General features: G+C 66.6%; 89 protein-coding genes (2 of these 89 running past the window's edge). 44 read left to right on the top strand and 45 right to left on the bottom strand.

The annotated features are described in order from the left end of the window. A protein-coding gene (locus AB431_RS22520) for an RND family transporter (RefSeq protein WP_047331800.1) crosses the window boundary here: on the top strand, positions 1-2,133 show its 3' portion. Its footprint begins 750 nt before the window's first position; the window shows 2,133 of its 2,883 coding nt (coding positions 751-2,883); the start codon falls outside the window, past its left edge; it ends in the stop codon at positions 2,131-2,133. After that, entirely contained in the window at positions 2,134-5,082 is a 2,949-nt protein-coding gene (locus tag AB431_RS22525) for an RND family transporter (protein ID WP_082135774.1), read from the top strand. 8 nt (positions 5,083-5,090) lie between these two features. Here the strand turns inward: AB431_RS22525 and AB431_RS22530 are convergent, their stop codons facing one another. The 8 genes from AB431_RS22530 to AB431_RS22565 all read right to left on the bottom strand — a co-directional run bounded on the left by AB431_RS22530 (position 5,091) and on the right by AB431_RS22565 (position 25,233). Continuing rightward, positions 5,091-6,530 (bottom strand): bifunctional dTDP-4-dehydrorhamnose 3,5-epimerase family protein/NAD(P)-dependent oxidoreductase, encoded by a 1,440-nt coding sequence (locus AB431_RS22530; RefSeq protein ID WP_047331801.1) that lies wholly within the window; start codon positions 6,528-6,530, stop codon positions 5,091-5,093. Positions 6,531-6,546: 16 nt separating this feature from the next. After that, positions 6,547-7,545 carry a dTDP-glucose 4,6-dehydratase gene (rfbB, locus tag AB431_RS22535; RefSeq protein WP_047331802.1) on the bottom strand — a complete coding sequence of 333 codons (999 nt, stop codon included), beginning with the start codon at positions 7,543-7,545 and terminating at the stop codon, positions 6,547-6,549. Next, positions 7,545-8,414, bottom strand: coding sequence for a glucose-1-phosphate thymidylyltransferase RfbA (rfbA, locus tag AB431_RS22540; protein WP_047331803.1), 870 nt, complete (start codon positions 8,412-8,414; stop codon positions 7,545-7,547). The genes rfbB and rfbA overlap by 1 nt, the downstream gene beginning before the upstream one ends. Beyond that, complete coding sequence (locus AB431_RS22545; RefSeq protein ID WP_047331804.1) at positions 8,411-14,881, bottom strand: type I polyketide synthase; 6,471 nt, start codon at positions 14,879-14,881, stop codon at positions 8,411-8,413. The genes rfbA and AB431_RS22545 overlap by 4 nt, the downstream gene beginning before the upstream one ends. Then, positions 14,878-21,942 (bottom strand): type I polyketide synthase, encoded by a 7,065-nt coding sequence (locus tag AB431_RS22550; RefSeq protein WP_144418346.1) that lies wholly within the window; start codon positions 21,940-21,942, stop codon positions 14,878-14,880. The genes AB431_RS22545 and AB431_RS22550 overlap by 4 nt, the downstream gene beginning before the upstream one ends. Before the next feature lie 8 nt (positions 21,943-21,950). Next, a complete protein-coding gene (locus AB431_RS22555) occupies positions 21,951-23,561 on the bottom strand; it encodes a PfaD family polyunsaturated fatty acid/polyketide biosynthesis protein (RefSeq protein ID WP_047331806.1) in 1,611 nt (536 codons plus the stop codon). A 340-nt stretch (positions 23,562-23,901) separates the two neighbouring features. Then, a complete protein-coding gene (locus AB431_RS22560) occupies positions 23,902-24,261 on the bottom strand; it encodes a hemophore-related protein (protein ID WP_047333708.1) in 360 nt (119 codons plus the stop codon). Between the two features lie 120 nt (positions 24,262-24,381). Continuing rightward, on the bottom strand, positions 24,382-25,233 hold the full coding sequence (locus AB431_RS22565; RefSeq protein WP_047333709.1) for an ion transporter: 852 nt from the start codon (positions 25,231-25,233) through the stop codon (positions 24,382-24,384). A 103-nt stretch (positions 25,234-25,336) separates the two neighbouring features. On the opposite strand from AB431_RS22565, the gene AB431_RS22570 reads away from it, so the two are divergent. From AB431_RS22570 to AB431_RS22590, 5 genes are all read left to right on the top strand, one after another. After that, positions 25,337-26,659 (top strand): FAD-dependent oxidoreductase, encoded by a 1,323-nt coding sequence (locus tag AB431_RS22570; RefSeq protein WP_047331807.1) that lies wholly within the window; start codon positions 25,337-25,339, stop codon positions 26,657-26,659. Positions 26,660-26,701: 42 nt separating this feature from the next. After that, positions 26,702-28,039 carry an APC family permease gene (locus AB431_RS22575; protein ID WP_047331808.1) on the top strand — a complete coding sequence of 446 codons (1,338 nt, stop codon included), beginning with the start codon at positions 26,702-26,704 and terminating at the stop codon, positions 28,037-28,039. 93 nt (positions 28,040-28,132) lie between these two features. Then, positions 28,133-28,360, top strand: coding sequence for a hypothetical protein (locus AB431_RS22580; RefSeq protein WP_047331809.1), 228 nt, complete (start codon positions 28,133-28,135; stop codon positions 28,358-28,360). A gap of 85 nt (positions 28,361-28,445) precedes the next feature. Beyond that, entirely contained in the window at positions 28,446-28,739 is a 294-nt protein-coding gene (locus AB431_RS30605) for a hypothetical protein (protein WP_047331810.1), read from the top strand. 210 nt (positions 28,740-28,949) lie between these two features. Then, positions 28,950-30,380 (top strand): MFS transporter, encoded by a 1,431-nt coding sequence (locus AB431_RS22590; protein ID WP_235435737.1) that lies wholly within the window; start codon positions 28,950-28,952, stop codon positions 30,378-30,380. Here AB431_RS22590 and AB431_RS22595 read toward each other — a convergent pair. Genes AB431_RS22595 through AB431_RS22605 form a run of 3 tightly spaced genes read right to left on the bottom strand, consistent with a single transcriptional unit; the run spans position 30,328 to position 33,131 of the window. Continuing rightward, entirely contained in the window at positions 30,328-31,002 is a 675-nt protein-coding gene (locus tag AB431_RS22595; protein ID WP_047331812.1) for a pyridoxamine 5'-phosphate oxidase family protein, read from the bottom strand. The two genes, AB431_RS22590 and AB431_RS22595, sit on opposite strands and share 53 nt — an antisense overlap. 4 nt (positions 31,003-31,006) lie before the next feature. Beyond that, positions 31,007-32,176 (bottom strand): lactate 2-monooxygenase, encoded by a 1,170-nt coding sequence (locus AB431_RS22600; protein WP_047331813.1) that lies wholly within the window; start codon positions 32,174-32,176, stop codon positions 31,007-31,009. Positions 32,177-32,228: 52 nt separating this feature from the next. Then, positions 32,229-33,131, bottom strand: coding sequence for an LLM class flavin-dependent oxidoreductase (locus tag AB431_RS22605; RefSeq protein WP_047331814.1), 903 nt, complete (start codon positions 33,129-33,131; stop codon positions 32,229-32,231). Positions 33,132-33,209: 78 nt separating this feature from the next. Here AB431_RS22605 and AB431_RS22610 point away from each other — a divergent pair, with 78 nt between their 5' ends. Further along, positions 33,210-33,629, top strand: a complete 420-nt coding sequence (locus AB431_RS22610; protein WP_047333710.1) for a VOC family protein — start codon at positions 33,210-33,212, stop codon at positions 33,627-33,629. A gap of 73 nt (positions 33,630-33,702) precedes the next feature. Here AB431_RS22610 and AB431_RS22615 read toward each other — a convergent pair whose 3' ends face one another. After that, complete coding sequence (locus AB431_RS22615; protein ID WP_047331815.1) at positions 33,703-34,827, bottom strand: TDT family transporter; 1,125 nt, start codon at positions 34,825-34,827, stop codon at positions 33,703-33,705. A gap of 92 nt (positions 34,828-34,919) precedes the next feature. Here AB431_RS22615 and AB431_RS22620 point away from each other — a divergent pair, with 92 nt between their 5' ends. Then, complete coding sequence (locus tag AB431_RS22620; RefSeq protein WP_047331816.1) at positions 34,920-35,312, top strand: VOC family protein; 393 nt, start codon at positions 34,920-34,922, stop codon at positions 35,310-35,312. Here AB431_RS22620 and AB431_RS22625 read toward each other — a convergent pair. The 8 genes from AB431_RS22625 to AB431_RS22660 form a co-directional block, all read right to left on the bottom strand. Beyond that, a complete protein-coding gene (locus tag AB431_RS22625; protein WP_047331817.1) occupies positions 35,309-35,782 on the bottom strand; it encodes an RrF2 family transcriptional regulator in 474 nt (157 codons plus the stop codon). The genes AB431_RS22620 and AB431_RS22625 overlap by 4 nt on opposite strands. A gap of 36 nt (positions 35,783-35,818) precedes the next feature. After that, positions 35,819-36,979 carry a hypothetical protein gene (locus AB431_RS22630; RefSeq protein ID WP_047331818.1) on the bottom strand — a complete coding sequence of 387 codons (1,161 nt, stop codon included), beginning with the start codon at positions 36,977-36,979 and terminating at the stop codon, positions 35,819-35,821. Positions 36,980-37,157: 178 nt separating this feature from the next. Beyond that, positions 37,158-38,198, bottom strand: coding sequence for a hypothetical protein (locus AB431_RS22635; protein ID WP_047331819.1), 1,041 nt, complete (start codon positions 38,196-38,198; stop codon positions 37,158-37,160). A gap of 386 nt (positions 38,199-38,584) precedes the next feature. Continuing rightward, the gene (locus AB431_RS22640) at positions 38,585-39,184 is read right to left on the bottom strand and encodes a cysteine hydrolase family protein (protein ID WP_047331820.1); all 600 of its coding nucleotides are present in this window, start codon (positions 39,182-39,184) and stop codon (positions 38,585-38,587) included. Positions 39,185-39,193: 9 nt separating this feature from the next. Further along, positions 39,194-39,922 carry a 3'(2'),5'-bisphosphate nucleotidase CysQ gene (locus AB431_RS22645; RefSeq protein ID WP_047331821.1) on the bottom strand — a complete coding sequence of 243 codons (729 nt, stop codon included), beginning with the start codon at positions 39,920-39,922 and terminating at the stop codon, positions 39,194-39,196. Beyond that, positions 39,919-41,769, bottom strand: a complete 1,851-nt coding sequence (cysN, locus tag AB431_RS22650) for a sulfate adenylyltransferase subunit CysN (protein ID WP_047333711.1) — start codon at positions 41,767-41,769, stop codon at positions 39,919-39,921. Before cysN ends, AB431_RS22645 begins: the two co-directional genes overlap by 4 nt. A gap of 64 nt (positions 41,770-41,833) precedes the next feature. Next, positions 41,834-42,763, bottom strand: a complete 930-nt coding sequence (gene cysD / locus AB431_RS22655) for a sulfate adenylyltransferase subunit CysD (RefSeq protein ID WP_047331822.1) — start codon at positions 42,761-42,763, stop codon at positions 41,834-41,836. A 116-nt stretch (positions 42,764-42,879) separates the two neighbouring features. Then, positions 42,880-43,371, bottom strand: a complete 492-nt coding sequence (locus tag AB431_RS22660; protein ID WP_047331823.1) for a carbonic anhydrase — start codon at positions 43,369-43,371, stop codon at positions 42,880-42,882. Between the two features lie 51 nt (positions 43,372-43,422). Between AB431_RS22660 and AB431_RS22665 the strand changes: the two genes are divergently transcribed. Next, positions 43,423-43,692 carry a hypothetical protein gene (locus tag AB431_RS22665; RefSeq protein WP_047331824.1) on the top strand — a complete coding sequence of 90 codons (270 nt, stop codon included), beginning with the start codon at positions 43,423-43,425 and terminating at the stop codon, positions 43,690-43,692. 112 nt (positions 43,693-43,804) lie between these two features. Here the strand turns inward: AB431_RS22665 and AB431_RS22670 are convergent, their stop codons facing one another. Continuing rightward, positions 43,805-44,011: a hypothetical protein gene (locus tag AB431_RS22670; protein ID WP_144418347.1), complete on the bottom strand. Its 207-nt coding sequence runs from the start codon at positions 44,009-44,011 to the stop codon at positions 43,805-43,807. A gap of 125 nt (positions 44,012-44,136) precedes the next feature. On the opposite strand from AB431_RS22670, the gene AB431_RS22675 reads away from it, so the two are divergent. From AB431_RS22675 to AB431_RS22690, 4 genes are all read left to right on the top strand, one after another. Continuing rightward, a complete protein-coding gene (locus AB431_RS22675) occupies positions 44,137-45,114 on the top strand; it encodes an ABC transporter permease (RefSeq protein WP_047333712.1) in 978 nt (325 codons plus the stop codon). A gap of 29 nt (positions 45,115-45,143) precedes the next feature. Further along, positions 45,144-46,040 (top strand): ABC transporter permease, encoded by an 897-nt coding sequence (locus AB431_RS22680; protein WP_144418510.1) that lies wholly within the window; start codon positions 45,144-45,146, stop codon positions 46,038-46,040. Continuing rightward, positions 46,037-47,887, top strand: a complete 1,851-nt coding sequence (locus AB431_RS22685) for an ABC transporter ATP-binding protein (protein ID WP_047331827.1) — start codon at positions 46,037-46,039, stop codon at positions 47,885-47,887. Before AB431_RS22680 ends, AB431_RS22685 begins: the two co-directional genes overlap by 4 nt. 63 nt (positions 47,888-47,950) lie before the next feature. Next, positions 47,951-49,612 (top strand): ABC transporter family substrate-binding protein, encoded by a 1,662-nt coding sequence (locus tag AB431_RS22690; protein ID WP_047333713.1) that lies wholly within the window; start codon positions 47,951-47,953, stop codon positions 49,610-49,612. Here AB431_RS22690 and AB431_RS22695 read toward each other — a convergent pair. After that, the gene (locus AB431_RS22695; RefSeq protein ID WP_047331828.1) at positions 49,602-50,873 is read right to left on the bottom strand and encodes an alpha/beta hydrolase; all 1,272 of its coding nucleotides are present in this window, start codon (positions 50,871-50,873) and stop codon (positions 49,602-49,604) included. The genes AB431_RS22690 and AB431_RS22695 overlap by 11 nt on opposite strands. A 129-nt stretch (positions 50,874-51,002) precedes the next feature. Here AB431_RS22695 and AB431_RS22700 point away from each other — a divergent pair, with 129 nt between their 5' ends. From AB431_RS22700 to AB431_RS22710, 3 genes are all read left to right on the top strand, one after another. Next, positions 51,003-52,214, top strand: a complete 1,212-nt coding sequence (locus tag AB431_RS22700) for an acyl-CoA dehydrogenase family protein (RefSeq protein WP_047331829.1) — start codon at positions 51,003-51,005, stop codon at positions 52,212-52,214. Between the two features lie 89 nt (positions 52,215-52,303). Beyond that, entirely contained in the window at positions 52,304-53,671 is a 1,368-nt protein-coding gene (locus AB431_RS22705; RefSeq protein WP_047331830.1) for an LLM class flavin-dependent oxidoreductase, read from the top strand. A gap of 207 nt (positions 53,672-53,878) precedes the next feature. Beyond that, positions 53,879-55,243: a wax ester/triacylglycerol synthase domain-containing protein gene (locus tag AB431_RS22710; RefSeq protein ID WP_047331831.1), complete on the top strand. Its 1,365-nt coding sequence runs from the start codon at positions 53,879-53,881 to the stop codon at positions 55,241-55,243. 11 nt (positions 55,244-55,254) lie between these two features. Here the strand turns inward: AB431_RS22710 and AB431_RS22715 are convergent, their stop codons facing one another. Both AB431_RS22715 and AB431_RS22720 read right to left on the bottom strand, forming a co-directional pair. Beyond that, complete coding sequence (locus AB431_RS22715) at positions 55,255-57,876, bottom strand: AAA family ATPase (RefSeq protein WP_047331832.1); 2,622 nt, start codon at positions 57,874-57,876, stop codon at positions 55,255-55,257. After that, positions 57,873-59,024, bottom strand: coding sequence for an exonuclease SbcCD subunit D (locus AB431_RS22720; RefSeq protein WP_047331833.1), 1,152 nt, complete (start codon positions 59,022-59,024; stop codon positions 57,873-57,875). Before AB431_RS22720 ends, AB431_RS22715 begins: the two co-directional genes overlap by 4 nt. Before the next feature lie 142 nt (positions 59,025-59,166). On the opposite strand from AB431_RS22720, the gene AB431_RS22725 reads away from it, so the two are divergent. Beyond that, positions 59,167-59,643, top strand: coding sequence for a histidine phosphatase family protein (locus tag AB431_RS22725; protein ID WP_082135942.1), 477 nt, complete (start codon positions 59,167-59,169; stop codon positions 59,641-59,643). Here AB431_RS22725 and AB431_RS22730 read toward each other — a convergent pair. Both AB431_RS22730 and AB431_RS22735 read right to left on the bottom strand, forming a co-directional pair. Then, a complete protein-coding gene (locus AB431_RS22730) occupies positions 59,640-60,134 on the bottom strand; it encodes a DUF3558 domain-containing protein (RefSeq protein WP_369803087.1) in 495 nt (164 codons plus the stop codon). The two genes, AB431_RS22725 and AB431_RS22730, sit on opposite strands and share 4 nt — an antisense overlap. Before the next feature lie 50 nt (positions 60,135-60,184). Next, on the bottom strand, positions 60,185-60,742 hold the full coding sequence (locus AB431_RS22735) for a DUF3558 domain-containing protein (protein ID WP_047331836.1): 558 nt from the start codon (positions 60,740-60,742) through the stop codon (positions 60,185-60,187). A 165-nt stretch (positions 60,743-60,907) separates the two neighbouring features. On the opposite strand from AB431_RS22735, the gene AB431_RS22740 reads away from it, so the two are divergent. After that, positions 60,908-62,653 (top strand): ABC transporter ATP-binding protein, encoded by a 1,746-nt coding sequence (locus tag AB431_RS22740; RefSeq protein ID WP_047331837.1) that lies wholly within the window; start codon positions 60,908-60,910, stop codon positions 62,651-62,653. A 26-nt stretch (positions 62,654-62,679) separates the two neighbouring features. Continuing rightward, on the top strand, positions 62,680-64,557 hold the full coding sequence (locus AB431_RS22745; protein WP_162489460.1) for an ABC transporter ATP-binding protein: 1,878 nt from the start codon (positions 62,680-62,682) through the stop codon (positions 64,555-64,557). On the opposite strand, the gene AB431_RS22750 is transcribed toward AB431_RS22745, so the two are convergent. The 3 genes from AB431_RS22750 to AB431_RS22760 form a co-directional block, all read right to left on the bottom strand. Further along, complete coding sequence (locus AB431_RS22750; protein ID WP_052960369.1) at positions 64,554-65,819, bottom strand: PE-PPE domain-containing protein; 1,266 nt, start codon at positions 65,817-65,819, stop codon at positions 64,554-64,556. The genes AB431_RS22745 and AB431_RS22750 overlap by 4 nt on opposite strands. Before the next feature lie 173 nt (positions 65,820-65,992). Continuing rightward, a complete protein-coding gene (locus AB431_RS22755; protein WP_047331839.1) occupies positions 65,993-66,562 on the bottom strand; it encodes a hypothetical protein in 570 nt (189 codons plus the stop codon). A gap of 76 nt (positions 66,563-66,638) precedes the next feature. Next, positions 66,639-67,760, bottom strand: coding sequence for an adenylate/guanylate cyclase domain-containing protein (locus tag AB431_RS22760; protein ID WP_047333715.1), 1,122 nt, complete (start codon positions 67,758-67,760; stop codon positions 66,639-66,641). 26 nt (positions 67,761-67,786) lie between these two features. Here AB431_RS22760 and AB431_RS22765 point away from each other — a divergent pair, with 26 nt between their 5' ends. Beyond that, entirely contained in the window at positions 67,787-68,290 is a 504-nt protein-coding gene (locus AB431_RS22765) for a DNA-deoxyinosine glycosylase (protein WP_047331840.1), read from the top strand. Between the two features lie 37 nt (positions 68,291-68,327). Then, positions 68,328-71,486, top strand: a complete 3,159-nt coding sequence (locus tag AB431_RS22770) for an adenylate/guanylate cyclase domain-containing protein (protein WP_047331841.1) — start codon at positions 68,328-68,330, stop codon at positions 71,484-71,486. On the opposite strand, the gene AB431_RS22775 is transcribed toward AB431_RS22770, so the two are convergent. Then, positions 71,483-72,874 carry an amidase gene (locus tag AB431_RS22775; RefSeq protein ID WP_047331842.1) on the bottom strand — a complete coding sequence of 464 codons (1,392 nt, stop codon included), beginning with the start codon at positions 72,872-72,874 and terminating at the stop codon, positions 71,483-71,485. The genes AB431_RS22770 and AB431_RS22775 overlap by 4 nt on opposite strands. Before the next feature lie 36 nt (positions 72,875-72,910). Here AB431_RS22775 and AB431_RS22780 point away from each other — a divergent pair, with 36 nt between their 5' ends. Both AB431_RS22780 and AB431_RS22785 read left to right on the top strand, forming a co-directional pair. Beyond that, positions 72,911-73,342: an HIT family protein gene (locus AB431_RS22780; protein WP_047331843.1), complete on the top strand. Its 432-nt coding sequence runs from the start codon at positions 72,911-72,913 to the stop codon at positions 73,340-73,342. A gap of 7 nt (positions 73,343-73,349) precedes the next feature. Continuing rightward, positions 73,350-73,805 (top strand): nitroreductase family deazaflavin-dependent oxidoreductase, encoded by a 456-nt coding sequence (locus AB431_RS22785; RefSeq protein ID WP_047331844.1) that lies wholly within the window; start codon positions 73,350-73,352, stop codon positions 73,803-73,805. On the opposite strand, the gene AB431_RS22790 is transcribed toward AB431_RS22785, so the two are convergent. After that, positions 73,802-74,833, bottom strand: a complete 1,032-nt coding sequence (locus AB431_RS22790; protein WP_047333716.1) for an LLM class flavin-dependent oxidoreductase — start codon at positions 74,831-74,833, stop codon at positions 73,802-73,804. The two genes, AB431_RS22785 and AB431_RS22790, sit on opposite strands and share 4 nt — an antisense overlap. A 223-nt stretch (positions 74,834-75,056) precedes the next feature. Then, a complete protein-coding gene (locus AB431_RS22795) occupies positions 75,057-75,884 on the bottom strand; it encodes a uracil-DNA glycosylase (RefSeq protein ID WP_047331845.1) in 828 nt (275 codons plus the stop codon). A 52-nt stretch (positions 75,885-75,936) separates the two neighbouring features. On the opposite strand from AB431_RS22795, the gene AB431_RS22800 reads away from it, so the two are divergent. The 3 genes from AB431_RS22800 to AB431_RS22810 are packed head-to-tail and all read left to right on the top strand — an operon-like array spanning position 75,937 to position 79,722. After that, positions 75,937-77,178 (top strand): MFS transporter, encoded by a 1,242-nt coding sequence (locus tag AB431_RS22800; protein WP_200902664.1) that lies wholly within the window; start codon positions 75,937-75,939, stop codon positions 77,176-77,178. Continuing rightward, positions 77,169-78,536, top strand: coding sequence for an FAD-binding oxidoreductase (locus AB431_RS22805; protein WP_047331847.1), 1,368 nt, complete (start codon positions 77,169-77,171; stop codon positions 78,534-78,536). The genes AB431_RS22800 and AB431_RS22805 overlap by 10 nt, the downstream gene beginning before the upstream one ends. Before the next feature lie 46 nt (positions 78,537-78,582). Further along, entirely contained in the window at positions 78,583-79,722 is a 1,140-nt protein-coding gene (locus AB431_RS22810; protein ID WP_047331848.1) for an epoxide hydrolase family protein, read from the top strand. 3 nt (positions 79,723-79,725) lie between these two features. Here the strand turns inward: AB431_RS22810 and AB431_RS22815 are convergent, their stop codons facing one another. Further along, a complete protein-coding gene (locus AB431_RS22815; RefSeq protein ID WP_047333717.1) occupies positions 79,726-81,486 on the bottom strand; it encodes an amidohydrolase family protein in 1,761 nt (586 codons plus the stop codon). 105 nt (positions 81,487-81,591) lie between these two features. On the opposite strand from AB431_RS22815, the gene AB431_RS22820 reads away from it, so the two are divergent. From AB431_RS22820 to AB431_RS22840, 5 genes are all read left to right on the top strand, one after another. Then, entirely contained in the window at positions 81,592-82,914 is a 1,323-nt protein-coding gene (locus AB431_RS22820; RefSeq protein ID WP_047331849.1) for an SRPBCC family protein, read from the top strand. Next, positions 82,898-83,527, top strand: coding sequence for a TetR/AcrR family transcriptional regulator (locus tag AB431_RS22825; protein ID WP_047331850.1), 630 nt, complete (start codon positions 82,898-82,900; stop codon positions 83,525-83,527). The genes AB431_RS22820 and AB431_RS22825 overlap by 17 nt, the downstream gene beginning before the upstream one ends. 182 nt (positions 83,528-83,709) lie before the next feature. Then, positions 83,710-83,994: a hypothetical protein gene (locus tag AB431_RS22830; protein ID WP_047333718.1), complete on the top strand. Its 285-nt coding sequence runs from the start codon at positions 83,710-83,712 to the stop codon at positions 83,992-83,994. A 143-nt stretch (positions 83,995-84,137) separates the two neighbouring features. Beyond that, positions 84,138-85,376: a cytochrome P450 gene (locus AB431_RS22835; protein WP_047331851.1), complete on the top strand. Its 1,239-nt coding sequence runs from the start codon at positions 84,138-84,140 to the stop codon at positions 85,374-85,376. Next, positions 85,376-85,993, top strand: coding sequence for a TetR/AcrR family transcriptional regulator (locus AB431_RS22840; protein ID WP_047331852.1), 618 nt, complete (start codon positions 85,376-85,378; stop codon positions 85,991-85,993). Before AB431_RS22835 ends, AB431_RS22840 begins: the two co-directional genes overlap by 1 nt. A 34-nt stretch (positions 85,994-86,027) precedes the next feature. On the opposite strand, the gene AB431_RS22845 is transcribed toward AB431_RS22840, so the two are convergent. Together AB431_RS22845 and AB431_RS22850 are read right to left on the bottom strand one after the other, a co-directional pair. After that, positions 86,028-87,167 carry an acyltransferase gene (locus AB431_RS22845; protein WP_047331853.1) on the bottom strand — a complete coding sequence of 380 codons (1,140 nt, stop codon included), beginning with the start codon at positions 87,165-87,167 and terminating at the stop codon, positions 86,028-86,030. Next, positions 87,164-88,858, bottom strand: a complete 1,695-nt coding sequence (locus tag AB431_RS22850) for a DEAD/DEAH box helicase (RefSeq protein WP_047331854.1) — start codon at positions 88,856-88,858, stop codon at positions 87,164-87,166. The genes AB431_RS22845 and AB431_RS22850 overlap by 4 nt, the downstream gene beginning before the upstream one ends. A gap of 71 nt (positions 88,859-88,929) precedes the next feature. Between AB431_RS22850 and AB431_RS22855 the strand changes: the two genes are divergently transcribed. Beyond that, positions 88,930-89,475, top strand: a complete 546-nt coding sequence (locus tag AB431_RS22855) for an LppP/LprE family lipoprotein (protein WP_235435738.1) — start codon at positions 88,930-88,932, stop codon at positions 89,473-89,475. On the opposite strand, the gene AB431_RS22860 is transcribed toward AB431_RS22855, so the two are convergent. Then, complete coding sequence (locus AB431_RS22860) at positions 89,476-89,874, bottom strand: cupredoxin domain-containing protein (protein WP_047331855.1); 399 nt, start codon at positions 89,872-89,874, stop codon at positions 89,476-89,478. Positions 89,875-90,005: 131 nt separating this feature from the next. Between AB431_RS22860 and AB431_RS22865 the strand changes: the two genes are divergently transcribed. Then, positions 90,006-93,431 (top strand): TM0106 family RecB-like putative nuclease, encoded by a 3,426-nt coding sequence (locus tag AB431_RS22865; protein WP_144418348.1) that lies wholly within the window; start codon positions 90,006-90,008, stop codon positions 93,429-93,431. Then, a complete protein-coding gene (locus tag AB431_RS22870) occupies positions 93,428-94,780 on the top strand; it encodes an FAD-binding oxidoreductase (protein WP_047331857.1) in 1,353 nt (450 codons plus the stop codon). The genes AB431_RS22865 and AB431_RS22870 overlap by 4 nt, the downstream gene beginning before the upstream one ends. Before the next feature lie 38 nt (positions 94,781-94,818). On the opposite strand, the gene AB431_RS22875 is transcribed toward AB431_RS22870, so the two are convergent. Next, entirely contained in the window at positions 94,819-95,625 is an 807-nt protein-coding gene (locus AB431_RS22875) for a thioesterase family protein (protein WP_047331858.1), read from the bottom strand. 2 nt (positions 95,626-95,627) lie between these two features. Continuing rightward, the gene (locus tag AB431_RS22880; RefSeq protein WP_047331859.1) at positions 95,628-96,476 is read right to left on the bottom strand and encodes an SMP-30/gluconolactonase/LRE family protein; all 849 of its coding nucleotides are present in this window, start codon (positions 96,474-96,476) and stop codon (positions 95,628-95,630) included. Positions 96,477-96,562: 86 nt separating this feature from the next. Here AB431_RS22880 and AB431_RS22885 point away from each other — a divergent pair, with 86 nt between their 5' ends. From AB431_RS22885 to AB431_RS22910, 6 genes are all read left to right on the top strand, one after another. Then, on the top strand, positions 96,563-97,534 hold the full coding sequence (locus AB431_RS22885) for a zinc-binding dehydrogenase (protein WP_047331860.1): 972 nt from the start codon (positions 96,563-96,565) through the stop codon (positions 97,532-97,534). Further along, positions 97,531-98,286 carry an HpcH/HpaI aldolase/citrate lyase family protein gene (locus tag AB431_RS22890; RefSeq protein ID WP_047331861.1) on the top strand — a complete coding sequence of 252 codons (756 nt, stop codon included), beginning with the start codon at positions 97,531-97,533 and terminating at the stop codon, positions 98,284-98,286. The genes AB431_RS22885 and AB431_RS22890 overlap by 4 nt, the downstream gene beginning before the upstream one ends. A 96-nt stretch (positions 98,287-98,382) precedes the next feature. Further along, complete coding sequence (locus AB431_RS22895) at positions 98,383-99,108, top strand: SDR family NAD(P)-dependent oxidoreductase (RefSeq protein ID WP_047331862.1); 726 nt, start codon at positions 98,383-98,385, stop codon at positions 99,106-99,108. Continuing rightward, complete coding sequence (locus AB431_RS22900) at positions 99,090-100,568, top strand: NAD(P)/FAD-dependent oxidoreductase (protein ID WP_047331863.1); 1,479 nt, start codon at positions 99,090-99,092, stop codon at positions 100,566-100,568. Before AB431_RS22895 ends, AB431_RS22900 begins: the two co-directional genes overlap by 19 nt. A gap of 2 nt (positions 100,569-100,570) precedes the next feature. Continuing rightward, positions 100,571-101,497 (top strand): alpha/beta hydrolase, encoded by a 927-nt coding sequence (locus tag AB431_RS22905; RefSeq protein WP_047331864.1) that lies wholly within the window; start codon positions 100,571-100,573, stop codon positions 101,495-101,497. Between the two features lie 38 nt (positions 101,498-101,535). Then, positions 101,536-102,099, top strand: coding sequence for a hypothetical protein (locus AB431_RS22910; RefSeq protein ID WP_052960370.1), 564 nt, complete (start codon positions 101,536-101,538; stop codon positions 102,097-102,099). Here the strand turns inward: AB431_RS22910 and AB431_RS22915 are convergent. From AB431_RS22915 to AB431_RS22930, 4 genes are all read right to left on the bottom strand, one after another. Continuing rightward, the gene (locus tag AB431_RS22915; RefSeq protein ID WP_162489421.1) at positions 102,096-102,926 is read right to left on the bottom strand and encodes an NAD(P)-dependent oxidoreductase; all 831 of its coding nucleotides are present in this window, start codon (positions 102,924-102,926) and stop codon (positions 102,096-102,098) included. The genes AB431_RS22910 and AB431_RS22915 overlap by 4 nt on opposite strands. A gap of 74 nt (positions 102,927-103,000) precedes the next feature. Continuing rightward, complete coding sequence (locus AB431_RS22920; protein ID WP_047331866.1) at positions 103,001-104,281, bottom strand: hypothetical protein; 1,281 nt, start codon at positions 104,279-104,281, stop codon at positions 103,001-103,003. 22 nt (positions 104,282-104,303) lie between these two features. Continuing rightward, on the bottom strand, positions 104,304-105,236 hold the full coding sequence (locus AB431_RS30150) for a DUF4232 domain-containing protein (protein ID WP_200902665.1): 933 nt from the start codon (positions 105,234-105,236) through the stop codon (positions 104,304-104,306). A gap of 57 nt (positions 105,237-105,293) precedes the next feature. Further along, positions 105,294-107,054 carry an MFS transporter gene (locus AB431_RS22930; RefSeq protein ID WP_235435958.1) on the bottom strand — a complete coding sequence of 587 codons (1,761 nt, stop codon included), beginning with the start codon at positions 107,052-107,054 and terminating at the stop codon, positions 105,294-105,296. Positions 107,055-107,395: 341 nt separating this feature from the next. On the opposite strand from AB431_RS22930, the gene AB431_RS22935 reads away from it, so the two are divergent. Further along, entirely contained in the window at positions 107,396-108,496 is a 1,101-nt protein-coding gene (locus AB431_RS22935) for a hypothetical protein (protein ID WP_047331867.1), read from the top strand. Here AB431_RS22935 and AB431_RS22940 read toward each other — a convergent pair. Beyond that, positions 108,493-109,743, bottom strand: coding sequence for a multidrug effflux MFS transporter (locus tag AB431_RS22940; protein WP_047331868.1), 1,251 nt, complete (start codon positions 109,741-109,743; stop codon positions 108,493-108,495). The two genes, AB431_RS22935 and AB431_RS22940, sit on opposite strands and share 4 nt — an antisense overlap. A gap of 148 nt (positions 109,744-109,891) precedes the next feature. On the opposite strand from AB431_RS22940, the gene AB431_RS22945 reads away from it, so the two are divergent. Together AB431_RS22945 and AB431_RS22950 are read left to right on the top strand one after the other, a co-directional pair. Further along, positions 109,892-110,647 carry a hypothetical protein gene (locus AB431_RS22945; RefSeq protein ID WP_047331869.1) on the top strand — a complete coding sequence of 252 codons (756 nt, stop codon included), beginning with the start codon at positions 109,892-109,894 and terminating at the stop codon, positions 110,645-110,647. Positions 110,648-110,825: 178 nt separating this feature from the next. Continuing rightward, the gene (locus AB431_RS22950; protein WP_047331870.1) at positions 110,826-114,584 is read left to right on the top strand and encodes a multifunctional oxoglutarate decarboxylase/oxoglutarate dehydrogenase thiamine pyrophosphate-binding subunit/dihydrolipoyllysine-residue succinyltransferase subunit; all 3,759 of its coding nucleotides are present in this window, start codon (positions 110,826-110,828) and stop codon (positions 114,582-114,584) included. Between the two features lie 73 nt (positions 114,585-114,657). Here the strand turns inward: AB431_RS22950 and AB431_RS22955 are convergent, their stop codons facing one another. Together AB431_RS22955 and AB431_RS22960 are read right to left on the bottom strand one after the other, a co-directional pair. Further along, positions 114,658-115,113, bottom strand: coding sequence for an SRPBCC family protein (locus tag AB431_RS22955; RefSeq protein ID WP_047331871.1), 456 nt, complete (start codon positions 115,111-115,113; stop codon positions 114,658-114,660). A 35-nt stretch (positions 115,114-115,148) separates the two neighbouring features. Then, a protein-coding gene (locus AB431_RS22960) for a DUF732 domain-containing protein (RefSeq protein WP_047331872.1) crosses the window boundary here: on the bottom strand, positions 115,149-115,343 show its 3' portion. Its footprint extends 183 nt past the window's final position; 195 of the gene's 378 nt are visible here — the last part of the coding sequence; its start codon lies off the right edge, out of view — the gene reads right to left on this strand; it ends in the stop codon at positions 115,149-115,151.

Consider the following 115,343-nt stretch of genomic DNA (forward strand, 5'->3'; position numbering starts at 1 on the left):
TTCGCGGTGAATCTGCTGGTGGCGTTGGTGATCGCGGCCGGAACCGACTATGGCATCTTCTTCATCGGGCGTTATCACGAGGCGCGTCTGGCCGGCGAGGACCGGGAGACGGCGTTCTACACGACGTACCGCGGGGTGGCCCATGTTGTCCTCGCCACCGGCCTGACGGTCGCCGGCGCGACGCTGTGCCTCAGTTTCACGCGACTGCCCGCCTTCCAGGCTCTCGGCGTTCCGTGCGCGGTGGGCATCCTCGTCGCGGTCGCGGTGGCGCTCACACTCGTCCCGGCGGTCATCGCGGCGGGGAGTCGTTTCGGGCTGTTCGACCCCAAGCGCAAAGCCGCGGCCCGCGGCTGGCGGCGTATCGGGACGGCCATCGTCCGCTGGCCAGCGCCGATCCTGATCGCGTCGCTGGCGGTGACGATGATCGGCCTGCTGACGCTGCCGGGCTTCAAGCCCGACTACAACGACCAGCACTTCCTGCCCAGGAATATTCCCGCCACCCAGGGAATCGAGGCTGCTTCACGGCATTTCGGGCCTGCGGCGATGATGTCGCCCGAAGTGTTGATGGTGGAGACCGATCACGACCTGCGGAACTCGGCCGATTTCCTGGTGCTGAACAAATTGGCCAAGGCCGTACTGGCGGTGCCGGGGATCGAGAAGGTTCAGGCTGTGACAAGGCCTGAGGGAACTCCCATCGCGCACACCACGATTCCCTACCTGATGAGCACGCAGCAGGCCGGTCAGCAGCAGTTCATGTTCTTCCAGAAGCAGCGCATGGCAGATCTGCTCACCCAAGCCGACCAACTGCAGCAGTCCATCGACATCATGACCCACATGTACGGCCTGATGCAGCAGATGCAGACCACGATGCACAGCATGGTCAACAGCACTCACGAGATGGCCGACATCACCGACGAATTGCGCAATCACATCGCTGATTTCGAGGATTTCTTCCGGCCGCTGCGCAACTACTTCTACTGGGAACCGCACTGCTTCGACATCCCGATCTGCTGGTCGATCCGAAGCATCTTCGACGTCCTCGACGGCGTCGACGGGCTGACGGAGAAACTGCACCAACTGGTCGGAAACCTCGACCAGATGGACGTGCTCATGCCGCAGCTCATCGCCCAGTTCCCGGAGATGATCTCGATCATGACGGGCATGCGCACGATGCTGCTCACCATGCACAGCACCATGTCGGGCGTCTTCGGCCAGATGGACGACAACGGCGCCAACTCGACGGCGATGGGCAAGGCGTTCGATGCCGCCCAGAACGACGACTCGTTTTATGTCCCGCCGGAGGTCTTCAAGAACGCGGACTTCCAGCGGGTTATGAAGATCTTCATCTCGCCGGACGGCAAGGCCGTCCGCATGTTGATCTCTCAGAAGGGTGACCCAACATCACCCGACGGCATTGCCCGGGTCGATGCGATCAAGAGCGCCGCCGAGGAGGCATTGAAGGGGACCCCGCTCGAGGGATCTCAGATCTCACTGTCCGGCACGGCCGCCCTGGTCAAGGATCTGGTCACCGGCACGAAATACGACTTGCTGATCGCGGTGGTGGCCGCCCTCTGCCTCATCTTCGTCGTCATGTTGATGGTGACGCGAAGTCTGATCGCCGCCATGGTCATCGTCGGCACCGTATTGCTCTCTCTGGGCGCATCTTTCGGCTTGGCGGTGTTCGTGTGGCAGTACTTGCTCGGCATCGAGTTGCACTGGTCGGTATTCGTAATGACCGTGATCATCCTGTTGGCGGTCGGATCTGATTACAACCTGTTGCTGGTCGCCAGGATGAAGGAAGAAATCGGCGCCGGTATCAATACCGGGATCATCCGGGCAATGGCGGGAACCGGCAAAGTGGTGACGACCGCCGGCCTGGTGTTCGCCTTCACAATGGCGTCGATGATGGTCAGCGACTTGATCAGCATCGGCCAGCTGGGTACGACGATCGCGCTGGGCCTGCTGTTCGACACGCTGATCGTCCGAGCGTTCATGACACCGTCGATCGCCGCACTGCTGGGCCGCTGGTTCTGGTGGCCCCAGCAGGTTCGGCCGAGGCCGGCCAGCTCGATGCTGCGGCCCACCGGGCCGCGCCCGCTGGTACGCGCCCTGTTGCAGAACCAAGAGCGGTAAGTGGCGGACACCCAACTCGCGGCCCATCCGGCCGAACCGACCTCCCCGATCCGTCGGCCGTTGGTGGCGCGGGCCATTCGCGTGCTCGCGCCAGTCATCATCCTGGCGTGGGTGGCGCTGACGATCCTGGTCACCTTCTTCGTGCCCTGGCTGGAGACCGTCAGCCGACACCACTCGGTGCCGATGGCGCCCCAGGACGCCCCCGCCGTGATCGCCATGCAACGGATGGGCACCAACTTCGAGGAGTCCGACTCCGACAGCTTCGCGATGCTGGTGATGGAAGGGCAGCAGCCGTTCGGGGACGAAGCCCACACGTACTACGACGGGCTGGTCCGTGCGCTGCGGAGCGACACGAAACACGTTGAGCACGTTCAGGATCTGTGGGGCGATCGACTCACCGCGGCGGGCGCGATTAGCAAGGACGGCAAGGCCGTCTACGTGCAGATGAATCTGGCCGGCAACACCGGTACCACGCTTGGCCAGGACTCGATCGCCGCGGTGCGCGGCATCGTCGACCGGTCCGCACCGCCGCCCGGCATCAAGGTGTACGTCACAGGTCCGGCGGCACTGGTGTCCGATATGCAACAGGCCGGCGATCACTCGATGCTGAAAATGACGCTGATCGGCGGCGTCATCATCTTCATAGTCTTGATGTTCGTCTACCGCTCGCTCATCACCGTCATCGCCTTATTGCTCACCGTCGGCCTCGAAGTCCTCGTCGCCCGCGGGATCGTCGCATTGCTCGCCGACACCAACATCATCGGCCTGTCGACGTTCGCCACCAGTCTGCTGGTCGGTTTGGCGATGGCGGCCGGAACGGACTACGGGATCTTCTTCTTCGGTCGTTACCAGGAGACCCGGCAGGCCGGTGATGACCCCGAAACCGCCTACTACACCACCTATCACAGCGTCGCGCCGGTGGTCCTGGGCAGCGGGTTGACGATCGCCGGGGCCATGCTGTGCCTGAGTTTCACCCGGATACCGATTTTCCAGAGCATGGGCATCCCGTGTGCGGTCGGCCTGCTCGTCGCCGTTGCCGTCGCCGTCACACTCGTTCCGGCCGTGCTGGCTCTCGGCGGACGCTTCACCCTGTTCGACCCCAAGCACCTGCTGAAGAACCGCCGCTGGCGGCGGATCGGTACGGCGGTCGTCCGCTGGCCGGTGCCCATTCTTCTTGCGACACTGACGATCTCGTTGGTCGGGCTGCTGGCGCTGCCCGGCTATCAGACCAGCTACAACGACCGGCTCTACATCCCGAAGGAGCTTCCGGCGAACCTCGGCAATGCGGCCGCAGACCGCCATTTCTCACAGGCTCGGATGATGCCCGACATCCTGATGCTCGAGTCGGACCACGATCTGCGTAATCCGGCGGATTTCCTGATCCTGCACAAACTCGCGAAGGCGATCTTCAAGGTGCCGGGAATCTCTCGCGTACAGGGCATCACGCGCCCCGAGGGCACTCCGATCGAGCACACGTCGATCCCGTTCCTACTGAACATGCAGAACGCAGGCATGCAGAGCAGCCTGAAGTTCATGCAGGCCCGGATGGACGACATGCTGGAACAGGTCAAGCTGATCGACCGGCAGATCGCGATCATGAAGCGCATGTACGAGTTGCAGAAGCAGCTCAATGACATCACCCACGACTCGTTCGTCACGACGAAGGAGATGTCGCAGGTCGTGACCCTGCTCATGGGGAGCGCGGCGGACTTCGACGACTTCTTCCGGCCGATTCGCAACTACCTGTACTGGGAACCGCACTGCTACGACATCCCGATCTGCTGGGCGATCCGGTCCGTCTTCGATGCGATCGACGGCATCACGGCACTCAACGACAAGATGAAGGAAATGCTGGTGCACATGGCGGATCTGGACAAGATCCTGCCGCAGCTCCTCGAGCAGATCCCGCAGATGATCGCGATCATGGAATCCATGCGCGGCATGATGCTGAAGATGCACAGCACCATGTCGGGGACGTTCAGCGTGCTCGACGACTCGAACTCCAATACCACCGCCATGGGACAGGCATTCGACGCCGCGCAGGACGACGATTCGTTCTATTTGCCGCCGGAAGTCTTCGAGAATGAAGACTTCAAGCACGCGATGAGTGCCTACATATCGCCCGACGGCAAGTCGGCGCGGTTCATCATCTCCCATAAGGACGACCCGGCCTCCCCCGCCGGAATCGCAAGCATTCCCAAGATCCGATCCGCAGCCGAGGAAGCCCTCAAGACCACGCCGTTGCAGGGCTCCAAGATCTATATCGCCGGCACGGCAGCAACATTCAAGGACTTCAGTGACGGGTCCAAGTACGACCTCTGGATCGCGGCGGTCGGCGCACTCTGTCTCATTTTCATCATCATGCTTCTCATCACCCGAAGCCTGATCGCCGCCCTGGTGATCGTGGGCACGGTGGCGCTGTCGCTGGGCGCATCCTTCGGCCTCTCGGTGCTGCTGTGGCAATACATCCTCGGCATCAAACTGCACTGGATGGTGCTGCCGATGTCGGTGATCGTGTTGCTGGCGGTCGGTTCCGACTACAACCTGCTGCTGGTGTCCCGGATCAAAGAGGAATTGGCCGCCGGTATCAACACCGGCATCATCCGGGCTATGGGCGGTACCGGCAAGGTCGTGACCAACGCCGGCCTGGTGTTCGCATTCACGATGGCCGCGATGGTGTCCAGCGATCTGCAGATCATCGGTCAGGTCGGCACCACCGTCGGCATGGGCCTGTTGTTCGACACCCTGGTGGTGCGCTCGTTCATGACACCGACGATCGCGGTGCTGCTCGGGCGATGGTTCTGGTGGCCGCAACGGGTTCGTCCCCGCCCGGCCAGCACCATGCTCCGGTCAACGGGCACGCGTGCGTCGGTGCGCGCCCACATGCTGCCGCGTGAAGACCGCGACGACGACCCGATCACCGCCGAAATCCCAAAGACGTCAGTCTGATTCGGTAATCACTGACCGGTCCCGGACGTGGCCCGGGTCTCCATCCGCACATAGTTCTCGAGCGACTCGCCGGCGTCGGCGGGCGTAAATCCGGTGGCCGCGATCTTCGCTAGGTCCAGGACCCCGTTGGCCGGCCGCGGCGACACCGGGCTGGTGGCGGAGCTGAAGTACTCCGCCGTGGAAACCCCGGTCACCCGCGACGGGTCATGACCCGCCAACTCGAAGACCCGCCGCGCCACCTCCGCCCATGAGGTGACCGGCCCAGATCCGGTCACGTTGTACGTCCCGTACGGCGCACGGCTCTCGAGCAGGTGCCGGATCGCCCGAGCCAGTTCCGAGGTGAACGTCAAACGCCCGATCTGGTCGTCGACCACCGACGGGTCGACACCGCGTTCGGCCAGAGAAAGCATGGTGCGCACGAAGTTTCGGCCTTCGCCGATAACCCAGGAGGTCCGCACGATGTAGTGACGAGGCACGGTAGAGATGATCTGATCGCCGGCCGCCTTGGTCTGCCCATACACCCCAAGAGGGCACAGAAGATCGTCCTCGCGGTAGGGCCGCGTCGAGGTGCCGTCGAAGACGTAGTCCGTCGACACGTGCACCACGGTCAGTCGGTGCGCGGCGGCGACGCGCGCGAGATTCGCGACGCCGATGACGTTTGCCGCCCAGGCAGCGACCCGCCCGTCGGGAGTCTCGGCGGCATCGACCGCCGTATACGCCGCGGCATTGATGATCGTGGAATACTCGCGCCAGGCACGCGTCGATGCGAAATCGTCAGAGCTGAGGTCGAATTCGGGGAGATCGACGTACTCGAGGTGCGAAACACCCTCGAAGGCCGCTTGCAATGCCCGGCCCAATTGCCCGCCGCAGCCGATCACCAGGATCTTGCGCGGCTGGATCGGCACAACCGAGGACAGCGGGCCCTGGGCCAGATCCTTGGCCGACAGCTCGGCCTGATCCAACGGAATCGGCCAGTCGATCGCGACGGTCGCATCCCCCGGATGCAGCGACGTGTAGACACCGTCCGGCGAGTAGTGGTCGTTGACCAGGTAGGTGTAGGCGGTGTTCGGCTCCAGCGTCTGGAAGCCGTTGCCGACCCCCTGCGGCACGAAGACGGCACGCGACGGATCGACCTCTGCGGTGACGACCGTCCCGAACGTCGGGCCGTCGCGCAGATCGACCCATGCGCAGAAAATCCGTCCGGTCGCCACCGAGATGTACTTGTCCCACGGCTCGGCGTGGATGCCGCGGGTCGTGCCCGCCGAGGAGTTGAACGACACGTTGTTCTGTACCGGCCCGAAGTCCGGCATCCCCGCGGCCACCATCTTCTCGCGCTGCCAGTTCTCCTTGAACCAGCCGCGATTGTCGCCGTGAACAGGCAAATCCCAGACGACCAGCCCCGGAATCGCCGTTTCTACCGCACGGAGTGACTTTCCGAGCTCCGTCATTGCTTGCGCTCTCCCGTCATTGCCCGAGCCGGGCGTAGAACGCTTCAGTGGCATCTTTGGCGGGGGCCCACCAGTTTTCGTTGTCGCGATACCACTCGATCGTCGCAGCCAGCCCGTGCTCGAAGTCAGGATATCGCGGCCGCCATCCGAGCTCGTCACGCAGCTTGGTCGCGTCGATGGCGTAGCGCAGGTCGTGACCGGTCCGATCCGGCACGTTCTCGTAAGCATCGGCGGGCTGACCCATGATCGTCAGGATGAGTTCGACGACGGTCTTGTTGTCCTTCTCGCCGTTGGCGCCGATCAGATACGTCTCGCCGATGCGGCCCTTCTCCAGGATCTCCAGCACCGCCGACGAATGGTCGTCGGCGTGAATCCAGTCACGGACATTGAGTCCCTCGCCGTAGAGCTTGGGGCGGGCGCCGCGCAGGACGTTGGTGATCTGGCGCGGTATGAACTTCTCGACGTGCTGGTACGGGCCGTAGTTGTTGGAGCAGTTCGAGATCGTTGCCTGCACGCCGTACGAGCGCATCCAAGCTCGGACCAACAGGTCACTGCCGGCCTTGGTCGACGAATACGGTGACGACGGGTTGTACGGGCTGGCTTCGGTGAACCGGCCCGGATCGTCCAATGCCAGGTCGCCGTACACCTCGTCGGTCGAGATGTGGTGGTAGCGCACGCTGTATTTGCGGACCGCTTCCAGCAGCGTGAACGTGCCGATGAGGTTGGTGTGCAAGAACGGTTCCGGGTCGTCGAGCGAATTGTCGTTGTGGGTTTCCGCGGCATAGTGCACGACCTTGTCGGCATTGGCCACGAGCTTGTCGACCAGCTCGGCGTTGGCGACATCACCGTGAACGAAGCTCACCCGGTCCTCGGGCAGCCCGGCCAACGACTCGCGATTGCCGGCATAGGTCAGCTTGTCCAGCACGGTGATGTGATGGTCGGTATGCCCAACCGCGTAGTGCACGAAGTTCGACCCGATGAACCCAGCGCCTCCAGTGACCAAAAGCTGCGCCACTACAGACCCCGTTCCAACAGATCCAACAAGTACGAGCCGTAGCCCGACTTCACCAGCTTCTCGGCGCGCTCGCGCAGCTCGTCATCGGTGAGAAAACCTTGCCGCCAGGCGATTTCCTCGGGAACACCGATCTTCAGGCCGGTCCGCCGCTCCATCGTCCGCACGAAATCGGCGGCGTCGGTCATCTGGTCGAACGTTCCGGTGTCCAGCCATGCCGTCCCGCGTGGCAGCACCTGCACCCGCAACCGCTCCTGTTCGAGGTACGCCCGGTTGACGTCGGTGATCTCGTACTCACCCCGATCACTCGGCGAGAGATCTCGGGCGATCTGCACGACGTCATTGTCGTAGAAGTACAGTCCCGGCACCGCGAAGTTGCTCCGGGGCTGCTTCGGTTTCTCCTCGAGCGACACCACCACACCGCTGGAGTCGAATTCCACAACACCGTAGGCCGACGGCTCGGCCACCCAGTACGCGAAGATCTGGCCCCCGTCGACATCGTCGAAGCTCTTGAGCTGGGTGCCCAATCCCGGCCCGTAGAGCAGATTGTCGCCCAAGATCATGGCGACCTTGTCGTTGCCGATGAAGTCGGCGCCGATGGTGAAGGCCTGGGCCAGCCCGTCCGGTGTTGGCTGCTGCGCGAAGGTGATCGAGACACCGAACCGAGATCCGTCGCCGAGCAATCGCTGGAAGCTCTCCGCGTCGTGCGGCGTCGTGATCACCAGGATGTCGCGGATTCCGGCCAGCATCAGCGTGGACAGCGGGTAGTACGCCATCGGTTTGTCGTATACGGGGATCAACTGCTTGGACACCCCGAGGGTGATCGGGTGCAGGCGGGTGCCCGAGCCTCCCGCCAGGATGATCCCTTTCATCGCGCCGTGGTGATGACTCGGACGCCCATCTCACGCGTCTCGTAGATGCACAGCTCGTCGACCCAGAACCGGCCGTTGAACACCGCAAGAACGCCCCGCTCGTCACTGCGCGTCGACACGATCTCGATTTCGGATCGGGTCCGCTTGTTGGTCGGCGTCACCTGACCGCGGAACTTCCAGCTGAACATCTGATCCAATGCGACCGGTTCGAACTCGAATTCGTCACCGGCTCCGGCCAATCCGGACAACCGGACTGCCGCGCGGGCCGCCTGCTGCATGGCCTCAAGACCCAGCGAACCCGGCTGCACCGGATCCTGGAAGAAATGAGCCTTGAAGAACCACGCCTCCGGGGTGACGTCGTACTCGGCAACCAGCCGGCCCAGACCGGCCTCGCCGCCGCCGGGCCAGAATTTCACCCGGTCGAGCACCTGAAGTCGGCCCTGGTCCAGCCATGGGGCGCCGTCGAGCTCGGCGGCCCGGTACGACAGTTCGACCGGGGCCGGTTCGGACAGTGCTTCCAGCGCACCGGGTTCGGTCCGAAGTCCAACCTGGTTCTTCAGCGCCTCGGGACTGAAGAACCCGAACGCCGTCTTTATCGTCATCACGACTTCGTTGTCTTGGGTGCAGACGACCTCGAAGAACACAATCGTCGAGCCGGCACCGTCGGCGAACCGCTCCAGCGTGGACGTCACCCGCAGTGTGCCGACCCGGGCCGGCCGATGCTGGATGACCTCGCCGCCGTCGAGGTTGCGGAACACCACGTCGTCGGGACGATTGGCGGCGAATCCGTTGTACGACGACAACCATCCGCACGGCTGCAGCAGGATTTCGATGAGGACCGGCATCGGAACCGCATCGACGTGCGCGTCGGCGAAATACCACTCACCCTCTGGCACATCGTATTCCGCGACGACGGTGCCACCCTTGGTCGGCACTCCCGGCGGACTGGACACGCTGAGCACACGAGACATGAAGTGGTACGGCTCGTCCGGCAGGCGCGGTGCCCGCCGCGTGCCGTCGAACGGCGCGTACAGGGCGCCGAAGGCATCCGACGGCATCCCACGACCGCAGGCCAGAAGCGCACCCTGGTCGCCGCGAACGTCGTTGGTACCGGCCAGGATCTGCACGGGCCCGGGTGCACCCGGCGGCATCGGCCAGTCCGGGACCAGACGCATCCCGAAGCGCCGGGCGTGGAACACCTTGAAACCGTCACTGCGGCAGAGCAGTGCGGCGAAGACAGTCGGCGTGGGCCCGTCGATGATCTCTTCGATGAAGACCTCGTAGTCGAGCATGTGGTCGGCGTCCGGCGTCACTTGCCCGCGGCAGACGAAGCGGGCCATATCGTCGGGCACCGGCTCGAACCGCCACCCGTCCTTCTCGATGGTGAAACCGTAGGCCGCCATCGCGAACGACAGCGCCTGGGTGGCCGCATCGGCCATCAGCGTGCCGGGCATGCAGGGGTCGTTCTTGAAATGCCCGTCGTAGAACCACATGTCCTTGGGCACCGCGGCGGTGGCACGAAGATATCCGCGGCCCCACGGCCCGCCGTTCGGATCGAATTCGGCGATCTCGTCGATCAGTCGCAGTTTGCCTTTCGGCAGCGACGGCGTCCGAGTGTGGGCGGCGGCCCGTTCGAAACCGGGCCCGAAGCACCGGTAGGCGTGGCCCTCGGTGAAGGCCTCGACGTCGTCGGCGGTGAAGGAGCGCTTCTGCGTGACGACGACCGGCTCGTCTCGGATCGCACCCTCGCGCGGCACGTCGTCGGCGGCGTCCCACAGCACACCGTCGGACTCGGCGAGCTCGGCGTCGGAGAAGAAACCCGCCTGCCCGTTGCGGACCGAGATCATCAGCCGGTCGCCGATGTAACAGTCGTAGTGAAAGAAGAACAACCGGGTATCACCGGTTTTCGCGTGACCGTCGATGTGGATCTCGTAGTGGAGCGTGTCACCGCCCTTGGGTAGTTCGCCCATGAACGTCAGGTCGCATCCGAGCAGGCGGTAGACGCGTTCGCTGCGGTTGGTGAAATCCGCACCCAGCCACGATGCGAGCAGCAGGTCCGCCTGACCGCTCTCGATCACCACACCCGGCGACATCCGGCCGTTGTGGATGTACCAGGCGTCGGGGTCGACGTCGGTCTCGGTGACGATCAGACCCGTCCCCATCGTGCCGGGCTCGCCCTCGATGCTCATCACCCGGTCGGCCAACAGCAGTGGCGGCTCCGGCATCCGCACCAGCCGCTCGTACTGGTCGTACTCGGCGAACTTCGGTCCCATGACCTCCGAGACCTTGCCGCCGGCAAGGATTTCCAGCTGCGCGCGCGTCCACAGCGGTTCTTTGACCGCCGCCGGGCGCTTGCTCGGGGCGGCGGCGCGCGGCGGGGTGCTAGGCGTGGGCGGGGGCGCCGCCGTCACCGGCGGCGGCGGCGAGGCCGGGGGTGCCGGCGGCGGAGGCGGAGGTGCGCTCGGCGTCGGCAGCACCGGCGCGGGTGCGGACACCACTACCGCCGGCGCGCTCGTCGCCACGGTCGGTACCGATCCCCGCCGTCCCGACACCAGGGCGAGAAGATCCCCGCGCGACTTCAGGAACGACGTGTGGGCCTGCGCCTGCCGGTCCAGGAAGGCGGCATGCGCATCGCTGACCGAAGCGACGAGGTTCAGCGCCGCCGCTGTCTGGTCGCTGACGGCCGTGGCCGCTGCCGATGCGGCCGGCCGGGCCACCACAGTGCTTGTCTCCGTGACGGATTGCACGACGGCATCCTGGGCTACGACCAGCGGTGTCAGCTGCGTCGGCGCGGGTGGCATGACTTGAACACTTCCGTAGTCGGGCATACGCGTACTTCCGTTCGTGGACGCCGCCGGCGTCGAAACAGTCTGGGGTGCTTCCGGAGCCGAGACCGGCGCTTCCGGCGCCGAGACGATATCGGGCCAGTGTGCGGCCAGTGTCAGCGTGCGAGTGTTCGCAGAGGGTGCCGGCTCACGCTGTTCGCGCAGCTGCCGGATCCGCGCCTCGAAGGCGTCGATGTCGACTGGCAGCCCATGCACCCACATCTTGGACACACTCTCGGCCAGGGCCCGCAGCCCGCGTCGCTCCTGAGGATCCAGCGCGACCGCCAGATGCGGTCGGTCGCCGAGGATCTTGTCGACCGCACCGGTCAGGATGCTGCGGGGGCCGTGCTCGACGAAGATCCGAACGCCGTCCTCCCACGCCTGAAGGATGGTCGCCGGGAAGTCGATCGGCTCCAGCGCTTGCCGGGTGATCGCCTCGGCCGCCGCTTCGCGGGTCGGCACATAGGCCCGGTTGACCGCGTTGGTGTAGAAGCGGATATCGGGAACCTCATGCGTTTCCCGGGTGTGGATGTTGCGCCAGGTGTCGGCGAACGGTGCCATCGCTTCGCAGTGGATGACCATGTCCAGCCCCAGCGGGATCGCGGTGGCGCCGGGAACCGCATCGATCACCCGCCGGCACGCCGCGGGATCCCCGCCGATGACGCAATCATCCGGTGCTTGCACGATTGTCATATAGGCGCGCGGCTCGACGGCCAGTGCCGCGTCGACCAGCGACCGGGGTGCGGTGATGCGCCAACACTCCCACGGAGCCGGTTGGTCGCCCAGCCCCCAATCGGCTGCCGCCACCCGGCATTCGCCGGTCAACTCGTCCCCGTACATGCCCGATGCCTCGATCTCATCGAGCATCGGTTCCAGGTCGCTCCAGACCCCGAAAGCCATCAGCGAGTTCGTCTCACCCGACGAAAGACCAATAGCGGCAGATGGTTTGAGACCCAACACGGTCCGCGAGAACTCGGCCTGCGACTGGCAGACCAGAGCGCAACCGGTCAATTGGGTACGCGGGGACAGGGTGGTGATTCCGGCACCATGGAGGGCGCGGGCCAGATCGCCGACGCCGGAGAAACGTTCGGTGAGTGCGTCACCGATCTCGGGCCACGCGAACAACAGATCGCGCCCAGCCCCCGGGTACGCAGCGGCGGCGCCGGTGAACGTGAAGGCCAGTTCACCGGCGATCGGGGCATCGGCGAACGCGATGCCCGGGATGGCAGGCACCTCGCCGCGTTCGAGCCGCTGCACCGCCTGCTGCCGAAGCGTGTCCAGCGTCGCGGAGCCGTCCCCCACCAATGAACATCGCACCGGCCCGGTTCCGCCCGGTTCACCGCGTTGCATCCGACCCAGAAGCTCGGATCGGGTGTCGGCGGCATAGCGTTCCGAAACCGGGACGACGCCAACGGCCAACGGCTTGGGCGCTGCCTCGGCCGCCGACACGGTGATGCCGTCGGCGTGTCCGCCCAGCGCTTCCACCCACACCGCCGCGGTGGTTCCGCCCGGCGCCGGCTGCGCACCGGCGGAGTCCACTCGGACCCGCGAGCGCACTGCCTCGGCACGCGCAGCGATCTCCACGGCGGCGCTGGCCGCATGGGTGCGACCGATTCGGCCGGCTGCGAAGTTCGGGTCCGTCTCGAGCGGTTCGTCGTCACTGTCGATGACGGCGATGATGTCGTCGCCTGCGGCCTGCGCATCGGCGCGCCGCTTGAGCACGAACGCCACCGCCGCGTCACCGTGCCCCACACTCGGGTCCGGATCCAGCGCATCTGCTGCTCGTGAATGTGCTGGCTCACAACACATGTCGACCGCACCGGCAACGACGGCATCGAGTTCGTGGTGACGCAGCGCCCGGATGCCGATCTGCAGCGCGGTGATCGCCGAGAGTTCTTCCGTCGACACGGTGAAACCGAATCCACGGAAGTCGCGCTGCGCGTGGATGCGGTTGGCGGGGATGTTCGGCATTGTTCCGATCACACCGTCGGCCGTCAGTTTGGGGGCGGCCTCCTTGTTGGCCTCCAGCCACCGGTCGTTATCGGTGTTCAGCACCCGCAACCGTTGCCGGGCGATGGTGGCGTCGCAGCCCATGCCGACGAACACCCCGGTGCGCTCCGGGTCGGTGGTGACGTTGCGCAACGCCTGCCCCGCGGCGGCGAGCATCACGGTCTGCTGGCTCAGGCTGCCTGCGAGTTCGTTGGGCGGGAAGCCGAGTCCGGCAAGGTCGAGCGCAACACTGTCAAGCGGACTGGGTTGCGCCTCCGGCCCGAACACCCGGCGCCGGAATTCTTCCGGGTCGCGGGCGTCGCCGGTCACCACACCCATGCCGCAGATGACGATGTCGTCGGTGGGCGGCTGCGGCCGGCCCGCCGAAGGGATTGGCCCCCGGTAGTTCTCGACGATCAGGTGGGCGTTGTTGCCGCCGAATCCGAAATTGCTGACCGCGGCACGTTTGACCGGCCCGTCCCAGGGCGTAGGGGTCGTCACCAACGTGAAGGGCGTGTCGCTGAGCTTGTCAATCGGCTTCTCGCACAACGTCGGCGGAAGAGTGGATGCCTGCATGGCGGACAGCACATTCACCAGGCTCGCCGCGCCGGACACCGTGATGGTGTGGCCCAGATTTCCCTTCAGCGCACCCAATTTCAGCGGAACTTCGCCGTAGGCGGCCGCAATGCTCTGCAGTTCGGTGGCATCCCCGAGCGGGGTGCCGGTGGCGTGACAGTCCACGTAGTCGATATCGCTCGGCGTCAGACCGGCCTGCTCGAGCGCCGATTTCATGGCACGGGTCTGACCGCCCACCGCCGGCGCGAGGAACCCGCTCTGGCGACCGTCGTTGGACAGGCCGACGCCCAGAATGACTCCCAGGATGTGGTCGCCCGCGCGCTCGGCGTCGACGAGGCGTTTCAATGCGACCAGCGCCGCGCCGTGTGCGGGGACCAGACCGTCGGCTTCGGCGTGGAATGGGCGCGACCGCCCCGACGGGCTCAGCGCTTGTAGCGACGTGAAACCCAAATGCAGGAAAAGGTCGTCGGAGCCGTTGACACCACCGGCGAGCATCACATCGGCGTCGCCGTCGTGCAGGGCGTCGCACGCCAGTTTGATGGCATAGAGCGACGATGCACAGGCCGCGTCGAGTGCATAGACCGGGCCGTTCATCTCCATCGCGCCTGCCACCAGGTGCACCGGCAGCCCCGAGGAGAAGCGGTTGCGCGGATCGTCGTTGCCCTCGCCGGTCCAGAAGGCCTCGACGAACGCGGTGCCCATGGTGCTGGGGTAGGACAAGTTGCCGACGATCAGGCCGGTACGCGGCGCCGCGAGCGGCCCGCCCAGTGCCTGCTGCGCGCACTGCGCGAGCCACGGAACGATCGGATCCAGCTGGTCGAAATTGGGTATCCGCGAGGCGAATTGGCTCAGGTCGAACGATGTCTCGACGTAACCCCCGGTCGCCGAAGACACCCGCAGGCCCTGTTTGTCGCTGGTCTGCAGCTTCGCAGGGTCCACCCCGCGCCACTGCTCGCGCGGCGTGGGGGTCAGCAGACAGCGTCCGGCCAGTGATGCGTCGAACAGCTCCTCGGGTGAAGCTGCGCCTGGCAGCACACAACTGCGTCCGACGATCGCGACGGGTTCGAACCCGCTCACGCCGACGTATCCGCGGCGCCGCCCGCAGCGTAGAACTCGACACCTTCCAGCGTTGCGATCAGCGCACCGTCGGAAGTCTCGTAGGCGATGTCGAAGTCGACCCGCTTGTCATTGACCGGATGGGCGGCCAGCCGGCACCGTCCGATACTGCCGTCACCGAATGCGCGGTGCAGAACGACACGCGCGATACGGATCGGCAGCACCAACGGCCGCCCCTGAGAAGCGGCCCAGACGATGCCCAGCTGCAGCCCGCCGTCGACGCCGGCAGCGTCGATTGCCCAGCCGTTCTGCGGCCAGCCGAGACCGTCCAGGCTCCTGAGGTCAGCACTTCCGCCGGCAGCACCGAACGTGTCGAGCTTCTCGATGACCGCGAATTGCGGGCCGTGGAACAGCGGGCCGGCGTACGCCTCGTCGACACTGCACGGCCACGACGACCCCGACACCTGCGGAACCGCCACCTCCGGATCCGCCACAGCAGCGGTGTCCACGGTGGCGCGGTAACGCGCCCGGCCCTCAGCGTCCCGGATCGACACCGTGTACTCCGACCCGGCGGGCTCGAATTCGATTGTCAACGTCTGCTTTTCACCCTCGGCGAGGGTGACACCCGATAGAACCTGGAAGTCGCGGACCACCGGGCAGGTGTCGGCAATCAGGCCGCGAGCCGCACGCAGGATCGCGTCCAGCGCAATCACCACCGGCACCACCACCTTGCCGCGGACCTGATGATCGGTAAGCACCGGCAGGTCATGGGTCGACACGTTCCACTCCAGGCGGGTTGCCCGCAGGCGAGGCTCGGCCGGAGCGGCGACCACGACGGCGGTGGCCGACGAACGGCACAGCGCGTGCTCGGCGAAGAACTGTGCGCCCTCGTCGATCGGAATGACACCCACGCCGCCGGCGAGGAATCGGCTCTTCAAGGTTGCGTCGACCATTCCGCCGTCCCACGGTCCCCAGCCGAATGCGCGGACGACACACTCGCCGTTGCGGCGTGCGGACTCGCGAGCCGCAATGGCCTCGAGGGCAGCATTGGCCGAGGCGTAGGCCGATTGTCCGGGATTGCCGGCCCGTGCTGCGATCGAGGAGAACAGCGAGATGAAGCGCAGCTCATCGGTGGCGGTCGCATCCAGAAGTGCTTCGGCACCAACCACTTTGGTGCTGAACACCTTGACGAATCCGTCATCGTCGAGGTCTTCCAGCCGTTTGTCGGCGAGCACACCGGCGCCGTGGACGACACCGACGATCGGTCCAAAATTCGCCCGGACGTCGTTGAGCACGCTGTCCAAAGCGGCACGGTCGGTGATGCTGGCCGCGAAGTAGCGCGCCGGCGTGCCCTGCCGCTCCGCCGTCGACAGGGTGGCCCGGACTTCCCGCTCGGCCAGCAGGCTTTCCGCCTGCGCGCGTGCTTGCGGCAGACTCAGTTGCTCACCGCGGGCCCGCGCCGACGCCGCCAGTGCGGTGGCGATCTCGGCGGCCGTGGTGCCGGACGGGTCGTCCGCACTCACTGCCCGCAGGGGTGTGCGACCGAGCAGTGCGAGCCGCAGGCCGTGATGCTTGGCCAGTGCCAGAGCCGATTCCGCCGTCACGCCACGGGCACCGCCGGTGACCAGGACAACGCCACCGGGGGTGACGCTGATCGTCTCGCCCTCCCCGACCGAGGATTCGATGTCGTCGACTGCCACCAGCCGGGTGCCGTCGGCGCGTAGGGCGACCTCGATACCGCTACCGCCCTCGAGCAGCTCGGCGGCCAGCCGTTCGGCGTCAAGGCTTTCCATGTCGACGGCACGAACCGAGGCGTTCAACCATTCCCAACCGGCGGTTTTCACCAAGCTCGCGACACCGACCGGTACATCGCCGGCGGCGAACCGTGCCCCGGTCGACTGAACGGTGACGAAGAGCCGGGTCGCGGCGGTGCTCCTTGCGACACTGCGCGCCGCGTGGAATGCACGCAGGTGCATCGCGACGCAGTCTTCGGGTGTGCGAGCCGCCCCCAGCGGGGCCAGGCTGATGACGGCGCCTGCCTCCGCAGGTACCTCGTCGACCACGTGCGCGTTGACGCCGCGAGCCGTCAGCGCGGCCTGGAGGGCATCGGCGAAGGCGGGATCCTCCCGGGTGATGAGCACGACTCCGTCGCGCAGGCCGGCCATCGCAAGGCCAGTGGGCGGTGCGGCGCGAAGCTCGGCTTCGGTGCAGGACAGCCCGACCGGAGCGGACGACGACGCACCAACCTGCGGTGCCGCCGTGGGCTGTTCGGTGCGGCCACCGGAGGCGAATCCGGAGACGGTGTCGACGACGTCTTGCAGGGTGCGCAGGTTCGCCAGCTCGGACGCCGGGATCTCCGGAGCACCCGGGAACTTCGCCTGCAACGCCGCGAGGATCTCGACCTGCTTGATCGAATCGATCCCCAGCTCGGCCTCCATCTCCATGCCCAACCCGAGCATGTCCACCGGATAACCCGTCTTCTCCGAAACAATCGACAGCACAACATCACCGGCATCGAGCGCAGGCGCGGCAGCAACCACCACGGTAGCGACCGGTGCAGGGGCGGCGAACCCAGACACGGTATCCACCACATCTTGCAGAGTGCGCAGGTTCGCCAGCTCCGAGGCCGGGATCTCCGGCGCACCCGGGAACTTCGCCTGCAACGCCGCGAGGATCTCGACCTGCTTGATCGAATCGATCCCCAGCTCGGCCTCCATCTCCATGCCCAACCCGAGCATGTCCACCGGATAACCCGTCTTCTCCGAAACAATCGACAGCACAACATCACCGGCATCGAGCGCAGGCGCGGCAGCAACCACCACGGTAGCGACCGGTGCAGGGGCGGCGAACCCAGACACGGTATCCACCACATCTTGCAGAGTGCGCAGGTTCGCCAGCTCCGAGGCCGGGATCTCCGGCGCACCCGGGAACTTCGCCTGCAACGCCGCGAGGATCTCGACCTGCTTGATCGAATCGATCCCCAGCTCGGCCTCCATCTCCATGCCCAACCCGAGCATGTCCACCGGATAACCCGTCTTCTCCGAAACAATCGACAGCACAACATCACCCGCAGCCGGACCCGCACCCGAAGCAACAGCAGCAACCGCTACCGGAGCAGGCGCTGACCCCGCAAACCCGGCCATGGTATCCACCACATCCTGCAACGTCCGCAACCCGGACAACTCCGACGCCGGGAGCTCCGGAGCACCCGGGAACTTCGCCTGCAACGCCGCCAAAATCTCGACCTGCTTGATCGAATCGATCCCCAGCTCGGCCTCCATCTCCATGCCCAACCCGAGCATGTCCACCGGATAACCCGTCTTCTCCGAAACAATCGACAGCACAACATCACCCGCAGCCGGACCCGCACCCGAAGCAACAGCAGCAACCGCTACCGGAGCAGGCGCTGACCCCGCAAACCCGGCCATGGTATCCACCACATCCTGCAACGTCCGCAACCCGGACAACTCCGACGCAGGAATCTCCGGCACACCCGGGAACTTCGCCTGCAACGCCGCCAAAATCTCGACCTGCTTGATCGAATCGATCCCCAGCTCGGCCTCCATCTCCATGCCCAACCCGAGCATGTCCACCGGATAACCCGTCTTCTCCGAAACAATCGACAGCACAACATCACCGGCAGCCGGACCCGCAGACACAGCCGGCGCAGCCACCGCAACCGGAGCAGCCACCGGCGGCGCCGCCACCGGGGCGACCGGGGCGGCCGGCGGTGTGATCACCGGCGCGGCCGCAACCGCAACCGGCGCGGCCGCAACCGCAACCGGCGCGGGTGCAACCGTGACGGGAGCAGGCGCTGGCGCCAAAACCTGTTGCGGCGCAACGCTCGCCGTCACCATCGGAGTCTGCGCAACGGCCACGGGATCGCCCACGATGTGGGCCATCATTTGGGTCGACATATCCAGGAAGGCCTGGTGGCTGCGCGTCACCACATCCATGTAGCGCTGGTGCTGCTCGGCGGTCTCCTTCTGGATACTGTCGATGACACTCCAGACGTCGCCGGACAGCGGCGCTTCGATGACCTCTGCCTGCACTTCCACCTGCTGCTGAACGGCCGGCGCCTGCTGCTGAATCACTGAGGCCTGGGCCTGCACCACCGGCGCAGGTGCCTGAACCGCAGCCGCGGGCGCGGCAGGTGCGTCCATCCGCTGGACCGCCGGGGCCGGCGCAGCCGCGGGGACACTGGCCGCTGCCGCGGCGACGGCAGGAGCCGCGACCGTGGCACTCACCCGAGTGCGCTTCGGCGTGATCGATACCTTCCCGTCGGCGGGCGGGTACGGCTTACCGAGGTTCGCGCCACCGACCTTGACCGCATGCTTGGGCGCCGGAACGTATTTCAGCGGTTCCTCATAGTGGTCGAACAGGGCACCGAGGTCCAGGGCCACACCGTCGGCAGCCAACGCCGCCAGTCCCCGATGCCAGCCACGCAGACCATCGGCCTTGGGGTCGTCGAGGGCCACCGCGAAGTGCGCCACGTCGCCCAGGATCTTTCCGACCAGCCCGGTCAGGACCCGGCTCGGACCAACCTCGATGAAGCGGGTGACCCCGTCGCGGGCCATCGCCTCGATCATTTCGCGGAACCGCACCACCTGCTGAACCTGGTCGCCGAGTTGCACGGCAACGTCCTCGCTGTAGACCTGCGCGGTGGCGTTCGCGTAGACCGGGAAGTTCGGCTGCCCGATCTTGAGTGTCTTGAGGTAAGCCGTCAGGGGTGCACTGCTGGCCGCGACGATCTCTGAGTGGAACGCCGAAGCCACCGGAAGGCGCACGGCCGTCCAGCCTTTCGCCTTCGCTGCGGTTTGCGCCCATGCGATATCGGTCTCGTACCCGGCCAGCACCACCTGAGTGGGTGCATTGTCATTGGCGATGACCAGCGATCCTGACGCCGGCTGGGTGGCCAGCAGCGCTCGCACATCGTCAGCGGTCGCGGTGACGGCGAGCATCGCGCCGTCCTTGCCCTGGCCCGCCTCGTTCATCAGCGTGCCGCGCATACGGGCCGTCTCGACCAGACTCTCGGTCGGTAGCACGCCGGCGGCCGCCAGCGCGGTGACCTCACCGAAGCTATGGCCTGCCGCCGCAGTCGCACTCACGCCGAGGAGGTCGAGCAGCGCTAGCTGAGCAAGGCTGGTGGCGGCGATGGCCGGTTGCGCGTTGGCCATCGCGGTGAGTTCCTTCTTCTGCGCATCCACCGCGGCGGCGTCGAACGCCGGCTCGGGAAACACCACTGCGGGGAGGTCGGCAAGATCACCCTCGAGCCCGTCCCAGATCGCGAGCGCTTCGGGGAAGGCGAGGGCGAGGTCGCCGCCCATCCCGACGTACTGACTGCCCTGCCCGGGGAACAGGTAGGCCGTCTTGCCTTCGCGTGCCGGCCCGAAGCCGACTGCGATGTTGGCGTCCTTGAGCTCTGACGCGGTGCCACCGGCAAGTGCGGTGCTCAACCGGTCGGCCAGGGCGGCAAGCGATTCAGCGTCCGTCGCCACCAGGCCCGCGCGCGCGTGCTGCGATGCGTCGAACTCTTCGGCGGCTTCGAACGCGATACGGGCCAGGCTTTCCCCGGAGCGTGCGGCCGCCGCGATGTCGGAAGCGCGTTTGCCCAGTTCGGTTTCCGACGGTGCGCTCAGCACCACCAGTTCACTGGGCAGCGTCCGCAGCCGCTTGGCGCGGTGCTCGCCCCGGTACTCCTCCAGCGTCACGTGGAAGTTGCTGCCGCCGAATCCGAAGGAGCTGACCGACGCGCGCCGGGGCTGATCACCCTTACGCACCCAGGGCCGGGTCTGCGAATTGACATAGAACGGCGACTCCTCCAACCCCAGTGCGGGATTGGGCCGATCCACCTTCAGCGTGCCCGGCAGGGTCGAATGCTGCAGCGCAAGAACGGCTTTGATGAGACCCGCGGCGCCTGCCGCGGCCTTGGTGTGACCGATCTGGGACTTCACCGATCCCAGTGCGATCCGCGCCGAGTCGTCGGTGAACACCGACTTCAATCCGGCGAATTCGGCGACGTCGCCGGCCTTGGTGGCCGTGCCGTGGGCTTCGACGAGCTCGACCGTCGAGGGGTCGTAGCCGGCACGCTCGTATGCTCGCCGCAGTGCCTTGGCTTGTCCTTCGGAACGCGGTGCATAGACGCTCGACGCGCGCCCGTCCGATGAGGAGCCCAGGCCGCGGATGACCGCGTGGATCTGGTCTCCGTCACGCTCGGCGTCAGCCAGGCGCTTGAGGGCCACCATGCCGACGCCCTCACCGATGATCGTGCCGTCCGCGCCGTCGGAGAACGGCCGACAGTCACCGGTCGCCGAGAATGCCGGCGTCTTGGAGAAGCACATGTACATCATCACGTCGTTGAGTGCGTCGACGCCGCCCGTCAGCACCACGTCCGACTCGTGCAGGTACAACCGGTGCAGCGCCGACTGCAGCGCGGAAAGCGAACTCGCGCAGGCGGCGTCGGTGACGAAGTTGGCGCCGCCCAGGTTGAGGCGGTTGGCGACACGACCGGCGATGACGTTGCCGAGCAGACCCGGGAACGTGCTTTCCTGCCACGGCACATAGTGATCGGCGATGTCCTGGCAGATCTCATCGGCTTCGCTTTCCGACAAGCCGTTCTCCAGCAGGGCTTTACGCCAGATCGGCCGCTGCATCCGAGAGCCCATCTGCACCACGAGCTCGGTCGTCGAGGCGACCCCGAGCACCACATCCACCCGGTCCAGATCGACCTCGGCGCCGCTGCCCTGCACCACGTCGAGCAGCTGCTTGGCCGCAACCAGAGCGAGGATCTGCCCGGTGTCCGTCGACGGCAGGGCGTTGGGCGGCAGGCCGAATTTCACCGGATCAAAGCTCACCGGGTCGATGAAACCGCCGCGCTTGCAGTAGGTGCGGTCCGGTGTCTTCGGATCGGCGTCGTAGTAGTCCTCGATCAGCCAGTGCGAGGGCGGGACATCGCCGATGGCGTCGCGTCCGGTGGTGATGGTGCGCCAGAAGCCGTCGAGCCCAGACTCACCCGGATAGATCGCCGACATGGCGACCACCGCGATAGGAGTTGCAGTGGGCTGGTGCGTGTTGTCAGTCAAGATAACCCTTATCCGAGAGGACGTGGACGAAAATCAAAGGAGGCAGCGGGCATCGCGACACCCGCAGCACGCAATTGCCCGGCACGGGTCACAGTCGCGGCTCCTTCGAGCAGGTTGAGCGCGATCTGGCGAACCGTGCGCGCCTCCACGGGTTCGAGGAAACTTCCCCGAACCCATTGGTTGAAGGCCCCCATCGCAGGCCCACACCAAATCTGGTAATCGCCGCGGCGAGCGGTATTGCCGTCGCGTGCCCATTGCGAACCCGTGAACAGGTACCACCGGAACACCAGCGCCATGCGATGTTTCGGATCGGCCGCCGCGCGTTCCACCTGACGCGGGTCGCTGTTGGCGAAGAACGCCTCGGTGTCCGCCCAGATATCGGCCACGCTGCGGCCGAGCACCGTCGTCTCGAGGTTCTTCAGCTCCTCCGGCGGAGCTTCCTCGAGCGAGGAGTAGCGCCGATAGAAGTCGGCCAGCCGGTGACCCCGCTGGGCGAACATCGTGCCGCGCTTGAGAACCTGCACGGTCACGCCCATCTCGAACATGTCCGCCGCCGGTGCCATCGCCACATCGGTCGACTCGGCCAACGCCAACAGGGTCCGGGCATCGGGTGACAACCCGCTTTCCACCGCCGACTGGTTCACCGAGCCGGTCAGTACATACGCGGCGCCGGCGGCGAATGCGGCCGCAACGGCGGCGGGGGTGCCGAGTCCGCCCGCCGCACCCACTCGAGGCAGAACCGAGTAGCCGTAGGCGGCCGCAATCTCGTCGCGCAGGCTGATCAACCGCGGGAGAAGAACGGTCAGCGCGCGGTTGTCGGTATGGCCCCCCGAATCCGCCTCAGCGGTGATGTCTTCGGCGATCGGGATGCCGCTGGCCAGGGCGGCCTCTTCCGGTGTCAGGCGGCCCTCGGCGACCAGCGCGCTCAGCATTGCGTCAGGAGCCGGCGAGAGGAATTGCCGGGCGACCTCGTCGCGGGACACCTTGGCGAAGATGTGGCCGGCCCGGACGATCTGTCCGTTTGCATCGCGATGCAAACCCTTCGCGGCGTACAAGACAACCGCCGGCGTGAGACGCATGAATGCCGACGCGGAAACGTAGCGGACACCGAGGCGGTGGAACAGATCGACCGTCGCCAGTTCCACCCCGTCGCTTTGAACGTTGTGAATCAGGTTGGCACCCCAGCCGCTGGAGTTCGGTCCGAGCGCGGCCTGGATTTCGCGAACCCCCGCCTCGACGGTGGCCAGATCCAGGCCGGCGCTTCCGTAGAACGCCATCACGCCGGCGCGCACACCTTCAACGGTCATCTGCGGCGTCGCGATACCGCGGGCCATCTCACCGATCACATAGGGGAACCGCACGCGATGCGTCGCGGTGAAACTGCGGTCGCCGAGCCACTCGGGATAGATCGGTGGCAGAACCGCAAGGATGTCCTGGCGCAGGAGCTCCGGCGTCAGCACGCCCGCACCGTCGAGGACCACAGTGCGCGGCCCGTAGGCCGAGCTTACGACGGCGACCGGGCGCCGGATTGCGGCGAGAGCCTCGTTGACATCCGACCCATCAAGCAACGCCGGAGAGGCGCCATTGGTCGGATGAGAGTTAGCCAACGTCGCCTGCATGAGGTGCGACTCTAGCTTTACGCGTGCGACAAATCTTGGTTTTAGAACACGTTCATCCGCCCGGCGGCCTACCCGGCGGTAACTCTGTGAAGACCCTACGCCGACGCTGGGGGGAACGGTTGCCGAAATGACATGTCGCTGGTGGTTTCTTCGTCACTTCCACGAATTCCGCAGCAGGCGGCGCAGCAAAAGCGGGCATAGCCGAATTCTGTGCACCCCAGCCGGCCCCAATCGGGTCGATTACGGTGCAGTGCAAATAGCATAACCGCGTTTACGGTGTGCGGTTGGGCCCGTCGGCGCAGCCGACCCAGCCGGCCCGAAAACCCGGCCAAACGCGGAGTCAGTAATTCATGCAGGTGTTCGCGACCTGCGTAATCTGCGGTCCGATCTGCGCGAAGATCATCGCGTTCAACTGTGGGTTGGCTGCTTGCTGCTGCGCCAGCGCCTGCTGGCGCTGGTCCATCGGCATGGCTAGGAACTGCTGGATATTCGCCTGCATATCGGGCCGTGCGCGAAGCTGTCTACCCAGGGCCGGAGCCTCCGCATTAAGGGCCGCCGTCACCTGCGGGTAAGTGCATGACGTGTTAGCCAGCGCGTCCATGATCGGGTCCGCTGAGGAGACCGCGGCCGACGACAACGCAATCGCCGCCGTCAAACTTCCGGCAACGACAACTCGTCGTAAGCACTGTGCTGAGTTCATGAACGCGGGCCCCTCTATTTGCCAAAACTGCCAGATCTTGAGAAGACGCCAGTTAATCACGGTGCCCTTGCGCAGGGCCGGAAACGCCTCAACTCACAGCTGCGGACGACCGCCGGGGTCTTACTTCCTGTCGTCGCGATGCGTCCGCTGCAGTTCCCGCTCGGCGTCCTCGAGCGCCTGACGCGCCATGCGCAACCGCTCGAGCAGGTCATCGCTCTCGTGCTTCCGGCGGTCGGCCGCGCGCGCCTCCTCCATCGAGTTCAGCACGATGCCGATGAACAGGTTGAACACCAGGAAGCTGAGGATGACCGTGTAGCTGATGAAGAACAGCACCGACCACGGCGACACCTTCAGTCCCATGTCCACGTTCTCGGGCAGGTTCTCCAGCGTCAGCATCACGTACATCGTCATCATCCCGCGGCCGACGTTCCCGAAGTGCTCGGGAGCGTAATTGCCGAAGAACACCCAGCCGAGCATCCCGTAGATGTAGATGAGCAGGGCGGTGGCCGCCGCAAGTGACGCCACCCCCGGGATGCTTCGCGCGATCGCGCCGATGACCACGTGCAGGTCGGGCAGGAACCGGATGATGCGCACGATCCGCGCCAGGCGAACCAGGCGCAGCAGCATCGCGGTCGTTCGCAGGCCGGGCACGAAGGACGCGACGATCACGATGAAGTCGAAGATGTTCCACGGGGTCCTGACGAACTCACGGGGGTTCCACCCGGCCGCGGTGAGCCGGATCAGCAGTTCGACGACGTAGATGGCGAGGATCACGTTGTAGCCCACGTCGAAGGCGTGATCGAGTCCGCCCGACACGGTGGGGAAGGTTTCCGCCCCCAGCATGGCGGCGTTGATCATGATCACGATCACGATCAGGGTTTCGAAGAAAGGATTACCGACCAGCCTTCGGCACACATCTACAACGGTCGGCACGGGCTTGGGCGTCAGCGGTCCGGTCCGCGTGGATTGCACGGTTAGTGCATAGCAAAGGTTCTCGATCGCCACGCGGCGAACCGCCGGGGTGAGATCTGCGATTCCCGGATCAGCCCTCGGGTCAGCGGCTAGCCTCACCGCCATGCGTTCGGTCGGGCGGCGCGAGTTCCTGCTGGGCTTCAGCGCGGTGGTGGCGGCACCGTTGTTGCCAGGATGCAGCGGCGCGGACGAAAGACATCGTGATCACGTGGTCGTCGTCGGCGCCGGCTTCTCCGGGCTCGCGGCGGCACGAAAGCTGACCGATGCCGGTCTGAAAGTGACGGTGCTGGAGGCGCGGGATCGAATCGGCGGCCGGACACAAACAGACACCTCGCTGGGGGTGCCCATCGATATCGGCGCCTCGTGGATCCACGGCACCGAGAACAATCCGCTGACCAAGCTTGCCCAAGACGTCGGGGCCAAGACGGTGCCGACCGATTTCGAGGACTTCGTCCTGGTCGAGAATCACGAGATCGTCGCCCAGAAGGCCGCGGCGGCGTCGGCCGAAGACTGGCGCAGGATCGCCCACAAACTCGACGACCTCAGCGGCGACGCCTCGACCAAAGAGTCGGTGGCCGACGGGCTGATCGGGATAGCGAACCTCGACGACCCGCTGGTCGCATGGAACGTGACCTCCCGGATCGCGGGCGAGTATGCGGCCGACCCGAACCAGATGTCCCTGCGCTGGCTCGGCAGCGAAGGACAGTTCAAGGGGCCCGACGTCATCCTGCCGGGCGGCTACGCCCAACTGTCGCAGAACCTCGCCAAGGGACTCGACATCCGGACAAGCACCGAGGTGAAGCGGATCGCACACAGCGGCGGACAGGTTCGCCTCGAGACCGCACAGGGCGAAGTCACCGCCGACCGGGTGATCGTGACGGTTCCGCTCGGAGTGCTCAAGGCCGAAAAAATCGTGTTCGACCCACCGTTGCCGGAGGCCAAACGCGACGCCATCGGGCGGCTTGGATTCGGCTTGTTGAACAAGGTCGTCGTCGCTTTCGACAAACCGTTCTGGCCGGAATCCACGCCGATGATCGGACTCGTCGGCAACAATCAACCCGTCACCGATCTGGTCAACGGACTCATCTTCGCGGGTAAGCCACTGCTGGTGGGATTGCGCGGCGGGCAGGCCGCATGGTCACGCGAGTCGATGTCCGATTCTGACGCGGTCAACGAACTGATCACCGCGATCGACGCACCGAAGCCGACGGGCTCCATCGTCACGAGATGGGGTACGGACCAATACGCCCGGGGCTCCTACAGTTTCATCGCCGTCGGGTCGAGCCCGGACGATATGAACGCCCTCGCGGAGCCGGTGGGCGAGCGCCTGATGTTCGCCGGCGAGGCCACCAATCCCGAGTGGTTCGGCACCGTGCACGGCGCATACCTGAGCGGCCTGCGGGAAGCCGACCGCGTTCTCGCCTGACTTGGCGGTATTTTTCGCCGTCAAACGGCTATCCCCCACGCCATGGTTACCGACGCACTGGCGCACGACACCGACACCAAGTTGAAGCGGAAGATCACCGGGCCGCTGCTCTACCTGTTCATCCTCGGCGACGTCCTCGGCGCGGGCGTCTACGCGCTGATGGGTGTGCTCTCCCAGAAGGTCGGCGGGGTGCTCTGGGCGCCGCTGCTGATCGCGATGCTGCTTGCGTTGTGCACGGCCGGCTCGTACGCCGAGCTGGTGACCAAGTATCCGCGGGCCGGCGGTGCTGCGGTCTTCGCCGAGCGCGCATTCAAGCGCCCGGCCATCTCGTTCCTCGTCGGCTTCAGCATGCTCGCGGCGGGCGTGACCAGCGCGGCCGGGCTCGCGCTGGCATTCGCCGGTGACTATCTCAAGACGTTCATCGACGTACCCGCGGTCCCGGCCGCACTGGTGTTCCTGCTCCTCGTGGCCTGCCTCAACGCCAGGGGCATCAGCGAGTCGGTCAAGAGCAACACGGTGATGACGGTCATCGAGCTCAGCGGACTGATCATCGTCGTGGTCGCGGTGGGCATCCTGATGAGCCGCGGCGGCGGCGACGTCTCGCGGGTCACCGCCTTCCCGCCCGGCGCATCGCCCGCGCTGGCGATCCTCGGTGCGGCGATCGTCGCGTACTACTCCTTCGTCGGATTCGAGACGTCGGCCAACGTGGCCGAGGAGATCCGCGACCCCAGCCGGGTCTATCCCCGGGCGCTATTCGGCGCGCTCGTCACGGCCGGCGTCGTCTACGCGTTGGTCGGACTCGCCAGCGCCATCGCTCTGCCGCCGGACGAGTTGTCGAAGTCGTCGGGCCCGCTGTTGTCCGTCGTCGGCGCCTCGGGCGTCGGCATCCCGAACAAGGTGTTCAGTCTCATCGCCCTTGTCGCCGTGGCCAACGGTGCATTGCTCACGATGATCATGGCGAGCCGGCTGACCTTCGGCATGGCCGAGCATCGCCTGCTTCCTCGCGCGCTCGGGGCGGTGTTGCCGAATCGGCGCACACCGTGGGCCGCGATCATCGACACCACGATCGTGGCGATGCTGCTGACCACGATCGGGGAGTTGTCGACGCTGGCCGAAACCGTGGTGCTGCTGCTGTTGTTCGTCTTCATCTCGACCAACGTCGCGGTGCTGGCGCTGCGCCGCGACACCGTGACCCATTCGCACTTCCGGGTGTGGACTGCGGTGCCGGTACTGGGTGTGGCGTCGTGCCTGCTGCTGCTCACCCAGCAGAGTGCCAAGGTGTGGTTGTTCGGGGCGATCCTGCTGGCGGTCGGTTTGATCCTGCATCTGATCGCCGCCCGCAGCAGTGCGGGAGACCGTGCCGATCGGGCCGCCGTTTAGCCCCTCACGCCACCTGCCCTGAGCGCGAAAATTCGATGTTCAGGGAGTGCGAGCCGGGGGTATAGGGATATTTCCCTCCCCTAGGAGACGCCGATGACCGCGACCGCCGAAATGCCGACGAGTTCGGAAGCTCAGTCGCTGCTGGCGATGGTCGAGCGATTGCGGTCGAAGCTGGTCAGGGAGCGCGCCGATCTGGCGAGGCAACTGCGGGACCTCACTCACCGCATCGAGGGCATCGACCGCCAACTCGACGACCTGACCGTCAGCGCCGAATGGCTGGCCGCCATCGCCCGCCGGCCGGCCGACGAGCTGCCGGCGTGAATTTCGGCATCACTGCCCCCCGTTCGCCTGACGTCATGCCGGTCGTTGGATACGGTGGGACACCCGTCGGCACAAGCGAGGCCCTATGCGAAATCGAATCAGTCGGCTGGTCGCCTACGCGGTAGTTGCGTCCTGCGTGCCCGTCGCCGGAATCGCGTGGGCATCAGCGAGTTCGGCCGACGACGGCTGCGGCGCCGGGATGTACTTCAACTGGGAGACCAATCAGTGCGAGTACTACGACGACGTGACGGTGTACATCAACCCATGCTGTTATGTCGGCCCGGCCGGGGTCGGTCCCCTGGGTCCTGGACCGGTCGGCCCCGGTCCGGTAGGCCCCGGACCCGTCGGCCCGGGTCCCATCGGGCCAGGCCGGCGCTAGCCGAGAAGTACGGAATCCGCTGTGGCTGAGCATGACTCCAGCCCTCACGACCGAGGCGACGAATGTCGAGACGACCAGCGCCCGCAACGCAAACCTGAAGACACCGCGTTCCCCGACTGGTTCCGGCAATTCTGGCGCACTCTGCTGGGTCCGCGGGGCGGCCGCTGAACCCCGGCGCGGGACAGCGTCGTCACTTACGATGCTCGCATCGTGAAGCAGCTACCCGCGTCGGCCGAGACTGATTCGCTGTCCCGCCGACAGATCGTCCTGCTGGTTGCTGCCCTTGTCTTCTCGCTGATGTCGTTTTCGCTGAATGCCACCATGCTGGCGCCGGCCGTGCGCGATATCAATCAAACGCTGGGCCCCGGTGCGTTCGTCGCCATGTCGACCCCGTTCTATCTGGCCGGGGCGATCGCCAACGTCGTGCTGATCCGATGGAGTGACTACATCGGCCGCAAGCGCGTCCTGATCGGCATCGTGATCGTGATGTGCGTCGGGACGGTGCTGTGCCTGAGCACTTCGCTGCCCATCGTGGTGGTCGGTCGGTTTTTGCAGGGCGCGTCCAACATCACTTACGGACTGGCGTTCCTGATCCTTCGAGCCCGGTTGTCCGGCGCGACATTCGGCGTGTGTTGCGGGGTGATGGCATCGATCAACGGCGGGGTGGCCGGCGGCGACGCGTTCTTGGCCGGAGTCATGACCGACGCGTTCGGCTACCGCTCGATCTTCGCCCTCATTCTGGTCGTCGGCCTCATCGCCGTCGTCTTTGTGTGGAAATGGGTTCCTGCCGACGAGGGCGCCCGCGGTGAAGGCCGGATGGACTGGGTCGGTGCCGTTTTCATCGCGTTGACCGTCGGCGGGATCACGATGTTCTTGTCCGACGGCGGGCACGCCGGGTGGACGTCGACGCCAGCGCTGGTCTACTTGGCCGTGACCATCGTGGCTGCGGTTGCGTTGGTCGTCGCGAACAATCGTGTCGAGCATCCCCTCATCGGACTCAAGCATCTGCGGTCGCGGGAGGCCTGGCCGTTGATCGTCGTCACCATCTTGGTGATGGCGTCGTTCATGGTGGTGCTCGGGTTCGTCGTGCCGAGCATGAGCGAAGACCCCGATTCTGGATTCGGGCTCGACGCGACGACGACGGCATTGCTGTTCCTCACGCCCGGTGCGGTCGTACAGGTCCTCACCTCGCCATTCGTCGGCCGCCTCGCCGTCAGGGTGGGTTTCGTCACCGTGATGCGCGCCGGAATCGTCGCCTCGATCGTGGTCATCGCTGCGACGGCGGTCTTCGCCGACCACAAGTACGCGGTGGTTGCGCTGATGGCGGTCTTCGGATTCACTTGTTACGCAGTCATACTCACCCCGCTGAGCTCATTGGGTGTCCTGCAGGCATCCGACGAGGCGCCCGGCGCGCTGCCCGGCATCGCCAACGCCAGCTATGGCATGGGCTTCACGCTCGGCTTCGCGTGGGCGGGTCCGATCGTCGGCTCCGGCACGGATTCGACGTTCCAGCATGCGTTTTGGATCGCCGCCGGGATCGGCGTCGTTGCGCTGGTATTCAGCCTGATACTGCGGCCGAAACCACTGGTCAGCGAAACTGCCTCCCCCGCCGGTTCGACAGCTCACCAGTCATCGCCCTGACCGACGGCGGAATCGGGGTGCCGGGCTCGCAATCCGGCGCTCGCCGCGGCTCGCCGTAGACCGTGGTCAGCGGGACCACGCCGGCCCATGCCCCGGCGGCGACGTCGTCTTCGCCATCCTCGGGCCAGCCGTCGCCGATCTTCAGTGACCAGTTGTCCTCGGTGATCGCCAGCCGCAGCACCATGGTTGCGGCCAGCTCCTTGCGCGAGCTGGCGCGCAGCTCAGCCACCCGGCCGGGGATGAAGGTGTCGGTCAGGGTCTCGAGATAGCGGATCTTGTCGGGTTCCTCGATCGGCTCGAAGGTTCCGAACAACGTGGCACTTCGAAACTGAAAGGATGACTCAAAACCACTGCGCGCCACCAACACTCCGTCCAGCGCGGTGACTGAAACCGCGGCGTCGGCGCCCCCGGCGAGCTGGCGCAGCCAAGGTGAGCCAGTCGAGCCGTGGATCACCAGTTCATCACCGATGCGGGCGAAGCCGATCGGAAAGATCACCGGATGGCGAGCGCGAATCAGCGCGACGGTGGCCAGCGGAGTGGCATCCAGAAGCTCGTCGAGCCGCGAGCGTTCGGTGTTCTGCTTCTCCGGCAGTCGGGTGACCCTGGTCGGCGGTTGCGGCATGGACTTACTGTCGCACGGGCCGCAACGCGTCGGGCGTCAGATCCGCCAGAGTCCGGTAGCCGTCGATTCCCATGATCAGATCCGCCTCGGCCAGCAGCGAACGCAGCACATGCACGATTCCGTCGGTGCCGGCCAGCGCCGCACCATAGGCGTAGGGCCGGCCGATGCCGACCGCCTTGGCGCCCATGGCCAGAGCCTTGACGATATCGGCGCCGGAACGGATTCCCGAGTCGAACAGCACCGGGACGTCACCTGCGGCGGCCACCACCCCGGGCAGGCAGTCCAGCGCCGGAAGGCCGCCGTTGGCTTGCCGGCCGCCGTGATTGGAGCAGTAGATGCCGTCGACGCCGGCGTCGATGGCGCGACGGGCATCATCGGGGTGGCAGATCCCCTTGAGAATCAACGGCAATGAGGTCATTGACCGCAGCCACGGTAGGTCGTCCCAGCTCACACAGTTTCCGAATGTGCTGACCCACGCCATCACCGCGTTGCGTGGGTCGGCGTCAATGTCGACGTCGGTCTTGGCACGAAACACCGGGTCGCTGATGTAGTTGGACAGACACTTGCCGCGCAGCTGCGGGAAGTTGGCGGTTGAGAGATCACGTGGGCGCCACCCAGGCACCCAGGTGTCCAGGGTGACCACGATGCCGGTGTAACCGGCGGCCTCGGCCCGGTGCACGAAGCTCTCCGCCATCTCACGATCGGTCGGAGTGTACAGCTGGAAAAGGCCTGGCGTATCGCCGAATTCGGCGGCGACGTCCTCCATGGGGTCCATCGTCAGCGTCGAGACGCACATCGGCACACCGGTATGGGCGGCCGCCCGCGCGGCTGCGATATCACCGTGCTGGTCCTGGGTGCACAAGCCGATCACTCCGATCGGCGCCATGAACACCGGCGCGGACCAGCGCCGTCCCCACAGCTCGACCGAGAGGTCGCGCTCAGTCGCACCCACGAGCATCCGCGGTATCAGACCCCACTGGTCGAACGCGGTGACGTTGGCCCGCTGGGTGCGTTCGTCGCCGGCGCCGCCCGCCACGTACGACCAGAGCGACGGTGAAAGTGTCTGCGCGGCACGGGCTTCCAGCCCCGCAAAGGACATGGGCAGGCTGGGCAATGTGCCCGTGAGCCCTTGGAAGTAGATCTCGAGCTGGTAGTTACCGTACGGCTGGGTCATGGCACGTCCTTCTGGCTCGACATCTTTGTATTGGCGAGTTCCACTCGTATTACTACGCCGAAATGTCGGTTTGGGCGGAAATCTCGCCGACAAGATCGGCCACGCGGCGCAGCTGGTCGATGTCGGAACTGGTCGGGATGAGATGCACCTCGTCAGCCCCGATTTCGGCGAACCTGCGCAGCACCGACACAAGCTCGTCCTCGGTGCCGGCCCACCCGCTGGTCGGCGCGATCACCTCGACGATCTCCCGCGGAAGCCAGTTCATGTAGTGGTGCAGATGCCGGATCACCTGTTCGCGGGGTGCATCCCCTTCGCCGAGGGCAAACCAAAAGGACGTCGCCAGATGGGGTTTGGACTTACCCGCGGCGGCCCATGCATCGCGAGCAACGTCGAACAGCGCGGTCTCCTTGTCGAGGTCGAGGTCCAGCGAAATGCCAGCCAGGCCGTCGGCCCATTGCGCGGCGCTGCGAATCGTCTTGGGCCCGGTGGTGCCGACCAGCAGCCGCGGTCCGCCGTCGCGGGCGGGGCGTGGTCCGACGGGCAAGACCGTTTCGGTGATCTTCTCCCCTGCCCAGACCCGCTTCATGATCGCCACCCGCTCGGCCATGTTACGCATGGTCTGTGTCTTCGGATCGGCGCCGACGGCGCGATAGTCCTCATGCCGGCCGCCCACCCCGAAACCGACGGTCAGCCGCCCGCCGCAGAGCAGGTCACCGGTCGCGAGTCCCTTCGCGAGCATCACTGAATCGTGCAGCTGGGGAACGACGACGGTGGCCACCAGCGGCACCCGTTCGGTCCAGCCGGACAACGCCCCCAGCAGCGTCAGGGAATCCGGGTTGCCGAACGCGATCCGCTCCCCCCAACAGAGCGAGGAGAACGGCCCCTCGTCGATCGTCTGCGCCCAGCGCTTGAGAATGTCCGCGTCGACGTCCGGCTCCATCACCGGCAAGGTCATGCCTATCTGCACGCTCGCGATTCTGGCACGGCACACGCGGGGCCTGCGTTGATCCGTCCTACTGACAGGATGGATCACATGTCGATCGCCACTTCTGCCATTGCCCACGTGCGGCTGACCGTCACAGACATCGCCACCTCACGTCGCTTCTACGACAGCGTCTTCGGCTGGCCGGTGTTCGCCGAGCTGCCGGAGGACGCCGATGACGCGACCCGTGAGCAGCTCTCATTCCTGTTCGGCGGGGTCATCTACAACATCGGCGACAACCTGATCGGGCTGCGTCCCACCGGTACGGGTGCCTTCGACGAGGATCGGGTCGGCCTCGACCATCTGGCTTTCGGCCTGCCCAGCCTCGAGGACCTGGAGCAGGCCGCCGCCCACCTCGACGCACTCGGTATCGCACACGAGCCGATCAAGGACATCGGCGTGGCCTACATCCTCGAGTTCCGCGATCCGGACAACATCGCCCTGGAGTTGACCGCCCGCAAATCGGCCTAGCCACCGAGATCGACGTTTTGTCGGTCTCTACTCGCACTATCCCGGCGAAATGTCGGTTTGGGCGGAGAAGGGCTTACCGGGCGGGGTCCTTGTAGGCCTTGATCGGCCCGGCAGCCGGTGGCGGGTTGAGCAGGTTGCCACGCAGACTGCCCCGGGTGGTGCGCACGGCAACCAGGAGCCACGTGCTCAAGAGCCCGACGTAGGCCAGTCCGGCCGCCACCTTGAAGGCCGGCAGGTCGGTGTGCACGGCCAGCTGCGTGGTGCCGGTGACGAACGTGCCCACCGGGAATGTCAGGCTCCACCAGGTCAACGCGAACGGCATGCCGCGTCGCAGGGTGCGGATCGTCAGCGAGGTGGCCAGCGCGATCCAGAGCACCGCGAAACCCCACACCGGGACCCCGAAGATCACCGCGAACGCGTTCAGGTCCTCGGCCAGCTCCTGCTGCACAGCGAGAGCGGCGACATGCCCGAGAAGCCCTGCGGCGGTGATGGATTGGCCGACGGGACCGAGCACGATCCACAGCGTGGGCACCCTCGCCGTGCCGGATGTTCCGTAGAGCACCAGCCGGCTCCAGATCATGGTGATGATGATGAACGCGGCCACCAGCGAGAGTCCGAACATCGCATAACAGCCGTAGAGCATGGTGGCGCGGCCGGTTCCCGGCACCATGTGCGGGATGAGCAGGGCACCCGTTGCCGCCGAGACCATCGGTGGGACCACCGGCATCAGCCAGCCGCCGAACGCGGCGTCGGGTTCGACGTTGTGCTGGGTGAACATGAGAAACGGAATGCTCACCGCGGTGAACAGTCCGCCGATGGTGCCTGCCGTCCACAGCACCCAGTCCAGGTCGATGGCGAGCCGATCGCCGATGAGGTCGCGGCCGACCAGCACCGCGCCGGCGCCGACGGTCAACAGCGCCATCGGCGCCGCGCCGTAGAAGTGCGCCATCTGCGGATTGCGGGCGTGGGTGCGGGCGACCGTCGGATGGCGCAGCCAGTGCAGGCCGACAATCGCGATCAGCACGGCGAGCAATACCGTGGCGATCACCCAGACCATCTCGGCGAAGCCCCGGAGCCCCGGGACGTGGACCGGCAGCGTCGCGCCCGCGGTAGCCACGATCCCGGTACCCATGACCGACGCGAACCAGTTGGGCCCGATGTTGCCCAATTTTTCGACCCGGGTCTGCGGTGTTGCCATAACTCACAGACGGTACGGCATGAAGAGGCCGTGATCGGGCCAGCGCAGGTTCATTGCAGGGCAGGGCCGAAAGTGCTTGACTGGCAAAGGTAATGGCAATCGCACTCAACCACACCATCGTCGCCGCACACGACAAGCAGATGTCTGCTCGGTTCCTGACCGAGCTCTTCGGGCTACCGGATCCGGTGCCGTTCGGCCATTTCCTTGTGGTCACCCTCGACCATGGACTCAGCCTCGACTTCGCCGACGTGCCGGCCGATGAGCCAATTCACCCGCAGCACTACGCGTTTCTGGTGTCCGAGGACGACTTCGACGCGATCTACGGAAAGATCTCCGACCGAGGGCTGCCGCATTGGGCCGACCCCCGCGCCGCCCGGCCGGGCGAAATCAACCACAACGACGGCGGCCGCGGCGTGTACTTCCGCGACCCGGCGGGCCACTACCTGGAGATCATCACCCGGCCGTACGGATCCGGAGCCGGCTAGCCGCTGTGCCCGCGCCGGTCCTCCTGTTTGAGGTATGCGCGGGCCAGATCGGCAACGTGGCCGGGCAGGTGTCCGCTCGCCACGTCGGCCAGGCTGGTCTCCTCCAACACCGACCGCATGCTGGCACGCAGCGCGCGCCACACATCGGTCAGTGCGGCCGTGGGCCCGCTGTAGGGCAGGTCGCCCAGCCCGATGTCACGCACGCTGGCCAATGGCCCATCGATACAGCGCAACACGTCGGCGATGCTGATGTCGGCGGCCGGCCGGCCCAATTCGTAGCCGCCGTCACGGCCGCGGTGACTGCGCACCAGCCGGTCGGTGCGCAGATCAGAAAGGATGTCGACCAGGAACTGCGCGGGGATGCCCTGAGCCTTGGCCAGGTCGTCTGTCTTGACCAGCGCGCCTGTGTCGACGGACGCGAGCTGGATCATGGCGCGGACGGCGTACTCCGCCTTCGCTGACATCCGCATCCCGCGAATTCTGCCACTGCCACCACGGCAGCCTTGTCACGAGGCGTCTGGCGCAGGTGCCGGTGCGGCGTCGTTGTGCTGAGGCGGCTGATGCGGAGTGAGTGCCTTACGCAGGGTGTCGGCGAACCGGTCGAGCGACGTGCGAACCTGGTTGACCGGATTCTCGGCCCGCCGCTGGACCGGGGACTGCGAAGCCTTCGTACGCGGCACCGCCTTGTTTCCGTCGCTCAGATCCGTGGCTCCGTTGGGCACTGCCTGCGTCGGGTCGACAGCGGCCGCCGCGATGTCGGTGTCGGCCGGATCGGTCGAGATCCCCGGCTTGGCCGACGGCCCCGGCTTAGCCGACGGGCCCGGTTTCGTGGACGCGCCCGGCTTGGCCGAGGCGGCCACTCCCCGCCGGTGACTCAGCGTGCGGCGCAACGACGCCAAGCTGTCGGCGGTCCCGGACAGGGTGACCGTCGGCGTCGCTTTCGGCCGAGACTGTGCGGGCCGGCGCAGAATGTCAGCCAGCTCGGTCAGCCGCTGACGAACCTCGGTGCGGATCGCCTTGACGATCCTCGACGGCGGACCCACGGGTACCGCGACTACCCGAAGCGCAGTGCTGATCGCGGCGTCGACGTCACCGTCGGTGAGCGCAGCCAGCGTGTCCGCGATCAATCTTGGCTTGGCGACGGCGATCCGAGCGGCGGCGACGGTGGCTTCGACGACCTGCACGCTGACATAGCCGACGTAGTCGGCCACCGACGTCACAGCGTGCTGCAGGGCGCGATCCTCGATCACCACCGGAGAAGCGTTGACCGGCGCGACAGTGGCCGGCTTGCCACTGAGAAGGTCGGCGACCGCCTTGGGCGGTACATACGGCTGTGGGGACGGAATGCGACTCGGCGCCGGTTTCCCGGGGGTCTCGCTCCACAGCGCTTCATCCACCGCTCGCCCACTGAGCATCGTGACATTGGTGACGACTCCGGCGACCACTCTCTTGAACGGGTCCGCCGCACTCGAGTTACCGGCATCCCGCGTCAGCGTGTCGAGCAGCGCCCGGTCGAGTGCTGCGGTTGATGTCGTGCTGTCGGCCGAGAGCTTCACCGGAGGAACGCGGACATCCGACTGGGGCGCCGAAACCGGGTTGACGACCACGACCGTAGCGCCGATCAGGGCTACTCCCGTCGTGAAGATCGCACCAATCCCGCGCCGCACCGTCTGCTCCCTCCAGGCGACCCCGGCCAATTTCCGGCTTAAGAATACCTGAGAGGAAACTTAGAGAGAAAGACCCAATTCAAATTCGAGTAATCGAGCTAATTTGACGAATGGGAAAGCAGAGATGCCCCTCCTTTTCACACAGTTGAAAAGGAGGGGCATCCCGTTGCGTGCGGAACTACTCCGACGAGCCGCCGGCCGAGGCCTTGGCCGGCCGCTTCGAGCCTGCGACACCGTGCTTACCTCCGGACTTACCGGAGTTGCCACTGTTCGCGTTGCCACTGTTCGAGTGATCAGTAGCGGAGGATCCCCCGCTACTCGACTTGGAGTTGCCGGCACCGCTGTCGTCGGCCGGCGACGACTGGTCCACGGCCGCCACCCGCAGGGCCGATGCCGAGGGGGATGCGGTCTTCGCCGCGGCAGGCGGCGGAGCCGGGTTGGTGGTCCCCAGCGCGGTCTGAACGTCCTTGACGACCGTCGAGATGACCGTGCGCACGCTCGGAACGAATGCCGAAATCGGAGCTGGCGCCGGCACGCCCGGTCCGATCGTGAGCGCGGTGAGGGTGCCTGGAAGGCCAGTAGGCCCGAATAGGCCGTCAACGACGACATTCCAGGTGTTCTCGATGGGATTCGCCGTGCTCAGCGCGGCAGCGGCGTCCTGGAAGATTTTCACGAACCTTCCCGCTACGACCAGGCCCTGATTCACCACGGCGGTGGAAATCTGCGGCGTCAACGCGGCCAATGCGGTGGCGACCGCGGCAGCGCGGGTGACCACGCCCGTCAAGACGTATTGCCCGGTGGCGAGCGCTTCCTGGCCGGCGGCCGAGATAGCGGCAACCACAGTGTTGATAGCGCCGGGAATGTCCAAGGACAGCGCCTGTCCGGCGGCATTCCAGAAACCCTCGCTGAGGACCAAGGCACTGGTCCCCAGCCCCTTGCCGGTTTGGAAGAGATAGTCGGATCCGTTGAGACCCAACTGACTCACGATCGGCAGATGGTCTTTGATGATCTGAGGTAGGAGACCATTTGCCGCCGGGGTGCTCCACGGCGCCGGGAGTGGCAGCAAAGGAGCGGCCACGTCGAAGGTGTACTTGTTTGCCGCACCCAGGCTGAGGAGGAGCTCAGACAGTGGGCTGTCGAACCCAGCCAGCGCGACCTGGTTGGCCGACGGCAGGTGGAGGTCAGGCAATGCGAGATTGGCCTGCGTTACCGGCGTCATTGCAATCGCGCTGGCGCCGACAACGGCGGCAGTTCCCGCAACAAGTTGTGAGCGTATGGAGATTTCCATTTCATCCCTCCCGGGCTGGGGTCAACACTGACAAAGCCGAAGATACCTGAGAGAAACCTGAGGGAAATCCAAAATTGACGTTTTCGCCGAAAATTTTTCCTAACGCACAGGTCAAAATTTTCTCGAGAGAAGCTCCGCGCAGAGTCAAATATCGGCTTGACGTGCATATATACGACTCTCTTGGGGCTGTCAGCAAAGTACTCAGCGTTCGCCGTGACAACAAATTTGCTACGACTCACCGCTGACAGACCCGACCGGGGGCTGTCTTTTCTCAGGTTTGGGGGCCCAGCTTCTCAGGTATCGGCCCGGGGGCGTCCTCAGTCTGGGATGGCTTGCCCTGCAGGCACGACGACAGCGAACAAATCACTCAGCGCGGCGAGGCTTGCCGCCTGCAGAGTTGCCGCAGGCACGTCGCCGCCGTCAACACCTGGCAACGATCGCGTCGCGGTCGCAGCCGCCACCACAGTGGGCGCGTAGCCGAGGTTGAACGCACCTCGCGCGGTGGAGTTCACACACATGTGCGTCATGAATCCGCCGATGATCAGGTTCTCGGCGCCGACCGATTTGAGCCGTTCCTCCAGATCGGTGTGCACGAACGAGTTCGGATAGTTCTTGACCACGACCGGCTCGCCGTCGCGTGGCGCGACCCGGGACACGATCGCACCGCTCTCGCCGCTGATGTCGTAGAGCGACCCCGGGCCGTCGTCGTGCTGGATATGGATCACCGGGATGCCGGCCGTACGGGCACGATCCAGCAACGCAGCTACCTCGTCGAGTGCGGCTTGCACACCGTCGAGCTCCATGACGCCTTGGGTGTACGTGTTCTGGCAGTCGACCAGTATCAGTGTCGAGGTGCTCAGGCTCGGTGGGTCCAGTGGAAGGCCTGCGAGGCCGCGCAGGGTGTTGAGTTCAGTCACGGCGCAACGCTACTGCGTCGCGGCCAGCACCGCCTCGACCAATTCAGGGCGGCACACCACGACATCGGGCAGCAGCGGGTCGGGCCGGTTGTACCGCAGCGGGGACCCGTCGATACGGGACGTATGCAGACCTGCGGCGCGGGCCACCGCTACCGGCGCGGCCGAATCCCACTCGTACTGCCCGCCTGCGTGCACGTAGACATCTGCGCGGCCCTGCACCACGGCCGCGACTTTGGCTCCGGCAGAACCCATTTCGACCAGCACCCCACCCAGCGCGTCGCGGACCTGCAGCGCGACCGCAGGAGGTCGGGTTCGCGACACCACGATCCGCGGAACCTGAGGCGCGGCTGGCGGCGCCAGCACAGCCGGGGTGGCCAAGGTGATGCCCTGCGCGGGCAACGCAACCGCGCCGGCGATCAGCTCGCCGTCCTCCCAGAGCGCGACGTGCACGGCCCAGTCGTCACGGTCGAGTTCGGAGAATTCTCGGGTACCGTCGAGCGGGTCCACGATCCACACCCGCGAGCTGCGCAGCCGGATCGGGTCGTCGGCGCCCTCTTCCGAAAGCACGGCGTCGTCGGGCCGCGCTGCAGCCAGCGCCTCCATCAGATACTCGTGGGATCGCTTGTCACCCGCGGCTTTTCGCTCAGCACCGGACGCATCGGCCAGCTCGGCCCGCACGTCGAGCAGCAACTTGCCTGCCTGGGTCGCCAGCTCGGCCGCCAGCTCGTGGTCGGTCACTCGGGACCCTCCAATAGGTCGATGACCTGCTGGGCCAGCTCGTCGCACTCGCGCTCGGGGGTCAGCCGCAGATCCGGGTTCTTCGGTCGTTGGTAGGGACTGTCGATCCCGGTGAAGTGGGTGATCTCACCCGCGCGAGCCTTCGCATACAGCCCCTTGGGATCACGGCGCTCGCAGTCCTCCAGCGGGGTATCGACAAAGATCTCGAAGAACTCCACTCCCTGGTCGGCGTGCACCTTGCGAGCCAGTTCCCGGTGTTCCTCGAGGGGACTGATGGCCGGCACCAAGACCGTCAGCCCGGCATCGGCCATCAAGGTGGCGATGTGGGCCAGCCGCCGCAAGTTCTCCGCGCGGTCCGCCATCGAGAAGCCGAGGTCGGCATTGAGTCCGTGCCGCAAGTTGTCTCCGTCGAGAATGTAAGCGGGGCAACCGTGTTCGAGCAGCTTCTGCTCAACCAGCACTGCGATCGATGACTTGCCGGAGCCGGACAGGCCGGTGAACCACAGCGTACGGCCCTTCGTCAGTCGGTCACCCGTGGTCACCAACGACTGGTGGCGCACGGTGTTCGGCGACGCGGTTCGCGCGGCCGCCGGCGCGGTGTCACGAACCATTCCCGCAGCGACGGTCACGTTGGTGTCGGGGTCGATGAGGATGAACGACCCGGTGGCGGCGTTGCGCGAGTATTCGTCGAGCAACAGCGGCACCTGGGTGCGCAGGGTGACCCGGCCGAGTTCGTTGAGCTTCAACGCCGTTGCACTCTTGTCCCGGTGCAGGGTGTTGACGTCCAGGCGATAGTCCAGGGCAGCGACCCGCGCCCGCGTCGTACGGGTGGTCTGCTTGATGATGTAGTCGCGCCCGGGCTCCAGCGCGGACTCGTCGGCCATCCAGCAGACGGTGGCGTCGAATTCCCGGGTGGCCACCGGCTGATTCTGCGGGCGGGCCAGCATGTCACCGCGCGAGATGTCGATGTCGTCGGCGAGACTGATCGATACCGCCATGGGCGGGAACGCTTCCTCGACCGGGCCGGTCGGGCCGTCGATTGCGGTGATACGACTGGTCTTTCCGCTGGGCAGTACGACGACCTCGTCACCTGGACGCATCACACCGCTGGCGATCGTGCCGGCATAGCTGCGATGGTCGGCGTGTTCGATCGTCTGTGGCCGGATCACGTATTGCACGGGGAACCGCACGTCTACGAGATTGCGGTCACCGGCGATGTAGACGTCTTCGAGGTGGCTCAGCAGCGGCGGGCCGTCATACCAGGGTGCCTTGTCCGACTTGGTGACCACGTTGTCGCCGTTGAGCGCCGACATCGGGATGGTGGTCACGTCATGGATGTCGAGGCGGGCTGCGAAGGCGTGGAACTCCTCGCGGATCCACTCGAAACGTTCACGGTCCCAGTCGATGAGGTCCATCTTGTTGACGGCCAAGACCACGTGCTGCACACCCAGCAGCGAGGCCAGGAACGCATGCCGGCGGGACTGCTCGAGCAGACCGTGCCGCGCGTCGACGAGCACGATTGCCAGCTGCGCGGTCGAGGTCCCGGTGACCATGTTGCGGGTGTACTGAAGGTGCCCCGGCGTGTCGGCGATGATGAATTTCCGCTTGGCCGTGGCGAAATAGCGGTAGGCGACGTCGATGGTGATGCCCTGCTCACGCTCGGAGCGCAGGCCGTCGGTCACCAGGGCAAGGTCGGTGTAATCGTTGCCCCGTTCGCGCGACGTCCGCTCAACCGCAGCGAGCTGGTCTTCCATCACGGCCTTGGAGTCGTAGAGCAACCGGCCGATCAGCGTGGACTTGCCGTCGTCGACCGAACCGGCGGTCGCGATCCGCAGAAGCGTTGCCATCAGCTTCTCACTCTCTTCTTCGCGCAAACCACTGCATTCCCCGTCGCTTCGCTCGCCCCGGCCATCAGAAATACCCTTCCCGCTTACGGTCTTCCATGCCGGCTTCGGAAATACGGTCATCAGCGCGGGTGGCGCCGCGCTCGGTCAGCCGCGACAACGCGGTCTCTTCGATCACCTCGTCGACGGTGGCGGCGGTGGACTCCACGCATCCTGTGCATGTCACGTCGCCGACGGTGCGGAACCGCACCGAGGTCTCGAACACCTTCTCGTCGGGCGCGGGCTGCAGGAACTCGTGGACGGCCAACAGCATTCCGTCACGCTGGAACACCTGCCTGGGGTGCGCGTAGTAGATGCCCGGGAGGGTGATCTCCTCGGCGCCGATGTAGGCCCAGATGTCGTACTCGGTCCAGTTGGACAGCGGGAACACCCGGATGTGCTCGCCCTTGCGGTGGCGTCCGTTGTAGAGGTTCCACAGCTCGGGGCGCTGCGCCTTCGGATCCCATTGGCCGAATTCGTCCCGGAAGCTGAAGACCCGCTCCTTGGCCCGGGCCTTCTCCTCGTCACGGCGAGCACCGCCGAAGGCGGCGTCGAACTTGTTCTCCCGGATCCCCCGCAACAACGTGACGGTCTGCAGCGGGTTGCGCGACGGCCCGTTGTCGACGACCCGGCCGGCGTCGATGTCGTCCTGAACGCTGGCGACCACCAGCCGCAGCCCATAGCGCTCGACGAGCGCGTCGCGGGTGGCGATCACTTCTTCGAAGTTGTGACCGGTGTCGACGTGCATCACCGGGAACGGCAGCCGCCCGGGAGCGAACGCCTTGATCGCCAGATGCAACATCACGATCGAGTCCTTGCCACCGGAGAACAACAGCACCGGCCGTTCGAACTCGGCCGCGACCTCGCGGATGATGTGAATCGCCTCGGCCTCGAGCGACCGGAGGTGACTCAGCTCGTACTGCCCCGGTGTGGGGGTCTCGACCGCTGGACTAGCCATGGTTTCCTCGTAAAGTTGGTAGGTTTGACCAGAATTACAAAGCTAACCCGGAATTTAGCCAGCACGTTGGCTCAAGTCAAGGGTTAGGCGCAGGCAGAACTACGGCGCAGGCAGAACTACAGAGTGACTTCGTTGAGCCGGCCGGTCGCCACATCGAAGACGAAGCCGCGCAGCGATTCGTGCTTGGTGACGAACGGGCTGTGCTCGATGCGTCGCAGCGACTGACGCACATCTTCGGCCAGATCAGGAAAGGCTTCGGCGGCCCATTCCGGCTTGATACCGACCTCGTCGTGGATGTCGCGCTTGAACGCGTCGTCGGTGAACGTCAGCATGCCGCAGTCGGTGTGGTGGATGAGGATGATCTCTTTGGTGCCGAGCAGTCGCTGGCTGATCGCGAGCGAGCGAATCTCGTCGTCGGTGATCACTCCCCCGGCGTTGCGGATGACATGTGCTTCACCCTCACCGAGGCCGAGGATGCGGTACACGTCCAACCGCGCGTCCATGCACGCCACGACGGCGACATGTCGGCTCGGTGGCAGTGGCAGCGGTCCCGCGAATGTCTTGGCGTACTCAGCATTGTTGGCCAAATATTCGTCGGTGACACTCATGGCCGACGATCCTATTTGCGGCTTCGACCGCCGCCACCACCATCGATCAGCGTGATTGCAACCCCCCGCGACTACGGCGCCTCGGGAGTCGTGGCCGTGACCGGCGGGGACGCCGACTCCTGCGTCCTGGTCGGCTCCACAGTGGTGGACTTCGACGTCTCCCCCGTCGTCATCGACGAGGTCACCGGCGACGTGAACGTACCGGGGTCGGACACGATCATTCCGGTACCTTGCTCGGTCACCGCGACGGCCAATGCCCCCATGGCCACGATTGCACTGCCGCCGACCACGGCGGACAGCGTTTTGATGTTCGACATCTAGACACTTCCAATCGGTCTCGGACCAGTTCCACAGACCGGCTCCCCTGCCAATCCGCTGGCAATTGGTTAACCAAGAGCTGTGTGCCCAAAACTCCGAGCCGCTGACCTGCTAGTTAGCCGCCGCTGGGTGTCGGAGGTTGCGGGCTGGCCGACGCCACCGATGAACTGGGCAGCATCGGTTTGGAGGTCTGCACCGTCGTCGGGTTGAGGCCCGTCGTGTTCTGGTCGGTACTGGGGCCCTTGTCTTGACAAGCCACCAGGGTCGTCATCGCAAGAGCGACGAGCGCGGCCGGCATCAGCCGGTGTGTGAGCTGCTTCACGTGCACGCCTGTGTTTTCCCGTGGCCCGCGACGCTAAACCCGCAGCCTGCGCCCGAGTCTTCCCATCGTTTCGACCCACTATCTCCTACCCTGTGCTGCATGCACCCTGCCCCGCGCAGCCGCCCATGACGCGATTCCTCGCGCGTCGGCTGCTCAACTACCTGGTGCTGCTGGCCCTCGCGTCGTTCCTCACCTTCACGCTGACGTCGTTGACGTTCGCGCCGTTGAACAGCCTGCAGCAACGCAATCCGCGTCCGCCGCAGGCTGTCATCGATGCCAAGGCCGCCGAGCTCGATCTCGACAAGCCCATCCCGCTGCGCTACGGCCACTGGGTGGCGGGCGCGGTGCGTGGCGATTTCGGTACCACGGTCACCGGTCAACCCGTCTCCGACGAACTGTGGCGCCGCATCGGAGTCAGTCTGCGGCTGCTCGTGATCGGCTCGGTTCTAGGGACGGTGATCGGGGTTGTGGTGGGCGCCTGGGGCGCTATTCGGCAATACCGGCTATCCGACCGGGTGATCACTCTGCTGTCGCTGTTGGTCATCAGTACGCCGACGTTCGTGATCGCGAACTTGGCGATCCTGGCCGCGCTCCGGGTGAATTCCATTGTGGGGGTGCACATTTTCGAGTACATCGGCGAGACGTCACCTGATGCTGTCGGCGGTGCCTGGAATCAGTTCATCGACCGGATGCAGCATTTGATTCTTCCATCAGTCACCCTCGCGCTCGGCGCGATCGCCGGTTACAGCCGCTATCAACGCAATGCGATGCTCGACGTTCTCGGCCAGGACTTCATCCGTACCGCCCGAGCGAAGGGGCTCACCCGGCGCAGAGCCTTGTTCAAGCACGGGTTGCGCACCGCGCTGATCCCGATGGCAACGCTGTTCGCTTATGGCGTGGCGGGTTTGGTGGCCGGCGCGGTGTTCGTGGAAAAGATCTTCGGTTGGCACGGAATGGGTGAGTGGGCGGTTCAGGGCATCGCCACCCAGGACACCAACATCGTCGCGGCGCTCACAGTGTTCTCCGGCGCGGTGGTCTTGTTGGCCGGGCTGCTTTCCGACGTCATCTACGCGATGCTGGATCCCCGGGTGAGGGTGACGTGACGGAGACGACGGACACCGCGCGCTCGGGACTGAAGCCCGAGGAGTTCGCCTCGCGGCGGACGCTGGTGCTGCGCCGCTTCGCCCGCAACCGGGCGGCGATGGCGTCACTGGTGATCCCGGCCGTGATGTTCATCGGCTGTTATGCCCTCCCGCCGCTATTGCCGTGGTCCTACACCGATCTCGACTTCTACGCGCTGCAAGACCCCCCGAGCACCGACCACTGGTTCGGCACCAACGCCTTGGGCCAGGACCTGTTCGCCCAGATTCTGCGCGGTATGCAGAAGTCGATGCTCATCGGCGTATGCGTGGCGGTGATCTCGACGGGGATCGCCGCGACCGTCGGCTCCATCGCCGGTTACTTCGGCGGTTGGCGCGATCGGACACTGATGTGGGTGGTGGACCTGCTGCTGGTGGTTCCGTCGTTCATCCTGATCGCGATCCTCACGCCGGTCACCAAGGGTTCGGGCAACGTCATATTGCTGATCGTGCTGCTCGCCGGGTTCAGCTGGATGGTCAGTTCCCGCATGGTGCGCGGCCTCACGATGAGCCTACGGGAGCGCGAATTCGTCCAGGCCGCACGGTATATGGGGGTCTCGAGCAGGCGCATCATCACCCGCCACATCATCCCGAACGTCGCCTCGATCCTGATCATCGACGCCGCGCTCAACGTGGCCGTGGCGATCCTTGCCGAAACCGGCCTGAGCTTCCTGGGTTTCGGCATTCAACCACCCGACATCTCGCTTGGCACGCTGATCGCCGACGGCACCAAATCAGCGACGACGTTCCCGTGGGTGTTCCTGTTCCCCGCCGGCGTGCTGGTGCTGATCCTGGTGTGCGCCAACCTCACCGGGGACGGGCTTCGTGATGCACTGGATCCCGGTAGTGCCACCCTGCGTCGCGGCCGCAAGAAGCACAAGAAGTCATGAGCGACACCCTGCTCGAGATCACCGATCTCGCCGTCAGTTTCCCGACCGACGGCGGTGACCTGACTGCGGTGCGCGGCCTGACCTATCAGGTCCGTCCCCGCGAGGTCGTGGCGATGGTCGGCGAATCCGGATCGGGCAAGTCCGCCGCCGCGATGGCGGTGATCGGCTTGCTGCCGGAGTACGCCTCGGTGTCCGGCTCGGTGCGACTGGCCGGTCAGGAGTTGCTCGGGTTGTCCGACGGTGAGATGTCGAAGATCCGGGGCCGGCGCATCGGAACGGTGTTCCAGGATCCGATGTCGGCACTCACCCCGGTGTACACCGTCGGTGACCAGATCGCCGAAGCCATCACGGTGCACAACCGCGATGTCGGCAAGCGGGCCGCGCGTATACGCGCCGTCGAACTGCTCGAGCTGGTCGGCATAGCGCAGCCCGAGCGGCGGGCGCGGGCCTTTCCCCACGAGTTGTCCGGCGGTGAGCGCCAGCGCGTGGTGATCGCGATCGCGATCGCAAACGATCCGGACCTGTTGATCTGCGACGAGCCGACGACGGCACTCGATGTGACCGTGCAGGCCCAGATCCTCGAGGTGCTCAAGACCGCGCGCGACGTCACCGGTGCGGGTGTGCTGATCATCACCCACGACCTCGGGGTGGTCGCGGAGTTCGCCGACCGGGCGTTGGTGATGTACGCAGGGCGGCCCGTCGAGGTCGCCTCGGTGGACAAGCTGTACCGCGATCGCCGAATGCCCTACACCGCAGGATTATTGGGTTCCGTCCCGCGACTGGATTCGCCGCAGGGCACCCGGCTGGTGCCGATTGCGGGAGCGCCGCCCTCGCTGGTGGACCTGCCGCCGGGATGTCCGTTCGCCCCGCGCTGCCCGCTGGCCATCGAGGAGTGCCGCACGGGAGAACCTGCGTTGCTCCCCGTCGACGCGCAGGCCCCGGAGCACCTGGCGGCATGCATCCGCACCGAGCACGTCACGGGCCGTACCGCCGCGGAGATCTTTCGCGTGACCACCCAGCCCGAGGCTGCACCGGACACCTCGCAGCGCGAGGTGGTCATCAAGGTGCAGGACCTGGTCAAGACATACCGGTTGACCAAGGGCGTGGTGTTCCGCCGCCACATCGGCGAGGTCCGTGCGGTCGACGGGCTCAGCTTCGATCTGCTCAGCGGGCAGACGCTCGGTATCGTCGGCGAATCCGGTTCGGGCAAGTCGACCACCCTGCATCAGATCCTCGACCTGTCCGCACCGCAGTCGGGTTCCATCGAGGTGCTGGGCAATGACGTCGCCGCGTTGACACGCGCCCGGCGCCGAGAGCTGCGCCGCGACCTCCAGGTGGTGTTCCAGGACCCGGTGGCCTCCCTGGACCCGCGGCTTCCGGTGTTCGAACTGTTGTCCGAGCCGTTGCACGCCAACGGCTTTGACAAGAATGGCATCGACACGCGGGTTGCCGAACTGCTGGAGATCGTCGGGCTGCGCCGCGCCGACGCCAGCCGCTACGCGCAAGAGTTCTCCGGCGGGCAGAAGCAGCGGATCGGCATCGCCAGGGCGCTGGCGCTGCAGCCGAAGATCCTCGCCCTCGATGAACCGGTGTCCGCGCTTGATGTGTCGATCCAGGCCGGCATCATCAACCTGCTGCTGGATCTGCAACGCGAGTTCAACCTGTCGTATCTGTTCGTCTCGCACGACCTGTCGGTGGTCAAGCACCTGGCCAACCGGGTCGTCGTGATGTACCGCGGGGCGATGGTGGAGTACGGCGACGCCGACGACATCTTCGCCAACCCACGGCACGAATACACGCAGAAGTTGCTGGCCGCTATCCCGCAACCGGATCCCTCACGCCGTTAGCATCAGTGCGTGACCCTTGAGCGAACAGACACAAAATCGCACGCCTCAGCCCCTCAGAACGCGATTCTGCGTCTGCTCGCGGTAGGAACCGCGGTGGTGCTGGTGCTCGCCGGCTGCTCAGGCGGTAAGCGCGATGTCCCGTCCGCGGGCGGCAACGCCGAGCTCGGCTCGACCAGTGACATCAACCCGCAGGACCGGGCCGCCTTGCGCAACGGCGGCAACCTGCGGCTGGCCCTGTCGTCGTTCCCGTCGAACTGGAACACCCTGAACATTGACGGTAACGAGGCCGACACCGGCTCGATGCTGCGGCCGACGATGCCACGCGCATTCATCATCGCCGCCGACGGTTCGATGAAGGTCAACAACGACTACTTCACCAATGTCGAGCTGACCGGAACCGATCCGCAGGTCGTCACCTACACCATCAACCCGAAGGCCGTCTGGTCCGACGGGACACCGATCACCTGGGAGGACATCGCCTCTCAGATCAACGCGACCAGCGGTAAGGACAAGAACTTCGCCATCGCCGCCCCCAATGGCAGTGACCGGGTCGCCTCGGTCACCCGGGGTGTGGACGACCGCCAGGCCGTCATCACGTTCGCCAAGCACTACTCCGAGTGGCGTGGCATGTTCTCGGGCAACACGATGCTGCTGCCCAAGAGCATGACCGCCAACCCCGAGGTGTTCAACAAGGGTCAGCTCAATGGCCCCGGACCGTCGGCAGGACCGTTCCTGGTCTCGGCGGTCGACCGCACCGCCCAGCGCATCGTGCTGACCCGCAACCCCAAGTGGTGGGGCACCCCGCCGCTGCTGGACTCCTTTACCTTCCTGGTGCTCGACGATGCGGCGAGAATTCCTGCGCTGCAGAACAATACGATCGACGCTGTCGGCCTGGGCTCCCTCGATGAGCTGACGATCGCCCGACGCACCGCGGGCGTTTCGATCCGCAGGGCGCCGGGATTGAGCTGGTATCACTTCACCTTCAACGGTGCGCCCGGGTCGATCCTGTCCGACAAGGCGCTGCGGCTGGCCGTCGCGAAGGGCATCGACCGGCAGGCCATCGCTGACGTGACCCAGCGCGGACTCGTCGACAAACCCGTCCCGTTGAACAACCACATCTACGTGGCGGGCCAGAAGGGCTATCAGGACAACAGCGAGGTCGTCGCCTACAACCAGGACAAGGCCAAACAGGAACTCGACGCCCTCGGCTGGAAGCTCAACGGGCAGTTCCGCGAGAAGGACGGCAGACAACTGGTGATCCGCGACGTCCTCTACGACGCACAGACCACCCGGCAGGTCGCGCTGATCGCACAGAACAATCTGGCCCAGATCGGGGTCAACCTGCAGATCGACGCCAAGCCCGGTAACGGCTTCTTCACCAACCACATCATTCCCGGCGACTTCGACATCGCCCAATTCTCCTGGGTGGGAGATGCTTTCGCGCTGTGCTGCTTGAACCAGATCTACACCACCGGGGCCGAGAGCAACTTCGGCAAGATCAGCAGCCCCGAGATCGACGCCAAGGTCGAAGAGGTATTCAATGAACTCGACGCGGACAAGGCGCGCGGCCTGGCCAACGAGCTGGACAAGCTGATCTTCGGTGAGGTGTTCAGCTTGCCGCTGTTCCAGTCCGCGGGCAACGTCGCCGTGCGCAGCAATCTGGCCAACTTCGGACCAGCCGGACTGGGTGACTTGAACTACACCGCAATAGGATTCACGAAGTAGCAGGCTTCGGCAGACTGCGGGTCACCACCCGCGGCACTGCCGCAGGTAAGGCCGCCTCGACCCGTGTCGCCGCGGCCAGCGCCGACACCATGAGCCGGACGGCGGGCCGGGTGGGCATGGCGTCCAGCGCCGCCTCCTGCAGCCGCAGCGTGTCGATCCGCCCGATGGACACCGCTTCCGCGATGCGCAGCGCCGCGCGTTCCTTGGTGTCGAGCACGCTGTGACCGGTCGACGGCAGCCGCAGCAGCACCGAGCCCGGAATGAGACCGGCCACCCGCTCGGCGACCGCGGGTGGTGTGGTCAGGTCCCGGCCGCCGGAGATCACCACGGTCGGCCAGGTGAACTTCGGCATCTCGGCCACCAGGTCGAACGGCTCGGCCTCGAACCGCGGTGGTTCACCGGGCGCGAAGTCGCGCATCGCGACAGCGGGGTCCAGTGGCAGGCCGTCGGGGTCGGCCGCGTAGTTGAGCTCGCGGTAGCCGATCCGCCCCACCAGATCGGTCTCGTTGCGGTACGGAGCTTTTCGGCCCACCATCAACTCGCCGAAGTGCCCCATCGCGGTCCAGACCAGGCTGCGGCCGCCCAGCAGCAGGTCGAGCTGTCGGTCCAGCAGGCGCGGTCCGCCCAGCCCGTACACGGTCGCGGCGAGCTGAGCCGCGGCCGGAGTCATCACCCCCTCGTCGGCCAGTCGACGGACCTTGTCGGCCAGCTTCTCGGTGTCAGGCTGCTGGCCGTACCACAGGACGCGACGTACGGTCTGGCGCACCACCTCGATGTCGTCGCCGGCCAGCAGCGGCGAATCCAGGACCATCGCGAACACCCGGGCGGGGTGACGCACGCCGACGCCGGCAGCGATGTAGGTGCCGTAGGACGTGCCGTAGATGACGGCGCTGTCCACCTGGGCGTCGTCGAGCACGGCGGCGACGTCGTCGACCACCTGCTCGATGGTCAGCGCCTCGGGAGGCAGGTCAGACCCGTCGTCACCGTGGCGCGACATCCCGACGCCCCGGTGCTCGATCATGATCACGTCGAGGCCCTCGGCGGCCGCTCGCCGGCGAAGACCCCGGTAGAGGGCGATCGACGCCGCGCCCGGTCCACCGGGGATGATGACCAGCGGATGCCGGGTCTTGCGGCCGGTGCGCACGTAGTAGAGGTCGAACTGGTCGGTTCCGTTCGGCGTGACCGGGCGGCGGACCGGGCGAACACCAGGCAGCGCGGCGAGCTTTCCGTGAGCACGGCGGCGCTTCTCGTTCAAAGTCATCGCCGCTGGCCCACCATGCCGTCGATTCTGCCTCGCCGAGGACCGGAATGGAATGCGACGCCGGCCTCCTTAGGTTCGGCGTGAGCCAAAGCAGTGCCCGCGGCAACGACACTGCCGTAGAACCAAATCATGACCACAGTGGAACCTGTCAAGCGCATTCTGCCCGGCACACCCGAATTCTCCCAACTCCTTGCGCAGATCCGAGTCGGTGCCAAGGATCGAGATCTCAATGACGAGAATCCTTTTGACGAAGTCAACCTGCTCAAACGGGCAGGCTTCGGCGCACTGCGCCTGCCGGGCGACCTCGGCGGCTCAGATTTTACTGTCCCTCAACTGTTTTCGACGGTGATCGACGTTGCGTCAGCCGATCCCATTGTGGCGCACATATTCCGGACGCATTTCTGGTTCGTCGAGGAGCGGCTTCGCACACTCAATGAGGCGCGTTCGCGACAATGGCTGACCAAGGTCGCCGAGGGCCACATCGTGGGCAACGCTTTCAGCGAGAAGGGATCGAACGCCGTCGGCAGTCTGGTGTTCAACACCCGGTTGCTGCCCGCTCCCGGCGGCTACCGGCTGACCGGCGAGAAGTACTACAGCACCGGCACGCTGTTCGCCGATTACCTGACCGTCACCGCGACCACCGACCACGACTCGGTGGCAACCGTGATCGTGCCCGCCGACCGGGACGGCGTGCGCCTGGTCGACGATTGGGACGGTTTCGGCCAGCGCCGGACGGGCACCGGGACCACGGTGTTCACCAGCGTGGACGTCGCCGAAGACGAAGTGTTGACCGATACCCCGTACGACGCCGAGCCGGTGCCGACGGTGCAGTACGCCGCGCTGCAGCTCTACATTCACGCCGTCGTCGCCGGTGTACTGCAGACGATCGTCGACGACGGTGCTGACCTGTTGCGTTCGCGCACCCGAAGCTTCAGCCATGCGCTGTCCGAACGCCCCGTCGACGACCCGCTCTATCAGCGTCAGCTCGGCGAGCTGGCCAGCACCGCTTACATCGCGCGGGCGGCCGTGCTGGACGCGGCGTCGGCGATCGAGGCGGCCACGGACTCGGCGCGAGACGGCGTTCCCGACGCCGACCTGGCGACCGAGGCCCAGCTCAAGGTCGCCAAGGTGAAGGTCCACCTCGACGAGGTCGCGCCCGAGGCCGCCACCCGGCTGCTCGAACTCGGCGGGGCCAGCGCGGCCAGCCGTCAGCGCAACCTGGACCGGCACTGGCGCAATATCCGCACGATCACGCTGCACAACCCGGTGGCCTATAAGGCGCGCGTGATCGGCCAGAACCTGTTGCACGGCACGCCGATCCCCGCCAACGCCTACTTCTGATCCTGCCTGCGCCCAAACCGACAATTCGCAGCGAGAGTGCGAGTAGATCGCACCATTTCGTCGATCTCGGCACCCCTGAAGGACACACCATGACCCGACAGCTACACCTGGGCGGATTCCAGATCGCCTCCCAGGTCACCCATTCGCACGCCGCCTGGCGGCACCCGGCCAGCGATACCGGCTTCCTCACGCCCGAGTACTACCACCGCATCGGGCGCATCCTGGAACGTGGCAAGTTCGACTTCCTGTTCTTCGCCGACCTGCTCGCGGCTCCGGTCCGGTTCGGTGACGGCATCGCCGAACCGCTGCGGCGCGGCACCCAGGCGACCGCGACCTTGGATCCGTCCATCGTGACGGCCAGCATCGCCGCGGTGACCTCACGGCTCGGGCTGGCAATCACGAAGTCCGCCACCTATTTTCACCCCTACGAGTTGGCCCGGATCTTCGCCAGCCTGGACCACATCACTCGCGGGCGGGTCGCCTGGAACATCGTGACATCACTGACCCAGGGCGAGGCGCAGAACTTCGGCCACGACGACCACCTCGGCCACGAGTTCCGGTACGAACGGGCCGACGAGTTCGTCCGCACCACCCTGCAGCTGTGGTCGAGCTGGGCGCCCGACGCCCTGGTCCTCGACAAGGAGTCCGGCGTCTTCGCCGACCCCAGCCGGATCAAGCATGTCGACCACGACGGCCGCTACTTCCGCTCCCGCGGGCCGCTGAATGTGCCGCACTCGCCGCAGGGCCGGCCGGTGTTGATCCAGGCCGGCTCGTCGAACACCGGCAAGGACTTCGCCGCCCGGTGGGCGGAGGCCATCTTCGAAATCGACCCGACTCCCGAAGGTCGGCGCGCGTACTACGACGACATCAAGTCGCGGGCGGAGAACTTCGGCCGCAACCCCGACAAGGTGTTGATCTTCCCGGCATTCATCCCGTTCATCGGCGAGACCGAATCCATCGCCCGGGAGAAGCAGGCCTACCACAACGAGCTCGCCGACCCGATCTCCGGACTGATCACCCTGAGCGTGCACACCGACCACGACTTCTCCGGCTACGACCTGGACGCCCCGGTCGAAGACGTCCAAGTCTCCGGCACCCAAGGGCTTTTCGACGCCGTGCGCCGCGTCGCCAACCGGGACAGCCTCACCTTGCGCGACGTCGGCGCCTGGTACGCCCAGGGGGTGCTGCTGCCGCAGTTCGTCGGCACCCCGAGGCAGGTGGCCGACCAGATCGAGGAGTCGTTCACCGCCGGTGAGGCCGACGGATTCATGGTGTCCTCGGCGACGACACCCGGCACGTTCAACGACTTCGTCGACGCCGTGGTGCCCGAGCTGCAACGGCGCGGACTGTTCCGCACCGACTACACCGGGACGACGCTGCGGGATCATCTGGGCTTGGGTGACGTCGCGGACTCGAACGTCGGCGCGGTGAGCGAACAGCTGCCTGCCGCAGGCTGAGCGTTCGCTCAGCATTTCGGCAATCTCAGTACTTGGCACATGCGGCGGGTAGCTTGCGCACTATGCAAACGTGCGCAGTTTCTGCCAGGTCTACACATCGGTTGCACCCCGCCCGAGGTCCTCAGTGTTAGGGGCCAAAGTCCCGAACTGATGCGGTGACGTGTTGCCCCGCGCCTACGCGCCGTAGGTTCGTGGTGGGAGTAGATCATGACCGAATTCATGCGCAGCACAGACGCGTTCACCTGGTCGATGGAAGCCGACCCAAGGCTGAGATCCACGGTGGTGACCGTGATCCTTCTCGACCGGTCCCCCGACTGGAATATCGTGCGGGAGCGGTTCGATGTGGTCAGCCGCGAACTGCCGATGTTCCGGCAGCGGGTGGTGAACTCACCGCTACCGGCTCCGCCGCGATGGGAGTACGCCCCCGACTTCGACCTGGACTACCACATGCGCCGCGTGTCGGCACCCGAGCCCGGAACGCTCGACAGCGTGCTCGAGATGGCCCGGGTGGCTGCGATGTCCGACTTCGACCGGGCCCGGCCGATGTGGGAGGTCACCCTCATCGACGGTCTCGAAGACGGCGGGGCCGCCGTGCTGTGCAAATTCCATCACGCTCTCACCGACGGTGTCGGTGGCGTCCAGATCGCGATGCGGCTCTTCGACCTCGACGAGGATCCTCGGGTCATCAACCCGATACCGGCCGCGCCGACCGTCGCCCCACCGCATCCCCTGGCAGGTTACGGTGAGGCCTTGCGCTACAACGCAGGCCTGGTCGGCACAGTGGTCAGCGAGTCAGCCAAGATCGCGCCGCGGTTGCTGTTCAACATGATTCGGCGCCCGGTGCAGACCGCGGAGTCGGCAGTCGAACTGGCCGCGTCGGTGTACCGGACCATTCGGCCGGTGAACAAGCCCGGCTCGGCGCTGATGAAGGACCGCACACTGGTCCGCCGGCTCAGTGTTCTCGACGTTCCGATGCCTCGCCTTCGCGAAGCGGCCCACCGAAGCGGCGGCGCGCTCAACGACGCGTTCGTCGCGGGGGTCGCCGGCGCGCTGCGCCGGTATCACGATAAACACGGTGTCGGGGTGTTCGACCTGCATCTGACCATGCCGATCAATCTGCGCACCGAGGATGACGGTGCGGGCGGCAACCGGATCACCCTGATGCGGTTCGACGTGCCGGTGGGCATCACCGATCCGGCTCGGCGTATCAGGAGCATCCACGAGTGCACCGGCCGGGTGCGTCACGAAAAGTCGATTCCCTACACGCAATTGATCGCCAGTGCGCTCAACATGATGCCGCGCTGGTACATCGGGTCGATCCTGCGCAATGTCGACTTCCTGTGCAGCGACGTCCCGGGCGTGCCGGTACCGGTGTATCTGGGGGGCGCGGCCGTACGCAAGCAATACGCGTTCGGTCCGACCGTCGGCGCGGCGGTCAACGTGACCCTGCTGACGTACGTGGACACCTGCGCGCTGGGCATCGATGTCGACGGCGGAGCCATCCCGGACTTCGAGGAGTTCTACGACTGCCTGACCGACAGTTTCAACGAAGTCCTGGCGCTCGCCGATTAATCGGATGTGCTTCAGGCGCTCAACTCGATGACGTGGGCGTCCTGCACGCCCAGATAGCGGGTTGGCGTGCAGGTCAGGACGATCACCTGCCCGGAGTCGCCGACGGTGTCGAAGACTGCGCCCATCTTGGTCAGCCGATCGGGGTCGGTGAAGCCCAGCGCGTCATCGATGACAACCGGTACGGAGTCTTCCTTGGCGACCAGCGCCGCACCGGCCAGCCGGGCCAGGATGCCGAGTTGTTCCTTGGCTCCGCCGGACAGTGACTCGTAGGGAACGGTGCGACCGTTCAGGGTGCGGTTGCAGATTCGCAGATCGCTGTCGATCTCGACCTCGAACGTCGGTCCGAACACCGGTATGCCCAGTCGCTCGATCTCGGTGCGGAACGGCGCGACGTAGCGCTGCCGGGTGTTGTCCCGGTGTCGGGCCATCACCGACCGCAGCAGCTGCGCGGCCCGCGCCCGGCGAGAGACCCGCGAATGCTCAGCGAAGGCATGCTCACGAGCGATCTGGGCCGTGTCGAGACGGCCCTGCCGTCCCTCGTTGCCGATCACGCCGAGTTCGACGGTGATGTCGTTGAGTGCTTGACCGACCTGAGCATGCTCGCGCTCAAGCGTGGTGGCGGCGGCGCTCGCCTCAGCCAGCAAGGCCTGCACCGCAGCGGGATCAGCGGCCGCATAGGCCCTCGCCAGCTCGGCCGCCGCGGTCGCGGCCTGTCGCTGTGCCTCCGCGTCGGCGGCGGCCCGCGCGGCGAGCTGCTCGTCGTCGCTTATTGCCCGCTGTGCTGCGAGCCGTTGTGTCGCCGCGTCGAGTTCAGCGATGGCGTCGCTCAGTTTGGCGCGGAGAACCGTTGCCGCTGTACTCTTTTCGGTCAGCCGCACATTGGCGCCTGCCATCGCACGCTGGTGCAGATCGGCGTCCGAACGGGCGGTCTCGCGCGCCTCGATAGCGCTGACAAATGCAGCACGGGCCGCGCCACCGTCGATGCCTGCGGCAAGCAGTGCAGGCGGGATCGTCTCGCGCAGCGCTGTCAGCCGCGCGCGAATTTCCGTGACCCCTTCGTCCTCGCACAGGCCGGCGAGGGTCGCGGCGAGTTGATCGCGATTGCCTGCGAGTTCCCGGCGGCGCCGTTCGAGGTCCCGCGCGCTGTCGATATCAGCCACACCGCCCTGCCGCAGCGCCTCAGCCAGAACCCGTTGCCCCGCTTCCAACTTCGCGTGGACGCCGGAGGTGGTGGCGCCCGGATCGATCCGAACGCTGAGCACGCCGGGCACCTCGACGCTGGTCGGCGATGCGGTGGGCGGTGCCCAGGTTTGCCCTGCGGCCAACCGGATGGTCTGCGTTCCCACCGTCAGCTCCAGATCGGCGGCTGCGGTGAATTCCACCGTGGCGGCGGTCGCGGTGAGCTGAGCCTCGATACGCTCGACCAGCGCTGCGGCCGACTCGATATCGGCCATCACCCCGGCGGTAAGCGTGATCCCGGACAGCTCGGCGGTCAGCGCGCTCAGTTGCGTCTCGAGCGCCTCGATGCGGTCCAGGCGCGCGGCGAGGCGTTGTGCCTGCTCGTCGGCGGCCAGGGCGTCCACCAGCCGGCGAGCCTCGTCGACCGTCTCCTGGGCCGCGGCGAGCACGGCGGTCGACTCTGCCGATGCCGCACAAGCCATTTCGACGACCTCGCGAGCGGTGTGCTCGGCCTCGATGGCGGCCGCGAGCTGCGACTGCACCTCGGCTACTGCCGCGGTGCGTGCCGCGACGTCCTCGCGCAGGCGAACCCGTTCGGTCTGCGCGGCGCTCGAGGCGGCGCAGGTGCCCTGTGCCGCGGTCGCGAGAAGTTCGGCTTGCCGCAGCTGGTCGGCGAGCTCGGCCAGCTCGCCGGCTGCCACCTGCGCGGCGGTCAAGCGCTCGGCGATGCTCGGGCTGCGATCGGCCAGCGCGGCCTGCTGCTGGGTGAGGTCGGCGTGCCGGCGCACCCGTTCGTCGACTTCGGCGACCGCGGCGGCACACCGGGCCACGTCCTCGTCGGCCGCGCGCAGCTGCGCGATCGCCGCCGCCCACTCGCCCGTCGGCCGGCCCGTCGCGGTGAAGTACTTGCCGTATTCGGCGTCGATCCGCTCGATCAGCAGTGGTTCGGTGCCCGACAACGCGGCGTCGTCGCCGGCTGCCAGATCCAAAGCTCTTGACAGCGCGTCACATTCGGAGAGATCGACGGCAGCGGTCGAGCCGGCCTGCAGAACGCGCTGCGCGTGCCAGAGTCCGGTATCGACCGTCTCACCGAGCATCGCCAGCACACGCTCGTGTGCCTCGTCACCGGTGAGCTGTTCACGGCGCGGCGCCGTGATGGTCAGTTCGGTCTCACACTTCTTGTGGAAGCGTTTGCGGTACACGAATCGGTATGGGCCGGTGCTGATCTCGGCCAGAACCTCCGAGCCGACGTCGGCATGCGTCGGCTTGACCTGCTTGACGTCTTTCTTCGTCGAGCGGTCCTTGGATTCCAGCAGCAGGTCGAGCGCCTCGATCATCGACGTCTTGCCGATCTCGTTGGCACCGCAGACGACGACCACTCCGTGGTCGGGAAACTGGATGTCGCGGTGGGTGATTCCGCGATAGTTGGTCAGAACGAGCCGGTGCAGTTTCACGCTGCACTTCCCCCGGCCAGACGCAGCAACAGCCCGAGCGCACCCTGGGCGTCCTGTGCGGCTTCGTCGTCACCGGAGCGCGCGGTGCTGACGAGTTCGTCGACGGCCGCAGCGGCGAACCCGCCGATCCCGAGATCGTCGAACTCACCGTCGGCCGGCATCACCGCGATGCTGGTACGCCGCTCCCAGGTGCCCAACCAGGCGAACAACCGGGCGTACTTGTCCAGGCAGGCATCCAGTGCGGCACGGTCGGTGACGGTCAACGAGCCGGTCAGCCCCAGCCGCACGACGGTGCGCTCCTTGTCGGCCAGCAGGTCGAGATTGAGGTCGAGATCGGCGATGTCGCGGGTGTCGTCAACCTGGCGGTGCAACGTCACGAACCGCCACCGCCCGACATGGTGAGACTCGACCGTGACCGGGTGCGCCGGGTCTGCCTCGTCGATGTCGACCACCAGGACATGACCCGGGTCGGACTCCACGTCGTCGAAATTCGTCACCTCCGGGGAGCCCGAATACCAGACCCGGCGGCTGTCCCCGACGCAGGTGCGGGAGTGCTTGTCGCCCAAGGCGACGTAGTGCACCGCGCCGCGCCCGACAGCATCGGACAGAGCGGCCATCCGGATCAGCGACGGCTTGCCCGGGTCGGGGTCGAGCACGTCGACCCCACCGTGGGCGACCAGGACACGGGTGGCGCCGTCGGCCGGCAGATCGGCCACGACCGCGGCCGCCAGGTCGGTGGTCGGGGCCTTGCTACGCCACGGCGCGGCGACCAATTGCACTCCCGGCCGAACATCCCACACGCCGTCGCGGTCCAACACGATCACGTTGTCCGGGCATTCCGCCCGAAACAACGCGCTGGTGTACACCGAGGACGCGTCGAGAGGATCGTGGTTGCCGGGCAGCAGATACACCGGAACACCGATGGCGCGCATGGCTTCCAGCGACTGGCTGATGACCTTGGGCGCCAGCTGGTTGTGCTCGAACACGTCGCCGGCCACGACCACGAACTCCGCCTGAGTTTGCCGCGCCAGCTCACCCAGGCCGGCCACGGCGTCACGGCGGGCCGCCGCGTAACGCGGCTGGGCTTCGCCTTCCAGGAAGTGCCGCGTCATGCCGAGCTGCCAGTCGGCGGTGTGCAGAAAGCGCATTCGCGGGTCCCTCCTTCGGCGTCGGCTCGGGTGTTGCGGCGAGTGTATGGCGCTGCGCCGACAAGTCCGTGGACCTCGTCCGGCATGTACTCGAAGCGATTAGCCTGAGCCGGTGAACGCAGGAGAACGCACCCTGGTGCTGATGCGCCACGCCAAGTCGGACTATCCGAACGGGGTGCCCGACCATGACCGGCCGCTGGCATCGCGCGGTATTCGCGAAGGCGCTCTGGCGGGCGACTGGCTGCGGGCCCACGTCCCGGCGATCGATCTGGTGCTCTGCTCGTCGGCGACCCGCACCCGCCAGACCCTCGAGCGCACCGGTATCAGCGCCCCGGTGATGTATTCCGAGCGGCTCTACGGCGCCACCCCGGGGACGATGATCGACGAAATCAACCAGGTGCCCGACGATGTCGCGACGCTGATGGTCGTCGGCCACGAACCGACGATGAGTCAGGTGTCGCTCGGGCTGGCCGACCCGAAGCGCTCGAATCCGAAGGTGGCCGGCGAGATCTCGATCAAGTACCCGACATCGGCCATCGCCGTGCTGCGGGTGCCTGGCAGCTGGGCAGCGCTCGAACTCCGCACGGCGGAGCTCAGGTCATTCCACGTGCCGCGCTAGGAGTTGGTGGCCAGCGTCAGCTCCATCAACTTGATGGCCTGACCGCACGCGTCGATCCCGGGGGCCTGCGGGTTGACCCACCAGCCGACGACGCCACCGGCGTCGCTGGCGACTCCACAGCCACCGTTGGGGTCGCTGGTCCGCATCACGATCGACGGCACACCGGCGATCGCCCGGTTCTCGATCTGATACTTGAGGAACTGACCGACCGCGCGCTCGTTGTCGAGGCTGCCCTGCTCGTACCAGAACCGGGTGATGTCCACCAGCCCGGCAGGGTTGGCGGCCTGCCAACGACAGACGGCGCCGACGAACGTGCTCTGGATGTCGAGCGGGTCGGCGCCCACGGTCTTGGCCAGGATGTCGGTGGTGAGGACGTCGCACTCCTTGAGCAGGTTCGGATACTGCTGCGCGGAGTTGTCGTTGCGCGGCACGTTGCCCGAACCTGACTTCGCCGCGGTCCCGTCCACCGTTTTGGCACAGCCGCTGACCATGACGAGCGCGCAGAGCACCGCCGCCACCGCGGTCACAATCCGCCGCGGGCTCATTTGGAATTCACGATCGATTGCCGGGTCAGTTCCTTGGCCACGTCGCAGGCCGGCGGGAAGGGCTTCTCCGCGAAGCTGACGGACCACTCGATGAAGTCGTCGTTGAATTGGATGCCGATCTCGCACAGGTTGTCCCCCAGAGTCGGATCGGTGCCGACGGCGATGAACCCGCTGTGGCCCTCGATGTTGATGTCCTCGACGCTGGTGCGCGACAGCTCTTCGGTCTTGCGTTCGCGCCCGATCGGGCTGCCGCGGTACCAGGTGAAGGAGAAGTGCGGTCCGAGGATGCCGCCGCCGGCCAGCCACTGGCAGCCGATGGAGTTCTTCGCGGTGTTCACCAGCCCGGTCACCCGAGTCTGCTCGGCCATCGTCTGATCGCTGATTCCGCCGCATTCCGGGAACATCGGTCCGTGTTTGGCGTTGGCCGACTGCGGCGCGGGAGCCTGCGAGCCGGATGGCTGGCCGGGTCCGCTGCCGTTGTCCGAGCATGCGCCGATAGAGGTGGCGATGGCTACAATCCCGGCAGCCAGCGCGAGTTTGCGCGTCGCTGTCATGCGCACCTGCTGCGAGTCACAGCATGCACTGTAGCGGCAGCCCCTTTGCGCAACCACCGACAGGCCGTTTGACCAGCCGCTATAGCGCGATCTCCGGCGTCAGGACCCGGCAGGGGGCGACAACATCGCGCCGGGCCAGTTCCAGCGGTGTGCAACAGTAGCGAAATGCTCCTGGAACTGCTGCGACAGTATGTCCGGCCGTACCGGAGGCTGGTCGCAGCCGTGATGGCCCTGCAGACCGTCAGCACGCTGGCCTCCCTGTATCTGCCCACGGTCAATGCCGCGATCATCGACGACGGCGTGGCCAAGGGCGACACCGGGCTCATTGCCGAACTCGGCCTGGTGATGCTGGCCGTCACCGGACTACAGGTGGTGTGCGCGGTCGGGGCGGTCTACTTCGGCTCCCGCACCGGCATGGGATTCGGCCGCGACCTGCGCTCGGCGATGTTCCACCACGTCACCACGTTCTCCGAGCGGGAGACCGCCCGGTTCGGGGCGCCGTCGCTGCTGACCCGGACGACCAACGACGTGCAGCAGATTCAGGTGCTCATTCAGATGACCACCACGATCCTGGTGACCGCCCCCATCATGTGCATCGGCGGCATCATCATGGCGATCCATCAGGACGCCGGGCTGTCTTGGCTGCTGGTGGTCAGCGTTCCGGTGCTGGCCCTGTCGAACTTCTGGATCGTCTCGCGGATGCTGCCGATCTTCCGGAGCATGCAGCGGCTGATCGACGGCATCAACCGGGTGATGCGCGAACAACTCTCCGGCATCCGGGTGATCCGCGCATTCGCCCGCGAACCGTTCGAGCGGGATCGGTTCGCGGTCGCCAACGCGGCGGTATCCAACACCGCCTTGGCCGCCGGCCGCTGGCAGGCCCTGATGTTGCCGGTGACGACGTTGACCATCAACATCTCCAGTGTCGCCCTGATCTGGTTCGGTGGGCTACGCATCGACTCCGGTCACATGCAGGTCGGCTCGCTGATCGCGTTCCTCTCCTATTTCATGCAGATCCTCATGGCCGTGCTGATGGCCACGCTCATCCTGGTGATGCTGCCCCGGGCCTCGGTCTGCGCGGAACGGATCACCGAGGTTCTGGATACCGAACCCGCGATCGGTAGCCCGGCCTCGCCTCAGCTGCCGGACGGCGGCATCCGCGGCGCGGTCGAGCTCGACAACGCGACGTTCTGCTATCCGGGTGCGGAACGCCCTGTGCTGGAGGATGTCTCGCTGACCGCGCGGCCCGGGACGACGACGGCGATCGTCGGCAGCACAGGATCCGGCAAGTCGACGCTGATATCGCTGATCTGCCGGCTCTACGACGTCACCGACGGAGCGATCCGGGTCGACGGCATCGATGTGCGCGACTACAACCCGGAACACCTGTGGGCCACGCTGGGTCTGGTTCCGCAGCGGGGCTATCTGTTCTCCGGCACGGTCGCCGACAACCTGCGGTACGGCAAGGCCGATGCAAGCGACGACGAAATGTGGTGGGCGCTGCAGGTCGCCGCCGCCGAGGATTTCGTCCGGGCGCATCCAGACGGCCTGAACATGCGGGTTGCCCAGGGTGGCATCAACTTCTCCGGCGGACAGCGTCAACGACTGGCGATCGCACGTGCGGTGATCCGGCGCCCCGCCATCTACCTGTTTGATGACGCGTTCTCCGCACTCGATGTGCACACCGACGCCCGGGTTCGGGCCGCACTTCGCGAGGCATCGGCCGATGCCACGGTCATTATTGTCTCGCAGCGCATTTCGACCGTCATGCATGCCGACAACATCGTGGTGATGGACGGCGGCCGGGTGATCGGCAGCGGCACCCACGACGCGCTGCTGAGCGACTGTGAGACCTATGCGCAGTTCGCCGACTCCCAGTCGATGGGCTTGCGGGTCGGGGGCGGACGATGACCGGGCCGTCGTTCCGCGGCGGCGGAATGCGCGCGATGACCCAGGATCCGCGGCAGGCCCGCTCTCGCGACTTCAAAGCCTCGGCACTGCGGCTGCTGCGGCGGTTGACGCCGCACCGGTGGCCGACCGCGGCGGTGATCCTGTTGTCCGTCGGTGGGATCGCGCTCGGGGTCATCGGTCCGCGCATCCTCGGGCACGCCACCGACCTGTTGTTCAACGGTGTCATCGGCCGACGGCTGCCTGCCGGGATCACCAAGGAGCAGGCTGTGGCCGCGGCCCGCGCCCGCGGCGACAACACATTCGCCGACCTGCTGTCCGGGACAAACGCCGTGCCCGGGCGCGGGGTGGACTTCAGCGCGGTGGGGCACACCCTGCTGCTGGCGCTGTGCTTGTATGTCGTTGCCGCACTGCTGGTCTGGGCCCAAGCCCGCCTACTCAACGTGATCGTGCAGCGCACAATCACCGCGCTGCGCGCCGACGTCGAGGAAAAAATCCATCGCCTGCCGTTGTCCTACTTCGATTCCCGGCAGCGCGGCGAACTGCTGAGCCGGGTCACCAACGACGTCGACAACATCCAGACGTCGGTGTCGGTGACGATCAGCCAGCTGCTGACGTCGGTACTGACGGTGCTCGCGGTGCTCGCGATGATGCTGAGCATCTCGCCGCTGCTGGCGTTGATCACCGTCGTCACGGTTCCGTTGTCGTTGTGGGTGACTCGGGTGATCGCGCGCCGCTCGCAGCGGATGTTCATCGCGCAGTGGACCAACACCGGCCGGCTGAACGCCCACATCGAGGAGACATACAGCGGTTTCACCGTGGTCAAGACCTTCGGCCACCGCGCCGCCGCGCAGGAAAGGTTCCGCGAGTTCAATTCCGACGTTTATCACGCAAGCTTTGGCGCGCAGTTCCTATCCGGCCTGGTCTCGCCGGCCACCACGTTCATCGGGAACCTCAGCTATGTCGCGGTCGCCGTGGTGGGTGGCTACCAGGTCGCCACCGGCCAGATCACGCTGGGCAGCATCCAAGCCTTCATCCAGTATGTCCGCCAGTTCAATCAGCCGCTCACCCAGGTGGCGGGCATGTACAACACGCTGCAGTCCGGGGTGGCCAGCGCCGAGCGGGTGTTCGACTTTCTCGACGAGCCCGAGGAGTCGCCGGATGCACCAATCACCCTGCCCGGCAACGACGCCGGGCGCGTCGAGTTTCAGCACGTATCGTTCAGCTACCAGCCCGGCACTCCGGTGATCGAGGATCTGTCGCTGATCGCCGAACCGGGCAGCACCGTGGCGATCGTCGGGCCGACCGGGGCGGGCAAGACCACGCTGGTCAATCTGCTGATGCGGTTCTATGACGTCGATGCCGGGCGAATCCTGCTCGACGGCACCGATATCAGAGACGTGAGCCGCGAATCGCTGCGCTCACGCATCGGCATGGTGCTGCAGGACACCTGGCTGTTCGGCGGCACGATTGCCGACAACATCGCCTACGGCAAGCCCGGCGCCAGCGAGGGTGAGGTGATCGAGGCGGCACAGGCGGCCTATGTCGACCGGTTCGTCCACTCGTTGCCCGACGGATACCAGACCCGGGTCAGCGATGACGGCGGAAACATCAGCGCCGGGGAGAAGCAGCTGATCACCATCGCCCGAGCGTTTCTGGCCCGGCCGCAGCTGCTCATCCTCGACGAGGCCACCAGTTCGGTGGACACCCGAACCGAACTGCTGATTCAGCACGCGATGACCCGATTGCGCCGGGAACGAACCAGTTTCATCATCGCCCACCGGTTGTCGACCATTCGCGATGCCGACCGCATCCTCGTCATGGAAGCCGGGCGGATCGTGGAAACCGGAAGTCATGCCGAACTGCTGGCGCGTCGCGGCGCCTATTACGCGATGACGCAGGCTTAGTTCCTGGCTGACCGCGCGTGTCCGCCGGCCGGCCGCCGTGCGGAAGCCGAATGCGTCTCCGGCCTATCCGGCACTGGCGGCCGAGCTCTGGCGCTGCGTAGCGGTGCGACCGCGGAGGCCTTGCGGTGCGCGGCTTTCGTCGTTTTCGCTGTGACGGCTGCCGGCGCGCTGACCGGGGGTGCCGGGTCCGGCATCCTGATGCCGAGATCGGTCAGCGCGGCGTGAACGCCGCTCGCAGCCGCCGAGGAGAGGTCGAAAGCCAGCTCGGAAAGGTTGATCTTCGGGAAGAGTCCGAATCCGCTCGGCTGGCCGTAGGGAATGGACCGGTCGTAACCGAGTTCGACCAGAACTCGCAACGTCGGCTCGACGAGATCGGCCAGCGGCGTCGTGATCGCACTCAATCCGGTCGCGTCACCGAACTCTCTGAGCGGCACCACCAACGGCAACTGCTTGGCCGGAATCGTGATGTAAACGGTGTCGCCGTATGTCTGTTGATTGCTCGGACTCTGGCTGGCCTGGTCCAGTTCCTGCTGGGTGTAGTCGATCGGGCCGGTGATATAGCTGCTGTGAATGGCGGCACCGGCGATCAGGTTGAGCATTGCGAAGATGTTCAGCGGATATTGCGGGAAGTCGGCGATTGCGTCGTACTGACAGACTATGTCGATCGTCTGGATGCCGGTATCGGTCGGCGTCGCACCGGACCCGGTGAGATTGATGACGGGAATCGTGAACGGGGCGATCCGTTGCAGCAGTCCACCATTCGGCCGATTCGGGTTGGCGACCAACACGAGGACAAGTCGGCTCTTCTCGGCGTCCGACAGTGTGGTCAGGCTGCGCTTTTCCAACGTCAGGATCGTTGAGCTCTGCGAGTCGCCGAACACCACGAGCGGTTCGGAGCTTGTCGACAGATCACGACGCACCGCGTCGTCGACGATCTTCAAACCCTGAGCTATCGACTGATCGATGGTCATATTCAGCAAACCAGAGAAGGGCCAGAACTGCTCCGGCGTCTCGACGGGCTGCACCGAACACGCCTGCACCCGACACAATGTCGTCGGCTTGACGAAAAACTCCATCGCCCCGCGGGTGTATTCCGGTGTGGCCGGGTCGGGTTTGAAAGTCGTGCCTAGGATGATGGCTGTCGCCGCCGCCCGAGTTGGCGGCGCGGCGACGACGGCGGCCGACCCCAGCGCCGTCATCATCAGACCGGCGAGAACCGCCGACGCGCTCTTGCGTGCACCACGATTGCCGAATCCGAACACCGCCAGCCCCTCCCCCGAAGCAGTCCCAGAGGAACTATCACCGGGGCGGGGGCGAGCACAGTAAGTAGTGCACTACTGCATTTCAAATGGGCCTGCGCGACACCAGCATTCCCATCCGACAGCAACGCGCGGTTAGCAACGGAGCAACGTGCCGGCAACATCACCGCGAAGAATTACAGCGCGGGACCTTCGGCGCGCAGGTCGTCCACCTGGGCCATCGCCGATCGCAGCTTGACCAACCACTCCTCGGCGTGCTCACCTACCAGCCGCACACTCCAGGCCAGCGCATCCGAGCGCGACCGGGCGACGCCCGCGTCGACCAGGGTGTCGAGCACCTGGCGCTCGGGTTGCTTGAGGCGCGTCATCACCGGAACAGCGATGTGTGTGAACAAGATTCGCTCAGGCGCATCCGGGCTACCGACTTCGACTCCCCACGACACCTTGCGGCCGTACTTGTCCTGAGCTTCTTCGGCGATCCGCATGCGTTCGGCGCGGGTATCCTCACGGAATCGCGACGCCCGACCCGCTGAGCGCGCGTCACTGTCCGGCTGTTCTGGGTCTTCGGGCAGACGCCCGACGACAGTGATCTCTTCGCGGTCGACGATCACCGTCGGGTCCCCGGCAAACCATTCGTCAGGGAGGCGTCCGGCGAACCATTCGCCCGCGTCCGTGGCGTCGGGCTGGTCGGCCTGCTGCCACCCGCCGGGGCGGCCGGGCCGCCGATGTGTGTGTTGATGTTTCATGTATTACATGATTACAGCGTTACACAAATTGCACCACAGATTCGCCCATGGCGAACAAGCTCAGGTCAGGACGGTGTCAGCGCGGGTCGGCCCGACGGGCCCGGAACAGCTTGACCTCGTCTTGGATGCCCTTGAGACGTCGGGCCCGTGCGAATGACCAGCTGAAGGATGGGTCGTCGCCGATCTGCTCGCGGGCGGCTTCGGACAGCAGAACAGATCCGGGCCGGGACACCGAGGTAATGCGGCTGGCCAGGTTGACCGGGCTGCCGAACCAGTCCCCCGCACGACTCACCGCCGGCCCATGGGCTAGACCCACCCGCAATTGCGGCAGCGCCTCGGCTTCGGTCGCCTCGACGAGGGTCAACATCGCATCGAGCAGCGCCACCGTATCCGTCGACACCATCATCACCGCGTCACCGATGGTCTTGACGAACCGCACCGGTGGCACCGCCACATTGCGGGCCGCATCGGCGAGACGGTTGGCGAGCTGTTCGAGTTCTTCGGGCGGCACCGTCTCGCCGAGGCGGGTGAAGCCGACGAGGTCGGCGAAGGCGATCGCCACCTGGCGGGCGCCGGGCAGCGGTGCGCCCACCGCCCGCTCATTCGCATTGATCGCTTCGGTCTCCATCGCATGACGCAACTGCAGCATCAGCATGTCCTGAACCATCGGCCCGAGCAACGGGGCGGCGGCGCTGACCAACACCTGCGCACCCTGGGCCATCTCGAGTTCGGTGGTGCCGGGATGCTGCATCGTGGTGGCCACCGCGATATAGCGCATCGCCTCGGCCGCGTGTGAAAGACCCTCTGCCAGAACCCGAACCACGTTGAGCAGCCGATCGGGGTCGAACCCCAAGTCGAGGAATCGCTTGATGTGCACGGCCGATTCGGCATCGGGTTTCAGAAAGACCGCTGCATCCGGGTCGTCGACTGTCGCCAGCCCACTGGCCCGCTGAAAACGCCTGAGCTGGTCGAGATCCAAGCCGGTCTGCTCGCTGATCTGACGGGCTGACAACCGGGTGCCGTCATCACCGAAGATTCGCCGGCCGGGCAGCAACATCGGCGCGAACGACTCCCGGATCTCGTCGACGGTGATGCCCTGCTCCACCAACCACGGAATCAGTTCGGCGCGCTGGGCCCGGGCTTCGCCCGTCAACCCGTCAAGCAGCCCGGCGGCCTCTGGGTCGACGGCATCGGTCACCGACACAACCTATACCGTCGACGGTGATGTCACGATCTCCCCTCCTGGACGGGCTGCCGCCCATCGGCTCGACCGATGCGCGGGTGTTGATCCTCGGCAACATGCCGAGTGTGCTCTCGCTTGCGAGCGGTCAGTACTACGGAAACCCGCGAAATGCGTTCTGGCGCATCAGCGGGGAACTGCTCGGGTTCGAGCCGGACGCACCGTATGACCGGCGGACGGAAATGTTGGGGCGTCACGGCATCGCCGTATGGGACGTGCTCAAGCACTGCCGTCGGGTCGGCAGCCTGGACTCGGCCATCGAGCCGGACAGTATGGTGGCCAACGACTTCGGCACGTTCTTCGCTGCCCAGCCTCGAATCGAACGGGTGTACTTCAACGGCGCGGCGGCCGAGCGCAACTTCACCCGGTTGGTCCGCCTCGACTCCTCAGCGGCGTTTACGCGCCTGCCGTCGACCAGCCCCGCGCAAACCATGCGCTACGCCGAGAAACTGGCCGTCTGGAGTGCAGCTCTGGTAGAGGCTCGATAAGGCTCCGACGGGCCATCGGTCTGCCTATTCTCGTCGGGTGGCGGTCGAATCGACGGCATGCCGAACCTGTGGCGCACAACCGCGAGAGGGAGCGCGGTTCTGCGACTCCTGTGGTGCGCCGCTTGCCGGTGGCGAGCTACCGGCCGAGTACAAGCAGGTCACCGTCCTGTTCGCCGACGTGGTGCGATCGATGGACCTGGCCGCAGCCCTCGGCGCCGAGCGGTTGCGGGAGATCATGACCGAGCTGGTGCGTAGGGCCACGCTGGTGATGGCGCGGTTCGGCGGCACCGTCGACAAGTTCACCGGTGACGGCATCATGGCGATCTTCGGTGCTCCGGTCGCCCTGGAGGACCACGCGTTCCGCGCCTGTCTGGCGGCCTTGGAGCTGCAGAAGGAAGCCGGGCAGTTGGCCGCCGAGATCGAGCAGCACGACGGTCAGCACTTCATGCTGCGGGTCGGCCTCAACTCAGGGCAGGTCATCACCGGCGACCTCACGTCGAGCCCGAGGAGTTGGACCGCGATCGGAGAGCAGGTCGGGCTGGCGCAGCGTATGGAATCGGTCGCCCCGCCCGGTGGGGTGATGCTCAGTGAATCCACCGCCCGCCTGGTCGACGGCGCGGTCGACCTCGGCGACCGGGAGCTGGTTCACGTCAAGGGTGCCCGGGAGCCCCTGCCGGCGCGGCGGGCGTTGCGTGCCGCCGGCGGACTGCGACGACGGCGGACGACGGAGACCACCCTGGTGGGTCGGACGTGGGAACTGGCGAGTATCGCTGCCATGCTCGAGGAAGCCGTCGCCGGGGCGGGGTGCGTGGTGGGGCTGGTCGGCCCCCCGGGAATCGGCAAGAGCCGCATCGTGCGCGAGGTCACGACCCGGGCGGCCCAGCGCGACGTCGATGTCTTCACCGCCTATTGCGAATCGCACACCAGCGACCTGCCATTCCACGCCGCCGCCGCGCTGCTGACCGCCAGTCTGGGCATCACCGGGCCGGACAAGGCGGCAGCCAGGGCGCAGGTGCGTGACCGGGTCTCCGCCGATGCCGATGACCTGCTGCTGGTGGACGATCTGTTGGGGATCGCCGATCTCGAGACGACGACGCCCGCGATCGAGGCCGATGCACGGCGTCGCAGGCTGGCCGGGCTGTTGGATGCAGCACTCATGGCCCGTAACCGGCCCGCGGTGTTCGTGATCGAAGACGCGCACTGGATCGATGAGGCGAGTGAGGTGATGCTCGCCGGTCTCGTCGAGATGGCACCGCACACGCCGACCGTCGTCCTGGTGACCTACCGGCCCGAGTACCGCGGTGCGTTGGCGAATGCGCAAGGGGCGCAAACCATCGCATTGCGGCCGTTGAGCAGCACACAGACCTCGGCGCTGACCAGTGAACTGCTCGGGCAGCATTCCTCGGTGCGAGAGCTGGTCGATCACATCGCCGACCGCGCGGCCGGCAACCCGTTCTTCGCCGAAGAGATCGTGCGTGATCTCGCCGAACGCGGTGTGCTGGAAGGGGTCCGGGCCAAGTACACCTGCTGTGTGGACCTCGCCGACATCCGGGTTCCCGCGACTCTGCAGGCCGCGATCGCCGCCCGGATCGACCGCCTCGGACCGAGCGCGAAACGTACGCTGTCGGCGGCGTCGGTGATCGGCACCCGGTTCAGACCTGATCTGCTCGAAGGCCTAGGCGTGACACCGTCGTTGGCCGAACTGGTCGATGCCGAACTCGTCAGCCATGTGCAGTTCACTCCGCACGACGAGTATGCGTTCAAGCATCCGCTGATCCGCACGGTCGCCTACGAATCACAATTGAAGTCCGACCGCACCGAGCTGCATCGGCGCCTGGCCGACGTGATCCAGGCGCAGGGCTGCGGTGACGACAAGGCGGCGGCGATCGCCGAGCATGTCGAGGCGGCCGGGGACCTGCGAATGGCCTACGACTGGCACATGCGGGCCGGCCAATGGCTGATCAACCGGGACATCTCCGCGGCGCGCACGAGCTGGGCACGAGCCAAACAGGTTGCCGACCGGCTTCCGGCAGACGAAGCCGACCGGCTTGCCATGCGGATAACGCCCCGAACCCTGTTGTGCACCAGCGCCTATCGCGGCGGCGGCCGGGTCGACGACACCGGGTTCGAGGAGCTTCGCGAGCTCTGCGAGCAGGCCGATGACCGCCGATCGCTCGCGATCGCGATGGCAGGCATGCCGTCGACACTGACCCTGCTCAATCGGCATCGCGAGGCCTCGATCGTCGCCGGCGAACAGGTACGGCTCGTCGAGTCGATCGGCGAGCCGACCTTGACAGTCGGCCTACTCATTCCCTCACTCACAAGTAAGCTGCATGCCGGCGAGGTGCTGGGCGCGCTCGCTCTGGCCGATCGGGTCATCGAGCTCGCCGACGGGGATGTCTCGAAGGGAGAACTGGTTCTCGGATCCCCACTGTCACAGGCGACCATGTTGCGAGGCGTCGCGCGGTGCATCTTGGGCGAACAGAGCTGGCGTGACGACCTCAACCGGGCGACCACCATGGCGCGCGACTCCGACCCGACGACGAGATCCATCGTGGTGGCCTACCCCTACGGCATGCTCCTGCTCAACGGCGCGTTGGTGCCCGACGATGCCTTGATCTCCACCTTGGAGCACGCGTTGCGCACGATTGATCAGACTGGCGACAACTTCACTCTCGATATTGCCCGGTTCGCCTGTGCCACAGCATCCTTGATGCACTTGGGCCGCAACCCCAGCGCTGACGTTCGACTGCTCGAGGTGGTGAGTGAATCGACCTCAGCGCAGGACAACGCCCTCGGCACTCTCTGCGCACGCACCGCGCTCGCAGGTCACCACAGTCGGATAGGTGATGCCGAGGTAGCTGTGGCGCTGTCCGAGAAGATTGTTGAAGAAGTCTTCAGTGGTGGCGAAATGCTGCTGCGCGGACCGGCGACCTCGGCCCTGGTGGAAGCGCTTCTGCGACGCGGATCCGAAGCCGATGTGCGCGAGGCACGTTCGGCGATCGACCGACTCGGCGCGGTGCCCACCGAGCCCGGCTTCGTGCTGTTCGATCTGCCGCTACTACGGATGCGCGCCCTGCTCGCCCAATCGGACGGTGACGACCTCGGCTATCTCGACTTCCGCGAACAGTATCGGACAAGAGCGAAAGCCCTTGATTTCCAGAGACATCTGAGACTCGCCGAAGCCATGCCCTAGGACACCGGGGGCCGGCGGTTCGCCCACGGTCGGGCCATCTCGATCTGGTGGCTCAGTGAAAGCAGCGTCGCCTCATCGGAGGGCCGCCCGACGAGCTGCAACGACATCGGGATCCCTTCGTGGTCCAGTCCCCACGGGACGACCGCGGCGGGTTGCCCCGTCGCGTTGAAGACGGCCTGGAACGGCACCCGCCTCGACACCAAGGCCAGCGTCGTCAGCCCGCCACGGTGCTGGTACTGCCCGATTCTCGACGGACCCGTAGCGGTGCCGGGTGTGATCAGCACGTCGACATGATCGAAGATCGACTGCACCCGTGCAGCCAACGCCGGTTCCGCTGCCCGGATCCGGGCGATCTGCGCATCGGAGATCATCCGGCCCAGTCGGGCGATGCCCCTCGTCCGAGGCTCCAACCGCTCCCGATGCGGCAGGGCGGAGGCGTCGTCGTGGGCGCCGCGCCACATCCGGGGCAGGACGTGGCCGTAGGCCGCCCACGCCGGATAGTCGGGGTCGCGCCAGACGACCTCATGACCGAGGTCTCGCAGCAGGGTCTCGGCATCGTCGAGCGACTTCTGCTGGGACAGTCCGACCCGACCCAGCATCGTCGGGGGAAGCTTGGTGCTCAGAGCAATTCGGAGCCGTCCGGGCTCACGACTCGCGGCGGCGACGAACCCGCCCGACGGACCGGGTAACGATGTCGTCGCATCGAGGAATAGTGCGGCGTCCTCCACCGTGCGCGTCATCGGACCATTGACCGACAGACCACACCAGGCGTCGTCGTGCGGAGCGATCGGGACGCGGTCGCGCTGCGGCTTGAGGCCGAACAGCCCACACCAGGTGGCGGGAATGCGGATGGACCCAGCACCGTCGGAACCCAATGCCATCGGCGCCAGCCCCGCCGCCACCGCAGCACCGCTACCCCCGCTGCTGCCGCCGGGGGTTCGTTCCAGGTCCCATGGGTTGTGCGTGGCGCCGAACGCGACGGTTTCGGTGAACGACCACAGCATCAATTCGGGAACCGCGGTCTTACCCAGAATCACCGCGCCGGCTTCGCGCAGCCGGCGCACCACCTCGGCATCGGCCGTGGGTGCGAGCCCGTAGGCGTTGCTGCCGTAGCAGGTGAATTCGTCGGCGACGTCGACGTCGTCCTTGATGGCGATCGGGACCCCCAGCAGGGGCCGCCGTTCGCCTTCGTCGAGCAACTCCTGCGCGGCAGCGGCCTCTTGTCGCGCACTCTCGGCGAGCACCACCCGATAGGCGCGCAATTCCCGATCCACGCGGCCTATCCGGTCGAGATACAGCTCCAAGAGGGCGGGGGCGGTGATGGTGCCGTTGACGAGCATGCGAGCCTGCTCGGCAGCACCGGCGAAGGCAATGTCGGTGGAGTCCATCTCCCGCAGCCTAACGCCGACCGCTACGGTGGCCAGATGGCATGCGTGTTCTGCGAGATCGTCGCCGGTACGGCGCCAGCCATCCGCGTTTACGAAGACGACGATTTTCTCGGTATCCTGGACATCCGGCCGTTCACCCGCGGCCATACCTTGGTGGTGCCCAAGCGGCACAGCATCGATCTGACCGACACTCCGGCTGACACGCTGGCCGGGATGCTCGCCGTCGGCCAGCGGATCGCGCAGGCGACGCGCGCGTCGGAACTCGGGGCGACCGGCAACAACCTCGCGATCAACGACGGTAAGTCGGCCATGCAGACGGTGTTCCACATCCACCTGCACGTGATCCCGCGCCGCGACGGCGACAAGCTGTCCTTCGCCAAAGGGATGCTGCTGCGCCGCGATCCGGACCGCGAGAGCACCGGACGAATCCTGCGCGCAGCTCTGTCCCAACTCGACACGGCCGGATGAGAGTGTCATGAGCTCGTTGGGCAACCGGGCACTGATGCTCTTCGTGAAGATGCACGACACGTTGTACCGGCGCACCAATGGCTGGGTCGGGCACCGAATGCCCGGCGCGCCACCGTCGTTGATGCTGCACACCATCGGCGCGAAAACCGGTCAGCCACGATCGATTCTGCTCGCCTACTACCGCGACGGTGACGACTATCTGGTCGTCGCATCCAACGGCGGGGCGGACCGCAACCCGGCCTGGTATCACAACCTGCGCGCGCAACCGAAGGTCGAAATCAACCTCGGCAGAAAGCGTTTGACGGTGATCGCACACATCCTGCTGCCGGATGACCCGGACTACGCGCGGTTGTGGCAGCTCTGCGATTCGAAGAACCGTGGTCGCTACACGTCGTACCAGAACGGCACCAGGCGGCCGATACCGGTCGTACGTCTCACGCCGTCAGCACGGCGATGGCGCTAGAACAGCTCTTTGGCCAGCAATTCCAGCGTGGTCTCGCGGCCGGGTGCAGTTGCCGGATCGGTGCCGCGATGCGCCGACGCGACGGGATTGACCATGACCTCGTCGACATCGAATTCCGCTGCCACTGCCCGGATCTGATCGGCAGCCTCCGCAGGTGAGCCCACCACCGCCTTGGCCCGCCCGCTCGCGATGACAGCCTCGGCCTGCGGGTGCATGGTGATCGCCGCGGCATCTTCGACCAGGTCGAGCGGGCCCAAGGGTTGTCCGGTGCGCAACCGGGCCATCATCTGCAGGTTAGGCAACAGTAGCGCGTCGGCCTCGGCACGCGTGGGCGCGACCACGGCGTTCACCGTCATGAACGTCACGGGCTCGGCGGCCACCGCACTGGGCCGGAACTCCGACCGGTAGGTCGCCAGCGCCTCGACGGTGCCCTGCCCGGCGAAGTGGTGGGCGAACACGTACGGCAGACCCTTCGCGGCGGCCAGGTGCGCCGAGTACATCGACGAGCCCAGGAGCCACAGCCGCGGTTCCCCGACAGCTGCGGGCGTGGCTTTGAGGATGTAGTCCTGGTTGCGGATCGGGATCCGCACGCCGTGCGCACTCATCAACGCCGCGACATCGTCGAGATACTGCGGGAAATTTTCGATATCCGAATCGTCGCGGGTGCCGCGCAGCATGATCGACGTCACCGGATCCGAACCCGGCGCTCGGCCGATGCCGAGATCGATGCGACCGGGGGCGGCGGCCTCCAGCAACGCGAACTGCTCGGCGACGGCCAGCGGCGCATGGTTGGGCAGCATCACGCCCCCCGAACCCAGCCGAAGCTGGGTGGTCTGGGCGGCCAAATAGGCAAGCACCACCGGTGGGCTGGTCGCCGCGACAGCGGGCATGTTGTGGTGTTCGGCCACCCAGTACCGGGTGAATCCCAGCCTGTCGGCGGTCTGAGCCAGGCGCACGGTAGCCCCCAGCGCATCGGAGGTGGTCTGGTCGGTGCGCACCGGGACGAGGTCTAGGACAGAAAGCCGCATGATCATCTCAACGATACGAGCGGATGCATGCTTCCCCGGAGGGCAGGAGCGAAGCGACCCGGGAATTGGCACCCGGAGGGCAGGAGCGAAGCGACCCGGGAATTGGCACCCGGAGGGCAGGAGCGAAGCGACCCGGGAATTGGCACCCGGAGGGCAGGAGCGAAGCGACCCGGGAATTGGCACCCGGAGGGCAGGAGCGAAGCGACCCGGGAATTGGGTGAGATCACCGGCGCAGGCCGGCCCGCTTCGCGGCGTCGGAGAAGACATCGTCGAGCATCGCCGGTGTGAGCCGCCCGGTGAACATGTTCTGCTGGCTCGGGTGATAGCAGCCCATCAGCTGCCGACCCGACGGCAGATCGACAACCACGCCGTGCCCGAATTTCGGTTTGGCCAGCGCCGGCAGGTCGTCGGCGAGCAGTCGCAGCGCGGCCTGCCAGCCGAACCCGCCCAGCGTGACGATCACCCGAACCCAGGGTGCGATCAGCCCCCATTCGGCGGTCAGCCACGGCTCGCACGTCGACCGCTCGTCGGGCGCAGGCTTGTTCGCCGGTGGGGCGCAGCGCACCGCGGCGATCACCCGAATATCCTTGGTGGACAAGCCATCTGCCGCGTCGACGCTGGTCGGCTGGTTCACCAGGCCGGCACGGTGCAGCGCAGCGAACAGTTGATCGCCGGATCGGTCGCCGGTGAACACCCGCCCGGTCCGGTTGCCGCCCTGCGCAGCCGGGGCCAGCCCCAGCACCAGAATCTTCGGCCGCGCCGAGCCCCATCCGGTGATCGGCCTGCCCCAGTACGGTTCGGCGGCGAACGAGCGCCGTTTGGTGACCGCCACCTGTTCCCGCCAGGCAACCAGCCTCGGGCACGCCCGGCACACGCTGACCTGGGCATCCACCGTCGCGATATCGCCCGCCGCCTCAGCCAACGCAGTCACCTGGGCGGGGTCGGCGGCCACCGGGGTCTCGGGCACAGCGGGGTCGCCAGGCCAGCCCGTGCCGGGCGGGACAGGCGAGTCGAACAACACCCCGGTACGCGGATGCGGAAGGAGAGTCACCGGTCTACTCTGCCTGCGTCCCGCGGTGAGCGCGAGAAATTAAGCTCTGCCGGTGACCACCACGCGCGTCCCCGCGCTGCTGATCCTCGCCTCGACCTTCCTGGCCGCCGGCGCCAACGGCATCTCCATGGTCGCCTTTCCCTGGCTGGTGCTGCAGCGCACCGGGAATGCGGTCGATGCCTCGATCGTCGCGGGCGCGGCGACCCTGCCGCTGCTGTTCGCCACCCTTATCGCCGGGACCGCGGTCGACTTCGTCGGCCGGCGCCGGGTGGCGATGCTCTCCGACGCGTTGTCTGCCACCGCGGTTGCCGCGATACCGGTGCTGGCTATCGGCTTCGGCACCGATGTGCTGAACACCCTCGTCCTCGCCGCGCTGGCCGCCCTGGGCGCCCTGTTCGACCCGGCCGGCATGACCGCGCGCCAGTCGATGCTGCCCGAGGCCGCCGTCCGCGCGGGTTGGACCCTCGATCACACCAACAGCGTCTATGAGGCCGTGTTCAATTTGGCCTACATCACCGGCCCCGGCATCGGCGGTTTGCTCATCGCGGCGCTCGGCGGCGTCAACGCGATGTGGGTGACCGCCGCACTGTTCGGGCTCGCGATCCTGACGATGGCGGTGCTGCGGCTGGAGGGCAGCGGCCGTCCGCAGCGCGAAAAGCTGCCCGAGAGCGTGGTTTCCGGTGTCCTGGAAGGGATGAAGTTCGTCTGGCGCAGCCGGGTTCTCCGCACGCTCGGGCTCATCGACCTCGCGGTCACCGGCCTGTACTTGCCGATGGAAAGCGTGCTGTTCCCCAAGTACTTCACCGACCGCAACGAACCGGCACAACTCGGTTGGGTGCTGATGGCGCTGTCGATCGGCGGACTGATCGGGGCGCTGAGCTGGACGGTGTTGTCGAAGTTCGCCAGTAGGCGAAGGACTGTGCTGACGGCGGTGTTGACCTTCGGCATCGCCGTCGCCGTCATCGCGTTCCTGCCACCGCTGCCGGTGATCCTGTCGTTCGCGACACTGGTCGGCCTGGTCTACGGACCGATCGGGCCCATCTACAACTCGATCATGCAGACCCGCACCCCTGAGCAGCTGCGCGGCCGGGTGGTCGGGGTGATGACGTCGATGACGTACGCCGCCGGGCCGATCGGGTTCACGTTGGCCGGCCCGCTGGTCGACGCCTTCGGCCTCAAGGTGACGTTCCTGGTGCTGGCGGTGCCCATCCTGATGATCGGCGTGGTGTGCCCCTGGCTGCCCGCGCTCAAAGAATTGGACGACGACACACCTAGGATGGCGCAATGGCCGTAAGTGCTGTGGCCGGCCTGGCCGCCGAACTTCCCGACGGGGTGGTCGTCACCGACCCCGACATCCTGGCGTCCTACCGCCAGGACCGCGCCGCCGACCCGGCCGCCGGAACACCGCTGGCGGTGGTCCGGCCCACCCGCACCGAAGAGGTGCAGACGGTGTTGCGCTGGGCGGCGGCCAACCGTATCGCGGTGGTGCCGCGTGGCGCAGGCACCGGCCTGTCCGGTGGCGCGACCGCCGTCGACGGCGGGATCGTGCTGTCGACGGAAAAGATGCGCGACATCACCGTCGACACCGTGACGCGAACCGCCGTCGTGCAGCCCGGTCTGCTCAACGCCGAGGTGAAGAAGGCCGTCGCGGAACACGGCCTCTGGTATCCGCCCGACCCGTCGTCCTACGAGATCTGCAGCATCGGCGGCAACATCGCCACCAACGCCGGCGGATTGTGCTGCGTGAAGTACGGCGTGACAACCGATTACGTGCTCGGCCTGCAGGTGGTGCTGGCCGACGGGACGGCGGTGCGCCTCGGCGGCCCCCGCCTGAAAGACGTGGCCGGGCTCTCGTTGACCAAATTGTTCGTCGGCAGTGAGGGCACTCTCGGGGTGATCACCGAGGTGACACTGCGGCTGCTGCCGCCGCAACCGTCGGCGTGCACGGTGGTGGCGACGTTCGATTCGGTGGAAGCCGCGGCCGGCGCGGTGGTCACGATCACCGGACGCATCCGGCCCTCGATGCTGGAGTTCATGGACGCGGTGTCCATCAACGCCGTCGAGGACAAGCTGCGGATGGGCCTGGACCGCTCGGCGGCGGCGATGATGGTGGCCGCTTCCGACGACCGCGGCCCGGCCGGCGCGGAGGACGCCGAGTACATGGCCCGGGTGTTCACCGAAGCCGGTGCAACCGAATGCTTTTCGACGTCCGATCCGGCTGAGGGCGAGGCCTTCGTCGCCGCCCGCCGGTTCGCGATCCCCGCGGTGGAGGCCAAGGGCTCACTGCTGCTGGAGGATGTCGGGGTGCCGCTGCCTGCACTGGCCGAATTGGTCGGCGGGGTGGCCAAGATCGCGGCCGACCGCGACTTGACAATCTCGGTGATCGCCCACGCCGGTGACGGCAACACCCATCCGCTGATCGTCTACGACCCCACCGACGCCGCGATGACTGAACGGGCCGAGAAGGCATTCGGCGAGATCATGGACCTCGCGGTGTCGCTCGGCGGGACCATCACCGGCGAGCATGGGGTTGGCCGGCTCAAGAAACCATGGCTGGCAGGACAACTCGGCCCCGAAGCGATGGAGCTCAATCGCCGGATCAAGGCCGCGCTGGACCCCGATGGGATTTTGAATCCGGGCGCGGTGATTTAGCGCCAACGCTCTGCGCGGGCGGGTGATCCCTGATTATGGTGGGCGAATGACCCCATCCCCCACGCCGTTCGAGATCGCCGTTCCGCAGGCCGATCTCGATGACTTGCACCGCCGCCTGGAAAGTGCACGGTTCCCGGCCGAATTGGCAGGCAGCGGCTGGGATTACGGAACCGACCAGTCGTTCTTGAGGTCGTTCGTCGACTACTGGCGCGATGAGTATGACTGGCGCGTAACCGAAGCCGAGTTGAACGCGGTCGGGTCGTTCGTCACCGAGGCCGCCGGCCAACGCGTGCACTTCCTGCACCGCAGATCTGCTCACGAGGCAGCGATTCCGCTGGCGCTCGTGCACGGCTGGCCGGGGTCGATCATCGAGTTCCTCGACGCGCTGCCGTTGCTGCACGAGAGATACCACGTCGTCGTGATCTCGATGCCGGGCTACGGGTTTTCCGGTCCGACCACCGAACGCGGTGTCGACGTGGCCCGGGTCGCGGCGGCGGTCGCCGACGTGATGATGCAACTGGGTTACGAGCGTTTCCTGGCCCAGGGCGGCGACTGGGGCGCGCTGGTGGTGCGCTACCTCGGCGAGCATTACCCGGACCGCGCGGTGGCCGTGCATACCAACATGCTCTTCGCTACCGTCGAAGGGCCCGATGCCATGGACGGTGTCACCGAGGAGGAAATGGCCGCATTCATAGCCTCCGCGGAACGCATGGCCGAGGGCATCGCGTACATGGAAATTCAAGGTACCCGGCCACATTCACTCGGCTTCGGTCTCGAGGATTCGCCGGTGGGTCTCGCCGGATGGATCCTGGAGAAATTCCACGCCTGGAGCGACGTCCGCGACGGCATGCCGATCCGCACCAACCGACTCATCGACAACCTGATGATGTACTGGCTGACCGGGACGGCCACTTCGGCGGCGCGCCTCTACTACGAGGCTGCGCACGCGGGCACCGGTGCACTCAGCCCGTGGTCGGGCCGCGTGGACGTCCCGACCGGGTACGCCGTATACCCCCGCGAGCTCGTGCGCATCCCGAAAGTGTGGGCGCACAAGCACTATCACCTCGTGCACTACTCGATCCAGGACCGCGGCGGCCACTTCGCGGCGTTCGAACAACCGCAGCTGTTCGCCACCGACCTGGTGGCCTACGCCGACGCGCTCCTCGAATTGGGTGTCTTCACATAGCCGTCAGCGGGCGCCACGCACCAGCCGGCCCGGCCGCGCACCGGTGTCGACGCCATCGCGGCGCGTCACCGTACCGCTGACGATCGTCGCGGTGTAGCCGGAAGCGCCCTGCACCAATCGATTTCCACCCGCCGGCAGATCGTAGGCCATCTTCGGCGGGTGCAACCGCAGCGCATCCATGTCGATGACGTTGACGTCGGCCTTCTTGCCGACCTGAATGACGCCGCGGTCACCGAGGCCGAACAGCTGCGCCGTGTCATGGGTCTGCTTGCGGATCAGGTGTTCCAGCGGCAGCTTCGCGCCACGGTGCCGGTCGCGGGCCCAGTGGGTCAGCAGGAACGTGGGATACGAAGCGTCACAGATCATTCCGCAGTGCGCGCCGCCGTCGGACAATCCGACGACACCGGCCGGGTGGGTCAGCATCTCGTGGATGGCGTCGCAGTTGCCGTAGGAGTAGTTGAAGAACGGCAGCATCAGCATGTTGGTGGCATCGGACTCGAGCATGAGGTCGTACAGCGTGGCCAGCGGATCCTCACCACGCTCTGCGGCGATTTTCTCGACCGTACGGTCGTCGGTGGGCTCGTAGTCCGGCGGATCACCGAGGTGGTAGATCCGTCCCAGGGCGTACTGCACGAGAATGTTCATGTTGTCGAAGAGCTTGCTCGGGTCGGGAGGCAGATCGTCCTCGCCGAGGATCGCGGCCTTGATCGCCGGATCGGCCAGCCGGTGTGCGAGCTCCTCACGGCCCGACTGCGCCTTCAGCTTTCGGAATGTCGGCCGGTGGGTGAAGGCATGATGACCGGGGAAACCGAAGAGCATGCCGAACGGACGGGCCGCGATCTGCGGGTAGAGGCGGGCGCCCGCGGCGTGCGCGGCCGCGGAGATGTCCATCTGCTCACGCCACAGGTCCGGCGCGGCGTCCACCTGGATCAGGCCGAAAGAGATGGGGCGGTCGATCTCAGCGCCCAGGCGCTGCATCCACTCCAATTCCTTTTTCGGCGCAATGATGTCCTCGCCGGCCACCCCCTGCGGCGCCAGCTCGAAAACGGCCTGACCGCCCGCCGCCATCGCCCGGCCCAGACCGAACAGCTCGTCTTCGGCGGCGAACGTGCCCGGCACCGGTTCGCCGTCCATGGCGCGGTGGCCGAGGGTACGTGACGTCGAGAAGCCCAAGGCCCCGGCTTCGATCGCCTCGCGCACCAGGCGACCCATCGCCTCGATGTCGTTGGGGGTCGCAGGCTCGTTGCGCGCGCCCCGCTCGCCCATCGCGTACGCGCGCACCGAACCGTGCGCCACCTGGCTGCCGACGTCGACGGCGTACTGCCCCTTGCCGATGACGTCGAGATACTCCGGGTAGCTCTCCCAGCCCCAGGTCATGCCCTCGGTGAGCGCGCTGCCAGGGATGTCCTCGACACCTTCCATCAGCTCGATCAGCCACTGCTCAGAGCCGGGCCGCACCGGTGCGAAGCCGACACCGCAGTTGCCGGTGACGATCGTGGTCACGCCGTGATTGCTCGACGGCTCGAGCAGACTGTCCCAGCTGACCTGGCCGTCGTAATGCGTGTGGATGTCGACGAATCCCGGCGCAACGACTTTGCCTGTGGCGTTGATGGTTTCGCGGGCCTCACCGTCCAGCGGTGCATCGGATGCCCCGCGCCGCCGCACCTCGACGATCTTTCCGTCCTTGACCGCCACATCGGCGACATAGCGGTCGGTCCCGGTGCCGTCGACGACGGTCCCGCCGGTGATCTTGAGGTCGAACATGGCCACTCCTCGACACACGCTGTCTGTGGGATTTCCGTCGCCAATGTAACACCGTTACAGGCCGTCGTGTAATACCGTTTGGAGAAGATTTGCGAGGAGGCGCGGGTGACGCACACGGCGCACGATGTTCGACGCGAGGACGCGATCGGCCCGCCTCCTGTGAGCCCGACCCGGGTTCCCGCGGCACGCTATTACTCCCCCGAATTCGCGCGACTCGAGACCGAGCACATGTGGCCGCGTGTCTGGCAGGTCGCATGCACCGTCGACCATGTCGCCGAGCCTGGAGACTTCTTCGAATACCGGTGCGGGCGGTATTCGGTCGTGGTCGTGCGCGACGACAGCGGTGAGCTGCGAGCGTTTCAGAATGTCTGCCGACACCGCGGCAACTCGCTGTGCACCGGCGCCGGCTCGCGACTGACCGAGCTGCGTTGCGGCTACCACGGCTGGACTTGGGACCTCGACGGCACGTTGAAGCGGGTGCCCAACCGCAAGGGCTTCGGCGCGCTGCACCTGGGCGACTTCCCCCTCATCGCGGCTTGCGTCGATGTGTGGGAAGGCCTGGTGTTCATCAACCTCGACCCCGAGGCGATGCCGCTGCACGACTACCTGGAGGCCATGCCTGCCGACATCGCGTGGAACCGGCTGTCAGAATTCCACTGCTACGCCACGATGACCATCGAGGTCGACGCGAACTGGAAGACCATCGCCGACGGCTACAGCGAGACCTATCACATCCAGACGCTGCATCCCGAGCTGCACCGATGCATGGACGACGTCTTTGCACCGCAACAGATTTGGGGTCACACCGGAAAGTCGGAGCAGTATTACGGCGTGCCAAGCCCCCATCTCAGGGAGCCGATCTCGGACGACGACGTCTGGGCCGCGTACGTCAGCACCCAGGGGGCGCTGATGGGCGTCGAGGAGGGTACGCCCTTTCCGGGTGGTGACTCGGTGCCAGACGTGATCGCCTCCCGCACAAGACAGTTCGCGACCGGCCGCGGCGTCGACCTGACCTGGGCCAGCACCGAGCAGATCATGCTTCTGCACCAGTACAACGTGTTCCCCAATATGACGCTGCTGACCAATGCCGACCACCTGACGGTCATGACGTCACGCCCCGGCGCCGACCCCGAACACGGTGAGCTCGTCATGTACCTGTGGACCCGGATGGCACCCGAGGCGGCGCGCACCAATCCGGTCGACGTGCGCATGACGGCCGAGGAGGCCCATCCCGGTCTGGTTCTGACACAGGACATTTCGGTGTTGGCGGGGCTCCAGCGCGGATTGCGCCAACCGGGCTTCACGCACCTGACACTGTCCAACGAGGAGCGGCGCGTGATCAACCTGCACCGCAACCTCGAGCGCTACCTGGACCTCCCCGACGCCGACCGCATGACGGGAGGCGAGCCCGGTGCCTCGCAGCCCTGACCCGGTCACCGCGGAGTCCATCCTCGATGCCGCGGCCACGATGATCGAGCGCGACGGAGTGGACGGCTTCACTATGCGAGGGCTGGCCGACCAGCTCGGCGTCGCGGTCACCTCGATTTACTGGCATGTCGGCGGTAAGGACAAGTTGCTCGACAGTCTGGTCGAACGACTGCTCGGCGACATGGCGGCACTGCCCGCCGATGCCGCGGATCCCGCGCATCGCATCGCCGCTCTTGCCCGCGCGCAACGCCGTGCCCTCATCGACCGGCAGCACCTGCTTGGTATCGCGCACGAACGCAACCGGACGCCCCAGCTGTTCCTGCCGGTGCAGCAACGCCTGGCCACCGAGCTTGCCCGCCTAGGCGTCACCGGTACCGGCGCGGCCCTGGTGCTGCGGGCCATCGAGGTCCACGTCATCTCCTCGGCGATCATGCAGTTCTCGGCAGTGCGCGGCCCCAAGCACGACGAGGAGGACCCCACGCTGTGGGCGGACGACTGGCCGGACCGGGCGCTGGTCAGGGCGTTGCAGTCGCCCACCGACTATGACGCCGTCTTCGAATATGGCCTCGACGCCCTGCTGGCGACCTTGCCTGAGACTCCCACCGATTGGTAGGGCTGCTCACCGAACGCATGCTCGACGTCAGCACATCGAACGCCGCGGCAGCGTCCAGAGCGAGTCGCTGAATTCTCCGCGCGCCCGCCAGGCTCGCGATCGTTAGGTTCGTCGTGCTGACGGTGTCGTGGCGCTGCAGAGGCGTCGCGGTTATCAGCGACGCCATCTGGGCATCCACCAGCATGGCATTCAAACTTACCTACTCCGATGGGCAAGAGAGTCAGCACGACGACGACACCGTCTGGGAGATCGAGGACGGCGTTCTCAAATTGGGACGCGAGAAGGGCAAGTGGTCGGTGCTCCTCTCGCCGAGTCACTGGGCGGTGCTCGAGATCGACGGCACCCCATCCGATGGCGGAGAAGACGATTCAGACAAGAAGTCCGATGAGAAGGACAAGTCCGACGACTCGGACGACTCCGACAAGAAAGACACGAAGAACAGGGCCGACAAAGAGACCGACGACTGAGGCGGTCTACCTGATCGGCGGCGCGCCCGCGAGCTGCGCAAGCATCGGGCCAACAGCCGTATCGCCAGCCGCAGTGGCTCGTCGACATGCTGGGATCGCACCCGGCCCTTGACACAACCCTATACTTGTCGTAACTATAAGACATGACCGCTGTTGTGTCTCATGAGGCGGAAGCCCGCTTCGAGCTCGCCACTGCCGAGACGTGGGGCGATCGCTGGCCGATGTACCGGGCCCTGCGCGACCACGATCCGGTGCACCACGTCGTCCCGGGCAATCCCGACCACGATTACTGGGTGCTGTCCAGGCACGCCGACATCTTCGACGCCGCCCGCGACCACGAGACCTTCTCGTCGGCGCAGGGCCTCACCGTCAACTACAACGAGCTGGAATTGATTGGCCTGCAGGACAATCCACCGATGGTGATGCAGGACCCGCCGGTACACACCGAGTTCCGCAGGCTCGTCTCGCGCGGATTCACCCCGCGGCAGGTCGAAGCTGTCGAACCCAAGGTGCGCGAGTTCGTCATCGAGCGCATCGAACGGTTGCGCGCAGAAGACGGCGGCGACATCGTCACCGAGCTGTTCAAGCCGCTGCCGTCGATGGTCGTCGCGCACTACCTCGGCGTCCCCGAGCAGGACCGCGACCAGTTTGACGGCTGGACCGACGCGATCGTCGCGGCCAACACCTCAGCCGAAGGGATCGGCGGCGCGCTGGGCAGTGTCACTGATGCCCTTGCCGGGATGATGGGCTACTTCACCGAACTGATCGAGCGGCGCAGGCGCGAACCCGAAGACGACACCGTGTCGCATTTGGTGGCCGCCGGCGTCGGCGCCGACGGCGATATCGCGGGAACGCTGTCAGTCCTGGCCTTCACGTTCACGATGGTCACCGGCGGCAACGACACCACCACCGGCATGCTCGGGGGATCGATGCCGCTGCTACACCAGCGACCCGATCAGCGGCGGCTGCTGGTCGACCACCCGGAGCTGATCCCCGATGCCGTGGACGAATTGCTCCGGCTGACCTCCCCGGTGCAAGGCCTGGCCCGCACCCTCACCCGCGACATCGAGTTACACGGCAAGACCATCCCGGCCGGGCGGAAGGCGCTGCTGCTGTACGGCTCGGCCAACCGCGACGAACGCCAGTACGGCCCGGATGCCGGCGAACTCGACGTCACCCGCCGTCCGCGCAATATCCTCACCTTCAGCCACGGCGCTCACCACTGCCTCGGCGCGGCCGCCGCACGCATGCAGGCTCGGGTGACGCTGACCGAATTGCTCTCGCGCTGCCCGGAATTCGAGATCGACGAGGCGGGCATTGTCTGGGCGGGCGGCGGTTATGTGCGACGTCCGCTGTCGGTTCCGTTCCGGGTGCGCGGCTGATGGCCGGCGACTGGCTGAGTTCGCGGCGCGCCGAGGTGGCCACCGACCGCATCCTGGATGCCGCCGGCGAGCTGTTCGCGAACAACGACGTGTCAACGGTCGGCATGAACGACATCGCCCGCGCCGCAGGCTGTTCCAGGGCCACGCTGTACCGCTACTTCGAGAACCGCGAAGTGCTGCACACGGCGTACGTGCACCGGGAGGCCTACCGGCTGCACAAGCAGCTGACCGAACTGATCGGTGAGATACCCGACCCGCGCGAGCGGCTGCTGACCGGCCTCACGACGTCGATGACGCTGGTGCGGGAAAGCCCCGCGCTGTCATCGTGGTTCGCCACCGCCGATTCCCCCATCGGCGCGGAGATGGCCGAGCAGTCCGAGGTGATCCAGGCGCTGACGTCGAGCTTCCTGCTGTCGCTGCACCCCGACGACCCCGGGGTCGTTCATCGCCGCGCCCGCTGGCTGGTGCGGGTGCTGACGTCCCTGCTGATCTTCCCCGGCCGCGACGCCGAGGACGAGCGCGCGATCCTCGAAGAGTTCGTCGTTCCGATGGTGTGCCCCAGCGAAACCGAGCCCGGCGCCGCCTCGAAACAGAACTCAGAGCGAAGTTTCCAGTAGATACTCGCTCTCAGCTCTGACTCGGCGCAAGAAATTACGTGCACACCCGCGTGAAGCGATGCAGCAGCCACGCGACCGGAATTGTCATGATCAACGTCACGACGAACAGCGCGGGCGCCGACCCGGTGTAGACCGGCCAGCGCAGCACCTCGACCATCGCGATCTCCATCACCACCAGATGAACCAGGAAGATCTCATACGAGATCTCCCCCAGCCACACCATCGGCCGGGTGGCCAGCGCCCGCGCGTACCAGCCGCGGTTGCCCAGGGCAAGCGGCGCGACGATCAGCGTCGCGATCGCGGCATAGAACACGGTCTTCACCAACGCCTCGGTCAATCCCGTCGGTGACGTGGTCGGCTCACCGGCGATCGGCGTGGAAACGATCACGAAGCTGATCACCGCCAGCGGCAGGACGATGAAACCGAATACGCGAACTCCCATGGCCTGCAACACCGTCAGGAGCATGCCGCCGATGAACCAGGCCAGATAGCCGGGCAGCCACAGCCGCGCGCCGCTGGGCAGGAAGTCGCATGTGTGCACCAGCACCATCCACGCGGGACTCATCAGCGCGAGCACCGCCAGCCCGGTCAGCAGCAACCCGGGGCGCCAGCGCCGCCGGCACACCACGACCAGTAGCAACCACGCCAAGACGGGCAGCGCGACGTAGAACGCGACCTCGACCGCCAGGCTCCACATCTGTGTGAGTCCTTGATGCAGGTAACCGTCGAACATGTAGTTGTCGGTGTAGATCTGCGTCAGAGTCAGGTTGCGCAGCAAGCCGATCCACGTGTGGCCGGGATTGGGCCCAGCGGAACGGAAGTGGTAGATCAGGTAGGCGGCCAGCACGGTGATGACGTAGGCCGGCATGATGCGGCGCACCCGGTGCCGCCCGTAGCGACCCACCGACGGCGCCGGCCGCCCGGTGGCCGCAGCACGCACCCACGGGCCGAACAACAGGTAGCCCGACAGGACGAAGAAGATCGGGACGCCGATCTCCAGCCGCGAATACACCAGGCCCACAAAGCCATGGGTGTACTTGCCCGTCGTATACGCAGCATGCGTGCCCAGCACCAGCAACGCGGCGACCGCGCGAACACCGGTCAGCGAAGCGACCCGGTCGACGCCCGAGACTGCTTCCAGTCCGCCCTGGTCGACCTGGCTCGACGCGATCATCGGGTCGGGCGTCGGGGCTTCCCGCCGGGGGGCCGCGAGTCGTAGCGAGAGCCGCCGCGGTCGGGCTTGAGGTCGATCAGCACACCGGAAATACGGGTCTTCTCAAGCGCTTTCAGCGTCTCCTTGGACAGCTTGGCGGGCAGCTCGACCAGCGAGAAATCGCTCTTGATGGTGATGTGCCCGAAATCGCTGCGGTGCAGCCCACCTTCGTTGGCCAGCGCGCCGACGATCGAACCCGGCCCCACCTTGTGCTTCTTGCCGACCGCGACGCGATAAATGGCCAGATCGTCGCGGGTTTTGCGCGGCGGGCGATCACGGTCACCTCGCTCGGGGCGATCGGGTCGTTCGCGCCGCTTCTCCGGCGGCGGTTCGGTCATCAGGAATTCTTCGCCGTTGCGGCTGTGTAGCGCCAGCGCCGCGGCAATATCGGCCAACGGCACGTCGTTGTCGCGCTCGTAGTCCTCGATCAACCGACGGAACATCTCGAACCCGGGCGCGTTCAGCGCGTCGGTGATCGAGTCCCGGAACTTCTCCACCCGCTGAGCGTTGACGTCCTCGACCGACGGCAACTGGCCCTCGACCAGCTTCTGCCGGGTGACCCGCTCGATCGAGTTCAGCAGGTGGCGTTCACGCGGGGTGACGAACAGCAGTGCCGTGCCCGAGCGGCCGGCGCGGCCGGTGCGGCCGATCCGGTGCACGTAGGACTCGGGGTCGTGCGGGATGTCGAAATTCACCACGTGCGAGATGCGCTCGACATCCAGTCCACGGGCAGCGACATCGGTGGCGACCAGGATGTCGATCGAACCGTCCTTCAGCTGGCTGATCGTGCGCTCGCGCACCGCCTGCGGGATGTCGCCGTTGATGGCCGCCGCGGCGAACCCGCGGGCCCGCAGCTTCTCGGCGACCTCTTCGGTGGCCTGCTTGGTGCGGACGAACACGATCATTCCGTCGCCCTGCTCGACCTCGAGCAGCCGGGTCAGCGCATCCATCTTGCGCGGATACGACACCAGGAAATAGCGCTGGGTGATGTTCTCGGCAGTCTGGGTCTTCGACTTGACCGTGACCTCGACCGGATCATGCAGGTATTTGGTGGTGATCTTCTTGATGCCCGGCGGCATGGTGGCCGAGAACAGTGCGACCTGTTTGTACTCCGGGGTGTCGGCCAGGATCCGTTCGACGTCTTCGGCGAAACCCATCTGCAGCATCTCGTCGGCCTCGTCGAGCACCAGATAGTCCAGGTGCGACAGGTCCAGGCTGCCCTTCTCCAAGTGGTCGATGACACGCCCCGGCGTCCCGACGACGATCTGCGCGCCGCGCTTGAGGCCGGCCAGCTGCGGCACATAGGAGGAGCCACCGTAGATCGGCAGCACATTGACCTTGAGATGCGCGCCGTAACGGCTGAATGCCTCGGCGACCTGCAGGGCCAACTCACGCGTCGGGGCCAGCACCAGCGCCTGGGTGACGCGGCTGGCGGGGTCGATCTTGGACAGGATGGGGATTGCGAACGCCGCCGTCTTGCCGGTTCCGGTCTGCGCCAGGCCAACGACGTCGGAGCCGTTCAGCAGAGCTGGGATGGTGGCGGCCTGGATCGCGGAAGGCGTTTCGTAGCCCACGTCAGCGACGGCCTGCAGCACCGCGGGGTGGATCTGCAGGTCGGCGAAGGTCTGGGGAGTGTCGTCGGGGGATGTCATCGGACCTGCAGTCTACTGCCGCAGCGTGCCGTAACCCGCTTCTGTCCGGGAAGGCCGGTACCGTCGCCCGTGTGTGGCATCGGCTGGCGGTAGCTGCGACGGGAGCGGTATTGGCTGTCGCGCTGGCGGGCTGCAGTTCTGGTGACTCGACGGTCGCGAAGACTCCGCAGCCGACGTCGAGCGTGGTGACCACGACCGAGGCACCCCCGCCGCCACCTCCGCCGACCACCACGACACCGCCACCGGATCCGTGTGCGGTGAACCTGGCTGCCCCGGCCATCGCGCAGACCGTTTCCGAACTGCCCCGGGACCCGAGCAGCAACCAGGGCTGGTACCCGGTGCCGATCGCGGGCAACTACAACGAGTGCGCGCAGCTGTCGGCGGTGATCATCAAGGCGAACACCAACGCCGACAAGCCCAACACCCGCGCGGTGATGTTCCACCTCGGCAAGTTCATCCCAACCGGGGTGCCCGACACCTACGGCTTCAATGGTGTCGACACGGCACAGAGCACCGGTGACACCGTCGCGCTGTCCTACGTCAACGGCCTGGGCATGCAGAGCGTGGTGAAGTTCCGCTGGAACGGCAACGGCGTGGAGCTGATCGGCAACGGCTGACTACGCGACGGTCAGCACCCCATGCATGTTGGCGTGGTACTTGCAGTGGAAGGGATAGGTGCCGGGCGTCGTCGGGGCGGTCAGAGTCTCCGTACCGCCACCACCCGATACCCGGACGTCGAACAGATTGTTGTCATCGGCCGTGACGGTGTGGTTGGCGGAGTCGTTGTTGACGATCGTCAATTGTTGCCCCGGTTTGACCGATGGCGGCAGCGTGTAGCTCATGTTCGAGATGACGATCTCGCTATTGGCGGCCCGGGGGGCACTCGACGAGGTTGGTGCTGACGTCAGCGGCGCAGCAGACTGAGACGACGGCTCGGTGCCGCCGCCGCCGCCACACCCGCTCAGCAGCACAGCGGCAAGTAGAGATGACGACATCAGCATTGCTGTGCGTCCCATGATCTTCCTTCCACCGGTTATGCGTCGTGCGGGCCGTCAACGCCCACGAGGTTTGCCAACGGCCGCACCCATACCGTACGAGTTCGCCGCACGGCACGGTTCGGAAATGCTGATAGTCACCGTGGCCGAGAATGTCTGGCGTCGGTACGGCCGCATACAGTGGGTCCGTGTTCGTCGCCGACGACCGCGTCGTCTACAGCGCATCCGACCTCGCCGCCGCCGCGCGATGCGAGTATGCGTTGCTGCGCGCCTTCGACGCCAAGCTGGGCCGCGGCCCGGCGGTGTCGGTCGAAGACGAGTTGCTGGCCCGCACCGCGGACCTCGGCGACCAGCATGAGCAGCGTCACCTCGACGAGTTGCGGTCGCGCAGCGATGTTGCCGTCATCGGCAGTCCGTCCTATTCGGTCGCCGGGCTGAGCGCCGCCGCCGCAGCGACCCTCAGTGCCGTCGAGCGGCGGGCGCCCGTGATTTATCAGGCCGCGATGTTCGACGGCCGCTTCGTCGGTTTCGCCGATTTCCTTGTGCTCGAAGGCGATCGGTACCGGTTGCGCGACACCAAGCTGGCCCGGTCGGTGAAGGTGGAAGCACTGCTGCAGCTGGCCGCCTACGCCGAGACGTTGACCGCCGCCGGCGTCGCAGTCCACGACGAGGTGGAGCTGGTGCTGGGCAACGGTGCGACCACCGCCTACCGCGTGGATGAACTGCTCCCGGTTTACCGCTCGCGTCGCGCCGAACTGCAACACCTGCTGGATCGCCACTTCGCCGGAGAGGTACCGGTCAGCTGGGCCGACGAGACCGTGCGGGCGTGCATGCGCTGCCCCGAGTGCGAGACGCAGGTGCGCGAATCCGACGATCTGCTGCTGGTCGCGGGCATGCGGGTCAGTCAGCGGGCGCGGCTGATCGAGGCCGGCATCACGACGGTGAACCAGCTGGCCTCCCATGAGGGGCCGGTGCCCGAGATGCCGGCCCGGATGCTCGCCACGCTCAGCGGTCAGGCCCGGTTGCAGACTGCCCCGCGGGTGGACGGCAAGCCGCCGTTCGAAGTGGTCGACCCGCAGCCGCTGATGCTGTTGCCCGATCCGGACAAGGGCGACCTTTTCTTCGATTTCGAGGGTGATCCGCTGTGGACAGCCGACGGCACCGACTGGGGTTTGGAGTACATGTTCGGTGTGCTCGGTGCGGGCGGCGACTTCCGCCCGCTGTGGGCACATGACCGGCGACAGGAACGCAAGGCGCTCAAGGCTTTTCTTGACCTGGTGCGTAAACGCCGCAAGCGGTATCCGAAGATGCACATCTACCACTACGCAGCATACGAGAAAACCGCGCTGCTGCGGCTGGCCGGGCGCTACGGTGAAGGCGAGAACGAGGTCGACGACCTGTTGCGCAATGGCGTGCTGGTCGACCTGTATCCCCTCGTGCGTAAGAGCATTCGAGTCGGCACCGAGAACTACAGTCTGAAGTCGCTGGAGCCGCTCTATATGGGCGCCGAACTCCGGGGCGGCGACGTCACCACCGCCACCGACTCGATCACGGAATATGCCCGCTACTGCGAGCTGCTCGCCGACGGCAAATCCGACGAGGCCGCGACCGTGCTCAAACAGATCGAGGACTACAACCTTTACGACTGCCGGTCCACGCGGACCCTACGGGATTGGTTGCTGCAGCGCGCCTTTGAGGCCGGAGTGCCGCCACTGGGCCCCCAGCCGGTCGCCGACGGCGGCCACGCCGAGGTCGACGACGAGCTGGCGCGGGCTCTGGCTGCCTTCGCCGGGGATGACGTCACCGCGCGCAGTCCCGAACAGCGGGCAGTCGCGATGGTCGCCGCCGCCCGCGGGTATCACCGCCGCGAGGACAAACCGTTCTGGTGGGGCCACTTCGACCGGCTCAACAGCCCGGTCGACGAATGGTCCGACACACCAGGGGTTTTCCTCGCCGAGGACGTAACCGTGGAGACACAGTGGTGCGTGCCGCCGCGCGCCCGAAAGCAGCAGAGGCGGCTGCTGTTGACCGGTTCGATCGCGGCCGGCGAGCTGGATCGCGACATGTACGCGATGTACCACCCGCCGACTCCGACGGGGCTGTCCGATGACCCGGAGCGGCGGGCCTACTCATCGGTGAACGTGCTCGAGTGCGACGACCCGGCGGCGCCCACCGAGGTGCTGGTCATGGAGCGCGAACCGAAGAGCGGCGGCGTGTTCGACGCGGTGCCATTCGCGTTGACCCCGGGTCCGCCGTTTCCGACAAAGGCGCTACGCGAGTCCATCGACGCGGCGGCAGCCGAGATCGCGGCCGAGTTGCCCACCCTGCCGCAGCGGGCGATAGTCGACATCCTGCTGCGCCGGCCGCCACGCACCGGTCTGCCGCTACCGCGGACCGACGACTGCGTTGCGAACATCACCGCCGCACTGCTGGCGCTGGATTCGTCCTATGTAGCGGTGCACGGGCCGCCCGGCACCGGAAAGACGCACACCGCGGCCCGGGTGATCGCCGCGCTGGTCAACGAGCACGGCTGGTGCATCGGCGTCGTCGCGCAGTCACATGCCGTGGTGGAGAACCTATTTCGCGACATCATCGGCGCCGGGGTGGACTCGGCTCTGGTGGCCAAGAAACGGGGTGGCACCGGCCCGTGGACCGAGGTCGACGAAAAGGCCTATCCAGCGTTCATCTCCGGCCATGACGGCTGCGTGATCGGCGGCACGGCATGGGATTTCGCCAACTCGTCCCGTGTACCGCCGGCCAGCCTCGACTTGTTGGTCATCGAGGAAGCCGGCCAGTTCTGCCTGGCCAACACCATCGCAGTCGCACCAGCGACCCGCAATCTGTTGCTGCTCGGCGATCCGCAGCAGCTTCCCCAGGTCACCCAGGGCACCCACCCCGAACCGGTGGATGCCTCGGCGCTGGGCTGGCTGGTCGACGGGCAGCACACCCTGCCCGAAGAACTCGGCTACTTCCTCGACCGTTCCTACCGGATGCATCCGGCGGTCTGCGCAGCCGTGTCCCGGCTGTCCTACGACAATCGGCTGCATTCGGTCGAGGAGCGCACCGCCGCCCGTCGCCTCGCGGGGGTCGAGCCGGGGGTGCAGGTACTGACCGTCGAGCACGACGGCAACTCGACCGACAGCCGCGAGGAAGCCGAGGCGATCGTCTCCGCAATCACCGGCATGTTGGGGTCGGACTGGACCGACGAGGACGGCACCCGGGCGTTGACCGCCGCCGACGTCTTGATCGTCACCCCGTACAACGCCCAGGTGGTGCTCCTGCGGCGGTTGCTCGACGCCGCGGGCCTGACCGCCGTACAGGCCGGCACGGTGGACAAGTTCCAGGGGCGGCAGGCGCCGGTGGTGTTCGTGTCGCTGGTGGCGTCCTCGATCGCCGAAGTGCCGCGGGGAATCTCGTTCCTGCTCAACCGCAATCGACTCAACGTCGCGGTCAGCCGGGCCAAGTATGCGGCGGTGATCGTCCGTTCGGCGATGCTGACCGATTATCTGCCGTCCACCCCGGCCGGGTTGGTGGAGTTGGGGGCATTTCTCGCCATGTGTGATAAACCCACGGCATGAGTTCCTCGCTGGCCGAACGACTCCAGGCCATTGTGGGCGGCGCGCACGTCGTCACGGACGCCGATGTCCTCGACGGCCGCAGCGTCGACCACACCGGGCGCTATCGCGGGAAGGCCAGCGCACTGGTGCGTCCCGGCTCTGCCGACGAGGTCGCCGCGGTGTTGCGGGAGTGCCGCGAGGCCGGCGTGTCGGTGACGGTGCAGGGCGGCCGCACCTCGCTGGTGGCCGGGACGGTGCCCGAACACGACGACGTACTGCTGTCCACCGAGCGGCTGACGCAGATCGGCGAGGTCGACGTCGTCGAGCGCCGGATCCGGGTCGGGGCCGGGGTGACCGCGGCCGCCGTTCAACGCGCGGCTGCTGCGGCCGGCCTGTTGTTCGGAGTCGATCTCGCAGCCCGTGATTCGGCCACCGTCGGCGGGATGGCGTCCACGAACGCCGGCGGCCTGCGCACCGTGCGCTACGGCAACATGGGTGAGCAGGTGCTCGGTCTGGACGTCGCGCTGCCCGACGGGACGGTGGTGCACCGGCACAGTCAGGTGCGCGCCGACAACACCGGCTACGACCTGGCGTCGCTGTTCATCGGCGCCGAAGGCACGCTCGGGGTGATCACCGGCCTGGACCTGCGCCTGCACCCGGTGCCCGCTCATCGCGTGACGGCGGTGTGCGGATTCGCGAGCCTCGACGCGCTGGTCACCGCAGGACGGGGCCTGCGAGACACCGAATCCATTGCCGCCCTTGAGCTCATCGACGGCCGATCGGCGGCGCTGGCCGCCGAGCACCTCGACGTGCCGGTGCCGACCGGCGGGGACTGGTTGCTGCTGATCGAGCTGGCCGGCGAGAGTGACCTGACCGAGCGGCTCGCCGATGCCCTCGACGATGCCGAACTGGCCGGTGAGCCGGCAGTGGGCGTCGACAACACCGCCCAGCAACGGCTGTGGCAGGTCCGCGAATCCACCGCGGAAGTGGTCGGACTGTTCGGTCCGCCATTGAAATTCGATGTCTCGCTGCCGCTGTCGGTGATCCCGTCGTTCGCGGCCGATTCCGCCGCGCTGATCGCCGAGCATGCGCCCGAGGCGATCCCGGCGCTGTTCGGCCACATCGGCGAGGGCAATTTGCATCTGAACGTGCTGCGCTGCGGTGCCGAACAGGAGTCACATCTGTACACCGCGATGATGGAACTCATTGCCGCGCATGGCGGTAACGTCAGTTCCGAGCATGGGGTCGGCAGCCGCAAGCGGCACTACCTCGGCATGGCGCGTAGCGACGAAGACATCGCGGCGATGCGCGCGATCAAGGCAGCCTTCGACCCGACGGGCTATCTGAACCCCGCCGTGCTGTTCGACTGAACGCGAGAATTCCCGCAGTCTGGCGGGGGCGAGGGCGGCTAGCGTGGGCGCACCAGCACCGACTGCTGAATAGCCCCGATCGCACCGTCGTCGTCGAACAGCGTGCCAACCGTCGTGCCCACCCCGTCAGGGCCATACATCGTCTCCGCGCGCACACCGATCCACTCTCCAGCGGGAACGCGGTGCACATGCAGGGCGAGATCGGTGTTGAGGAACGTGTACTTGGTGATGTCGATCTTGCTGCCGATCCCGTTCGCGCAATCGGCGACGGCCGACAGCCGCTCCAGCGGCGTCATCTCCTCGCCCTGGACCAGGTCGACCAGCGGCCGCAGCCACGACTCCCCCGGGCCGGGCGCCAGTGGCTTGGTCAGCCACAACCACTCCAGACTGTGTACGTAGTTGCGATCGAAGTTGTCCGCGAGGTTGCGGTTTACGCCTTCCGAGCGCGGCGGCAGCGGTGCGACCGGCGCTGAGCGCAGCGCCTCGGTGTCCAGTGTCAGCATTCGCCACCCGCTGGCCCGCGCGACCGGCCGCGGCTCGCCGCCGGGACCCAGGCCCAGCATCTGCGCGCTCACCAATTCGATTTGCCTGCCACTTCTTTCGACGGTCGCGGTGACCCAGAGATCACCTTCCGCGGGCACCGGCCCCAACAGGTCGACGACCACCCGGCTCAGCCGGGTGTCGTCGCGGTGCGCACAGCGCTCCAAGGCGCGCACCAACAACGCCGACACCGGACCGGCGTGCTGGATGTGCGAGGTCCACGTGCTGCGCACCAAGTCGGTGGCCCGGAACTTCTCCCCGCGCGGATCCTTCGGGTCGACGAGTTCGTAATAGCTGTCGGTCATGCTCACCTCTCGATTGACGGAAAGCCCGCGCCGGGGATCTCGACCCTGATCGTTTCGACACACGACCGCCGGGTGCCGACGAGCCGCTGCGGATACGCGTCCGAGCTGGAAACCAGGAACAGGGTCCGCCGGTCCGGTGCACCGAGCATGCAGGCGATCGCCGCACGGTCGCCGATGTCGATGCGATCGGTGACCTCGCCGCCGGCCACGACCCGCTCGAACTGATGCGCCAGCGTCATCGACGTCCACACCCCGCCGGCTTCGTCGAGCGCGATCCCGTCCGGCGGCCCGTCGAGGCCGTCGGCGAACACCCGCCGCCCGGACAGCCCACCGTCGGCGTCGATGTCGTAGGCCGTCAGCCGCCGCCCGATCGACTCCGCGACGATGAGCGTGCCGCCGTCCGGCGTGATCGCCATGCCGTTGGGGAAGTCGAGGTCGCCGGCGACCACGGTCACCGCATCATCGAGATCGAGCCGGACGATGACGCCGCCCTCGCGCGCCTGCGAGCCGATGTAGGCCCGGCCGCGCGCGTCGACCACCATGTCACCGAGGCTGGCCGGCGCGATCCCGGACAGGTCGGCGACCTGGGTGACGACGTCCCCGTCATAGCTGAGCACCGCGCGGCGTTCGGTCGACACGATCAGCAGCGTGCCATCCGGCCGGAACCCCAGCCCGGCGGGCGCGTGACCGGGCAGCTCCACGGTCGTCACCGACCCGTCGAGAGTGATCGTGTGCACGGCATCACCGAGCATGTCGGACAACCACAGCAGGCCTTCGAACCAGCGCGGACCTTCACCGAAGCAGAATCCGCTGGCAAGCTGAGCTCGGGACAAGGAGCTGAGGACCGTCATGCCATACCTTTACAAAACATCGCATAAGTGTCACGCTCCGTACGTGGCACTGTCAACGACCCACGCGTTATCGGAGGCCTGAGCCTGTGTGGTGTTATCGGCTTGTCGCGCCGTACACGTTCGAGCGAGTCACGGTGGAAGAGCCTGCGCAGGGACGTCTGCGCGGCGGGCAGGTGCTGCTGAAGTTCCTCGCCGCGGGCATCTGCGGCAGCGACATCCCCGGCTTCAAGGGAGTGCAGGGCCGCCTGCCCGGTGACACCGGGGCGCTGGCCGCCGAGATGGCCGGCTTCCCGATCCACGAGATCGTTGGCGAAGTCCTGGCCAGCGCCCACCCCGATCATCGGCCCGGTGACCGGGTCGTCGGCTGGGCATCCGGCTTCGACGGACTGATGGAATTCGTCGTCTCCGACGGCGACGGGCTGGCCCCCTACGATCCGGCGCTGCGCCCCGAACATGCGGTCGGACTACAGCCGCTGGCCTGCATTCTGTATGCGCTCGAACAGCTTCCGCCGTTGGCCGGCAAGCGGGTCGCGGTGATCGGTCAGGGCTCGATCGGGCTGCTGTTCTCGTATGCGGCCAAGGCCGCCGGCGCCGAGCATGTCACCGGCGTGGACCCCATCTACCGCGACGACATCGCCGCGAAGTTCGGCGTCGACACCGTTGTTCGGTCCACCAGCGACCGTTGGGTGGCGCACCTCGCGCCACACGACAAGCCGGACGTCGTCATCGAAGCCGTCGGCCATCAGGTAGCCACCCTCAACAACGCGGTCGAAGCGGCCGCGTTCGGCGGCACGGTGTTCTATTTCGGCGTGCCCGACGATGACAGTTACCCGATCAGCATGCGCACCATGCTGCGCAACAACCTCACGCTGAAATCCGGTGTCACACTGGAGCGCCGACGGGTGCTCGACGCCGCCGATGCATTCGCGCGCGACCATTCCGACCTGCTGAGTATGTACGTCACCCATACGTTCGGCGTGGCCGACGTGCAGGACGCGTTCGAGTTCGCCTGCCGCCCGACGCCCGGGCGGGTCAAGATCTCGATCGTGGCCTCATGACCACCAGCAGATTGCAGCAGACGCTCACCGACAAGCCGCATGCGTGGGGTGGCTGGATCACCGGCCCGTCATTTCTCGGACCCGACGAATTCGCCAACGCCGGTTACGATTACGTTGGCTTCGACATCCAGCACGGCTATCTCGACGACGCCGACGTGGCGATGATCCTGCGCCGCATGGAGCACGTTCCGATCGCCACCGCGGTGCGGGTGCCCTCGACGGCCGCCGCTCCGATCGGGCGGGTTCTCGACGCGGGCGCCGACGCGATCATCGTCGCGATGGTCGACCGGCCGGAACAGGCCGCCGAAGCGGTGGCCGCAACCCGCTACGCGCCTGAGGGAATTCGTAGCTTCGGGCCGTTGCGCGCCAGCCTCGGAATCGACCCGGCCGCAATCGCCGGCCGGGTCAGCGTGTTCGCGATGATCGAGACGGTGGCCGGCCTGGATGCGGTCGTCGACATCTGTGCGGTACCCGGCCTGGCCGGCGTTTACGTCGGACCCGCGGATCTGGCGATCGCCCTGGGCGAAGGAGTGGTCAAGGCCACCGGCCAGCCGAAAGTCCGCGATGCGATCGTGCGCGTACAGCAGGCCGCGGCGGCCGCAGGTGTCGTGGCAGGTATCCACGCCGGTGACGGTGTGACGGGAAAGGAATTGGCCGCGTTGGGCTTTCAGATGATCACGTTGGCCCCGGAGTCGCAGGCGCTGCGGCGCGGGGCGATCGCACATCTCGCAGAAGCCGAGGGCCGCGCATGACCCCGCCGGCGACGATGCAGAGCGAAGCGATGAGGAGGAGCGGCGCATGACCCCGCCGGCGACGATGCAGAGCGAAGCGATGAGGAGGAGCGGCGCATGACCAAGGTGGCACTGGTCACCGGTGCGGCCCGCGGCCAGGGTGCGGCGCTGGTCAGGCGACTGCGCGCTGACGGCTTCCAGGTTGCGGCCGCCGACCGGCTGATCGACGACCTGCGCAAGCAGATCGACGCGCTCGACGACCCCGGCGTGATCGCCGTCGAGCTGGACGTCACCTCCGAGCAGCTGTGGGCGAGCGCGGTGGCCGACGTGGTCGAGCGGTTGGGTGGGTTGAGCACACTGGTGAACAATGCCGGCGTGCTACACCGCGCGCCGCTGTCGGAGGAGACCGCGGAGGGTTTCGAAAGCAGCTGGCGATTCAACACTTTGGGTCCGTTCCTCGGCATCCGCGCGTCGCTGCCACACCTTCGCGAAGCCGAGAACGCGGCGATCGTCAACACCTGCAGCACCGGGGCCATCCGGCCGTTCCCGTTCCACGCCGCATACGGATCGTCGAAATGGGCGTTGCGCGGCCTGACCCAGATCGCCGCGGCAGAACTTGCCGGCGAGGGCATCCGGGTCAATGCCGTCTTCCCCGGACCGATCGACACTCCGATGCTCGACGACACCGCCCGGCAGCGGCTGATCGAACGGTCCTACAGCGGCCGTCTCGGCCAGCCGATGGAAGTGGCGGACGCGGTGGCGTTCCTGGTGTCCGAGCACGCGTCGTTCATCACCGGATCCGAGCTCGTCGTCGACGGTGGCCAGTGCCTGCGGATCGGCTGAGCCCGCTGTCGGTCGGCATCGTCGGTGCCGGGCCAGGCGGACTGGCGCTGGGAATCTTTCTGGCCAAGGCCGGCTTTCGGGACTTCACGATCTTTGACCGCGAGGACGGCGTCGGCGGCACCTGGCGGATCAACACCTATCCCGGACTGGCCTGCGATGTGAAGTCGCACCTGTACTCGTATTCGTTCGACCTGAACTCCGAGTGGAGCCGGATGTGGCCGGGCCAGCCCGAACTGCTCGAGTACTTCGAACGCTCCACCGACCGGCACGGCCTGCGGCCGCACCTGCGGCTGAACACCGAAATCACCTCCGCTCAGTGGAATTCCGGCACAAACAGCTGGACCCTGACCGACTCGACGGGCGTGCAGCACACCTTCGACATCGTGGTCTCGGCCGTCGGCATGTTCACCAGGCCGTTGCTGCCCGAGCTGCCCGAGCAGGAGCCGTTCACCGGTACCGTGATGCACACCGCGCGCTGGGACCACTCGGTGGACCTCACCGGAACGCGGGTAGCCGTGCTGGGGACCGGATCGACTGCCTCGCAGCTTCTGCCCGAGGTCGCCAAAGTTGCCGACAAGGTGTACTCGGTACAGCGCTCCCCCACCTGGATCCTGCCGAAGCCGGACCGGCCCTACACCGACCGGGAGCGCTGGGTCTTCAGGCGAATCCCGTTCGCCAAGAAGCTCTATCGGACCCGGCTGTGGCTGCGTAGTGAACGCAACATCTCGGTGATCGAGAACGGCAGTGACAAGACGCAGGATTTCAAGGACATCTCGCTGCGGTTCCTGGAATCGTCGGTCACCGATCCGGAGCTTCGCGCCAAGCTCACCCCCGACCACCCGTTGGGCTGCAAGCGGCTGGTGTTCGCAGGAGACTACCTGTCCACGCTGACCCGGCCGCACGTCGAGGTGGTGTCCAGCCCTGCCCGTGCGCTGCGGGCACGCTCACTGGTGACCGAGGACGGTTCCGAACTGGACGTTGACGTGGTGCTGTGCGCCACCGGTTACGCCGCCACCGACTACCTGGGCCAGATCGAGGTCACCGGAGAAGCCGGCCGATCGCTGCACGACACCTGGCGCGACGGTGCATTCGCGTATCTGGGGATGGCGGTGCCGGGCTTCCCGAACTTCTTCATGCTCTACGGGCCCAACACCAACGTCGGCTCCAACAGCGTGATCTTCGTCCTCGAAGCCCAGGCGCACTACATCGTGCGGGCGCTGAAACACCTGCGCCGCAACCGGCGACGATACGTCGCGGTGCGCGCCGACACCATGGCAGCCTTCCTGGCCGACGTCGACAGGTGGATGGCAGGCACCGTGTGGATTACTGCGTGCAGCAACTACTTTCGGGCACCCAATGGCCGGGTCATCACGCAGTGGCCGCGCAGTGCCGGCGCGTTCTGGGCGATGACTCGACGTTTTCGCCCGCGCGACTACCTGTTCACCCCACCGGGCGGCTAGCCGTGGAACCCGACCCCGACATCCTCCGTCGGCTCGACCCCGCGCTGCACGCATTCGGCGCCGCACGCACCGATCTGTCGCTGCACACCCTCGCCGCCGTCCGGGAGTCACTCAATGCTCGACGCGCGGAGGCCGTCGGGCAGATCGACACGACCGGGGTCGACATCATCGATACCCCCGTCGCGGGCGTTCCGGTGCGCATCTACCGCGGTGCACCGTCCCCGTCGCCCGCCGTGATCTACTGCCACGCCGGGGCGTTCGTGCTGGGCAACCTCGATACCGATCATCGCCAGTGCGTCGAACTGGCCCGGCGCGCCCGCTGCATCCTGGTGTCCGTCGACTACCGGCTGGCCCCCGAGAACCCGTACCCCGCGGGGTTCGACGACGTCGCCACTGTGCTGCAGTGGGCCTGGACGGCCGCCGACGATCTGGGAATCGACCGCGGCCGGCTGGCGCTGGCCGGGAACAGCGGCGGGGCGGCGCTGGCCGCTGGTCTGGCACAGCGATCAGCTGCCGAGGAGGTCCCGCCGATCGTGGGCCTGCTGCTGCATCAGCCGGTGCTCGACGACCGCCCCACCGCGTCGAAGGCGGAGTTCGGCTCGACACCGGGCTTCGACGGTCCCGCGACCGTGGCGATGTGGCGCCACTATCTCGGCGCGAGCGAACCGAGCGCCGCCTCGGTGCCGGCCCGCAGTCACCAAATGATCGGGGCGGCAAGCACCTTCATCACCTGCTCGGAGTTGGATCCGCTGCGCGACGAAGCACTGGACTACGCCCGCCGTTTGTTGTGCGCGGGTGTCCGCACCGACCTGCACATCTTCGGCGGGACCTGCCACGGGTTCGATTCACTGTGCCCCGATTGGGAGGTCAGTAACGCTCTGCTGACGATGCAGGCCGGGGCACTCCAGCGTTTTTTCGGTCCATCATGACCTTTACAGATTGGCGTGAAACTGTCACGCTGGGTGGCGTGCATGAACTCGACCGACGAGACCGGCCCCGTGAGGCGGCCAGGTCGCGCCAGCGAACGCCACGACTGGCCCGCTATCAGCTCGCCGTTGTCGGCGCTCACGTGGCCGACGTGGTGGAGTCGGCGGGCGGCTGGCTGTTCGACCGGGTGATGGCGGGCTGGGACGTGCGGGTTGCGGTCGCCGACACCGGTGACCTCGCTGCTCTCCACATCCTCGGAGTCCAGCCCGTCCCCCTCGGCGCGGTGCTCGGTGTCGGGAACGCGCCGACGGCACTCGCGGTGGCCGGCACGATGTGCAGGTCCGACGATCGGGTGCGCGACGCGCTGACCAGCTCGGTGCGCTCGGCCCGCACCGAAGTCCTCGCCTGGGGTGAAGTGTGGCCGCCCAGTGGCGGACGGGTCGGAGCCGAGGTCCGCCACGAACTGAGTGCGGCGGCAAGGGTTTTCAAGGCACAGGCGGCATTCGCCGCCGGCCTGGACCCGATTGTCGCGCCGTTCGAGGTGTTCCGCAGCTTCGGTCAGTCGGTTCCCACCGACTACCCGGACCTGCTGCCGGTGGGCTAACGATCGACGAAGATGTCGATGATCGGGTTGTCCCCGCCGCCGTAGCGGGACAAGTCCTCGACGCCGGCGGCGCGCAGCACCTCGGAGTCGATCAAGCAGCCGCCGTTGACCTTCGATCCCGGCGAGGTGATGATCTCCACGGCGGCGTCCGCCATGATCTCGGGGCTGCGCGAGGACGCAAGCGCATCCTCGAAGTCCGCCGAGTTGGCCACCGCGGACGTCGCGATGTAGGTCTCCGGCCACAGGCAGGTGAAACCGATTCCGGTGTCGGCATATTCGGCCGCCCAGCCCAGCGACAGCAGCGTCATGCCGTACTTGGACAGGGTGTAGGACGGGTGCGCGCCCAGCCAGTGCGGGTTCATGTTCAGCGGCGGGGCGATGGTGACGACGTGGCCGTTGGGCGATTTGCGCAGGTGTGGCAGGCACGCCTTGGTCAACAGGAACGTGCCGCGGATGTTGATCTGCTGCATGAGGTCGAACTTCTTGGCCGACAGCGTCTCGGTGGAGTCGGTCGAGATCGCGCTGGCGTTGTTGACGCAGATGTCGACCCCGCCGAACTCCTTCACCGCGGTGTCCACAGCGCGCGCGACGTCCTCTTCCTTGCGCACATCACCGACGACGGCAACGGCCTTGCCGCCGGCTGCCTCGATCTCCTCGGCCGCGGTATAGACCGTGCCGGGCAGCTTCGGGTGCGGCTCGGCGGTCTTGGCCAGCAGCACGACATTGGCGCCGTGGCGGGCCGCGCCGAGGGCGATGGCCAGACCGATACCCCGGCTGCCGCCCGAGACGACCAGCGTGCGGTCGGTGAGCGAATGCTTGTCGGCCATCATTCTCCTCGCTGGAAACTACATTCTCTTTTTCAGCGAGCATAGTACTCAGCGCAGAAGAATGTGTTGGCGGGTCAGGAATCCCGGGTCGGGAACAGCAGCGCCTCGCTCACCCCGCCCCCGTTGATCGGCGGGCCCAGCAGCACGGTCGACGTGTTGGTCGCCGGGTCGTAGCTGACCAGCGATGTGGTCCCGCTGCACCCCACCTGACCCCGCACCAGCAGCCGGTCATTGGCCGCGCCGGTGACGAACACGTTGTCGGACAACCCCGGGATCTTCACCCGGGTGGTGTGCCCGTCGGCGGTGAGCTTGGACAGGAAGACGGTGCCGCACGCACCCAGCGACTGCAGGAAAGTTCCGCTGGCGAGTTTCCAGGCGTTGCTGTCGCCGAGGTCACCGCCGAAACCAGGGTCGTCCTCCTGGCCGGAATTGACCGCGGTCAAGGGCGTGGGAGCCGAACCGTCCAACGGCAGCTGCCACAACTGGCTTCCGGAGCCGTGCTGGGCCGAGCAGTGAACGAGAATCGACTCGGGGGTCCACCACTTGATCGGCCCGCACATCGACGTTGCCATCGGCACCGGCAGCGTCCGGATCACCTTGCCGTCGTTGCCCATCACCACCAGACTGTTGTCCGTGCGCGGCATCACCTCGTTGCCGAGGTTGGCGGTGCCGAGCACCAGCTGGGTTCCGTCGGGCGACTCCGCGTAGTCACCACTGAACTGGCCTGCCCCGCCGAGATCGGCCGTCGGATAGCTGAATTGCGGATTGCCGTTGCGGTCAACCCTTTTCAGGGTTCCGGGTTCGTTGCCGTTGAAGGACGTCGACACCAGCAGCGCGGTGCCGTTGGGCCGGCTGAACCGCGGGTACCCGGCGACGGGAACGGTGGTCTGCTCACCGGTGTGCAGGTCCACGGAGATCACCGACCGCGGGTTCATGCCGCCATGGGTGAACAACGCGTGACTGCCGTCGCCGGACCAGTCGGCGAGCGTGAGGTTGCCCCCCGGGCCGAACGTGGTGATGGTGTACCGGTTGCCGGACGGATCTACCAAAAACACTGTGATGTCGGCGGTTTCGCTGGTGGGTTCGCCGGGAGGCCGCTGCTCGCCGGGGCGGTGGGGGGTCACCGGACTCCACTCGGCCAGCACCCAGCCGGGGCCGACCTGGTTCCAGGGCACCTCGCCACGGTTGCGTTCGGCGCCGCGCGAGGCGGCGGGTGTCGCCGGCGCGGAGGCGGCGGCCGTCGAGGCGGTGGCACCCGACGGTGACTGCGCCGTAGGTGGTTTGGTTGCCGGGGAACACCCCGCGACGGCACCGACCGCGGCGAGGGCGGCGATCACGAGACGATAGTTGGTCATAGTCGGGCCCTTTCGGGAATGGTCATGCGCCAATGCGACCGATCGCGGTCTGTGCGAATTGCTTGAGCTGATCGCAGGAGGTGCCGTACCAACTTGTGGCCCGGTACAGCCGGTTGCCGCTGAGCAGGACCACCAACGAGATGGACGGCGGAGTTGTGGTCGGCTCGTACACGCATCGGGCCCGCAGCCCGACCCCGTCGACTCCGGTGCCGTTCTTGCCGTCGGCGGCCGCTGCGAACTGCGCTGCAGCGGATGTTGTAAACGACTGGGGCAGGCGAAGTTCGGATTCCATGCCGGTGTCACCGAAGCCACGGTCGTAGCTGCAGGAGATCGTCACCGACCCGGGCTGGTCGCCGAGTGCCTGAGTCTTGACCGGACCCCCGAGCAGGGTGGCCGCCTCGTCGGCCGTCACCCAGTCGCAGGGGTGCGACGCCGCCGGCGCGGCAGGGATGTCGACGGGACCGGCTGCCGTGACCGGATGCACCTGCAGCCGGCAGGTGTCGATGGCGACCGGCACGGTCACCGTTCCGGTGGTGTCCGGGGCCGTGACGAGCAAGGCCGTGTAGGTCGGGCACTGTTGGCCGTCATCGTCGACGGCCAGACCCTCGACGATGGCCTGCGCCGGATGTCCCGGGGACACGGTGACGGTGGGTGGGACGTCTACGCCGCTCGGGAGGCCGCCGAGGTATCCGCGGACGGTGCGCTCGGCGTGCAACAGCGGTCCGCCGGCGCCGGAGTCGACGCCCGGATACCCGGTCAGCGTGCACACGCCGGCGCCGGGCGCCAGGCTGAAGACCAGTGGCACACCGCGGTGACCGACGGCGGCCCGCACCGGCCCGGTGCTCACCACGAGTTGCGCCGACGCACACGGTGGCGGGTTGTCGGCGTGGGCGGCCGGCGCCGACGAGAGTGCCGCGACACTCACCACCACCGTCAACGCATGCTTCATCGTCATGACGTCAGTGAAGACGGTCGGCGACGCTACCGGTCCCAAAAAGACCGAAAAGTGTGGTCAGCCGCCCGGCCGCGAGTGCCGCCCGTAGCTCTGAACCTCGTCGGCACCGTCGGCACCGTCGGCATCGTCGCGATAGTGGCGCGCCGGACGCGGCTCGGCGGCATCACTGAGCCGATGTCGCGATCCGTCGCCGTCGCGATGGAACCCGTTGTGCGCAAACCCAAACGGGTCGACACCCGGTGCGGCCGCGGCGGACGGCCGCTGCCACCTGATCACGTCGGTCTCGTCATCGCGAACGTCAGGCACCGGCGGGGCAACCGGCTGCCGCTCCACCACGTACTCGACGTACTCGTCGTCGTCATAACCGTCGTCGTAGACCGGGATCTCATCGGTGATCTCGTCGCGGTCGGCAATCGGCAGGGTGCGACCCAGACCGCCGAGGACGAACATTGCGGCCACGATCCCGAACAACGCGGCGAACGCCGGCAGCAGCATGGACTGGGACAGCGCGGCGGAGAACGGTTCATGCAGGAACGACGGAAGCTGCAGCACCGCAAGATCACTCGGTTCGGCGCCGGCCGGTGCGGCCGGCATCTCGTCGCTGATCCGGGCTGCCATGAACGCGGCCATTCCGGCGCTGCCCAGCACCGAACCGACCTGTCGGGTCGCGTTGTAGACCCCGGATCCGGCGCCCGCCAGGTGCGGCGGCAGGTTGCGGGTGGCGGTGGCCGCCAACGGCGCCCAGATGTACGCCATCCCGACGCCCATCGCGGTCAGCGGCACGATCAACCGCCAGATCGGCGTCGTCGGCGTCATATCCATGGACAACCACGTCAGGGCAATTGCCAGCACGGAGAACCCGAACCCGAGGATCGGCCGCGGATGCACCCGGTCGGTCAGTTGGCCCACGAACGGGGCGAGCACGCCGCTGGCCACCGCCATCGGCGCGATCAGCAGCGCCGAGCGTGTCGGCGACAGTCCGCACACGACCTGGGCGTAGAACATCACCGGCAGCATCATCGCGGTGACCACGAATCCGATGACGGCAACGCCCAGGTTGGACAGGCTGAAGTCGCGGTCGGCGAACATCTGCAGCGGGATCAGCGGTTCGTCGCGGTTGATCGACTGCCAGTAGACGAACGCGGTGAAGAAGCCGATGCCGGCGACGATCACCGCCCAGATCCACGCCGCCCAGTGGTGACCCTGGCCCTCCTGCAGGCCGAACACGACCAGGAACATGCCGATCCCCGACAGTGCCACGCCGATGACGTCGAACTTGTGCGTACTGGTCGGCAGTTCCGGGATCAGCCACACCGCCAGCGCCAGGCCGATCACACCGACCGGGACATTGACGAAGAAGATCCACTCCCAACCGAGCCGGCCGACGAGCACGCCACCGGCCAGCGGGCCGAAGAGGGTGGCCACCCCGGCCGTCGCGCCCCACAGGCTCATCGCCACACCGCGACGTTCGGGCGGGAAGATCCGGGTGATCGTCGACAGTGTCTGCGGCGTCAGCAGGGCCGCGCCGAGCCCCTGCACGACGCGCGCGGCGATCAGCATTTCGATCGAGCCGGCCAGGCCGCACCACAGTGACGAAGCGGTGAACACGGCCAGGCCGACGATATAGAGATTCTTCGGGCCGAAGCGGTCACCGAGGCGCCCGGCCAGCAACAGCGGCACGGCATAGGCCAGCAGGTAGGCGCTGGTCACCCAGATGACCGTGTCGTAGTCGGTGATCTTCAGGCCGTCCATGATGCTGGGATTGGCGACGGCGACGATCGTCGAATCGACCAGGATCATGAAGAAGCCGACCAGCATGGCCCACAGGGCGTGCCAGGGATTGGCAGGCACGTCGGGCACTGCGGCCGGATCGGGGTCCAAGTCCACGTCCGGCGCCGGGCCGGCCATGTTCCTGGTCATATCCACTACCTCGTTTCGGCTACTGCGATGGCGTCGGCATGCGCTGACGAAACCGTTGTCGGCCCCCGCGCCTCATCGATCGGCAGCAACACCACGTGCGTAGCGCCGGTGCGCCTGATGCGCTTGCGGCTGCGGTCACGCTTGCCGATATCGAGACTATCGGGGCGCCGAACGGGTACCCGGCGGTGGGCCTGACGAGAACCGGCCCGACACCCCACTTTCGAAGCGCAGGAGGAGCCATGCATTCGGATCGCTTTCGCCCATTGGTGGATGCGAAGGGCCCGTTCGTCTCGATCTATTTCGACGACTCTCACGACACCGAGGACGCGGCCGCGCAGCTCGACGCCCGGTTGCGCGACATTCGCAAACAGCTCGAGGAGCATTCCGTCGACGCCGCGGTGATCGAGTCCATCGACGGTGCGGTACGCGGCGCGCACCCGCCGGTCGGCCGCAGCGGACGGGCGGTGATAACCGCCGGCGACACCGTCGTGCTCGACGAGCATCTGATCCGTCCGCCGACGACCACGGTCGTTCGCGTCTCCCAATTGCCGTACCTGGTGCCGATCGTCGAGCACGGTCTCGAGCACACCGCCCATCTGAGGGTCGCCGTCGATTCGACGGGTGCCGACATCAGCGTCCATTACGCCGGCCGGGTCAACGAGGAGACCGTCGACGGCGACGGCTACCCGGTGCACAAGGCCAAGTCGTCCGAGGGGCATGAATACGGCAAGGAGCAGGCTGTCGAAGAGGCCGTCCGCAAGAACATCCGTGAGGTGGCCGACCGAGTCACGCACCTGGTCGACGAGACCGGAGCCGGGCTGGTGTTCATCGAGGGCGAGGTGAGCGCGCGCACCGAACTGGTCTCCGCATTGGTCGAGCGGGTCGCCGAGGTCGCCGTGCAACTCGAGGGCGGCGGCCGGGCTGCGGGCACGGACGAGGCGGAGGTCCATCACGAGATCGGCCAAGCATTCCTCAAGCGGCGGCTCGCAACGATCGACGACGCCGCGCAGCGGTTCGCCGCCGGGCGCGGCACCGGCCTGGCTGTCGAGGGTCTGGCCGACGTGACCGCCGCACTGCGGGACGGCGCGGTGGACACGCTCATCCTCGGCGACGTCGAGGACGCCACCGTCGTCGCCGACGCCGAACTGTCGTTGATCGCAGCCGACGCCGACACCCTGTCCGGCCTCGGCGCGGCAGCCGAACACACGTTGCGCGCCGACGAGGCTCTGCCGATCAAGGCGGTCGCAATCGGCTCCGCGCTGGTACGCACCGACGAGCGGATCAGCCCGGCCGACGGGGTCGGCGCCGTGCTGCGGTACGCGGAGAACAGCTCTGCCTAGTGCGTGTCGTCGCCGCCGGCGCCGCCGACGGCGATCAGTGCCGACAGCGCGATGCCCACACCGGCGGTCATCACCACCGACAGCGCGATCTCGTCGTTGCCCATCAGGCCCACGACGGGTGCGATCGCCGCACCCACACCGAACTGCGCGGCGCCCAGCAGCGCGGCGGCGGTCCCGGCAGCTTCGTGGTGGCGTGACAACGCGACGGCGGGCGCGTTCGGGATGACGAAGCCCATCATTGCCAGGACGGCCCACACCGGGACCAGGAAGCCGAACATGCCGCCGGTGTGGGTGACCGACAGCGCGATGAAGATCGCACCCACCACCGTTGCAGCGGCCAGCGCCCACAGCAGGATGCGCTGCGGTGAGAACCGGCGCAGCAGCACGACATTGACCTGAGTGGCGGCGACGAACGCGATTGCGCCCGCGCCGAACACCAGCGCGAATGTCTGCTGATCCAAACCGTGGCGGCCTTGCAGGACGAACGCGGCGCCGGCGATGTAGGCGAACAGTCCGGCCATCCCGAGCGCGCCGACGACGACCAAAGCGACGAACCGTAGATCGCGCAGCAGGCTCGCGTAGGTCGCGGCGATCGAGCGCACCTGAAGCGGGCGGCGGCTCCTGATCGGAAGCGTCTCCGGCAGCGCAAGCGCCGCGACCACCAGCAGCGCGCCCGCCAGCACGATCAGCACCGCGAACACCCAGTGCCAGGACGCTTTCAGCAGCACCGCCGCGCCCAGCGAGGGCGCGACGATCGGCGCCACCCCGAGAATCAGCATCAGCCGCGACATCACGGTGGCCGCGGCGGTGTCGTCGAACAAGTCACCGACGACGGCGACGGCCACCACCGCCGCGGCGGCAGCGCCCATCCCCTGCAGCCCGCGGGCCAGACTCAGCACCGCGATGTCGGGAGCGAACAAGCACAGCAGTGAGGCCAGCATGTGCAAGGCGATTCCGGCCATCAGCGGGCGACGACGGCCCAGCGAATCCGACAGCGGACCGACGATGAGCTGACCGAGCGCCAGGCCGGCGAGCGTACCGGTCAGCGTCAGCTGCGCCACCGATGAGGACACCCCGAGCTCGTCGGCGATGCGCGGCAGCGCAGGCAGGTACATGTCGATGGTCAGCGGCCCCAACGCCACCAGCGCGCCCAGCACGACGATCATCCGCAGCCGGCTGGGGGTTGCCACCTCCGCGGTCACGGGCGTCGTGTTGCGGGTGGCAGTCACAGTTCGCGATGTTGCCATGCACACCCACAGCACGCTCAAGCGATTATTTGTTCCGCCTGCGGCTATTCCACCCGTGGTGACAGGGATCACCGCGGGGCACCTTTCCGCAGGTGTCATTCGTTAGCCTGAGAGCACGCACGACCAGGCACGACCAGGAGGCACGCCCATGAAGGTCCGCCGAAGAGGTAGTTCCCCGGAACGGTTGCCCGCCCAGGTCGAGGATGACGCGACCATGTCCGCGCGGGTGCTCTCGCAGATCATCGAGCGCAGCACCCGAGCCCAGGCGCCGGCAATCAAGGCCTACGTAGCCCGGCTGCGCCGCTCGAACCCCGAGGCGAGCCCCGCCGAGATCGTCACCAAGCTCGAGAAGCGCTATCTGGCCGCCGTGATGGCCAGCGGTGCCGCCGTCGGATCGGCCGCCGCATTCCCCGGGATCGGCACACTGGCGGCCCTGTCGGCGGTGGCCGGCGAGACGCTGGTGTTCCTGGAGGCCACCGCGGTGTTCGTCCTCGCCGTCGCCGACGTCCACGGCATCCCGCTCGAGCAGCGGGAGCGCCGCCGGGCGCTGGTGCTGGCAGTGCTGGTCGGCGAAGAGAGCAAGGGTGCCATCACTGACCTGATCGGCCCGAGCCGCACCAGCGGCGCGTGGCTGGCCGAGGGCGCCGAGATGATCCCGCTGCCGGCGTTGTCGCAGCTGAACACCCGCCTGATGCGGTACTTCGTGAAGCGGTTCACGCTCAAGCGTTCGGCGATGGCGTTCGGCAAAATGCTGCCCGTCGGCATCGGCGCCGCCGTCGGCGGCGGTGGCAACCGAATGATGGGCAAAAAGATCGTGAACAATGCCCGCGCCGCGTTTGGGCCCGCACCCAGCCGGTGGCCGGTGAGCCTGCACCTGCTGCCCGCCATCGAGCCCGGCGGATAAGCACCCGTCGACCTCCGTCGACCGGTTGTCACGCCATCTGGGGCATGGAGTTGACGTGCTTCGGGAACGCATAAGAAGCGATAGCCTTTTAGGCGGCGGCCAGGCGACTGGGCTGAAGATTGGGGCAACCGTCCAAGTGCGACTTGCCCGGACGAAGGAATTGAGGCGAGCAACTGCCGTGAGCAGTACTAGTTCACCATTCGGACAGAACGAATGGCTGGTCGAGGAGATGTACCGCAAGTTCCGCGAGGATCCCTCCTCGGTCGACTCGAGTTGGCATGAGTTCCTGGTCGACTACAACCCGGAGCCGACGACCGACTCCAGCGCCGGCGGGAACGGCCAGCCGGCCAGGACCGCCGCACCGGTGTCCCCGCCGGAACCCGCACCGGCTCCGCCGCCGGCCAAGCCGGCCCCCGCCAAGACCGCCCCGGCGGGCAATGGCGCTCCGGCGTCAGCCCCCGCCAAGCAGGCCCCCGCCAAACCGGCCCCGGCCAAAGAGGCCCCGGCCAAGGAGCCCGCACCCAAGGCAGCACCGGCGTCGTCGTCGGACAACGGTGATGAGACCCAGGTGTTGCGTGGCGCGGCGGCGGCCGTCGTCCGCAACATGAACTCGTCGCTGGAGATCCCGACCGCGACCAGCGTGCGGGCCATCCCGGCGAAGCTGATGATCGACAACCGCATCGTCGTCAACAACCACCTCAAGCGCACCCGCGGCGGCAAAGTCTCCTTCACCCACCTGCTCGGCTACGCGATCGTGCAGGCGGTCAAGAAGTTCCCGAACATGAACCGGCACTACGCGGAGATCGACGGCAAGCCCAACGCCGTCACCCCCGCCCACACCAATCTGGGCCTGGCGATCGACTTGCAGGGCAAGGACGGCAAACGCTCATTGGTCGTGGCCGCGATCAAGAACTGCGAGACCATGCGGTTCGGCCAGTTCATCGCCGCCTACGAGGACATCGTCCGGCGAGCCCGCGACGGCAAGCTCACCGCCGAGGATTTCGCCGGGGTGACGATCTCGCTGACCAACCCCGGCACCATCGGCACCGTGCACTCGGTGCCCCGACTGATGTCCGGCCAGGGCGCAATCGTCGGCGCCGGCGCGATGGAGTACCCGGCGGAGTTCCAGGGCGCCAGCGAGGAGCGCATCGCCGAGCTCGGCATCGGCAAGCTGATCACGCTGACGTCGACCTACGACCACCGCATCATTCAGGGCGCGGAGTCCGGCGACTTCCTGCGGACCATCCACGAGCTGCTGCTCTCCGACGATTTCTTTGACGAGATCTTCTTCGAGCTGGGCATCCCCTACGAGCCGGTCCGCTGGCGCACCGACAACCCCGATTCGATCGTCGACAAGAACGCCCGGGTGATCGAGCTGATCGCCGCGTACCGCAACCGCGGGCACCTGATGGCGGACATCGACCCGCTGCGCCTGGACAAGACCCGCTTCCGCAGCCACCCCGACCTCGACGTCAACACCCACGGCCTGACCCTGTGGGACCTGGACCGGGTGTTCAAGGTCGACGGCTTCGCGGGCAAGGAGTTCAAGAAGCTGCGCGACGTGCTGGGTCTGCTGCGCGACGCGTACTGCCGCCACATCGGCGTGGAGTACACCCACATCCTCGAACCCGAGCAGCAGAAGTGGCTGCAGGAGCGCATCGAGGTCAAGCACGAGGGCCCGACCGTCGCCCAGCAGAAGTACATCCTGTCCAAGCTCAACGCCGCGGAAGCCTTCGAGACGTTCCTGCAGACCAAATACGTTGGGCAGAAGCGCTTTTCGCTGGAGGGCGCGGAGACCGTCATCCCGATGATGGATGCCGCGATCGACCAGGCGGCCGAGCACGCCCTCGACGAGGTCGTGATCGGCATGCCGCACCGCGGCCGGCTCAACGTGCTGGCCAACATCGTCGGCAAGCCGTATTCGCAGATCTTCAGCGAGTTCGAGGGCAACCTGAACCCGTCGCAGGCGCATGGCTCCGGCGACGTCAAGTACCACCTCGGCGCCCGGGGCGACTACATCCAGATGTTCGGTGACAACGACATCGAGGTCTCGCTGACCGCCAACCCGTCGCACCTCGAAGCCGTCGATCCGGTGATGGAAGGCATCGTTCGGGCCAAACAGGATCTGCTGGACAAGGGAACCGGTGAGGACGGCTTCACCGTCATGCCGATGATGCTGCACGGCGATGCGGCCTTCGCCGGTCAGGGTGTGGTGGCCGAGACGCTGAACCTCGCGCTGCTGCGCGGGTACCGCACCGGCGGCACGATCCACATCATCGTCAACAACCAGATCGGCTTCACCACCTCGCCGCAGGACTCGCGCAGCTCGGAGTACTGCACCGACGTCGCAAAGATGGTGGGAGCGCCCATCTTCCACGTCAACGGCGACGACCCGGAGGCGTGCGTCTGGGTGGCGCGGCTGGCGGTGGACTTCCGGCAGAAGTTCAAGAAGGACGTCATCATCGACATGCTGTGCTACCGCAGGCGCGGGCACAACGAAGGTGACGACCCGTCGATGACCCAGCCCTACATGTACGACGTCATCGACACCAAGCGCGGCGTGCGCAAGACCTACACCGAAGCCCTGATCGGCCGTGGCGACATCTCGATGAAAGAGGCCGAGGACGCGCTGCGCGACTACCAGGGCCAGCTGGAGCGGGTGTTCAACGAAGTCCGCGACCTCGAGAAACACGAGGTCGAACCCAGCGAGTCGGTCGAGGAAGACCAGATGATCCCGCGCGGCATGACCACCGCGGTGGACAAGTCGCTGCTGGCCCGCATCGGCGATGCGCATCTGGCGTTCCCCGAGAACTTCAGCGTGCACCCCCGCGTCAAGCCGGTGCTGGAGAAGCGCCGCGAGATGGCCTACGAGGGCAAAGTCGACTGGGCGTTCGCCGAATTGCTGGCGCTCGGAACGTTTTTGGCCGAGGGTAAGCTGATCCGGTTGTCCGGTCAGGACACTCGCCGCGGCACGTTCACCCAGCGCCACTCGGTGATCATCGACCGTAAGACCGGCGCGGAGTTCACCCCGCTGGACCTGTTGACCGTCAATCCGGACGGCACGCCGACCGGCGGTAAGCTGCTGGTGTACGACTCGGCACTGTCGGAGTACGCCGCCGTCGGCTTCGAATACGGCTATTCGGTCGGCAACCCGGACGCACTGGTGTTGTGGGAGGCGCAGTTCGGCGACTTCGTCAATGGCGCGCAGTCGATCATCGACGAGTTCATCAGTTCCGGTGAGGCCAAGTGGGGTCAGCTCTCCGATGTGGTGCTGCTGCTCCCCCACGGCCACGAGGGCCAGGGGCCCGACCACACCTCCGGCCGCATCGAGCGCTTCCTGCAGCTGTGGGCCGAGGGTTCGATGACGATCGCGCTGCCGTCGACCCCGGCAAACTACTTCCACCTGTTGCGCCGGCACGGCCTCGACGGGGTGCACCGCCCGCTGATCGTCTTCACGCCGAAATCGATGCTGCGCAACAAGGCTGCCGTCAGCGATCTGCGGGACTTCACCGAGCAGAAGTTCCGGTCGATCATGGAAGAACCGACCTACACCGACGGCGACGGCGACCGCAACAAGGTCAGCCGCATCCTGTTGACCAGCGGCAAGATCTACTACGAACTGGTGGCGCGCAAGGACAAGGACAAGCGCGACGACGTCGCGATCGTCCGGGTCGAGCAGCTGGCGCCGCTGCCCAAGCGGCGGCTGAGCAACACCCTGGATTCGTATCCGAATGCCAAGGAGTTCTTCTGGGTTCAGGAGGAGCCGGCCAACCAGGGTGCGTGGCCGACGTTCGGCCTGACGTTGCCAGAGTTGTTGCCGGAGAAGCTGACCGGGATCAAGCGGATCTCGCGGCGCGCCATGTCGGCGCCGTCGTCCGGCTCGTCGAAGGTGCACGCCGTCGAGCAGCAGGAGATCATCGACGAGGCATTCGGCTAGGGCGCGCCGGCACTTGAGTGTGCGGATCGATACGGCGCGACCGCGAGTCGCGTACGAAATCGCACACTCGCGCTCAGCCGAGCGCGTCGGCGTGCTCCTTCAACGCCGCCAGCGTCCGCGCGCTCTCCACGCGGAACGCACGGACGAACACCGGTTTGAACGGCTTCAGGTGAGCCGGCAGCGTCAGCCGGCAGACCCGGCGCACGTGCGTTGACGTCGCGCCTTGGGGCGTCAGGGTGTAGCCCAATGTGATGTCCAGGACTCCGAGGCCGAACTTGAGCGTCATCGGCTGGTGGAATGTGACGGCGGTCGGCCGCTCGAACTCCGTGACGACTCCACTGCGGACGCCGAGCGGTCCCGGCTCGCGATACGTCGTGCCCACTCTGACCGGACCCGTCGAGATGTCTTCGGTGCCTTTGAACGCCGACGATTCCGACAACCAGCCGTCCTGCCCGCGCAGGTCGGTGATGACGTCGAATATGCGCTCAGCCGAGCAGTTGATGTCGGCGTCGCAGGCGAGCGTGATCATGAGGGGACGCTAGATCCCCGCGGACCTGCGCGCAGCTAGAAACCGAAGTTGTTCAGGAACGGCAGCGGGATCGGCGAGTTGCCGTTTGCGAGGTCCTGCATCGCGCGCGGGCAGAAGAACGACACGGCGATGCCGGTGAACATGGTGGCCGGGCCCAGCGGCCGGCCCATCCGATCGGCAACGGTGGAGGCGATGTCGGCGGTGTTCTGGCTGCGGTCGGCCAGCAGCGG

The sequence above is a fragment of the Mycobacterium sp. EPa45 genome (genome assembly GCF_001021385.1).
GTDB lineage: Bacteria > Actinomycetota > Actinomycetes > Mycobacteriales > Mycobacteriaceae > Mycobacterium.

What these genes read in the sequence shown, in the direction of transcription:
- AB431_RS22830 (WP_047333718.1), top strand. Translation starts at nt 83,710, where the DNA reads ATGGCATTCAAACTTACCTACTCCGATGGGCAAGAGAGTCAGCACGAC.
- AB431_RS22930 (WP_235435958.1), bottom strand. Translation starts at nt 107,054, where the DNA reads ATGCTGGTCGGCTTCTTCATGATCCTGGTCGATTCGACGATCGTCGCC.
- AB431_RS22695 (WP_047331828.1), bottom strand. Translation starts at nt 50,873, where the DNA reads ATGACTTTGAACGAGAAGCGCCGCCGTGCTCACGGAAAGCTCGCCGCG.
- AB431_RS22635 (WP_047331819.1), bottom strand. Translation starts at nt 38,198, where the DNA reads ATGACGCCGGTAACGCAGGCCAATCTCGCATTGCCTGACCTCCACCTG.
- AB431_RS22810 (WP_047331848.1), top strand. Translation starts at nt 78,583, where the DNA reads ATGACCCCATCCCCCACGCCGTTCGAGATCGCCGTTCCGCAGGCCGAT.
- AB431_RS22555 (WP_047331806.1), bottom strand. Translation starts at nt 23,561, where the DNA reads ATGCAGGCGACGTTGGCTAACTCTCATCCGACCAATGGCGCCTCTCCG.
- AB431_RS22600 (WP_047331813.1), bottom strand. Translation starts at nt 32,176, where the DNA reads ATGACCCAGCCGTACGGTAACTACCAGCTCGAGATCTACTTCCAAGGG.
- AB431_RS22730 (WP_369803087.1), bottom strand. Translation starts at nt 60,134, where the DNA reads ATGGTCAGCGGCTGTGCCAAAACGGTGGACGGGACCGCGGCGAAGTCA.
- cysN (WP_047333711.1), bottom strand. Translation starts at nt 41,769, where the DNA reads ATGGCAACGCTTCTGCGGATCGCGACCGCCGGTTCGGTCGACGACGGC.
- AB431_RS22580 (WP_047331809.1), top strand. Translation starts at nt 28,133, where the DNA reads ATGACCGCGACCGCCGAAATGCCGACGAGTTCGGAAGCTCAGTCGCTG.
- AB431_RS22575 (WP_047331808.1), top strand. Translation starts at nt 26,702, where the DNA reads ATGGTTACCGACGCACTGGCGCACGACACCGACACCAAGTTGAAGCGG.
- AB431_RS22725 (WP_082135942.1), top strand. Translation starts at nt 59,167, where the DNA reads ATGCGCCACGCCAAGTCGGACTATCCGAACGGGGTGCCCGACCATGAC.
- AB431_RS22840 (WP_047331852.1), top strand. Translation starts at nt 85,376, where the DNA reads ATGGCCGGCGACTGGCTGAGTTCGCGGCGCGCCGAGGTGGCCACCGAC.
- AB431_RS22560 (WP_047333708.1), bottom strand. Translation starts at nt 24,261, where the DNA reads ATGAACTCAGCACAGTGCTTACGACGAGTTGTCGTTGCCGGAAGTTTG.
- AB431_RS22765 (WP_047331840.1), top strand. Translation starts at nt 67,787, where the DNA reads ATGTCACGATCTCCCCTCCTGGACGGGCTGCCGCCCATCGGCTCGACC.
- rfbA (WP_047331803.1), bottom strand. Translation starts at nt 8,414, where the DNA reads ATGAAAGGGATCATCCTGGCGGGAGGCTCGGGCACCCGCCTGCACCCG.
- AB431_RS22785 (WP_047331844.1), top strand. Translation starts at nt 73,350, where the DNA reads ATGAGCTCGTTGGGCAACCGGGCACTGATGCTCTTCGTGAAGATGCAC.
- AB431_RS22865 (WP_144418348.1), top strand. Translation starts at nt 90,006, where the DNA reads ATGTCTGGCGTCGGTACGGCCGCATACAGTGGGTCCGTGTTCGTCGCC.
- AB431_RS22955 (WP_047331871.1), bottom strand. Translation starts at nt 115,113, where the DNA reads ATGATCACGCTCGCCTGCGACGCCGACATCAACTGCTCGGCTGAGCGC.
- AB431_RS22595 (WP_047331812.1), bottom strand. Translation starts at nt 31,002, where the DNA reads ATGCCGCAACCGCCGACCAGGGTCACCCGACTGCCGGAGAAGCAGAAC.
- AB431_RS30150 (WP_200902665.1), bottom strand. Translation starts at nt 105,236, where the DNA reads ATGACGATGAAGCATGCGTTGACGGTGGTGGTGAGTGTCGCGGCACTC.
- AB431_RS22615 (WP_047331815.1), bottom strand. Translation starts at nt 34,827, where the DNA reads ATGGCAACACCGCAGACCCGGGTCGAAAAATTGGGCAACATCGGGCCC.
- cysD (WP_047331822.1), bottom strand. Translation starts at nt 42,763, where the DNA reads ATGGCTAGTCCAGCGGTCGAGACCCCCACACCGGGGCAGTACGAGCTG.
- AB431_RS22880 (WP_047331859.1), bottom strand. Translation starts at nt 96,476, where the DNA reads ATGACGGTCCTCAGCTCCTTGTCCCGAGCTCAGCTTGCCAGCGGATTC.
- AB431_RS22890 (WP_047331861.1), top strand. Translation starts at nt 97,531, where the DNA reads ATGACCACCAGCAGATTGCAGCAGACGCTCACCGACAAGCCGCATGCG.
- AB431_RS22775 (WP_047331842.1), bottom strand. Translation starts at nt 72,874, where the DNA reads ATGGACTCCACCGACATTGCCTTCGCCGGTGCTGCCGAGCAGGCTCGC.
- AB431_RS22920 (WP_047331866.1), bottom strand. Translation starts at nt 104,281, where the DNA reads ATGACCAACTATCGTCTCGTGATCGCCGCCCTCGCCGCGGTCGGTGCC.
- AB431_RS22940 (WP_047331868.1), bottom strand. Translation starts at nt 109,743, where the DNA reads ATGGCAACATCGCGAACTGTGACTGCCACCCGCAACACGACGCCCGTG.
- AB431_RS22675 (WP_047333712.1), top strand. Translation starts at nt 44,137, where the DNA reads ATGACGCGATTCCTCGCGCGTCGGCTGCTCAACTACCTGGTGCTGCTG.
- AB431_RS22945 (WP_047331869.1), top strand. Translation starts at nt 109,892, where the DNA reads ATGAAGGTCCGCCGAAGAGGTAGTTCCCCGGAACGGTTGCCCGCCCAG.
- AB431_RS22620 (WP_047331816.1), top strand. Translation starts at nt 34,920, where the DNA reads ATGGCAATCGCACTCAACCACACCATCGTCGCCGCACACGACAAGCAG.
- AB431_RS22895 (WP_047331862.1), top strand. Translation starts at nt 98,383, where the DNA reads ATGACCAAGGTGGCACTGGTCACCGGTGCGGCCCGCGGCCAGGGTGCG.
- AB431_RS22755 (WP_047331839.1), bottom strand. Translation starts at nt 66,562, where the DNA reads ATGAAACATCAACACACACATCGGCGGCCCGGCCGCCCCGGCGGGTGG.
- AB431_RS22845 (WP_047331853.1), bottom strand. Translation starts at nt 87,167, where the DNA reads ATGATCGCGTCGAGCCAGGTCGACCAGGGCGGACTGGAAGCAGTCTCG.
- AB431_RS22790 (WP_047333716.1), bottom strand. Translation starts at nt 74,833, where the DNA reads ATGCGGCTTTCTGTCCTAGACCTCGTCCCGGTGCGCACCGACCAGACC.
- AB431_RS22780 (WP_047331843.1), top strand. Translation starts at nt 72,911, where the DNA reads ATGGCATGCGTGTTCTGCGAGATCGTCGCCGGTACGGCGCCAGCCATC.
- AB431_RS22870 (WP_047331857.1), top strand. Translation starts at nt 93,428, where the DNA reads ATGAGTTCCTCGCTGGCCGAACGACTCCAGGCCATTGTGGGCGGCGCG.
- AB431_RS22740 (WP_047331837.1), top strand. Translation starts at nt 60,908, where the DNA reads ATGCTCCTGGAACTGCTGCGACAGTATGTCCGGCCGTACCGGAGGCTG.
- AB431_RS22745 (WP_162489460.1), top strand. Translation starts at nt 62,680, where the DNA reads ATGCGCGCGATGACCCAGGATCCGCGGCAGGCCCGCTCTCGCGACTTC.
- AB431_RS22815 (WP_047333717.1), bottom strand. Translation starts at nt 81,486, where the DNA reads ATGTTCGACCTCAAGATCACCGGCGGGACCGTCGTCGACGGCACCGGG.
- AB431_RS22835 (WP_047331851.1), top strand. Translation starts at nt 84,138, where the DNA reads ATGACCGCTGTTGTGTCTCATGAGGCGGAAGCCCGCTTCGAGCTCGCC.
- AB431_RS22850 (WP_047331854.1), bottom strand. Translation starts at nt 88,858, where the DNA reads ATGACATCCCCCGACGACACTCCCCAGACCTTCGCCGACCTGCAGATC.
- AB431_RS22570 (WP_047331807.1), top strand. Translation starts at nt 25,337, where the DNA reads ATGCGTTCGGTCGGGCGGCGCGAGTTCCTGCTGGGCTTCAGCGCGGTG.
- AB431_RS22710 (WP_047331831.1), top strand. Translation starts at nt 53,879, where the DNA reads ATGACCGAATTCATGCGCAGCACAGACGCGTTCACCTGGTCGATGGAA.
- AB431_RS22915 (WP_162489421.1), bottom strand. Translation starts at nt 102,926, where the DNA reads ATGGCCGACAAGCATTCGCTCACCGACCGCACGCTGGTCGTCTCGGGC.
- AB431_RS22700 (WP_047331829.1), top strand. Translation starts at nt 51,003, where the DNA reads ATGACCACAGTGGAACCTGTCAAGCGCATTCTGCCCGGCACACCCGAA.
- AB431_RS22720 (WP_047331833.1), bottom strand. Translation starts at nt 59,024, where the DNA reads ATGCGCTTTCTGCACACCGCCGACTGGCAGCTCGGCATGACGCGGCAC.
- AB431_RS22625 (WP_047331817.1), bottom strand. Translation starts at nt 35,782, where the DNA reads ATGCGGATGTCAGCGAAGGCGGAGTACGCCGTCCGCGCCATGATCCAG.
- AB431_RS22735 (WP_047331836.1), bottom strand. Translation starts at nt 60,742, where the DNA reads ATGACAGCGACGCGCAAACTCGCGCTGGCTGCCGGGATTGTAGCCATC.
- AB431_RS22935 (WP_047331867.1), top strand. Translation starts at nt 107,396, where the DNA reads ATGCATTCGGATCGCTTTCGCCCATTGGTGGATGCGAAGGGCCCGTTC.
- AB431_RS22875 (WP_047331858.1), bottom strand. Translation starts at nt 95,625, where the DNA reads ATGACCGACAGCTATTACGAACTCGTCGACCCGAAGGATCCGCGCGGG.
- AB431_RS22605 (WP_047331814.1), bottom strand. Translation starts at nt 33,131, where the DNA reads ATGACCTTGCCGGTGATGGAGCCGGACGTCGACGCGGACATTCTCAAG.
- AB431_RS22805 (WP_047331847.1), top strand. Translation starts at nt 77,169, where the DNA reads ATGGCCGTAAGTGCTGTGGCCGGCCTGGCCGCCGAACTTCCCGACGGG.
- AB431_RS22860 (WP_047331855.1), bottom strand. Translation starts at nt 89,874, where the DNA reads ATGGGACGCACAGCAATGCTGATGTCGTCATCTCTACTTGCCGCTGTG.
- AB431_RS22610 (WP_047333710.1), top strand. Translation starts at nt 33,210, where the DNA reads ATGTCGATCGCCACTTCTGCCATTGCCCACGTGCGGCTGACCGTCACA.
- AB431_RS22660 (WP_047331823.1), bottom strand. Translation starts at nt 43,371, where the DNA reads ATGAGTGTCACCGACGAATATTTGGCCAACAATGCTGAGTACGCCAAG.
- AB431_RS22685 (WP_047331827.1), top strand. Translation starts at nt 46,037, where the DNA reads ATGAGCGACACCCTGCTCGAGATCACCGATCTCGCCGTCAGTTTCCCG.
- AB431_RS22705 (WP_047331830.1), top strand. Translation starts at nt 52,304, where the DNA reads ATGACCCGACAGCTACACCTGGGCGGATTCCAGATCGCCTCCCAGGTC.
- AB431_RS22530 (WP_047331801.1), bottom strand. Translation starts at nt 6,530, where the DNA reads ATGACGGAGCTCGGAAAGTCACTCCGTGCGGTAGAAACGGCGATTCCG.
- AB431_RS30605 (WP_047331810.1), top strand. Translation starts at nt 28,446, where the DNA reads ATGCGAAATCGAATCAGTCGGCTGGTCGCCTACGCGGTAGTTGCGTCC.